Below are 115,343 nucleotides of genomic sequence, written 5' to 3'. Positions count from 1 at the left end.
GTGCGCGACCCACTGCATCGGTGCCCTGCAGCGACGGCGTGTCGAAGGTGAGGAAGGCGTTCCGCTCCTGGTAGTTGCGGCTCCCGGCACCGAGTTGGACGTCGATGTTCGCGCCGGAGAAGCCGCCGCGCACCACATCGTAGGTGGCTCCGGTCACGCGCGTATCCACCCGGGCGGCACGCGGCAGCGTGCCGCCCGCCAGTGCCATGCCGTTCAGCGTGGTCAGGTTCGACTCGGCACCCGAGCCAAGGATGGAAGGGCCGTTCACGCCCTGCGTGACGCCGGGCGCGTTGCCGGCGAGCGCCGCGAGGTTGCCGGCCAGCGAGGGCGGAACCTGGCCGTTGACGCCATCGCGCCACCGCTCCGACGCGCCCGGCTCAGGCTCGACAGGACCGACATCGATCGACGCGCGTTCCGGCAAGGCGGCTGTGACCTTGACCGCCGCGAGCGTCGAGACGTCGTGTGCGAGGACGAAGTCCGCGACGAGTTCGCGTTCGCTCCCCTGGCGCTGGACGCGCCGCCGCGCGCTCCTGAGCCCGACCGCATTCACGGCGACGAGGTAGTCCCCGGTGCCGTTCTCGAAGTCCACGCGGTAGCGGCCCGCGCTGTCGGTGGCGACCTGCCGGAAGGCGCGATCGGGTCCCCGGGTGACGAAGACGGCAGCGCCGATGACGACGCGTGCGGAATCGTCCGTCACGCGGCCACGGATGATGTCGGTGCCGGACTGCGCGCCGAGCAGCGCGGCACTGGTGGACAGCAGCACGGCGAGACGGCGGACGATCGACGGCAGCATGGCTCCGAGGGCACGCGTTGGAAGGGACGACGTTCGGCCATCAGACGCGGGCCGGCACCGAAGGGTTGGCGCGGGTCGGCGCGGGTCGGCGCCGCGGACGCACCTTCACTACTGACTTATCCGTAGTTTGGCGCCCAACGCCCCTCTTGTCAACTGGTTTTCCAGTAGCGCGCGCCATCGGCCTCGTGGAACGCACCTCGCGCCCAGGCCCGCACGCAGACGCGCCGGACGGGCCGTCAGGCCGTCCGGCGCGCGAACCCCGGCACCGCGATCCGCGTCAGCGTGCGGGGGTCAGCACGATCTTCCGGTACTCCACCGCCGTGTGGTCGCCCTGCAGGTAGATCGGGCCCGGCTCGCCCTCGTTGCTGTCCAGCGCACCGCCGGTGATCCCGGGGATGTTCTGCATCGAGATCACGGTCTTGCCGTTGAGCACCACCGTGATGCGGCGGCCCACGAGCGTCACGTCATACGTCTGCCACTGGTCGGCCGGCAACGCGGCGTTCTCGTTCGGCACCAGGAAGCCATACACACCGCCGGTGTGCGTGCTCAGCGGCTCCATGCCATGGCTGTCCTCCACCTGCAGCTCGTGGCGGCCACGCAGGTAGATGCCGCTGTTGCCGTTCTTCGGCACCTTGAACTCCACATGGAGCTTGAAGTCGGTGAAGGTGCGCTCGGAGATGAGGTTCGCGCCGTTGCGGGCGTTGGTGAGGATGCCGTTGACGACGCTCCAGGCGCTGTTGGCACCGCTCGCCTTCCAGCCGGTGAGGTCGCGGCCGTTGAACAGGTTGACCGGCGCGCCCCAGCGCACCGGCCCGCTGCGCTCGAGCGTCGGGGCGCGCACACCGGTGAAGCTCGCCGACGACCCGTTCGGCTCGGTGATGGTGCCGCTCAGCTTCGTCCCGTCATAGGTGCCCTCGACGACCATGTCGCCCGCGCCCTGCTCCCACTGCGGCGGGATGGCGAAGCGGAAGCGGTTGCCCGTGTACTCCACCTTCGACACCGGCCGTGCACTGCCACCCGTGGAGACGAAGTACCCCACCAGCGACCGGTTGCCGGAGAGCTTGACCTCGAGCCAGGACGGTGCGGTGCGGTTCTCGCCGCGCGTGAGCGTGAGGTCCCAGCGCCCGATCATCTCCTCGCCCGGAATCGGCATGGCGGCAGTGGCGGTGAGGTGCTCGCCGGAAGCGACGGCGGGGGTGGCAAGCGAGAGCGCCAGTCCGAGGGCGGCAATACGTCGCATGGGTGGGGTACCGGGGGGAGCGTCGGGGAGCGGTCGGCGCCGCGGGGGGCGCTGGATTTCGTGTATTCTATCGGCGGTGAACACCAATGGCGCAATACGATCGTGGTACTGCGGAAAACGACGATACGATCAGCGCACTTGCGCGGCGGACGCAGCCACGCCGGGTCCATCCGGCACCGTGCGGGAACGCCCGCACGAGGCCCCCTCACCGCAGCCCGTCCCCCTCGAGCGCCGCCTCCAGAGCGGCCACCGCCGCCGGCGCATCGCCCCGTTCCCGCAGCAGCGCCAGCGTCGCACGCGACAGCACCTCGTACACGGCATCCTGCGGCGGCACCCCGTGCAGCGCCGTCGTGTGGGCCCGCACCGTCGCCACGTCGCCGCGCGCGATGGGACCGGTCAGCGCGTCCAGCGCCCGCGGCGCCGCGGCGAGGTTCTCCACGCTCGCCGCCATCAGCGCCCGCACCGCGCGGTGTGCCGCCGCCTGGTCCACACCGATCCGGGCCAGCACCCCCTCGGCCAGCGCCGCCAGCGTCACGGGAAAGTTGCTCGCGATGACAGCCGCCGCATGGTAGGCCGCGCGTTCGCCACGCGGGATCAGGATCGTCGTCGCGCCCAGCCGCACCGCCAGAAGGCCGGCCACCTCCAGCGCCCGCGCGTCACCCTCCACGCCGATCACCGATCCCTGCAACCGGAACGACGCCAGCGCCGGATCGAGCAGCGGCAGCAGCGGATGAAACGTCCCGCAGTGCATGCCGGCGCCCGCCAGCCGCTCGCGCGCCGGCGGCTCGGCGCTCCCGCTCACCTGCAGCACGACGGTGCCCGGCGGAACCGCATCGCCGATCCGCAACCCATCCAGCGCGCCGTCGAGCTGCCCGTCCCGCACCGCCACCAGGATCACCGGCGACGCGGCCAGCGCCTCGGCCCGTGACATGAACACCGGCGGACCATGCTGTTCCACGATGCCCACGCGATCCAGCAGCGTATGCGGCACGCCGGCGGCGCGGAATGCGGCGGCCAGTGCTCGCCCCGCCCGTCCCGCCCCGAGCAGCACCACCGGCTCCAGCGAACCGGTCGTCGCGGTCACGAGCGACCGCCCGCCTTGCTCGGGTGCTCCGCGCTCGCGCGCACCAGCAGCGCATCGCGGCCGGGCGCATCCCGCAGCAGCGTCAGCGCGCGCTGCATCACCGGGTCGTCGGCGGTGCGGCGCGAGAACTCCGCATCACGCCCGAACACGTAGCGCGTGACCTCGTAGCCGATCAGCCGGTCAACCACCGCCGCGTTCTCCTCGAACGCCGAGTCGGCCACCACGGCGCCGCGCGCCCGCACACCAGCCAGCAGCTCCGCGCGCATCGCCGGCGTCACCGCGAACGTCGTGCTGCTCAGCGCTCCGCTCGACTTGAGGCTGAGGGCCAGCGCGGTGAGCGCGTCACGGAAGGTCGGCACGGCGCGGCCGAGCACCGACTGCAGGATCGCGCCCTGCTCGATCGCCGCGCTGTCGCGCGCCAGGACATCGGGGGTGATGCCACCGCCGCCATACACGATGCGCCCCTTGTCGGTGCGGAACGCCTTCCGCTTCGCGACCATCGAGTCCACCTCGCTCGTGAGCGAGTCGGGCGCGGCGGCGGCCCGGCGCGGCGCAACCGGCTCCATCGTCGCATGGCGGATCGAGATGCTCCGACCCACCGGCGTGAACCAGAGCGAGGTGGTGAGCTTGAGCGCCCCCGTCGGGCCGGCCTCGAACACGCTCTGCGCACTGCCCTTGCCGTAGGTGGTGCTCCCGACGACGACGGCGCGGTCATGGTCCTGCAGCGCACCGGCGACGATCTCCGCCGCGCTCGCACTGCCGCGGTCCACCAGCACCACGATCGGCAGCGACGGCCACTTCTGCGGGAGCTTGTCGGTGAAGGTCTGGTTCGACTCGGGTGTGCGCCCGCGAAGCGTGACGATCTCCTGCCCCGGGTCGAGGAAGAGGTCACTCACCGCCGCGCCCTGCTGCACCAGCCCGCCCGGGTTGCCGCGCAGGTCCAGCACCAGCGACGCCATGCCCAGCGCCAGCAGCGAGTCCACGCCGGCCGCCACCTCCTCGGCCGTCGAATCACTGAAGACACTGACATCCAGATATCCGACCCGCGACGGCAGCATCGCGATGCGCTGCACCGCACTGACGCGGATCACCTGCCGCGTGAGCGTGAAGGTGAGGCGTCCGTCGACGCCGAGCCGCTCGACGGTGAGCACCACCCGCGAGCCGGCGGCACCGCGCAGCTTGAGCAGCGCCTCCTCCGACGTCAGCCCCTTGGTGTCCATCGCGTCGATCCGCACCACGCGGTCACCCGTCATCAGGCCCGCCGCCTCCGACGGTGAGCCGGGCAGCGGCGCGATCACGGTGATCCAGCCGTCACGCACGTCCACGCGCAGGCCGAGGCCGGCGTACTGCCCGGTGGTCTGCTCGCGGAACCGGCTGAGGCGATCGGCCACGAGGAACACCGAGTGCGGATCGTGCAGCTCGTCGACCATGCCCAGCGTCGCCATGTGCCAGAGCGAATCGGGAGGCAGCGAATCCACGAACCGGTTCTGCACCGCGTCCAGCACCTGCGAGAAGAGCCGGCGCCCGTCCACGACGGTGGGCTCGTCGGTGCGCAGGCTGCGGCCCATCAGCCAGCCCCCGGTGCCGAGGGCCACACCAAGGACGGTGGCGACAGTGAGGCTGCGGCGCAGGTTCATGCCGTATGGACCGCGTGCGGGCTGCAGTGTTCCACGATGATCTCCATCAGCCGCGCCGTCACGGCGTCCACCGCACCGTCGGCGGGGACGGCGACGATCGGGCCACATTCGGGATGCTGCGCCTGCCAGGCCGGTGTCGCCGCCGCCGTGTAGGCCGCTGCCACGCGCCCGTCGAACGCCGCGCCGTAGCGCTCGAGGCGATCGGCCGATCCGCGCAACGCGCGCCGCGCCCGCGCCGCCTCCGGCGACAGGGCGAGCAGCAGCGTGAGGTCGGGCACGAGCCCGCCGGTGGCGAGGGTGTTGGCGGCGCGCACGAGGGCGTCGTCCAGTCCGTGCCCCGCGATCTGGTACGCGTACGTGGAGACGAAGAAACGATCGGCCACCACCCAGCGGCCGGCCGCCAGCGCCGGCCGCACCGTCTCGGCGACCACCTGCGCGCGGGCCGCGAGGAAGAGCATCACCTCGGTGGCGGGGCTGATGGCCGAGTCGGGGTGCAGCAGCAGCTGGCGTACCTGCACGCCGACCTGCGTCTGGCCCGGCTCGCGGATGGTGACCACGGTGCGCCCCGCCGCGCGCAATGCGTCGGCCAGGAGCGGCAGCTGCGTCGTCTTGCCGACGCCGTCGCCGCCCTCCAGCACGATCAGCCGTCCGCGCACGGCAGGATCAGGCATCACCGCCAGGATCCGCTGGTCACGACAGCGTGATGATCTTGCTCACCGCACCCGTGCGGATCCCCTCGGAGATCCACTCGTTCACGCGCATCATCAGCTTGTCGAAGTTCGTCTGGGCCACGATCGCGCGCTGGTAGACCTCCTTCGTCTCGAGGCCGCGCAGCAGCGTGTCCAGCTCCTCCTCCATCTCGGCGGGGGGATTCTCCTCGCGCTCGATGAACTGCTGCGCCTCGCCGCGCAGCTCGGAGAGGCGGCGGAGCACCGCCGTCGCCTCGCTGTCGCCGGTGAGGGCGTCGTTGGCGCGCTTGAGCGCCTGATACTCCGCCGACTGGCCGATCTGCCGGCCCAGGTCCTTGGCCTTTTCCTCGAGCATGTCCTGTCCACTGCAGGGGGATGCGCAGGCCCGGACGGCCCGCGGTCCTGCGGAAGTTACTCCGATCCGGTGCCGGTGGCGCGGGTCGACGCGTGGTCCGACCCGGCCGGCGCGCCATGGGTTGCCGCGCTGCGGCGGGCCACCACGAACCGGTCGCGGCCGAACGCATCGGGGACCACCCGGGCCCCCTCCCAGTCGGGCGGGGCCAGACAGCCGAGCGCCTCGCCCGGCCGGCGGGCGTCGACCTCCAGGAGCAATGCGCCACCGGGGACGAGGCGCGCCGACGCCTGGGCGACCAGCGCGCGGATCACCGCCATGCCGTCGTCGCCGCCGAAGAGGGCCAGCGCGGGCTCATGGTCGCGCACGGAGGCCGGCAGCGCGTCACGCTCATGGAGCGCGATGTACGGTGGGTTCGACACGATCACGTCCACCATCGTGTCGCCGAGGGGCTCCAGCAGGTTGCCGGCCAGGAACTGCGTCCGCGCGTACTGCCGGCGCAGCAGGGCACGGGCGTTCATCTCGGCCACGTCGATCGCACCGGGGGAGAGGTCGGTGCCGATGACGCGCGCCGCCTGGCTCTCCTGCGCGAGCGCGAGGGCGATGGCGCCGGAACCCGTGCCGACATCCACCACCGTGCTGCCCGCCGCGATCAGCGGCAGCGCGAGCGTCACCAGCTCCTCGGTCTCCGGCCGCGGGATCAGCACGCGCTCGTCCACGTGCAGGAACAGGTGCCGGAAGGCCGCGCGTGAAGTGGCGTAGGCGAGTGGCGCACCCGCGAGGCGGCGCACGACGGCATCGCTGGAGGCGTCGATGAGCAGGTCGATCGTCTCGTCGCCGGCGTGCGTGGTGGTCCACGAGCGGGGGGCGTCGTGCAGTGCCGCGAGCAGTTCGCGGGCCTCGCCGAGCGGGTCGTCGAAGACACCGGCGAGGCGCGCGGCGATCTGGTCGCGCAGCTCGGCCACGGTGCGCGGCCGCCCGCCGTCAGCCACCCAGCCGCTCCTTCACTTCCGCTTCCTGCAGCGCCTCGATGAACGGCTGGATGTTGCCGTCCATCACGGCCTGCACGCCGTGCATGGTGAAGCCGATGCGGTGGTCGGTGATGCGGTCCTGCGGGTAGTTGTAGGTGCGGATCTTGGCCGAGCGGTCGCCGGTGCCGACCTGCGAGCTGCGCATCTTCGAGCGCTCGGCCTCGAGGGCGGCGAGGCGTGCGTCGAGCAGGCGTGAGCGGAGCACCTGCATCGCCTTGATCTTGTTCTGGAGCTGCGACTTCTGGTCCTGCTGGCTGACGACGATGCCGCTCGGGATGTGGGTGATGCGCACGGCCGAGTCGGTGGTGTTGACGCTCTGGCCACCGGGGCCTGAGGAGCGGAAGACGTCGATGCGGAGGTCCTTGTCCTCGATCGTGACGTCGACCTCCTCGGCTTCCGGCAGCACGGCGACGGTGGCGGCGGAAGTGTGGATGCGCCCCTGGGTCTCGGTGGCGGGCACGCGCTGCACGCGATGCACCCCCGATTCCCAGCGCATGGTGCCGAAGGCGCCGCTGCCGTCGATGCGGGCGATCACTTCCTTGATGCCACCGAGGGTGCCGTCGGACATGGACATGACCTCGATGCGCCAGCCCTGTCGCTGGAAGAAGCGCTCGTACATGCGCCAGAGGTCGGCGGCGAAGAGGGCGGCCTCGTCGCCGCCGGTGCCGGCGCGGATCTCGATGATGGCGGGGCGATCGTCGAGCGGGTCGCGGGGGATGAGGAGCGGGTGGAGCGCGGTGTCGAGCGCCGCGAGTCGCGCCTCGAGCGCGGCGACCTCGACCGCGGCTTCGGCGGCGAACTCCGGGTCGTCACCGGCGGCCATCTCGCGGGCGTCGGCCAGTTCCTGCTCGAGCTGGCGGATGTCGGCGGCGTGGCGCACGATCTCCTGCAGCCGCTGGTGCTCCTTGCCGAGGCTGGCGAGGAGACGGGGGTCGCGGACGGTGCGCGGGTCGAGCAGTTCCTGTTCCACGACAGCGGCGCGGGCGATGGCGTCGTCGAGGCGATCGCGGAGGCTCATCGGGGCCGGGCCGGCCGCACTGGCGATTGCATAAGTCCAAGGAAACAAACAGCTTGGGCCGCTGAACTCAAGCGCGGAACCGGTGTATATTGCAGTGTCGGGTGATGTCCGTCGTCACGGTCGCGGTCTGATCGCGGCGGGTCTGATCCGGCAGCCTGCACTGGGTACATCATGGCAGGCCATCCTCTTTCAGGAGTCGTACATGCGTGTCCCACTGGCTCGTCGCACATGGTCGTCCATCGGGGCGGCCGTCCTGCTCGGGCTGGCTTTCGTGGCGCAGCCTGCGGTGGCTCGTGCGCAGGCCACGCCGCCGCTCAAGATCAGCGTCTCGATCCAGCGGCAGGCGACAGGCCCGATCATCACGATCACGGGCTCGAACTTCACGCCGAACGGTGCGGTGCGGCTGACGGGTTCCCCGCCGCCGAACACCAGCCAGGCGATTGCGTTCGGCCCGATCAAGGCCGATGCGAGCGGGGCGTTCAGCGTGCGCAAGGAGATGACGTGCACGTCGCAGGCGCAGGACGACGGGTTCCTGGAGGTGACGTTCACGGCGACGGACGAGACCAGCGCGCGCCGGAGCACGGCGCGGGAGAATGCGACGCCGTGGATCTGCCGGTAAGGCGGCCGTAGCCGGAGCCGTATGACGTGGAGCGCCCCCCGACCGTGAGACCTGGTCGGGGGGCGCTCTGTCGTCGTGGCGGTGTCGCGTGCGGGATCAGCGTGGTGTGCGGCGGCGGCGTGTGGCGAGCGTGGCGAGGACCAGGAGGCCGGTGCCGAGGAGGGTGCTGGTGGCGGGTTCGGGGACGATGGAGGGGTCGGAGGCTGCGGGGGCGAAGTCGGCGCGGAAGATCGCATCGAGTGTGACCGGTGCGGTCCAGGTTGCGTCCAGGAGCGCCGCGAGATCTCCCGTGACAGGGGACGAAATGACCAGGCTTCCGCCTGCATTCACGTTGCGATCGACGTACCGGAGTTGCCCGAGCGCCGCCGGGGCTGCGCGGCGACGGTCGTTCACGGGGACGACGTTCAAGGGGACGGAGATCTTGAACGCGACCGGGTTCAAGGGGACGGAGATCTTGCGTTCAAGGGGACGGAGATCTTGAACGCGACCGGGTTCAAGGGGACGGAGATCTTGCGTTCAAGGGGACGGAGATCTTGAACCGCGCTCCACCTAACGTTGCAAGTATTCGATGTCGCACGCGTCGCTTTCGCTGGACACGCGCGCGGGTCGCGCGACAGACTCGAGACGTCATCACGCGCCATCGCCCAATCCGGCCGCATCGTTCACGTCCTCGCAGGATCCCGACATGGCACGCTGGCCGCGGCTGATCGCCCCCGGACTTCCCATCCACATCACACAGCGCGGTCACAACCAGGATCGCACGTTCCTCGACGAGCTGGACTTCGCGTGCTATCGCGAATGCCTGCTCGAGTCCAGCAGGCGCTACGCGTGCGCGATCCACGCATACGCGCTGATGTCGAACCACGTCCACATGCTCGTGACTCCGCGCGGAGTCGGAAGCGCGGCCAATCTCATGCGCAGTATCGGCAGTCGGTATGTCCGCTATTGGAACAAGCGGCATCGCCGCACTGGAACCCTATGGGAGGGGCGTTTCAGGTCCGCGCTCGTGGGTGACGACCAATACCTGCTCCGTTGCTGCCGGTACATCGACATGAATCCAGTGAAGGCGGGGATCGTGCACCATCCTGCCGAGTACGAGTGGTCGAGTTACCGCGCGCTGGCGCTGGGCGACAGGGATGAGCTCGTGTCGCCGCACCCGACGTACACGGCCCTCGACACGATCACGGAGGCGCGACGGGCATCGTACGCCGCGTACTGTGCGGAGCAACTCGATGAAGCGCGCGTGCTCGAGATCCGGCGAGCCACTCGTGGTGGGACGGCGCTCGGCAACAGTGCACGGCTCGACGATCTCGAACGTCACCTGAACCGCCCGGTACGTCGGCTTGCGCATGGTGGGGATCGTCGGCACCACCAGTCGTCCTGGATCGCGGTAACGGGCCTCGCACAGCTTCGGTGCCACTAGTGGCGTGTCGTGCCACAGACGGTCCGGTCAAGATCTCCGTCCCCTTGAACCGACGTCGCGTTCAAGATCTCCGTCCCCTTGAACTCGAGATCCGCGTCCCCTTGAACCGACCTCGCGTTCAAGATCTCCGTCCCCTTGAACTCGAGATCCCCGTCCCCTTGAACTCCGTCGCGTTCAAGATCCCCGTCCCCTTGAACTCAAGATCCCCGACCCCTTGAAGCAGGCCCCGCGAAACACCCCGATCCACCACAACGCCCCCGGCCAGGTCTCCCCGGCCGGGGGCGTCACACCAGCACGAACAGCCCTGCGCGACTCAGGCCGCCATGGCGCGCCGACGACGTGACACGATCCCGCCCAACGCCAGCAGCCCGGCACCCAGCAGCGCGGTCGTCGCCGGCTCCGGCACCGTGCTCATGCCGCCGGCGATCGAAATACCGTCGATGCCCATGTACGACTTGGCACCATCCCCGAGCTGGAACGCGATCGTGTGCGTCGCCGACGTGGCGAGGAAGCTCAGGGTCTGCAGCGTCCAGCCCGGCGCGAGGGGCAGGTCCGCGCCCGAATCCATCGCCACGCCGTCGATCAGCATCTCGAAGAAGTTCGTGGCCACGTAGCCGAAGTCGGCGGCACCGAAGTTCGACGCGTAGAAGTTCACGGTGTACGTCTGCCCGACCGTGAAGCCCGACACCGACTGCGAGAACCGCTCGACGAAACCGGTGGCCCCTTCGCCACCCACGCCGACCCAGGTGCCGCCGTCCGGGCTGGGGCTCGGCGCGGCGCCGAAGCCCAGCGCGCCCGGCACACCGACGTTGTTGTTCTCGTCCATGGTGTCAGGCGAGCCAGCCTCGAGCGTCCACCCGGTCGGGACGCCGCCATTGTTGATCGGGCCCGTGAGCGAGCCGTTCGTGAACGCCTGACCGCTGAGCGGTGCGGCAACTGCAAGCAACCCGATCAGGGCCGCAAATCGGCTGGAACGCATTGGAACTCCTGTACGAATGAGACTGCGTGGCGCGGTGCGCAGTCCCTGACCCATCAGGTTGTGTGCCAGCCGCTCCAGTCCCGTTTGGTGCGGAAACCACTGCGCATCGGAGCAAAATCCGGACGAACCTTCCGCTTTCGGCGTTTTCCGCTGTGGACACGAATCAACACCACCGGGCGCGGACGCAACGACCAACCACGGGCCGCGCCGCCCACATTGGCGGAAACTCACAAACGAAGCCGAGGTTGTTTTATGCAGCGCGGGCCGCACGAACACGTCACAGCAGGCTCGTGCGCATGTGTGATCGCACGTGCGATGGCACACGTGCGATGGCACACGTGCGTGCTCACCCGCCCTCGGCACCGCGGCGCCGCACCTCGACCGTGGGGCGACGCAGCAACGCCACCAGCTCGTCGATCGCGACCGGCTTCGTGAAGTGCGCATCGAAGCCGGCACGCTCGGCGCGCGCGCGATCGGCGGCGGACCCCCAGCCCGTGAGTGCCACCAGCACGAGCGCGTCGCTCCCGGGAAGCGACCGCAGCACCTGGCAGAGTTCGTACCCGTTCATGCCCGGCAGCCCGTTGTCGAGCAGCGCGACGTCCGGCGCATGCCGCGTCACGGCGGCGATCGCCTCGGTGGCGTCGTACGCCACCTCGACGTCCATCCCGGAGAGGCGGAGCAGCGTCGCCAGCGAGTCGCAGCCGTCGCGATTGTCGTCCACCACCAGCACCCGCCGGTGCACCGCACCGTCATAGCCGTCACCCTGCACCGAAGGCGCCGGTGACGCGGGCTCGTCGGCCATCACCGGCAGCCGGACGGTGAACTCGGTGCCCTGCCCGGGGCCGTCGCTGTGCACCGTGATCTCGCCGCCGTGGAGCGTCACCAGCGCCTTCGCCAGCGAGAGCCCGATGCCGAGCCCGCCCTGCGACCGCTCCAACGCCGACTCGACCTGCCCGAACATCTCGAACACCCGGGGCAGGTCCGACACCGCGATGCCGATGCCGGTGTCGCGCACGCGCAGGAACAGGTCGCCGCCCGCCACCGCCGCGGTGACGGTGATACGCCCACCGGGCTCGGTGTACTTCGCCGCGTTCGTGAGCAGGTTGCCGAACACCTGCGCCAGCCGCATCGCGTCCGCATCGACGAACACCGGCGCCTCGCCGAGGCGGATCTCGAGCCGGTGCTGCGCGGCATCGAGCAGCGGGCGCGCCGTCTCGATGGCCTGGTGCAGCACCGCCGACAGCGCCACCCGCCCGCGCCGCAGGTCGAGCTTCCCGCTCGAGATGCGCGAGGCGTCGAGCAGGTCGTCGAGCAGCCGCGACATGTGCCCGACCTGCCGGTCGATAACCTCCGTGCACCACACCATCTGTGGATCGTCATATCCCTTGAGGCGCTGCACCGCGACCGCGTTCCGGATCGGCGCGAGCGGGTTCCGCAGCTCGTGGGCAAGGGTCGCGATGAAGTGGTCCTTGCGGGTGTGCGCCTCCCGCAGCGCGCGCTCCACCTGGCGCGGCCGCGTGATGTCCTCGAAGACGGTGTACACCTCGTACGGCGTGTCCTCGCCGGGCCGGATCAGCGGCACGGCGTCGACCCGCAGCCAGCGGTACTCGTTCCGCTCCCAGTTGAAGACACCCATCACCACGCCGCGTACGGGCTGGCCGGTGCGCTGCGCCACCGCCGACGGGTGCTCCACACCCGGGAACAGCGTGCCATCCTCACGGATGGTGTTGCGCTCCTCCTGCACGGGGTGGCTGCCAAGGAACTCCGCCCGCGGCCGGCCCAGGATGCGCTCGGCCGCCGGGTTGAGCGCGATGATGCTGCCGTCCGCGGCATGGTGCATCACCCCCTGGAGCATCGTCTCCGCCAGCAGCCGGTAGCGCGCCTCGCTGGCACGCATCTCGTCCGCCGTCAGGGTGTCGGCGGCAACGGCCGTCCCGATGCTCGCGGCACCGGTGCGATCGCGATTCATGCTTCCCCCGGGATTGGGTCCAGCCGCACCGCGCCGGCGATCGCGCTCACGGGTCGCGCGGAACCACCACCGCGGACCGCCGCCGGTGACGATCCGCCGCATGCGCCACCGCCGCATGCCCGGGCAGCAGCAGCGCCGCCAGTTCCAGCGCACTCCCCCCGTGCCCGAGCAGCACCGCGCCGGCGGTCCCCACCACGGCAATCACGAGCAGCCACCGCAGCGCGCTGCGCACCGCCGTCGACACGCCGCCGCGCAGCGCCATCACCGCCGCAACCGTGCCCAGCAGCCACGCCGGACTCACGAGGGCCACGCTGGGATTGTTCGCCATGAATACGTGACGCGTGGCGAACCACGCAAGCAGCAGCACGGTCCCGATCACGGCACAGGCGACACCCCAGCCAGCCATCGCGAGCGCCGCACCCACGCGACCGAGCATCGTCAGGCCGAGCAGCACGAGCCCCAGCACCACGCCGACGAACGCAGCCAGCCCCAGCTTCGGGGACACCGTGCGCGGCTCGGGCTCGCGCGCGGCACGGAAGAGGGTGTCGATCGGTCCCGCCAGCGGGCGTGCCGGCAGCCCATCCGCCGCCGGCAGCTCGATGCGGCTCACCGACTCCGACAGCGACTGCGGCAGGAACGCCTCCTCCCAGCCGTTCAGCGGCGCATCCGCATCCACGCCGAGCACGAGCTGGCTGCCGAAGTAGAGCGGAGCGCTGTAGGCGAGCTCACGCCGCGTGTGCCAGCGGTAGCTCCCCTGGCCCGGCTGCGCCGTCATGGCCGCGCGCAGCACGCCCCCGGTCACGGCATCCAGCGCATCGCGCACGCGCGTGCTGCAGTTGTCCCGGTAGTAGTCGTACCGGTACCACTTGTTCGCCTCCGTCGCATTGTCGGCGAGCATGGCCACCAGGCGCGCCTTCTGCGCCGGCGTGAGCGCCAGCTCCTGCACCACCATCGTGCGGTTGAGCGCCTGGTACTGCGCGTTCGACTGCTCCAGCGTCATCGGCGCCATCCAGTACTTCGTGTCGCCGGTGAGGAAGCGACCGATGAAGTTCGGCTGCTGGAAGTCGAACATCCCCCAGTTGTAGACCAGGGGCTGGCCGGCCGCATCATCCCAGACGATGAGCGCGTTGTGCCCGAACTTCTCGAAAACCTCGGTGCCCTGCCCGATCGTCAGCAGCAGCACCGGCTTCGTGTTCCAGTCGATGGGGCGCTGCCCGGCCACCGCCGGCGCGAGCGCGGCAAGGACAGCCAGGCCCGCCATGCCCTGCCGCATGGTGCGCCGCACCGCGCGCATCACAGCCGGACTTCCTTCCCCTCTTCCGCACTCCGGTAGATCGCCTCGACCAGTCGCTGCACGACGACCTGGTCCACCGGCGGCTCGTATGCCACGTCGCCGTGCAGCACTGCGGCGAAGTGCGCGAGCTCGGCGCGATAGCTCTGGATGAAGGCACTGTCGCGCTGCGCGGCGCCGGTAGGCGACACATCCACCGCGCGGCCATTCAGCTCCTTCACCACGCGCAACGGGGCGAGCCGGGCGGTGCCCTTGCTCGCCAGCACCTCGAACCACCAGCGATCCTCCTCGCCGACGTAGCCCCACGCGGTGTCGATCGCGACGCTGAGCCCCGAGGCGTACTGCACGTGCACGTACATCGCATCCTCCACCGCACGCAGGCCGCTCCCGCGCTCCATGCTGGCGGTCACGCGCACCGGCTCGGGGAAGTCGGCCAGCCAGCACGCGAGGTCGAGGAGCGGCACGCCCTGGTCGAGGAAGATGCCACCGCCCGCCTCGGCACGGCGCGAGCGCCAGCCGGCGTCGCCACGACGCGTCTTGTATGCACCGGCGCGGATGCCGATCAGCCGCCCGAGTTCGCCGCCGTGGATGAAGCTCTCGAGGTTCTGCACCTCGGTGCGGAAGCGGTGGTTGTGCCCCACCACCACCTTCATCTCGTACTTCTCCGCCGCCGTCAGGATGCGCTCGACGCCCTTCGTCGTGAGCGCGAGCGGACGCTCGCAGAGCACGTGCCGCTTCGCCTTCAGGGCGCTGAGCACGTGGGGCTCGTGGAGGTGGTTCGGGGTCGAGATGAGCACCGCATCGAGCTCCTCGAACTCGAGCAGCTCCTCGATGTCGGTGAAGGTGTCCGGGATGCTGAAGCGGTCCGCGAGGGCGCGCACCTTGGCGCTGTCGTTGTCGCAGAGCGCCGCCAACTGCACACCGCGCATCTTCGAGAGCACGGGCAGGTGGGCAAGCTGGGCAATGGCACCCGCGCCAATGACACCGATTCGGAGGGCTGGCTTGGAGGACATTCCTGAAATGTAGGCGGGTTCGACACCGCACCGGTGGTCGGCGCGGTGCCGCGCGCGGCCTAGAGCAGTGGGGCGAGCCGCGTGCCCGGGTAATATGCCGCGAGGATCGCCCGGGCGTCCTGCCCCGCCCGCGACCGCCCGATGGCCCCCCACTGGGACATGCCCACGCCATGGCCGTTGCCGACGCCGCGCAGCACCACCTGCGGGCCGGCCTGCTCGATCGAGAAGTTGGTGCTGGGCAGGATGGCCCCCCCGCTGCGGAGGACGAACCGGATGTCGTTGCCGTGGAGCACGGCCCGGCCCGCCGCCGTCTCGATGACAAGCTCGGTCACGCGACCGGAGGGACCGCGTGCGGTCACGCGCACCGCATGCACCATCCCCCCACCCGACACGCCGGCCGACCGTCCGTGCCGGGCCAGCAACTCGGAAATGTCGTCGAGCGAGAAGCGGCGCTCCCATTCCCGGCCGCCCCCGACGTCGCAGAAGCAGCCGCCGCCCGGCACACGGTCATCCACCGGCCGCAGGTACGGTGTGCCGCTCCGCTGCTTCCAGAACACCTCCTCCGCCGCCGCCGTGATCGGCCCGCCCTGCGAATGGTACGGCGCCGAGATCACCTGGTCGGACCAGGTCAGCACCAGGCCGCGGGTCGCTCGCACGGCCTCGTCGGTCTCGGGCTTCTCGGCCGACAGGCCACCATACACCTGATCCGAGACCGTGGCCGTCACGTCGTACAGGGCACGCCGCTCGGCCATCCGCGCCGCGGCGTACGAGCGGGCCGCCACCGCCTGCGCCTGCAGCGCGGCACGGTCACGCGGGTCGCGTGACCCGAGTTCGCCCGGCAGCACGCCGCGCAGGTACTCCTCGAGGTCCACCCGGTTGACCACCGCGACACCGCCACCGTCCGGCACGAAGTCGATGGTGCCCCGGTAGCGCCGGCCGTTCCAGACCGCGGTGCCCAGGATCCCGCCGGCGGGCGCCGCGGTCGTCCGGCCGAGCAGGACGCGGATCGTCAGTCGACCATCCTGCCGCGCCGCCGCCGCAGCCGGCAGCGTGTGGACAGCACGGTCGGTGTGCGGGGGCAGGGCCGTGCCGGTGCAGAGCGCCACGCCGAGCAGGGCGCGGCGCGACAGGGCGTGGCGGGGGAAGGGCTTACGTGCGTGCGACGGTGATGGCATCGGCAAGTCGTTCGAGCGTGTCGGCGACGACGTCGTCACCGTGGGCCGCGCTCATGAATGCCGCCTCGAAGGCCGACGGTGCGAGGTACACACCGCGCTCCCGGGCAGCATGGAAGAACCGGTTGAACAGGGCCACGTCCGACTGACGGGCCTCGGCAAACGTCGTGACCGGCCCGGGGTGGAAGAAGAAGCCCCACATCGAGCCGGCGGATGACGCCGTGAAAGGGACGCCTGCGCGGGCCATGATGTCACGCATCCCCTGCACCAGCGCCGAGGTCCGGCGCTCGATGATGCGGTGGAGGTCGGGGGTCAGGGCGGTGAGGGTGGCGAGGCCTCCGGCCATGGCCAGCGGGTTGCCGCTCAGGGTGCCGGCCTGGTACACCGACCCGCTCGGCGCCACCTGCTGCATCAGCTCCCGCCGTCCGCCGTAGGCCGCCACCGGCAACCCGCCGCCGATGACCTTCCCGAAGGCCGTCATGTCCGGGGTGACACCGAAGCGCTCCACCGCCCCGCCCCACGCGATGCGGAAGCCGGTCATCACCTCGTCGAACACCAGCAGCGCCCCCGTCTCGTCAGCGATCTGCCGCAGGCCCGCGATGAACCCCGGCACCGGCTCGATGAAGCCGGCGTTGCCGATGATCGGTTCGAGGAAGATCGCAGCCAGCGGCACCTGGGTCGCGATGGCGCGCACGGCGTCCAGGTCGTTGAACGGCGCCGTGTACGTCATCGCCGCCAGCGCCGCCGGCACGCCCGGCGAGTTCGGCAGGCCGAGCGTCGCGACACCGGAGCCGGCCTTCACGAGGAAGGAGTCGGCGTGGCCGTGATAACATCCCTCGAACTTGAGGATCGCATCGCGTCCCGTCGCCGCGCGCGCCACACGCGCGATGCTCATCGCCGCCTCGGTGCCGCTGCTGGTGAAGCGCAGCATCTCGATGTGCGGCATGCGCTGCACGATCAGCTCCGCGAGCTGCACCTCGAGGCCGGTCGGGATGCCGAAGCTCGTGCCCCGCCGCATCACGTCGTCCAGCGCGTCGAGCACCACCGGCGCGGCATGCCCCAGCACCAGCGGGCCCCAGCTCAGCACGTAGTCGATGTAGCGATTGCCGTCGGCATCCCAGATGTACGGCCCCTCGCCGCGCTGCACCACGAACGGCTCGCCACCCACGCCGCCGAACGCACGCACCGGCGAGTTCACGCCACCGGGGAAGAGTTCACGCGCACGCGCCATGATGGCATGCGACTGCGCCGACACGAAGTCCGTCATCGTCCGAAGCTCCCGATCGTGGATGTGCCCATCAACGGCAACGTGCGCGATGCGGCAGCGGCGATGACCTTCGCCGGCGGCAGCAGCACGAGGCCCGTGGGTGATGCAATGAAGTCGAAGTCGTCCACCACCTCACCGATCTCCGCCTCGACCAGCGACCCGGCGGGGGCATCGGTGTACACGTAGGTCACGCCATCGATGTCGTCGGCCTGCCACGGCGCACGCGCGACGGCCGGCTGATCGTCCGTGCCGGCGCGGTCGACCAGCAGGTGCACCGTGCGCCCGACGTGCCGCTCGTAGCGCTCGGCCGTGATCCCGCCCTGCAGCCGCTGCAACGCGTCGATCCGCTCGTACTTCACCTCGTCGGGCACGTCGTCGGGCAGCAGCGCGGCGGCGGTGCCCTCCTGCGCACTGTACGTGAACGCCCCCACGCGATCGAACTGCATCTCGGCCAGGAAGTCGAGCAGGATCTCGAAGTCCTCGTCGGTCTCACCGGGAAAGCCGACGATGCAGGTGGTGCGGATCGTCAGGTCCGGCACGGCATCGCGGAACCGCGCCACCTTCTCGGCCACGACCGTGCGACGCTCGGGGCGACGCATGCGGGTCAGCACCGCATCGCTGCCATGCTGCACCGGCATGTCGAGGTATGGCAGGATGCGCGGGTTGTTCGCGACGACATCGAGCAGGCGCGGGGTGATGCCGGCGTTGTAGAGGTAGAGGTTCCGGAACCAGGGGATCTCCGTCTCGCGCAGCAGCGCCTCGAGCAGCTCGGGGAGCGCGGTGCCATCGCGCCGGTCGCGTCCGTAGTGCGCAAGGTCCTGGGCGACGAGGTTCACCTCGCGCGCGCCCTGCAGCTCGAGCAGCTGTGCCTCGCGCACCACATCCTCCAGCGCGAAGCTGCGATGCCTGCCGCGCATGAGCGGAATCGCACAGAATGCGCAGCCGTGATCGCACCCCTCACTGACTTTCAGGTAGCGCACGTGTGGTGCGTCGCCGGCGAAGACGCGCTCCCCGGGATGGGGCATCGGCGCGGCATCGACCAGCCCGCGCTGCTGCAGCTCGGGGATCAGCCGGTCGACGTCGGTGGTGCCCAGGAAGAGGTCCACCTCGGGGATGGCCTCGGCGAGCTCATCCTTGTGGCGCTGGACCATGCACCCGAGGGCGACCACGGCCTGACAGGCGCCCTCGACCTTGTACCGACCGGCGTCGATGATGGCGTCGATCGACTCCTTCTTCGCGGCGTCGATGAAACCGCAGGTGTTGACGACGATGACCTCCGCGAGGGCGAGATCATCCGTGTGCTCACCTCCGTAGGCAGCGAGCTGAGCCAGGTAGCGCTCGGTGTCCACGGTGTTCTTGTCACAGCCGAGCGTGATGAAGCCGATTTTCATGGGGTGAACTTACCGGCGCCGGGGTTGGCCGGAAGCGAACGGGCGTCAGAACGATGCGAGCCGCAGGCATATATTCACGTGCCACCGGCAACAAACTCCCGCTCTCGCGCGCATGAGCCAGCTTGGCCTCGAACAGAAGATTGCCGCCATCCGCCGCTTCACCCGGTTCTTCGGGCAGCGCCTGAGCGCGCTGGAAGCGGGCCCGGCCGGCAGCAGCTACTCCGCCACCGAGATTCGGGTGCTGACGGAGCTTGCCGCGAGTGAGGCGCGGACGGTGACGGCGCTCAGTCGCGGCCTTGGCCTGGATGCGGGCTACCTGAGCCGGGTGATCCGCCGGCTGGAGCAGACGGGGATCGTCGCAAAGTCCGCCGACGCCAGTGACAGCCGCCAGCAGCCCCTGTCGCTGACCGAGGCGGGCCGTGCCGAGGTCCGGACGATCGAGGCCATCACCACGGCGCGGTACGCGGCGCTCGTGCGGACGCTGCCCACGCACATCCATGCGCCGCTGCTCGATGCCATGGAGCGCATCGAAGGGGCGTTCGGCACCGACGTGCCGGCGCGTGATCCCGCGCCCTGGCTGTTGCGCCCGCACCGCCCGGGCGACATCGCGTACGTGACGCAGCGCACGATCGCGTCCGTCATGGAGGAGTTCGAGTTCAACGCGGCCTATGAGATCGCGCGGCTGGAGAAGTCGGCCGCGTTCCTGTCGCAGTTCGACGCGGAGCGTGACTGCGCCTGGGTGGCGGAGCGCGACGGGGTGGTGGTAGGCTGGGTGCTGGTGGAGCGGGCGGATGCGAAGGTGGCGCGGCTGTCGCTGCTGCACGTGGAGAGCCAGGCGCGTGGCATCGGCATCGGGCGGCGGCTGATCGCTGAGGCGATCCAGTTCGCGACGCGGGCGGGGTATGCGACGCTGCGGGTGGAGCTCTTCGACCCGATGAAGACGGCGCGGCTGCTGGTGCACGGGGCCGGCTTCAACCACACGGGGGAGTCGCCGCACGTGGGGTACGGACGGGCGATGCACCGGCAGGAGTGGGAGCTGCGGCTGAGGGTGTTGTCGCTGGGGTGACAACCGCGTGCCCACGTGGCAACATGGAACGCGAAACGAAGTGGGATTCCTCACGGGAGGCAGTGATGTCAACAGGCATCCTGGCACGCCTGGCAGCCCTGCTGCTGAGCTGGGCTCCCCTGCTGTCCGCGCAGACGGCGGCCATCGCCGGTCGCGTGCACGTCATCGGCGACACCGCAGCGTGGCTGGCCGACGTCGAGATCACGCTCGAGCCGGGCGGGCACGCCACGCGCAGTGATTCGAGCGGTGGATTTCGCCTGAGCGGCCTGGCCGCCGGTGAACACGTGCTCCGGCTGCGGCGCCTTGGCGTGGAACCGGCAATGCAGCGCGTCATGCTCGCCGCTGGCCAGTCGCTGCAGCTCACGGTTGCGCTGCAGCCCACCGCGGAACGGATGGCGACGATCACCGTCAGCGGGCAGCAGGTCACCTATCCCGCACGCTTCGCTGATCCATACAAGCGACTGGCGCGCGGCACCGGGCGGTACTTCACGCGGGAGCGCATCGACAGCCTCGGCGTCCTGCAGGTGCTCGACGTCCTCGCGCTGGTCCCCGGTGCACGCGTCACGGATCGTGGCGTGGAGTTCGCGCGCTGTCGTGAGCTCTCCAACGACCAGAAGGTACAGGTCTGGGTCGACGGCAATCGCTGGACGAAGTACAACTTCACACGCACCGGCGACGGGTCCGACGAGAGCCAGAACCCGACCAGTTCGCGTCACCATGCCGTGGAGGGCGGCAACGGGAACAACATCGATGCGGCGACGGTGCTGAAGGACATCACCGTGGCCAGCATCCAGTTGATGGAGGTGTACGTCGGTCCGTCGAAGATTCCGGGGGAGTACCTGGATGATGCGTGCGCGGTGATCCTGATCTGGACGAAGTAGGCGCCTGACGGTCGCCGACCGGGGTTCGAGCGGACGGGGACCCGGAACGCCGCCCGTCCCCCCCCCGACACCGCTCAGTACCGCCAGCTCAGCGTGTCCACATCCGCCGGATGATGCTTCCGGATCTGCGACATGATCCGAGGGATGAACATCTGGTGATACCGCAGCCGCGACTCGGCATTCGGCCGCGTGGGATCGCCGTTCCAGCAATGCTCGGCGCGGTCGCCGTATGCGAACTCCACCTCGGCCAGCGGGTTCTGCAGCGCCGCGAAGTCGCGCTGCGCGAGGTAGACGGCGTTCTGCAGGTAGTAGTTGTCCATGTCGCCGACGTAGATGTGCAGCTTTCCACGCAACACCGGGCCGAGCGTGTTCCAGTCACGCTTCACGATGTGCGTGAGGTCGAAGTGCTCGCGCCAGTAGTCGGCCACGCTGCGGTCGATGCGGCCGGTCTGGCGGTCCCAGATGGGCTTCGGGTAGCCGTCGGCGCCGAGCGGGGAGAAGGTGGCCTGCCAGATGTCCCACTGGCCGCCGGAGCGTCCCTTACTGGCCACCGCCATCTCGTGCTGCGCGATCTCCTGCAGGGTGGCGGTCGGACGGCCGAGGTAGTCCTGCTGGCCGCTGCGCGCCGTGCGCTTCCAGCGGCTGTCGAGCATGTACGCGTTGGTGTCGGCGTAGAGGTTGACGACGGTGTAGGCTCGGAAGTCGATCGGGTCGGGACAGGCCGCCCACGCGCCATTGAACTCGGTCGGATAGAACACCTGCGACGCCATCGCCTCCCAGCCCCCGGTGCTGCCGCCGTACGTGAAGCGCGCGTAGCCCTGGCCGATGCCGCGGTACTTCCGCTCGATGAATGGGATGAGTTCGCGCACGATCGCATCACCGTACGGCCCCTGTGCGGCGCTGTTCACGGCGTAGCTGTCGTCGTAGTACGGCGTGGGATGCTGGATCTCGATCATGAGGACGCGCGGGAATCCCGGCGCGGTCCAGTCCTTGTAGAACTGGTGTGCGAGCTGCTGCTGGATGCGGTTGTAGCCGGTGAGCCGGAAGCGATCGCTGTAGTCGGGCTTCAGCGTCGTGTCCGGTGGCTCGGGGCGGAAGCCGCCCAGGTCGGCCGGGAAATGGCCGTGGTACACCACCAGCGGATAGCGCGCCTCGGGATGCGTGTCGAATCCCTCGGGCAGCAGCACATGCGCGCCGATGTAGACATCGGTGCCCCAGAACTTCGACAGCAGCTCACTGCGGATGCGCTCGTGGCGCACGTACTTCGTGTCCTTCGGCGGCGTGATCTCGGGGATCACCTGGTCGAGCGTGAGTGGCACGACGCTGCGGCCATTCCATGTCACCCAGCGTGGTGTGCTGTAGCGGTTGCCGGGCTTGGTGTTCCACTGCTGCCCTTCACCGCGATCCGGCGGCAGCGACACGACATGCCCGTCGGCGCGGCGATAGGTCTGGTACACGTTGAACACCGCCTGCACCCAGTAGCGACCCGGCGGCACGGCGCGCAGCGACGGCAGCGGGTAGCCGTTCGCGCGGACGTCGATGGTGCGCGCGGAACCGCGTGCCCAGCCGGTCACGTCGCTGCCGAAGAGCAGCTGGGTCCGCGGGCCGTCGCTGATCTGGAAGCGCGGCTCGGCGGTGGAGTCGGTGCTGATCATCAGCAGCAGCCGGCCATCCATGGGCGTTGCCGCACCGCTGGCGAGGGTCACGCGGACCTGTGCGGTCAGCGGCGACAGCGCCAGCGCGCTGATGGCGAACGAACGGGCGAGCAGCAGGCGGATCGGCAACATGGGCATCACGGATGCGGGGCGGCGAACGGCTCTCGTGACAAGAGTACGTCCGGCGCACGGCAGCGCGAGGGTCGGTGGCGGGAGGGTCGGTGGCGGGAGGTGGCCGTCGCCGCAGCGACACTCCCACCGAGTGCCCCGCGTCAGAAGGTCAGCCGCACCGCCAGTCCGGAACCGCTCACCCCCGCCACCGGCAGGATCGGCGCAATCGAGGCACCCACCGGCGCCCGTCGTGCGGCGTCCCGCTGCGCCGTGCGATACGCGCTGTGTCGCAGCAGGCCGCGGGTGGAGAAGTATGCGCTCATCCCCGCCGCCAGCAGCGACGCCGTCACCGCCGGTCGCGGCGCCGCGCGATCGAAGGCGCCAGCGACCACCAGGCCGAGGCTGGCCGCGCTCACCCCGAACCCGGCGATGTTGCTCAGGCCGCGGTGCCCATCGGCGTTGCCGCGCGTGGACCAGAGCGACGTGGCGATGCTGCCACCGATCGCCGCGGCTGAACCGATCACGTACGCTGAGCCACGATCGTTCTGGATGGCCGGCCCGACATCCGGCGTCGGCCCCATGTACGGCACCTGGATGCGCGCGGCCTCGGCCAGCGTCAGGCCGTTGTCCGACAACCAGTGCACGAACGCCGTGTCACCCGCGAGCTGCGGCACCCACACGTTGTTGTCCGCCGCGGCCACGCGATCGACGATGTCACGGCGCCCGGTGGAGGCGAGCAGGTGCGCGACGGCGCAGAGGACGCCGGTCTTCCGGTCGATGAAGTACGGCGTCGGCCGATCCGGGAAGTCGTAGTTGTGCGGGAAGGCACCGGCATCGCGATACGCGCGCAGGGTACCGAGCAGCCGGTCGCGACTGGCCCGCTGCGCCGGCGAGCGTGCCGAGAGGTCGTGCGACGGCAGCTCGGTGAGCACACTGTCGAAGTGGGCGCGGATCCGCTGCACCTCGACGGCGCGAGCGTCCGGGGCCGGCGCATCCGGCGGCGACAGCGGGCCGGCAGCGCCGTCCAGGAGCAATGCCCCGACGAGTGCGAGGATCGGCGAGAAGCTGACGAACGGACTCGACATGAGTGCCCCGGGTGTGCGAGGTGGCGGCGGACTGGTACGAGGTGACGGAGCGCCTACCACGCGTCCCGTGGCTCGGTCACAGCGGCCCTTCCGGATCCCCGTCCCCTTGAACTCCCTCGCGTTCAAGATCCCCGTCCCCTTGAACGGGGCGGCGCCTACCCCACCGGCAGCGCCAGCACATCCCACGCGTGCAGCTGCTCCAGCGTGGCGTTGCCACCGCACAGGATGGTGCCCACGCGCTCCCCATAGGTGCCGTGCGGCGCCGACACGAGCACGGCGACGCCCACCGCGCCCGCCGGCTCGACGACCAGGCCCAGGTGGGACAGCAACCCACGCATCGCTGCCGTGATGGCCCCCTCCTCCACCGCCACCAGGTCGTCGAACAGGCCGCGCAGGTCGTCCACGGCCTCCTCCACCGGCACCCGCACCGCGATGCCGTCCGCGATGGTCTGCACCGGCACGGTGTGGTCCACCTGGATGCCCGTCAGCGCCCGCAGCATGCTTGGCGCACCCGCCGCCACCACGCCCACGATGCGGGTGGCGGGCGACACATGCTTCATCCACGTCGCCACGCCGGCCAGCAGCGCGCCGTTGCCGAGCGGCACCAGCAGCGTGTCGAGCGTGGTGGCGTTCGCGATCTCGACACCGATGCTGCCCGCCCCCTCGGTGATCGCGAGCGCCTTGCCATCCTCCACGAACTCGATGCCGTGCTCGCGCGCGTAGTCGCGCGCGGCGTCCTTGGCGGCATCGAAGTCGGCGCCGCGCTGAATGACGTTCGCGCCCAGCGCGCGCATCCGCGCGACCTTCAGCGGGCTGGCGTGCACCGACGCGAACATGGTGCAGTGGGCACCCGCCTCGCGTGCGGCATACGCCAGGGCCTGGCCGAAGTTGCCGGCCGACGCGGCGCACACCGCATCCGTGGAGTGGCGCTGCCGCATGAACCAGTCGCCGCCGCGTCCCTTGAACGACCGCAGCGGTCCGAGCGTCTCGACCTTCGCCATCACCCGCGCGCCGAGCCAGGCATCGACATCGTCGTGCCGCACCAGCGGCGTGTGGGTGAAGACGGGACTGATCCCAGCGGCCGCACGGGCGATGCCCTCCGGCGTGAGCCGGCGTGCCTCGACGAGGCTCACCGGAAGTTGCCGAACTGCAGCTCGACCCCGAAGTCCTCCTTGCGCAGCAGGGCGATGGCCTCCTGCAGGTCGTCCCGCGAGGGCGACGTCACGCGCACCTGGTCCCCCTGGATCGCGGCCTGCACCTTCTTGAGCTTCGCGGCCTTGATCGCGGCGGCGACCTTCTTCGCGGTGTCGCCGTCGAGGTTCATCTTCAGGTTGATGGTGCGCATCAGCGTGTCGCCGCCCATCGGCTTGACGTCGCCGACGTCGAGGTTCTTCACCGGCACGCCGCGCTTGATGAGCTTCGCCTGCAGCACATCGAACATCGACTCCATGTGCATGTCGCTGTTGCTCTTGAGCTCGATCTTCGACTCGGCGCGGCTGAACTCGATCTCGGCCATCACGCCCTTGAAGTCGTAGCGCTGTCCCACCTCCTTCTTCGCCTGGTTGACGGCGTTGTCGACCTCCTGCAGGTCGACGCTGGTGGTGACGTCGAATGAATTGGTTTCGGCCATGTGGGTGCCCATCCGGGGTCGTGGTGTGACGGTGCCCCCGCCGTGCGGGGCAGGACACAAAGATACGGAAATCGCAGCGTGTACGCGGCGGCGCGTCCGCAGTAGACTACCGGCTCCGGCCCGTCGCCGTACCCACCTGCCACTCCACCGCACCGATGGCCGAGTCACCGCTGGCCGAGTCACCGCTGGCCGCACCACCGACACCCGGGAAGCTCGTGCTGGTGGGGATGGGCCTGATCGGCGCCTCCATCGCGCTCGCCGCACGTGCGAGCGGCGCGGCGCACACGATCGTCGCGCTCGACAGCTCGGACGCGGTGATGGCGCGCGTCAGGGCGCTGGACCTGGCCGACGTGGCCGACGGCGACATCGCCGCGGCCCTGCACCGCGCGGACCTGGTCATCCTCTGCGTGCCCGTGGGCGCCAGCGGTGCCGCCGCGGCGGCGATCGCCCCATACCTCGAGGCCGGCACGGTCGTGTCGGACACCGGGTCGGTGAAGTCGTCGGTGGTGGCGCAGGTGACGCCGCACCTGCCCCCGGGTGTGGCCTTCGTCCCGGCCCACCCGATCGCCGGCACCGAGTTCTCCGGGCCCGACGCCGGCCTGGCCACCCTGTTCCGGAACCGCTGGTGCATCCTCACGCCCGCTGACGGCGCGGAGGAGGGTGCGGTGGCACTGGTCGCCGGGTTCTGGCACCGACTCGGCGCGCGCGTCGCGACCATGGCACCGGAGCATCACGACCGCGTGCTGGCCCTCACCAGCCACCTGCCGCACATGATCGCCTACAACATCGTGGGCACCGCCGACGACTTCGGCGACGAGACGCGTTCCGAGGTGATCAAGTTCTCGGCCTCGGGGTTCCGCGACTTCACGCGCATCGCGTCGTCGGACCCGGTGATGTGGCGGGACATCTTCCTGCACAACCGGGACGCCGTGCTGGAGATGCTCGAGCGCTTCACCAGCGACCTCGACGCGCTGCAGGGGATGATCCGGACCGGCGACGGCGACGGCCTGTTCGCCTTCTTCAGCCGCACGCGCGCCATCCGTCGGTCGATCGTCGAGCAGGGGCAGGACACCTCGGCCGCCGACTTCGGGCGGCAGGGGCCGGCCGGCGGCTGAGCCGCCCTCCGCGCACCGCGGCCTGCGGCGCCGCGCGCGTCACGACACGTAGAAGCTCTCGAGTGCGCGGGCGTTGCTCACGTGGCGCAGCCGGCTGAGCGCCTTCTCCTTGATCTGGCGCACCCGCTCCCGGGTGATGCCGAGCTTGAGCCCGATCTCCTCGAGTGTGAGCGGCTCGGCTTCGTCGAGGCCGAAGTACATGCGGAGGATGCGCGCCTCACGTTCCTTGAGGCGGCCGAGCGAGGCGACCACGGTCTCCAGCATCGCCTTCTCGTGCATCTCCTCCTCGGGGGACAGGTGCTCCGTGTCGGCGAGGTAGTCGCTGAGGCGGTTGTCCTCGCCGGGGGTGACGGGCGAGTCGAGGGAGATGTGGCCCTGCGCGATGCCCATCGTGAGCGACACCTCGTCGAGCGGCAGCGACATGTCCTTCGCGATCTCGTCGTGCGTGGCCTCGCGACCCAGCTCCTGGACCATGGCGCTGGCCCGCTTGCCGATGCGGTGCAGCGCGCCGGCGCGGTTCAGCGGCACGCGCACGATCCGGCTCTGCTCGGCCAGCGCCTGCAGGATGGCCTGCCGGATCCACCAGACGGCGTAGGAGATGAACTTGATCTCCTTGGTCTCGTCGAACTTCTGCGCGGCGCGGATCAGGCCGAGGTTGCCCTCGTTGATCAGGTCGGAGAGCGAGACGCCCTGGTTCTGGTACTTCTTGGCAACCGACACCACGAAGCGCAGGTTCGAGCGCACGAGGGTGTCGAGCGCCTCGCGGTCGCCGGTGCGGATGGCGCGCGCCAGTTCCGCCTCCCGCTCGCGGGTGATGAGCGGGTAGCGACTGATGTCCTTGAGGTACTGGTCCAGCGAGCCTTCGTCGGAGGCGAGCTTGGTACGGCGGGACACCGGCATGTGACACAACTCCTTGGCACGACGAGGATGGCACGGCGCGCGGAGGGGAGGGAGTCCGCGAGACCGTGTGTCGTTCACTGCGTCAGGCGTGCGGCCTGACGATCACCGCACGAGTTCCCCGATGCGGTGCCACCGGACGCGCGAGAGCCACGAGCCGTGTGCGACGGAATCAGGGACGATGCTGTAGTACACGAGCAGGGGCTGGCCGAGCAGCAGCGAATCGGAGACGAAGCCCCAGTAGCGGCTGTCGGAGGAATTGTCGCGGTTGTCGCCGAGCATGAAGTAGTTGTGCTGCGGCACGACGAGCGGGCCCCAGGTGTTGCGCGTGGGGTGGGCGCCGGGCGAGGCGTGGGCCGCCGGCAGCAGGGCGCGGCGCAGCCAGTCGAACTCGACCGCCATCGGGTCGGCCACGCCCGGGATCCGGCGCGTGAACTGTTCGCGCTGCGCGACGCCGTTGACCAGCAGCCGCCCGTGGCGCATGGCGATCGTGTCGCCAGGCAGGCCGACGAGGCGCTTGACGAAGGCCTTCGAGTGATCGAGCGGCCACTTGAACACGATCAGCTCCCCGCGCTGCGGCACCCGCACCGGCGGGAGCCGGGTGGCGGCGAACGGCACCTCGGCGCCGTAGGCGAGCTTGTTCACGAAGAGGATGTCACCGACCAGCAGCGTCCCTTCCATGCTGCTCGACGGGATGCGGAAGATGTCGATGAGGAAGGTGCGGACGATCAGGATGAGCAGGACCGTCACGCTGAAGGACTTCGCCCACTCCCACGCCCAGGCAAGCCCGCGCCGGTTCACGCGGCGCAGGGCGTCGCGACGCTCCGCCTCGGAGATCGCGCGCGGTGGTGCCTGACTTGGCGTGTTCAGGTCCATGACGGCTTGCGGGACGGGGGTCCGGCGGATGGTGACTCGGAGCCGGCGGCGCATGTGCCATGCGTCTGCGTCCGACTTCCAGCGAAAAAAGCAACCCTGCTCCGCGACAGGCCGCAAGTCAGGCGCCGGGCGCGCACCGGTCCGGGGATCGCTCCAGCATACGACCGGCCCCCGGACCGGCACACACCCGAGTATCGCAGGGCAGCGCGAAATCCTGCACCGCCCTGCGCACGCGGGTCAGTAGTTGTCGATCTGCGCGCGCTGCAGGCGCCCGGAGTAGTCCACATACCCGACCTTCGTCTCGGAGTAGAAGTCGTACACTTCCCACCCCCCTTCCCGGTGCCCGTTCCCGGTCTGCTTCACCCCGCCGAACGGCATGTGCGCCTCGGCGCCGATGGTGGGGGCGTTGACGTAGGTGATGCCGTTGTCCAACTCGTTCAGGGCGCGGAAGGCCAGGGTCACGTTCGACGTGTAAAGTGACGACGACAGCCCGTACTTCACCCCGTTGTTGACGCGGAAGGCCTCGTCGGCGTCATCGACGCGGATGACGCTCAGGACCGGCCCGAAGATCTCCTCCTGCTCGAGCCGGTCGCCCTGCTTCACGCCGGCGAAGATCGTGGGCTCGAAGAAGAACCCGTTGTCCAGCGCCCCGCCGGTGGCGGCCCGGCCTCCCGTGACGAGGGTGTTCCCCGCGGCCTTCCCGATCTCGACATAGCGCTCGACCTTGGCGCGGGAATCGGCGTGAATGAGCGGCCCCACGTCGGTGCCGGCCTTGCGGCCGTCGCCCAGGCGCAGCTTCGAGGCCGCCGCGGCGAGGCGGTCGAGGAAGGCGTCGTGAATCCCGGATTGCAGGATCAGGCGTGAGGTGGCCGTGCAGCGCTGCCCGGTGGTCCCGAACGCACCCCAGAGCACCCCCTCGAGGGCCAGGTCGAGGTTGGCGTCGTCGAGGACGATCTGGGCGTTCTTGCCGCCCATCTCCAGCGAGAGGCGCTTGTGCATCCGGCCACAGGTCTCGCCCACGAGGGACCCCGTCTCGGTGGAGCCCGTGAATGAGATGACCGGCACGTCCGGATGCGAGACGAGGGCGGAGCCGACCTCCTCGCCGAGGCCGTGGACGAGCTGCACCGCCTCCGGGTGAACACCGGCCTCGAGCAGGATCTCCACCAGCACCGCGACGGTGTGCGGCACGTCCTCGGCCGGCTTGAAGATCACCGAGTTGCCGCAGAGCAGCGCCGGGAAGCTCTTCCAGGTGGGGATCGCCAGCGGGAAGTTGAACGGGGTGACGAGGCCGCAGACGCCGATCGGGCGGCGGAAGCTCATGGCCCACTTGTTGGCCAGCTCGCTCGGCACCGTGTGGCCGAAGAGCTGCCGCCCCATGGTGCCGGCGTAATAGGCCGTGTCGATGCCCTCCTGCACATCGCCGCGGGTCTCGGCCAGCGGCTTGCCCATCTCGCGGGTCATCAGGTCGGCCAGCTCTTCCTTGCGGGCGGTGAGCAGGTCTCCCACGCGGCGCAGGACGTCACCCCGGGCGGGTGCCGGCACCAGCTTCCAGGCGGCGAAGCCCTTCACGGCGCTGGCGACAGCCCGGTCGATGTCCGCCGGCGCGGATCGCGGGAAACGGCCGATGAGGTCAGTCGTGTCGGCGGGATTGCGGTTCTCGAACCAGGCGCCGGTGGACGGCGCGACCCACTGGCCGGCGATGTAATTCTGGAAATCGGTCATGGAGGCACTGGGATGGAAGGTCCCGGGCCGGGCAGTCGTCGCCGGCACGGCAGGCTCAAAGATAGCCGAACACCCATCGCCACCCGTCGCCCCTCAGCCCACCGCCCACCGCCCCCCGCCCCAGCGCCCCGCGCCCCGCGCCCCGGTCCGGCGACTGCCGGTTCCGGGCGATGCGCCGGCGCCGCTCAGCCGACGGCCCGGAGGAGCGGCGCCGTGAGCCACCGGAGTTGCACCCGCTGCGACCCGTGCGCGTCGAAGTTCCCCGGTGCCAGCCACTGCTCGAACGCGGCGCGCACCGCCGGCCACTCGTCGTCGGTGATCGAGAACCAGGCCGTGTCGCGACTGCGGCCCTTGTAGACGATCGCCTTGCGGAAGACCCCCTCGAACGAGAACCCGAGCCGCTGCGCGGCGGCGCGCGACGGCGCGTTGAGCGCGTCGCACTTCCACTCGTAGCGCCGGTAGCCCAGCTCGAAGACGTGGCGCATCATGAGGTACATCGCCTCGGTGGCGATCGGGGTGCGCTGCAGCGCCGGCGAGAAGTTGATGTGGCCCACCTCGATGCAGCCGTGGGCCGGTGTGATCCGCAGGTAGCTCGCAACACCGACCGCCGCGCCGCTGGCGCGGTCGATGATGGCGTGGCAGAGCGGGTCGAGCCCGAGGAGGTTGTCGGCGAGGTACGCCGCGTACGCCTCGCGCGAGGCCGGGGGCTCGGCGAACAGGTACGTCCAGGCACTGCCGTCGCCGCGGGCGTTGGCCTCGTACAGCGCATCGCAGTGCGCCTCGATGTCGAGCGGCTCGAGGTCGCATCGCGTGCCGCGGATGGGGGTGCGCTCCGGCGCGGGCGGCGGCGCCCAGTTCAGGACGGCATCACCGATGGCCTGGCCGTACCGGTTCACGCGTGCCATCAGGTGGCGGCCATGCCGGCGCGCACCAGGCCGTAGCGCTCGATCTTCTTGTACAGGTTGGAGCGCGGCATGTCGAGGGCGCGGGCCGTCTCACTCACATTCCAGTCGTGCTCACGGAGCTTCACGCGCAGGAACGCCTCCTCGGCGGCCAGCTTGAAGTCCTCGAAGCTCTTGCACTGCATGAGCGCCCCGAGGCCGGCGGTGTCGGCGCTGGGGCGGCCGACGAGGCGGTGCACGTCGGCCACGGTGATGCCGTCGCCGCCGGCGAGGATCAGCAGCCGCTCGACCGTGTTGCGCAGCTCGCGGACGTTGCCGCTCCAGTCGAGTTCCGTGAGCGCGGCAATGGCCTCGGGGGCGAAGCGCCGTGGGGCGATGCCGTCGCGCTGCGCCATCTGCTGCACGAAGAACGCGATCAGCAGCGGGATGTCCTCGCGCCGCTCGCGCAGGGCCGGCACGCTGATGGGCACGACGTTCAGCCGGTAGAACAGGTCCTCGCGGAACCGGCCCTCGGCGATCTCGTGCTCGAGTTCCTTGTTGGTGGCGGCGAGCACGCGGACGTCGACCTGGACCGGCTTGGAGCCGCCGATGCGGGTGACGACGCCGTCCTGCAGCACGCGGAGCACCTTGGCCTGCGCGGCGAGCGACATGTCGCCGATCTCGTCGAGGAACAACGTGCCGCCGTCGGCCTGCTCGAACTTGCCGGGGCGGTCGGCGATGGCGCCGGTGAACGAGCCCCGCATGTGTCCGAAGAGCTCACTCTCGATGAGTTCCCCGGGAATGGCCGCGCAGTTGACCTCGACGAACGGCTTCTTCGCACGGGCCGAGCCGCGGTGCACGGCGCGGGCGACGAGTTCCTTGCCGGTGCCGTTCTCGCCCGTGATGAGCACGCGTGCCGGGGTGGCGGCGACCTTGTCCACCCGCTCGAGCAGTGCGGTGATGGCGTGGCTCTGCCCCACGATCTCGCGGCGCGCATCGAGCTGCTCGAGGAGGGTGGCGTTCTCCTCGACGAGGTCGAGGTGGCGAAGCGCGTTGCGCAGCAGCACGAGGATCCGATCGGTGTCGAGCGGCTTCTCCATCACGTCGTAGGCGCCGGCCTGCGTGGCCTCGACCGCCGTGGCGAGCGTGGCATGGCCGCTGATCATGACGACGAGGGCACGCGAGTCCCGGGCCCGGAGTGCACGCAGGACGTCGAGGCCGTCCATGCCGGCCATCTTCACGTCGCTGAAGACGAGGTGCGGCCGGAAGCGGTCGTACTCGGTCAGGCCATCGGCGCCGTTGCTGACGGTGCGCACCTCGTAGCCCTCGTACTCGAGGAGCTGGCCGAGGGCGGAGCGGATGGGGGCTTCATCATCGATGACGAGAATGCGACGGTTCACGGTGTGGCGCGGTAGATCGTGATGCGCCCCTGGGCGACGCGGATGTCACCCACGCCGGCGGGCAGCCGGATGGCCATGGCGGCGGGATCGATGCCGGGGGCCGGGGGGCGGCGGTTCAGCGAGGAGACGAGCTTCGGCACGACGGGCGCCGGGATCGGGAAGTCGCCGATCTTCACGCGCGTGAGCCTGAACTGCGCTACCCCGGGGGTGCCACCGGGTTCGAGTGATCCGCCGAGGGTGAGCCGTTCGCGATCACCGACCATCGAGGCGAGCGGACCGAGGACGGCGCGGCCGCCGAGGTCGCCCAGCCGGACGGTGGCGCGGATCTGGAATTCACTGCCGACGGCGCGGACCTGCACGCTGTCGGCGCTGGCGGGGAGCTGTGCGCCAAGCGAGTCCAGGACGGCGGCGGCGAAGTCGGCGGCCGTCATGCTGACGTAGGCGGGGCCGTTCTTCCGGGCGATGCGATCGAGCGCGCGTCGCCCCTTGTCGGCATCGACGAAGGAGAGAGCCTTCCAGCCGGTGTCGGCGGGTGCGCCGCTGGAGTCTGCGGCGGTGCCCGGCGCGCGCCCCCCGTCACCCAAGGCCTGCCGGACCCGCGGCAGCCACAGGTCGCGGGTGGCGAACGCCGCGACCGCGACGACCGCGAGGATCACGAGGCTGATGAAGCGACGCAGGCAGCCAAACACGTCAGACGGCTCCGGGAACGGGGATGCGGGATGCATGCGGTGACCTGGCCGGGCCACCGGGACGGCGAAACGTAAGGCGCGGTGGTGATGGCAGGCAGCGGGGTGGCTCACGGGCCACCACCGCCCTGGTCTCAGCGCGGGCGGTTGGCGTCCCGTTCGAGTGCGGCGTCGATGCCGTCGAGGAGTTCGCGCGTGACGAACGGCTTCTGCACGAAGACGGGGCGCGTGTCACCCGAGGCCGGTGCGGCGAGCGACTGTGCGGAGTAGCCGCTGGCGAGGACGATCGGCACCGTGTTGCCGCGCCGGCGGAGTTCGGCGACGACCTCGGTGCCGCTCATGCGCGGCATGGTCACGTCGAGCACGATGGCGGTGATGACGGCCTGGTGTTCCTCGAACAGCCGCAGCGCCTCGGCGCCATCGGCCGCCTCGATGACCCGGTAGCCGCTGCGCACGAGCATGCGCCGCGCGACTTCGCGCACGGTGTCCTCGTCGTCGACGACGAGGATGGTGCCGGTGCGCGCAATGCCGATGACGGAGCGCGGGGTGCGGCTGGACGGGATCTGTTTGTCGACGGTCGGGAAGAGCACGCGGAAGACGGTGCCGTCGCCGGGGGTGCTGTGCACGTGGACGGCCCCGCGATGGCCGCGCACGATGCCGAGGGTGGCCGCGAGGCCGAGCCCGCGCCCGGTGAACTTCGTGGTGTAGAACGGCTCGAAGATGCGCGGCAGGGTGTCGGCATCCATGCCGACGCCGGTGTCGGCCACCTCGACGAACACGAACGCGCCGGGTTCGACGCCGTCGGCCGCGAGGCAGGCAGCGAGGTACGCCGCATCGGCGTGCATCATGCCGGTGCGGAGCACGATGCCGCCGTTCTGGTCCTGGAGCGCGTCGGAGGCGTTGGTGAGCAGGTTCATGATGACCTGGCGCACCTGGGTGTTGTCGGCGTCGATCAGGGGCAGGTCGTCGGCGAGCCCGAGGGAGAGGGTGGCGCGCTTGGAGATGGCGGACTGCAGGAGCGTGGACATCTCGCGCACGGCCTTCGAGAGATCGAGCGGCTGCACGTTGAAGCGCCCCTTCCCGGCGTAGGCCAGCAGCTGCATGGTGAGCTCGGCGGCGCGCCGCGCGGCCGTCTCGATGTCGGTCAGCAGCTCTTCGGTGGCGGTGCCGGGTTCGAGGTCCTCGCGGGCGAGGCTGGCGTTGCCGAGGATGCCGACGAGCAGGTTGTTGAAGTCGTGGGCGATGCCGCCGGCGAGGACGCCCAGGCTCTCGAGCTTCTGGGCGTGCTGCATCTGCGTCTCGAGCCGGCGGCGGTCCTCGGCGGCCGCCTTGGCGGCGGAGATGTCCTCGACGGTGCCGACGAAGCCGGTGACGTTGTTGCCGTCCTTGTGTGCCGCGGTGCGTTCGCAGACCCAGCGGGTGGAGCCGTCGGGGCGGACGACGCGGTACTCGATGCTCAGTTCCCCGCCCTCGCGCACGGCGCGTTGCCAGGCCTGGGCGACGCGTTGCCGGTCGTCGGGATGGGCGGCATCGAGGAAGCCGCGTCCGAGCAGCGAGTCGGCGGGGGCCCCCCAGAGGTCGTGCATGCGCGGGGTGGCGAACGTGCAGTTCCCGTCGGCATCGGTGAGGAAGATGCCGAGCGGCGACGCCATGGTGAGCGTGCGGAAGCGGTCCTCGCTGGTGCGGAGGGCGAGTTCGGCCTGCTTGCGGAGGGCGATGTCGGTGTGGGTGCCGACCATGCGCACGGGGCGGTCGTGCTGGTCGCGCTCGACGACGGTGCCGCGGGTGAGCACCCAGCGCCACTGGTTGTCGACGGTGCGCAGGCGCACCTCGAGGGCGTAGGTGTCGGTGCGGCCGTCGAAGTGGTCCTTGAGCGCCTGCTCGCAGCGCGGCAGGTCCTGCGGGTGGAGCAGGTCGAGGAAGGTGTCGATGTGTGGCGGCAGTGCGTGCTCGGGAAAGCCGAGCATCGCGTACCAGCGCGGGGCGTAGTAGCAGTAGCCGGTGGGGACGTGCCAGTCCCAGAGGCCATCCCACACGGCGTTCATCGCGAGGCGCAGCCGCTCCTCGCGCGCGCGCAGGGCCACCTCCTGTCCCTTCTGCGACGTGACGTCGCGTTCCACGGCCACCCACTGCAGGTAGTTCCCCACGGGGGACTGCACGGGAATGACGTCGATGTCGAGCCAGAGGGGCTCACCCTGCCGCGTGTAGTGCAGGAGCTCCTCGCGGATGCGCGTGCGATCGCGGACGGCGTCATCGATGCGGGCGGAGGCCTCGCGATCGGAGTCGGGGCCGCGGAGCATGGAGGGTGCGCGCCCGAGGACTTCGTCGCGCGAGTACCCGGTGACGCGCTCGAAGGACTGGTTGACGTACACGATGCGCGCGGAGGCGGCGTCGTGTGCAGAGCCGGTGGTGATGAGCACGAGGTCGTTCACGTGTTCCAGCGCGCGCTCGAGCAGTGCGGCATCGAGGGCGTCGCCACGCTGCGGCCGTGCGCGGTCGGGCCACGGGCGGATGCGCAGCAGCAGTCCCGGCACGGGCGGTTCGACGCTGGTGTCGAGGACGACGGGCGCGAGCGAGAGGTGCACGACGAACTTGCCGCGCGACCGGTGCGCCACGGTGGCGGGGCCGTGCCAGGCGGCGCCGTCGAGGAACCCGGGGGGTCGCGTGACGCCGACGTCGGCCGGCGCGGGATCCAGGAGCTCGACGAGCGACATGCCGAGCGCGTCGCCCTCCTGCCAGCCGAGGAGCGCCGTGGCGGCCGCGCTCCAGATGGCGATCTCGCCGTCGAGCGCGGTGACGATGACGGCGTCACCGAGCGACTCGAGTGTGCCGACGAGGGCGCGAAGGGTGGCACCGACGGCCGGCGGCGTTGCGTCGTCCGGGTTGCTGCTGCCGCGGTCCCTGCCCTCCGGGGCGCGCGTCGGCGGCGCCGAGCCGATCGGCGCGGCGTGCGTGTGTCGCGGTGGGGAGGTGCGGGAGTTCGGCATGCGGGATCGTGCGCTCCGGAGGGATCGCGCTTCGGCGACCCTGAGGTCGACTGACGGGCACGCTCTCCAAGGTAATTCTGGACAGCACGGTCCGTGCCTCCCCTCGCCGATCATGCGATTGCTCTAATCCCGGAACTGGCCTGGGTGCCCGGTCCGGTGCGTCGGTAGCGGAGGGCTTCGGCGACGGCGCCGGTGGTGACGGGCGCGGCGCCGGCGAGGTCGGCGATCGTCCGTGCCACCCGGAGGGTCCGGTGCCAGGCGCGGGCGGAGAGGCCGAGTCGGTCGCTGGCGTCGCGGAGGAGTGCGAGGGCGTCCGGGTCGAAGAGTCCCGTGGTGGTCAGGCGGCGCGGGGCGATGGTCGCGTTCAGCGCCTGTCCGCGGTCGAGCTGGCGGGCGCGCGCCGCGATGACCGTTTCGCGGAGCATGTCCGACTCCGGCGGGCGCAGGGTGGTGTCGAGTTCCGCGAGCGGGACGGTGCCGACGGGGACGTGGAGGTCGATGCGGTCGGCGAGCGGGCCGGAAACGCGTCGGCGGTAGCGGGCGAGGGCGCGCTCGTCGCACTGGCAGGCGATGGTGGCGTGACCGGCGAAGCCGCACGGGCATGGGTTCATGGCCACGACGAGCAGGATGTCCGACGGGAAGCACACGCTGCCGTTGACGCGAGCGATGGTGACGCGCCGGTCTTCCAGAGGTTGGCGGAGCGCCTCGAGCGCGGCGGGTTGGAGCTCGGGCAATTCGTCCAGGAAGAGCACACCGCCATGCGCGAGGCTCACCTCGCCGGGGCGCGGGCCGCTGCCACCGCCGATGAGGCCTGCGGTGCTGACGGTGTGATGCGGTGCGCGAAACGGGGCGAGGCGACCGTGGAGCTGCGCCGCGCTGAGCGTGCCGGCGACGGAATGCACCGCGACGACGTCGAGGAGCTGGCTGTCGGTGAGCGGCGGCATGATCCCCGGCAGTCGTCGCGCGAGCATCGTCTTGCCGGTGCCTGGCGGTCCGGTCATCGCGACGTTGTGGCCCCCGGCGGCGGCGATGAGCAGCGCGCGCTTGGCGGTGGGCTGGCCCACGACGTCGGCGAAGTCGGGGATGTCGGTGTCGAGTCGCGTCGTGACCGGCGGCACGCCGGCCGGCGGGAGGGGCCCACGGGCGAGCGCGGCGACGAGTTCCTTCAGCGAGCTGGCGGTGGCGAGTGGCACGCCGGGGACGAGGGCGGCCTCGGTGACGTTGGCGGGTGGCAGGAGGAGGGTGGCTCTGCCCCGTTCGGCGGCGAGCATGCGGGCCACCGAGAGCGAGCCGCGGACGGCGCGGAGCGAGCCGTCGAGTCCGAGTTCACCGATGGCGACGAGGTTGTCGAGGGCTGTGGCGCGCAGTTGTCCGGTCGCCACCAGGAAGCCGAGTGCGATCGGCAGGTCGTAGGCGTTGCCGATCTTGCGGATGTCGGCGGGCGCGAGGGCGGCGAGGACGCGGAGCGAGGGGATGCGGAAGCCACATTCCCGGAGTGCGGCGACGACGCGTTCCTTGGATTCCTTGACGACGCTGTCGGCGAGGCCGACGATCGTCCAGAGCGGGAGGCCCTGGGAGACGTTGACCTCGACGGTGACGCTGGTGGCGTCGATGCCGAGTACGGCGGCGGAGCGGAGTGAGGCGAGCATGGGGGCACGGTGCCGGGTCGCTTGGCGCTGCGCGAGCCGGAATCGTGCGGGCGTGACCGGATCAGTGCGCGGGCGGCCGGTCGCGGACAGGCGGCTGTGTCACGGCGCGCAGGGGAAGCCGACGAGGGCGTCGGGCCCCGAGCCGGTGGCGTACACCAGTGCGCCGGGCGCGAACGTCTCGACCCAGGTGGCGGTGGCGGGGGGCTCGACGGGTGCGCCGGTCGTGGCATCGACGATCTGGCCGGCCGTCTCGGTGCCGGTGCGGGTGTCGGTGTGGATGAAGCGCCCGCCCGTCCGCAGCAGCACCATGCCGGCGTCGCCGCACGGCCGCACCGACACGGCATCCAGCCCAACGGCGGGGCGCAACACCTGCCGCACCACCCGGCCGGTCGTCGCTTGGCGGATCGTCTCGCGCGAGTAGCCGCCGGACATGGACGTCATGTAGCGGAAGACGAGGTGCACGAGCGGATCGGCACCGCCGGTCAGCAGCACCACCGGCTGCTCCATCAGGACGCCGTTGCTCACGCTGAGGCGGACGGCGCTCCAGAGGATCGCACCCGTCGCACCATCGAGCGCGGTGGTGCCGGTGAACGTCGTGACGACCACGACTCGGCCCGCCGAATCCACCGCGACGGCGGGTTGCATCGCGAAGGTCGGGAACCCGCCGGCCGTCGGGTCGACGAACGCCGTCGATTGCACCACGCCGGCGTCGCTCACGCGCACCAGTTCGTAGCGGCCGCCCACCACGCCGCCGGACAGCCGGATGAAGTGGAACGCGGTGCCACCGTGGCCGGCGTAGTGAAGGCAGCGGGCCGACTCGATCAGGCCGCAGTCACCGAAGGGCACGCGCACTTTCCAGAGCAGGCTGCCGGTGTGCGCGTTGCGGGCGACCACCGTGTCGCTGCCGGTGCGACCGATGACCGTGGTGCCGACCGCACCGATCGTCCCGACGTAGCCGGATGCCGGCACGGGTGCCGTGTAGCGTGTGGCGCCCGTGAGGGCATCGACGATCACTTCCTGGCGCGCGTCGAACGCGCCCAGCGCGAACTGGAAGACGCCTGCAGCACCGGCGAACGATCCAGGCGAGACGTCCGTGCGGGTCCAGAGCACCGTCCCGGTGCGCGGGTCGATGGCGCTCACGGCGTTCGTGCCAGTGGTGAGGAACGCGCTGGTGGAGCGGATCGCTATCCGGTCGAGCGTGTACGGGAAGGTCACGCTGCTGCGCGCCCACGCGCGCACCGTGATGGTGTCGCGCGCCGGCGGTGGCGGTCGGACGAGTGCCGTGGAGTCGCCGGTCCGCGGCGCCGTGCCGCCCTCGCTGCCGCACGCCGTGAGCGTCACGGCAACCGCCGTCAGCACGACCCGCACGACGCCGGACTTCCCCACCATGCAGACGCTCCGGCACGGTGCCCCCCGGTGCACCGACGTTCGCAGCGACGCGGAGTTAGGCACTTTCCGTGAAGATCACGCCGCCACGGCGATCCGCAAGGTCGGGCGCACTCAGGCCTTGTTCAGGAGGTTGAAGCGGTCGGTGAGCCCGTACTCCTTGTCGTAGATCGTCAGCACCTCGAAGAACCAGGTGATGGCGAGCGGGCCGAGAAGCACGCCGATCAGGCCGACGTACTCGATGCCCGCGAAGGCACCCAGCAGCGTGGTGAGCGGATGCAGGTTGCCCACGCGCTTCGCCACCAGGGGGCGCATGAGGTTGTCGATGTTGGACACGACCACGCCGCAGAACACAGAGAGCCCGATGGCCTGGCCCACGTTGCCGAGGGCGAAGAGGGCGATGGCGGCCGGCACCCAGACCAGCGCGGAACCGACCAGCGGCAGCACCGACGCGATCGCCGTCACGGTGCCCCAGACGATGGGATTGGGGAGGCCGAACACCGCGAACGCACCGCCCACCAGCACGCCCTGGACCACCGCCACGACCACCACGCCGAGCACGGTGGCGAGGGTGACCTCGTAGAACTTGCCGCGCAGGTCCTCGCTGTCGGCATCGTTGAAGGGCATGAACCGCTTCACCTTCGGCCAGACATCGTCGGCGGCGAGCAGCAGGTAGTACAGGCCGAGCAGCGCGATGACGAGGTTGAGCGTGCCACGCGCCGCGCCGCCAAGCGCACCGAGGATCTGCCGCGAGATCCACGAGCCGATGGTGCCGCTCGCCTTCGCGAGCTGCTCGCCGAGGTTGACCGGGCCGATGCGGATGCCCTGCACCTTCGCGACCAGCGGGCCGGTGTCCAGGCTGCCCAGCGCCTTCGGGATCTCGTCGATCAGCACCGTGACCAGCGCGCCGCCCGGGATCAGGATGATCAGGAGGATCACGATCAGCATCAGGGTCGCGGCCAGCGAGCGCGGCACGCGGCGCGCCACCAGCCAGCGGAAGCTGTGCACCGTGACGACATAGAAGACGGCGGCGCCGAGGATGCCCGGAGCGAACGGGACCAGCGCCCAGATGATGCCGAAGCCGAGGACGAGGAGGAGGCCGGCGGCACGGAACTTCCCCGTCGGGCGCGCCGGGATGAGGTCCGCACCGTCTGCCGAGAGGATCGTGGCGGGGACCACCGCCTGCGTGTCTGGAATGATCATGCAGAAGAAGTACTGCATCGCCCACGTCCGACAAGCGGCAGGCACGACATGCGCAGGCCCACCGGCTATCCTCCCGCAGCCTGGCGCAACGTCCCCTGCCCTCGAACATCAGCCCTGGTCGCACCCATCGGATGAGCCTGCACAGCGTGAACCCGCACGGCGGCGAGCTGGTCGCCACCTACGACGCACACGACACGACGGCCATCGGCCGCCGCCTCGATGCTGCCGTCGCCGCGCAGCGGGACTGGCGCCGGCGACCACTGGATGCGCGCGCCGCGGCGCTGCGTGGCATCGCCGCCGCGATCCGTCGCCACGCCGGCACCCTCGCCACGACCGCGACGCTCGAGATGGGCAAGCCGATCACGCAGGCGCGCGCCGAGGTGGAGAAGTGCGCGACCTGCTGCGAGTGGTACGCCACGCACATCGCGCTCCTCGCGGCGCAACCCGGCGCGACCCCGGGGGACGAGATCCGGCTGGAACCGCTCGGCGTCCTGTTCGCGATCATGCCGTGGAACTTTCCGTACTGGCAGGTGGTGCGTGTGCTCGCCCCGGCGCTGCTCCTGGGTAACACGGTGGTGCTGAAGCATGCGGAGAACGTGTCAGGGTGTGCACTGGCGCTGGCGGCAGCGGTGCACGACGCCGGCGTGCCGGACGGGCTGTTCACGGTGCTCCTCGTGACGCGCGACGCCGTCCCCGCGATCATCGCGGACGCACGCATCGCCGCCGTCACGCTGACCGGCAGTGAGCGCGCGGGCGCCTCCGTGGCCCGTGCCGCCGGTGAGGCGCTGAAGCCGGTGGTGCTGGAACTGGGCGGCAGCGATCCGTTCATCGTGTGGCACGACGTGGACATCACCGCCGTGGCGCAGGCCGCCGCGCAGGCCCGTTGCGTGAACGGGGGCCAGTCGTGCATCGCGGCCAAGCGCTTCCTCGTGCACGATCGCATCCATGACGGCTTCCTGCGCGAGTTCACGGCGGCGATGCAGCGGGTGAAGGTGAGCGACCCACGCGCCTTCGACACCGACGTGGGCCCGCTGGTGTCGGTGGCCGCCCGTGACGCGCTGCACGCGCAAGTGCGCGCGACCATTCACGCAGGGGCCACCGTGCACCTGGGCTGCACCAATCCCGGCAGCCCGACGGCGTGGTATCCGCCGTCGATCGTGACCGGCATCCCCGATGGCACGCCGATGGCGATCGATGAGCTCTTCGGTCCGGTCGCGGGGGTCTGGCGCGTGCACGACGTCGACGACGCCGTGACGCGGGCCAACGGCACCCGCTACGGCCTCGGCGCGAGTGTGTGGACCGGCGACGCGACGATCGCGGCGGAACTCGCACAGCGGCTCGACACGGGCAGCGTGATGATCAACCAGCCGGTCGTGTCGGACCCGGCGCTGCCTTTCGGCGGCGTGAAGGCCAGCGGTCACGGACGTGAACTGGGGCTGGCCGGCCTCACGGCATTCGCGAACGTGAAGACCATCCGCGGACTGCCGCCGCGCTGAGCCCGGCCTGCGTCAGCTGCCGCCGAGCCACCGCCACCACCACTGGCCACGCTCGGTGTCGTCCTGCAGTTCATCCAGCGCGGCGTGCCACGCCCGCCGCATCTCGGCCGCGTCAGCGAAGCGTGTCTCGGCCAGCGGCGCGAGGGCGCGCTCGAGGAACGGCACCAGCGGCGACGGCACGCCCACGAGGTCGGGCGAGCCGTTGAGCTGGCGGGCCACGATCACGCGGGCATCGCCACTGCCGAACGGCGTGCGCCCCGTGAGGGTGTACGCCACGATCGCGCCGAGCGCGAAGAGGTCCACGCTCGCACCCTGTGGCTCGCCCATGATCTGTTCCGGGGCCGCGAACTCCGGCGTCCCCGTGCCCTCGTGCTTCTCGGTGATGCCGGGGCCGTGCGCGATGCCGAAGTCGGTGAGGCGCCACCGCTCGTTCCGGTCGATCAGCACGTTCTCCGGCTTCAGGTCGCGGTGCACGATGCCCACCCCGTGTGCCGCCTCGAGGGCATCGAGGATGCCGTCCACCTGCGTGGCGATGTCCACCGCCGGCTGTGCCCCGCCGCGGCCGACGAGGCTCGCCACCGAGCCCCCCTCCGCGAGTTCCATCGTGTACCACGAGATCCCGTCGCGCGATTCCCAGTCGTAGATGGGCACGATGGCCGGATGTGCGAGCTGCGCGGCGAGCTTCGCCTCGCGCCGGAAGCGCGCCACCGCCGCATCGTCGTCGGCGACGTTGGGATGCAGCACCTTCATCGCGACCTCGCGCTCCAGCGACAGGTCACGCACGCGCCACACGCTGCCGAAGGTGCCGGCGCCGAGGCGCGCGAGCACCTCGTAGTCGTCTCCGGTGGCCCAGCGCAGGCGCACCTCCTCCTGGTCGGCCGCGCGACGCGCGGTCGGCGCGACCCGCTCGATGCCGATCACACTCGTGCGCACGCTGGCCACGCGCTCCATCGCGCGCAGCATGGTCGCCACCGTGGTGTGGCGCTCCGCCGGATCGAGCGACAGCGCCCTGTCGATGATCGTGGCCACCTTCGCGGGGCAGTCCGGGCGCACCAGCGCGAGCGGCGGCGGTGTCTCGTCGCGCGGCGGCCGCTCGCCGGTCATGACCGCGAAGGCGAGGGCGGCCAGCTGCCACTGGTCGCTGAGCATGGTGGGAGCCCAGCCCGAGGCCCACTCGGGCGCGTACGGCACGAACGACTCCGGCGGCGCGACGGCCACCGGTCGCACCGACTCCGGCAGTGCCCACTCCCAGCCCAGCTGCCAGAGGCGGCCGGTGGGCGTCAGCCAGCAACTGCCGGTGCCGATGGCCCCATGCGGCAGGTTCTGGTCGTGCAGGTACACCAGCAGCGTGCCCACGGTGCGCAGCAGGTTCAGCATGCCCGGCGCGTCGTCGGGCCCGATGCGCCGCGTGCGCGCCTCGATGCTCTCGCCGGCGATCCAGCGCCGGAGGTACCCCGGACCACGGGCCACCTCCGGCGAATCGGTCCAGTAGTGGTACGTGGTGGGGATCGCCGGATGGCTCTGGTGCGCCAGCTGGCGCGCCTCGGCCGCCAGCCACGGGCGATGCGCCTTGTCGGGGACGGTGACCAGCGAGAGGGAGCGCCCCAGCGCGTCGATCACTTCCTGGTAGTGCCGGACTGCACTCCGCACGCTCCCGCGCCCCCAGCGCCAGCCGGGCGGCAGCACCCAGGGCTGCAGGTGCGGCGGCAGCGTCGGCAGCACCACCCGGGGCACGCCCCCGGCCGGCGTCAGCATCGTGGGGCGATCAGGAGCAGTCATGCCATCAATTTAATGGTGCCGGGGCGCGACCGTCGGTCGCCCGCAGGACCATGGCCACGACCGTGCCCGACGGCCCGCTGCGTTCGATGGCGAGAGAGCCGCCCCACCCATCCACCAGGCGCCGGCTGATCGCCAGTCCGAGCCCGCTGCCGCTGGTGCGGGTGGAGAAGTGCGGCTCGAACACCTTGAAGAGCGCATCGGGGGCGATACCCGCGCCATCGTCGCGCACCTCGAGGCGCACCGTGGTCAGGTCGGGCACCACGTGCACGCTCACCGTGGACGCCCCCGCCTGCCGCGCGTTCTCCAGCAGGTTGAGCAGCACGTCGCGCAGCTCCGGACCGCGGGCCATCGCGAGCACCGCGCCGCTCGCCGGCGCCACCAGGTCCCAGCGCACCGCGCCCTCGGCCATCCGCTCGAGGGCCAGCACCTCCTGCACCACGGCCACCACGTCGGTCGCCTCCGCCATCGGCGCCGACTCGGGCGAGGTGCCGTAGCGGCTGAACGAGCGGGCGATTTCGTCGAGCCGGTCGATCTGCGTGAGGATCGTGCCGACGTTGCGATCGAGGATCGCATCGAAATCCGCGCGACCGTCGTCACGGGCGCGCCGCAGGTGCTGCACGCCAAGCCGGATCGGGGTCAGCGGGTTCTTGATCTCGTGCGCCACCTGCCGCGCCATCTCACCCCAGGCCAGCACGCGCTGTGCGTGCGCGAGTTGCGTCACGTCGTCCAGCGTCACCACCACGCCACCCAGGTCGAGTCGCGTGAAGCGTCCCTGCACCGTCGCCTCCCCCCACGCCTCCTCGAACGCGTCGTCGCGCTTGGCGCTGGCAGCGAACGCAGCGGCGCGCTGCGCCAGCGATGGGGCGACGGCGGCAAGTGACGTGCCCGGCGCGACACTGCCGCCAAGCAACGCCTCGGCGCGCGGATTCGCCAGCACCACGCGCGTCTCACCGTCCACCGCGATCACGCCGGACGCCACCGTGCGCAGCACCGCGTCGGTGCGGCGACGCGCGGCGTCGAGTGCGCGCTCGCTGGCCCGCAGGTCGTCGGCCATCGTGCGGAACGCATCGAACACCGGCACGAACTCCACCGGCGGTGCGGCGTCGAGGTGCGGCGCGCGTTCACCGGCGGCCACCGCCACCGCCGCATCGCGCAGCGCGCCGATCGGTCGCGCGAACTGCCGCGCGGCCAGCCCGGAGAGCCAGAGTGCGGCCAGCACGCCGCTCAACGCGCCGAAGAGCAGCAGCATCACCAGGTCCTCGCGCCGCTGATCGAAGGTCTCCTCCTCCAGCACCGCCGGCGCCGCCACCACAATGCGCTCACCGCGCGACCCGCGTGTGCTCAGGTAACTGAGGAGCACGTTCGTCCCCGCCACCGGCACCGTGCTGGTGGCCGTGAGGGAGCCGCCGGGGGCCAGCGCGAGCGCCACGTCGGGTGGGAGGAAGAGCCCCACCGGCGCCAGCGCGCCGAACAGCTCATCACTCACGTCCACCAGGCGGCCGACGCTGTAGCCGAGCAGCGGCACGCCGATGCGGCGGCTCGCCTGTTCCAGCTCGGGGCGCTCGCCGGACCGGTCCACGGCACGCAGGAACTCGCGCACCAGCAGTTCGCGCTTCTCCGCGTCGTCGATGCGCAGGCGCTGGAAGCTCCAGACGGTGAGCACACTGAGTGGCACGACGAAGAAGAGCAGCAGTACGACGGTCAGGCGGAGCCGGTAGCTGCCGCGGATCGAGCGGCGGCGCTGGCGCCACCAGCGCCAGGCGCCCGCACGCGTGAGGCCGGCGGCGGCAGCGAGGGCGAAGAGCAGCGCCAGGTCGGCCGCCACCAGCAGCGAGCCGCGCTGGATCAGCGACCAGCCACCAGGGATCGCAATCCGCGCATGCGCCTGCAGCGGGCCGAGCACCGTCGGCACGATCCGCGAGCCGTCGAAGACGCGCCGCTCGCGCGCCCAGCGCATGCCGTCGTCCACCTTGCGGCCCGACTGCACCTCACCGAGCTCGAAGCGGTACGGCGGCGCGCCGGAGGTGGGCGACGAGTAGCCGAGCAGCGCGGCCACCGCCGGCATGGCCGACGCGCGCGCACGGGGCTCGACGATGACCGTCGTCACCGTGCTGTCGGCGAACGGCACGGCGAGCACCTGATACACCCCGGGGTAGCCGGTGACGTCGCTGCTGACCGGCTGACCCGAGCGCACGGCGTCCACGACCACCTCGCGGACGTCGAGTTGCTCCGTCTGCCCGAACACGTCGAGCGAGGCGAGGAGCGTGCCGTCCAGCTTCCAGGTGGCGGCGGTGAGCGGATAGCGCGCCACGAGATCGCTGGCGGAGACGCGGTCGAGCAGGTCGGCGCGCGAATGCGGCGACGGCTGCTCGGCGAGCTGCGTCGCGAACCGGCTGAGGAGCTGCGTTGCCTCGGGGTCCGTCGAGGTGAGCCGCGCCGTCTCGAAGGTGGCCAGTTCGACGGTGCGCCGCATCACCCCGCCCCAGGTGAGCAGTGTCGCGCCCAGCGCGGCGACGGTGCCCACCTGCAGCAGGACAGCCCGCGTGGGTCGGGACAGTGCGGTGCACGCGATGACCGCGATCCAGAGCAGCGCGTAGGCGTTGTTCCACGCCCCGTCCGGCATCCAGAGTCGCGGACCGAGTGACGCGGCGACGACCGCCAGCGCAGGCCCGACGATGGGATCCACGCCGCGGCCATCGCGCAGCAATGCGCGGCCCGCGGCGGCGCCGGCAAGGAGCACCACCACGGCGAACAGGAAGATGCCCAGCTGCCAGGCCAGCCAGAGGGCGGTGGGTGTGCCCGTCGCCGGAATCGCGATGCCTCCGCCCAGGAGGCGAAGCAGGAACGGGCCAAGGCCGACGAGCACCAGCAGCACCACGCCGGGGACCAGGCGGGACCGGTAGACGTTGCGCGCGCGGCGGAGCGCGAGGCCGGCGAGCGTGAGCAACGCGCCGGAGAGGATCAGCGCCGCCAGTCCCGCGATCGACACGTTCCCGAACCGCACGAAGTACAGCGCCGGGTCGAACACCCACGACACGTTGCTCAGCGCGCCAAGCGGCACGAGGCCGACGACGATCGCACCGGCCGCCAGCGCACCGAGCTGCTCGGCGAGTGACGGCCGGCGACGCCACGCCACCAGGATGAGGGCCAGTGCCCACGTGGCCAGCACGGCGCCGCCCAGCCCGCGCGCCGTCTCGAGCTGCCGCGTGACGGCATTGCCGCGCGTGGGTGCCGTGGCGCGGTACCGGAGCAACGGTTCGCCATCCACCAGCCACGGGCGGAATCCCGTCTCGTCCGCAGGGCCCGGCGGGGCGAACTCGATCGCGCCAACCGAGGCCCGCTGCGCCAGGTCGGCCCCCAGCCCGTTCACCAGGTGGCGCGCCGGCGGATCGGCGTCGAGCACCATCGTCGACACCGCCACGGCGTCACCCTGCCGCTCGGCCGCATACAGCACGAGGTAGAACCGCAGCCGCTCGACGCCGATGTCGCCTCGCAGCACCTCGGGCACCGCGCGCGGCTCACCGCCCCACGCCACCGGGAGCCCGTTGCGGTAGAGCACCACGCTGGTGCGCGCGTCGATGCCATCGAGGCTGCCGAGAAACCGGAATCCCGCCGCTGTCGCGACCGGTGCCGCCAGCGCCTTGCGTGCGAGCTGCCGCACGCGCTCGGCGGCGATCGGCAGCGCGCGCGCCGCACTCGCGTCGCCACGGCGGATCGCGGCGGCGGCCCACGCATCGAATCGCGTCTCGATCCGGCTCAGCTCGAACTGCTGCCAGGCCGCCGTGCCGAGGAAGAGCAGGCCGAGCGAGACCACCATGCGCGGCGAGCGGCGGCGCTGCGCGAGGCGTCCAAGTGCGGCGGTGAAGAGCACCGCACCGGCCACGGCACCCAGCCAGGCCACCGACGGGGAGCGCAGCCAGAAGGCGGCGCACACCACCCCCGCTGCGGCCGGAAACAGCCACCGTCGGCGCGGCGTGAGCAGGGGTTCCGGCGTCGGGGTCGGGGTCAGGAGCGTGGGAGCATGAGCGTGATCTGCGGTCGTCCGGTCGCGCGCGGCAGGCGGAACAGGTCAGTTTACAGTGTGACGCGTTTCATCCATACACCTCGCTGGTCCTCCCGGGCACGTCGTCGTTCGGTCCTGGCCATCTGCCTCGGCACGCTCGGCCCGCTCGCCGCCACACCGGCGGGCGCTCAGGCCCCCGCCTCCCCACTGCTGGACGCCCTCTCCATCTCGGTGCAGTTCGATTCCGTGACCGTGGCACGCGGCACGATGCGCTTCCGGCAGGTCCGGTCCGGCACCGATCTCGCCCTCGTGACCACCGGCATCGTGGTGCGCCGCGGGCTGCGGGTGACGGCGGAGCTGCTCACCGACTCGACGCTCGGCCTGCGGCGGTACGTCGCCGAATCCCGCGACAGCGCCGGCCGGCTCATCGATCGCATCCAGGTGACGAGCGCCGGGGGACGTGTGACGCTGGAGCGGGTGACGCCCACGCGACGGAGCGTCCGGGAGTATGCGGCACAGCGGGACCTGGTGCTGCTGGACACCGCAGCCATGGTGCCGTTCGTCACCCTGGCCAGCCACGCCGCCCGGAGCACCCCGCTGTTCTTCCTGGACGTGCGGCGCGGAACGCTCTCGAGTGGAACGCTGGACTACGCGCCGACGGCCGAGATCTCAATGGCCGAGGTCGCTGTGACCGGCGTACCCGTGACTGTGACCGGCCTCTCGACACCGCTGCGCTGGTGGCGGGACGCACGGGGCCGCCTCCTCCGGGTGGCCTGGGGCGGGCGCAGCCGGCTGCTGCGGGACGATCCCCCCACCTGACGGTACAACTCACACGGGGTCAACGACATGCCCCGTGAAACTGTATTGCGACCGGGCCCGTACGTTGGCTCAGTCTGATCCCAAAATCCCTGATCACGCCGATGACTGTCCCTACCCGCAGCCTCGCCCTTGCCTTGCTCCTTCCCCTCGCCGCCGGCGCGCAACAGGCGCCGGTGGTGCCGGCGGCCCTGACGGTCGAACAGGCGGTGGACCTGGCGCTCGCGAACAACCCGCAGCTCCGGCAGTCGGCCAACGCCCGGCGCACGGCCTCAGCCGCCACCCGCAGCGCCTATGGCCAGTTGCTGCCCAATCTCGCCTCGTCGGCCGGGCTGTCGTGGCGTGAGGGTCGGCAGCAGGTGTTCAACGGCATCGGCTTCGGTGCCAACGCAAACACGATGGGGTCCAGCGCCAGCCTGAACGCCTCGGTCTCGTACGGCCTCGACGCGCTGCTGCAGCCGCGGGCGGCCAGGCTCAACGAGGCGGCGACCGAGTCCGAGGTGGATGCCGCAGGACAGCAGCTCCGCACGACGGTCACCACGCAGTACCTGATCGCGCTGCAGGCGCAGGCGCGCGCGGTGCTGCAGGACACGCTGCTGGAGAGTGCCCGGCTCTCGGTGGAACTGGCCAAGGCGCGCGCCGCGGCCGGCAGCGCGACGGTCCTCGACGTGCAACGCGCCGAGGTGGCGCTCGGACAGCAGCGCGTGCAGGTGGTGCAGGCCCGGAACGCGGTGGCGATCGAGAAGCTGCGGCTCTTCGAGAACCTCGGGGTGGCGGCACCGGCGCAGGACGTGGCACTCACCACCGGCTACGCCGTCACGCCCGTCACGACCAGCGTGACGGAGCTGGTCGACCTCGCGCGGCGTGCCAACCCGAACGTCCTCGCGCGCCGGCAGCGCGAGGACGTCGCGGCGGTGAACCAGCGGATTGCGCGGGCCGCGTACTTCCCCAGCTTCTCGCTCTCGACCGGCTATGGCGGGTTCACGAACTCGTACACCAACGACAACTTCCCCGTCACGCAGGCGCTCTCCAGCAAGCAGAGCAGCTGCTACCAGCGCGGCTCGGTGCTGACGATCGTCGGGCAGGCCTTTGACCCCGCCACCTGCGCCGGCATCACGCTCACGCCGGCCGAGATCGCGGCGGCGAAGTCCACCAACAGCGCCTTCCCGTTCACGCTCACGCGCAACCCGTACAGCGTGAATGCGCAGGTGTCGCTGCCGCTGTTCAACGGCTGGCAGCGCGAGCAGCGGGTGGCGGAAGCCGCCGTGGCCCGCGACAACGCGCGCCAGGCGGTGCGCCAGCAGGAGCTGGCCGCCCAGCAGGCGGTGCGCACGGCGTACCTGAACCTCGATGCCTCGCAGCAGACCGTGACGATCCAGGAGGAGAACGGGCGGCTCGCCCGGCAGGCGCTGCTGCTCGCCGAGACGCGCTACCGCGTCGGGCAGGCCACCTTCCTCGATGTCGCCGATGCGCGCGCGGTGTTCGCGCGGGCCGAGAATGACCGCATCACCGCCGTGTACGACTTTCACCGGGCGTTTGCCGCGCTCGAGCAAGCTGTCGGCCGCCGCCTGCGCTGACCCACCCACGAGAATCACATGACCAAAGGCTTGAAGATCGGGATCGCCGTTGCTGTTGTCGCAGGACTGGGCGCGCTGGGCTACGTCGCCTCGCAGAAGAACAAGAACAAGGCCGCCACGGTGAAGATCGAGGCGGTGGAGGCCCGTGACCTGGTGGCGAGCGTCACCGCCAGCGGGCAGGTGCGCCCGCGCGTGAAGGTGGACGTCTCCGCCGACATCACCGGCCGCATCATCCGCCTCGCCGTCAAGGAAGGTGACCAGGTGACGAAGGGCCAGTTCCTGCTGCAGATCGACCCGCAGCAGTACGAGGCCGCCCTGCAGCGCTCCCTCGCCGCGCTGGCGTCGGCGAAGGCGCAGTTCGCACAGGCCCGCGCCAACTTCCTGCAGGCCAAGCGCAACTTCGACCGGTCGAGCGAGATCAAGCAGGCCACGCCGACGCTGATCAGCGACGAGCAGCTGGAGACGCTGCGCACCGCGGTCGAGGTCAACACCGCGCTCTCCGATGCCGCGAAGTTCAGCGTCGAGCAGTCCGAAGCCGCCGTGCGTGACGCGCGCTTCGCCCTCAGCCGCACCACGATCCAGGCCCCGATGTCGGGGCGCATCACCCGGCTCAACGTCGAGAACGGCGAGACCGCCATCCAGGGCACGCTCAACAAGGACGCCGCCACCCTGCTGACGATCTCCGACCTCTCGATCCTCGAGACCAAGATCAAGGTCGACGAGACCGACGTCTCGCGGATCAAGCTCGGCGACTCGGCCGTCGTGCAGATCGACGCCTTCCCCGACACCACCTTCATCGGCCGCGTGGTGCGCATCGCGAACAGCTCGGTGAAGGCGACCACCGCCGCCACCACCACCGACCAGGCCGTGGACTACGAGGTGGTCGTGCAGCTCGTGAACGCGCCGAGCGAGACGCGCCCCGACTTCTCGGCCACGGCCAAGGTCATCACCGACGTGCGCCAGCGCGTGCTGTCGATCCCGATCATCGCGCTCACCGTGCGCGAGGACTCGGCGATCGCGAGCGGCGACACGGCACAGGCGCCGGGCGGCAAGAAGCCGGCGAAGCAGATCGGCAAGCGCGACGTGGAGGGCGTCTTCATCCTCAACGCCGGCAACACCGTGAGCTTCCGGCCGGTCAAGGTCGGCATCGCCGGCGACCGCTACTTCGAGGTGCTCGGCGGGCTGAAGGCCGGCGACCGCATCGTCTCCGGCACCTACCAGGCCATCCGCGAGCTGCGCGACGGGGCCACCGTGAAGGAGGAAGTGGCCGCCGACTCGGCCAAGGCACCGGGGAAGAAGGCATGAGCGGGCCCCTCGCGCCGGAGTCTCTGACGGTCACCGCCGAGCGCCGCGCCGTCTCGGCGGCGCAGGGCGCGGCGCCGGACAAGGACTGGGTCATCGTCACGCGCGGCATCACCCGCCAGTACGAGATGGGGGGCGAGATCGTGCGCGCCCTCCGCGGCGTGGACCTCGCCGTGCGGCGCAACGAGTACGTGGCCATCATGGGCCCGTCCGGCTCCGGCAAGTCGACGCTGATGAACCTCATCGGCTGCCTCGACACGCCCAGCAGCGGCGAGTACTGGCTCAACGGGCAGCAGGTCTCCAAGATGTCGGACGATGCGCTGGCCCACGTGCGCAACAAGGAGATCGGGTTCGTGTTCCAGACGTTCAACCTCCTGCCCCGCGCCAGTGCGCTGCAGAACGTCGAACTCCCGCTCGTCTACGCCGGCGTCTCGAGCAGCGAGCGGAAGAAGCGCGCGGCGCACGCACTCGCGCGCGTGCAGCTCGCCGAGCGCATGTCCCACAAGCCGAACGAGCTCTCCGGCGGCCAGCGCCAGCGCGTCGCGATCGCGCGCGCCCTCGTGAACGAGCCCTCGATCCTCCTCGCCGACGAGCCCACCGGCAACCTCGACTCGCAGACCTCCGAGGAGATCATGCGCGTGTTCGAGAGCCTCGCCGCGCAGGGCCAGACCGTGATCATGGTGACCCACGAGCCGGACATCGCCGCTCACGCCCGGCGCGTGGTGGTGCTGCGTGACGGCATCATCGCCAGCGACGACAGCGGCGACGTGTTCCGCAGCCGCCTGCACACCGGCGCGGGGCACTGAGATGCCGCTCTTCGAGGCCGTCCTCCTCGCCCTGCAGACCATCCGCACGCAGAAGCTGAAGAGCTTCTTCACCATGCTCGGCGTCTGCATCGGCGTCACCTTCCTCATCGCCGTCGTCAGCATCGTCGAGGGGATGAGCCGCTACATGCAGGACGACCTCGTTGGCAAGCTGCTGGCGGTGAACACGTTCGAGGTGCGCAGCCGGCCGAACGTGAACCTCGGCAACGTGACGGAGGAGGAGTGGCTGGAGTGGCAGCGCCGGCCACGGCTGATGGAGGCCGACGTACCGGCGATCACCGAGGGACTGCCGGACGGCATCGTCTGGGCCCCGATGAGCTCCGACGGTGGCGTCACGGCCACCACCCTCACCGGGCGGCCGAAGGGCGTGAACGCCGTCAACACCACGCGCAACTACTTCGAGATCAAGAAGATGGGCGTGACCAGCGGCCGCGTCTTCTCCCCGCAGGAAGATGCGATGGGGTCGCTGGTGGTGGTCATCGGCAAGGACGTGAAGGACCACTTCTTCCCGAACGTGGACCCGGTCGGCAAGGAGCTGCGCCTCGGCAACCTGCCGTACACCGTCATCGGCGTGGCCGAGTCGCAGGGCAGCGCCCTCGGCATCTCCTTCGACAAGTTCGTGGTCGCCCCGTACAACTCCCCGCTCCGCCGGCTCACCAACCGGCAGAAGGGCGTGATCGACGCGGTGATGATCAAGAGCCCGTCGGAAGCCGTGATGAACAGCACCATGGAGGACGTGCGCGAGGTCATGCGGTCGGTGCGGAAGCTGCGGCCGGGCCAGAAGGACAACTTCGTGCTCGAGACCTCCAGCTCCGCGCTGACCTTCTTCGCCAAGATCAAGCAGTACCTCGTGCTGGCCGGCGTCGTGCTGCCGGCGATCGGCCTGATCGTGGGCGCGATCGTGATCATGAACATCATGCTGGTGGCGGTGGCCGAGCGCACCCGCGAGATCGGCGTGCGCAAGTCGCTGGGGGCTCGGCGGCGTGACATCATGGCCCAGTTCCTGGTGGAATCCACCACCCTCTCGATCCTCGGCGCCGCCATCGGTGTGGGGCTGGGCGCCGTGCTCGCGAAGGTGATCTCGTCCGTCACGCCGCTGCCGGCCGCGATCGCGCTCTGGTCGGTGATCCTGGCCGTCGTCGTCGGCGCCGGGGTCGGCATCATGGCGGGCGTATACCCCGCCTCACGCGCCAGCCGGCTGGATCCGGTCGTCGCCCTTCGCTCGGAGTGACCGCATGTCGATGAAGACCACCATCAGCGGCACGATCGAGGGCGTGGGCATCGCCCTCGAGTCGATCCGGGCGAACAAGGTGCGCGCCGGCCTCACCATTCTCGGGGTGTCGGTGGGGGTGTTCGTGGTGGTCGCGATCGGCGCGATGATCACGGGCATCAACAGCGCCGTCACCCGCGACATCGCGGCCGCCGGCCCGAACACGTTCTACGTCACGCGCAACCCGATCAGCTTCGAGGCCTGCGACGGCAGCGAGGACACCTGCAAGTGGCGCCGCAACCCGCGGCTGACCGTGGCCGAGGCGGAGTCGTTCCGGGGCCTGCCGTCGATCCGCACCGTCATCACGCAGATCAACACCAGCGCCGCCGCCCGCTACCGCGCGCAGTTCCTCTCGTCGGTGCAGGTGCAGGCGTTCAGCACCGACTGGCTGATGGTCGACGGCGGCAACATCGTGGCCGGCCGCTCCTGGACCGACGCCGAGAACAGTGCCGGCGCCCGCGTGGCCGTGATCAACCGGACCATGCGCGAGAAGCTGTTCGGCGACAGCGACCCGATCGGCAAGCAAGTCACCATCGGCAACGTGCCGTTCGAGGTCATCGGCCTCTACGACAAGCCGCTCAACCCGCTCGGCAATGACAACGACGCGGTGGTCAGCATGCCGATGCAGGCGGCCATCACCGCGCTGAACGCCCAGCCCCGCTGGGTGAACATCGCCGTGCGGCCCCGCGACGGCGTGAGCCGCGACCAGGCCATCGACGAGGTCACCTCCTCGCTGCGCGCCCGCCGCCGGCTGCGCCCCGCGACCGAGAACAACTTCAACATCATCACGCAGGACAAGATCCTCGAGACCTACAACAAGATCGTCGGCACCTTCTTCATCGTGATGCTCTCGCTCTCCGCGGTGGGCCTGCTCGTGGGCGGCGTCGGCGTGGTGGCGATCATGATGATCAGCGTCACCGAGCGCACCCGCGAGATCGGGGTGCGAAAGGCCCTCGGTGCGACCGCCGGCATCATCCTGTGGCAGTTCCTGGTGGAGGCCGCCACGCTCACCGGCATCGGTGGTGCCATCGGCCTCGCCCTCGGCGCCCTGGTGGCGTTCGGCGTGCGGAGCGCCTTCCCGATCCCCGCCGAGATCCCGCTGCTGTCCGTGGTCGCGGCGATCGGGGGCAGCATCCTCACCGGCGTGCTCTTCGGCATCATCCCCGCCTTCCGCGCCGCGCGGCTGGACCCGGTGGTGGCGTTGCGGTACGAGTAGCGGCCGGCTCCCGGGGGACTGCCCCCGCTTCCAGCCGCGCGCGCCGGGTGGCGCACCCACCGGAGCGGTCGGGCGACGATAGCTTTCCCGGGTGCGCCTGAACGACGTCTTCCTCATTGCCTTCACGCAGCTGCGCGCGAACCGGTTCCGCGCGTTCTTCACGCTGCTCGGCATCATGGTGTCCGTGGCATTCCTCGTCGCGGTGATCGCGATCATCAACGGGATGAACGCGTATGTCAGCGAGCAGGTCGCCGGCTCCATGATCGGCAAGGACGTCTTCCAGGTCCGTCGCGGCCCGATCTCGCTGGGGCTCATCGACGACGAGATGCTGCTCCGCATCCGCAAGCGGCCCCGGATCACGCTCCGCGACGCCGCCGTGATCCGGGAGGCCCTGCCGGACGCCGCCGCCATCAGCCTGCAGTCGGGCTGGCCAACCCCGCTGGCCGACATCGAGTGGCGCGACCGGCTGGTGGGCAGCGCCACCATCTTCGGCGTGACCGCGGACTTCCAGCGCGTGCAGGACTACACCTTCGAGTCCGGCCAGCCGCTCACCGACCTCGACGTCCGCGAGCGCCGGCGGGTGGTCGTGATCGGGAACGACATCGCGACGCACCTCTTCGACGGGGTGGATCCCATCGGCCAGTCGGTGCGCATCAAGGGGCAGCTCTTCACCGTCTCGGGCGTGGTGGCGCCCAAGGGGCGCGTGCTCGGCCAGAGCTTCGACGGCTTCGTGCTGATCCCGATCCCGGCGTTCGAGGCGCTCTACGGCCGGCGGCTCACCACCACCATCAGCGTGAAGGTCACCGACCCCGCCACCATGCCGGCCGCGATGAACCGCGCGCAGGAGGCGATGCGCCTGGCCCACCGGCTCCGCCCGGGTGAGGCCGACGACTTCACGATCGAGACCGCCGATGCGCTGGTGGCGTTCTGGCGGAAGCTCACGAAGACACTGTTCTCGATCATCCCCGCGGTGGTGGCCATCGGGATCGTCGTCGGCGGGGTGGTGATCATGAACATCATGCTGATGTCGGTCACCGAGCGCACGCGCGAGATCGGGATCCGGATGGCCGTGGGCGCGACCCGCGCCGACATCCGCCGGCAGTTCCTCGCCGAGTCGGTGTTCGTCTCGGTGCTGGGCGGCGTGCTCGGGCTGTCGCTGGGCGCCGTGCTGGCGTGGCTGGTGTCGTCGCTGTCGCCGCTGCCGGCCCGCGTGACGCCGTGGTCGGTGGGCGCCGCGCTGGCGCTTGGCGCGGGCGTGGGGGTGCTGTTCGGGGTCTATCCGGCGGCGCGGGCCGCGCGGCTCGACCCCATCGATGCGCTGCGCGCCGAGTAGGGAGGCCGGCCGATGAGTGCGACGCGCGTGATCACGCAGCTCGGGCAGAACATCGCCGTCGCCGTGGCGGCGATCCGCGCCAGCAAGCTCCGGTCGGCGCTCACGATCCTCGGCGTGGTGATCGGCGTCTCCACGGTGATGACCATGGCGAGCCTCGTGCAGGGCATCCGGGACCAGATCGTGCACTCGATCGAGGTGGCCGGCCCGACGACCTTCTACGTGCTGAAGGTGTTCTCGCAGACGCCGGTCGACCCGAACCGGCTGCCGAAGCACATCCGCATCCGGCCCGACCTGGTCGAGGAGGAGGCGGCCCGGATCCGTGCGCTGCCGGAGATCCAGTATGCGTCACTCTGGGGCCAGACGCTGGTCCGGGTGGAGTACGAGGGGACGCGCACCCAGAGCGTGTCCGTGTTCGGCGCCGACGAGGGCTTCACGGCCATCCAGGGCGGCGAGCTCGCGTCCGGGCGCTGGTTCACGCGCGCCGAGGTGGCGAGTGGCGACGCGGTGGTGGTGCTGCGCGATGCGATCGCCGACAAGGTCTTCGGCCGCATCGACCCGCTGGGCAAGACGGTGCGTGTGGGTGGGCGGCCGGCGCGCGTGATCGGCGTCTACATCCAGCCCGCCAACATCTTCTCGCCCCCCGGCTCCGAGATCGGCGCGATCGTGCCGTTCCGCATGCTCGACACGCAGTTCCAGCTGGACAAGACGAATGGGCTCTGGATCCCCGTGAAGCCGCGCGCCGGCGTGACCGTCGCGGATGCGCAGGCGAGCGTGACGGTCGCGCTGCGCAGCGGGCGCAAGCTGCGGCCGCGCGACCTCAACACCTTCGACCTCGTCACGCAGGACCAGGTGCTGGACACCTTCAACAGCCTGACCAGCGTGTTCTTCCTGGTGCTGATCGTGCTCTCGAGCGTGGCACTGATGGTGGGCGGCATCGGCGTGATGGCGATCATGATGGTGTCGGTCACCGACCGCACGAAGGAGATCGGCTTGCGGAAGGCGCTGGGGGCGACGACCGGCGACATCCGGACGCAATTCCTCGTTGAGGCCGCGACGCTGACCGGCATCGGCGGCGTGATCGGCGTGCTCACCGGTGCCGCGCTGGGCTGGCTGGTGACGATGCTGCTCGACATCTCGACCGGCTTCCCGGTGACGCTGACGCTGGTGGCCGTGGTGTCGTCGATCGTGGTCGGGATGTTGTTCGGGCTGATCCCGGCGAATCGCGCCGCGCGGCGGGATCCGGTGGAGGCGCTGCGGTACGAGTGACGCCTTCCGTCGCTTTCATGGAAGACCTTCAACAAGGTTCACGATCTTCCACGACCTCCGGAGACCGTCGCGACTAGTGGCGTGTAATCGAAGTTCGGATAGCACAAAGCCGGATGCGGCGCCTGGCTGGCCAGCCGAAAACCGCAGCAATACCGGCGGTATTGCGAGGATCTTCAATGCCGCCAGCCGGGATGCCCCGACCGGCGACTGCGTCCGGAACTTCGATTACACGCCACTAGAACCCGCGTGCCTTCAGGAACACCTCCCACAGCGGCGCATCGCTGTGCACCCCCAGCAGCGCATACTCCACTGCGGCCAGCGCCACCAGCATCGCCAGCAGCGCCCGCCCCTGCCGCAGGAACGCATCCTGCGCCTGCCAGCCGCGCCACCAGAAGATCAGCGCGATCCCCATCGCCGTGAAGAACGACACCGGCAGCCAGCCGGTGTTCTCCGGCGGGCCATAGTAGGACAGCAGGAACTGCAGGTGCGGCGGCAGGAACCGCGCCCCGGGATTCGCCACCCCGAGGAAGATGTTCAGCTTCGCCACCTGGAGCACCGCCCAGTACGTGAGCAGCGCCTGGAAAGACAGCCGGTTCGGCGACGTGCGCACGTGCAGCCAGCTCACGAACAGGATCAGCACGCAGAGCAGCTCGTGCCACAGCAGCGACACCACCGCCTCCGCCGCGCGCAGCACCGTCGGCTCCCCCGCCGCGCTCGCCGCCTGCGACGGCCCGACGATCCAGCCGCCGTACAACCCGACATTGATCCACATCCAGATCGCGGTGCTGGCGAGGAACGTCCGCCGCGCCGCACTCGGCGTCCGGCGCTCCCGCTCCGCGTGGACCACGTACGTCGCCCAGATCGCCACCCCGGTCGAGATCACCCACGCCGCCAGCTTCGTCCACTCGTTCCGCTGCAGCGCGACGATCACCCCCGTCACCAGCCACCAGAAGCCGACCACCGCCAGCGTCCCCTTCCCCACCGCGCTCCAGTGTTCCCGCGCCCGCGCGATCCAGCCGCGGCGCCCCGTCGTCTCCGGCGCCCGATCCGCCGCGTGTGGTGCCACCGGCACGTCCCGCGGCGGCGTCACCCGACCTCCTTCGCCAGTTGCACGGCACCCGCGATCGCGCGCGCATCCACCACCGGCAGCGGCACGTACCGAGCCCCCATCGCCTCCGCCACCTTCCGCGCCATCGGCTCCGGGCGTGGCGACGTGTCGATCACCACGCAGGCCAGGTTGCTGGCACGGAACGTCGCCGCCGCGTCCAGCGCATCACGCATCGACTCGGTGCGCCCACCCTTCCCGTCGCGCGCCACGTTCGCGCGCCCGTCGGTGAGGAACACCACCACCGGCAGCGTGCCGGATCGGCGCGCCGCCACGCCCGCCGTCACCGCCATGTCGATCGCCGTCGCCAGCGGCGTGCCACCACCCCCCGGCAGCGAGGCCAGCAGCTTCCGCGCCCGCGCCAGCGCCCGCGTGGGCGGCAGCAGCATCTCGGCGGTGGTGCCCCGGAATGCGATCAACGACACCCGGTCGCGCCGCGCATAGCTCTCGGCCAGCAGCGCCTCCACCGCCCCCTTCGCCTCGCCCAGCCGCTGCGCGGCGGCGCTCCCCGACGCATCGACCACGAAGATCACTGCCGTGCCGGCGCGCTCCACGTAGCGACGGATCCGGAAGTCGTCGCGCTCCACGATCAGCGACCGCACCGGCAGCTCCCGCGTGGCCGCCGCCCGCGCACGCGCACGCTGCCATGGCGCCGCCGCACGCAGCGTCTCGAGCACGTGCAGCCGGCGCACACCATCCGGCTTGCCGCGCCGCGCCGCCACCTGCCGGCCACGGATCCAGCTCTCCTTCTCCGCCCCCGCACGCCCCAGCTCCTGGCTCGGCCGGTTCGCCCGTGCCAGCAACTCGGCCAGCAGTTCCGGGGGAATCGCGGCCGTCACGGCGTCCACCAGGCGGTCCTCCATCGGCCGGTCATCGGGACTGTCCGGCGGCGTGTCGGACGATGTCGGCTCCGGCGGCGACGGCTCGGGCGGTTGCTCCTGTTCCGGCTCGTCCTCATCCGGCGGCGGCGCGGGCATGCGCGTCGCGCGGGGCGCCAGCACGAGCTGCGCCGCCAGCGCCACGTCCGCCTCCTCCACGTCGCGGCGCGAATCGAGCGCGGCCAGCGCACGCGCGGTCCACAGCGCCTGCCGCGGCGCACGATCCGAGGCGATGCCGAACGCCACGCACATCGTCCCGATGCCGACCATCACGTCGTCCGACGCAAACACGTGCGACAGCATGGCACGCGCCGCCGCCACCGTCGCCGCCGGCGGCAGCATCGCCTCGTCCACGCGCACGTCGCCGTCCAGCACCAGGGCCAGCCGGTCACGCAACGGCGCCGCCACGCCCCACACCTCCTCCTCGCTCTCGTCGATGGCGATGAGCGTGAACTCCGCCGGGAACGACGCGCGCACGCCATCCCGCAGCACGGTGGCCACGCCGGTGTCGAGCACCGCGCCGAGGCGCGCCTGCGTCGCCACCGGCATGCGCTCGATGAGGGGAATCACCACCACACCCCCGTGCGCCTCCGCCACCACGCCACGTTCCGCCACCGGGCTGCCCGTGGCGATGGTCGCGGCCAGGTCCAGCCCGCCGAAGATGCGATCGTCGGTGGCGGAGGCGGGCAGGCGCAGCACGCGCACCGAGGCAGGAAGCACGCTGCGCAGGGCGGCGATCCACTGCTGTGCTCCCGCCGACGAATCCCGCAGCACGATCCCGCCGATCTCGCGACCGGCGACGGCCACCACACACAGCGCCGCGGCAGCGCGCGCGCGTGCCGCAGCCACGGCACCGTCCTGCGCACCCGCCACCGGCACCGCCGCCGTCATCACGCCGCGCCGTAGATCGCCGTGATCGCCCGCGCCACGCGCGTGCCGCTGCCGCCCTCGTCGAGCACGTTGCGGCGCAGGCGATGGCGCAGCGCCATCGGTGCCACCGCCTTGATGTGGGCGTCGGTCACGACCTTGTGCCCGTCGAGCGCTGCCGCCGCACGCGCCGCACGCAGCAGCGTGAGTTCGCCGCGCACACCATCGGTGCCCAGCTCCACACAGAGTTGCACCGCCTTGTGCAGCACCGCATCCGGCACCTGCACCGCCGGCAGGCGCTTGCGCGCCGCGAGGATGCGCGTGCGCACCGCCCCGTCCGCGGCCTCCCAGTGCGCGAGGAAGGCACTCGTGTCGCGCTCGTACGCATCACGGCGGCGGATCACCTCCACCCGCTGCCCCACGTCGTCACTGGTGCGCACTTCCACGCTCAGGCCGATCCGGTCGAGCAGCTGCGGCCGGAGGTCGCCCTCCTCTGGGTTGCCGCTGCCGACGAGCACGAAGCGGGCGGGATGCCGCACGCTCACGCCGTCGCGCTCCACCACGTTCTCGCCCGTCTGTGCCACGTCGAGCAGCAGGTCCACGAGGTGATCCTCGAGCAGGTTCACCTCGTCCACGTAGAGGAACCCGCGATGCGCGCGCGCCAGGAGGCCGGGCTCGAACGCCTTCTCGCCGTTGCGCAGCGCCTTCTCGATGTCGAGTGCGCCGACCACCCTGTCCTCGGTGGCACCGAGGGGGAGGTCGATGACGGGGACGCGCTTCTCCGTGACGGGCAGCTTGCCACGCGCCACGTGCAGGGCACGCTCCCGGCACTCGTCACAGCGCGCACCGTTGGCGGCGGGATCGCAGCCGTAGCGGCACCCCTCCACCGCCTTCATGCCGGGCAGCAGCGCCGGCAGCGCACGCACCACCGTCGACTTGCCCGTGCCACGGTCGCCCAGCACCAGGACGCCCCCCACCGACGGGTCGACGGTCGCGATGAGGAGTGCCAGCTTCATCTGTTCCTGCCCTACGATCGCACTGAACGGAAAGGCAACGCGCACACGGTCCCCGGAAACGGTGAATCAGCCCTGTCTGTTCAGAAGGTGCCCCCTCCCCCACCGTCCAGCAAGCTTGACAGAGTGCGTGTTGCGCCTGCATCACAGAGCAGCAGCGCGGCAGGCAAAAGTCCGTTCGGCCGCGTGGCGCCCCCCTTGCTGACAGGACCACCGCATTTTCATGTCTGACCGCCCCAAGCCCGCCGCCGGCGCGGCCGCCGCCGCTGTCTCGTCCGGGGTCACCGGCGTCCGCCCACGCACCGAATCGGCCGGGGCCCCGCTCTCGATCAAGGACCGGATCGCCGACTGGCGGAACCGGATGGCGGCCTCACCGGGCTTCCAGCGCTGGGCGGGCTCGTTCTTCCTCACCCGCTTCATCGCCCGCCGTCACGCCCGCGAGCTGTTCGACCTCTGCAGCGGCTTCGTCTATTCGCAGGTCCTCTACGCCGGCATCCAGCTCAACCTGTTCGGGAAGCTTCGGAACGGCCCGCTCACCATGGTCGAGATCGCCACGGCCGTCGGGCTCCCGATCGAGGGGACGGAACGCCTGGTGCATGCGTGCAAGGCACTGGACCTGCTCGAGGCCACCGAGGACGGCCGCTGGCGCCTGACGGTCAACGGTGCCTCGATCGCCCCGAACACGGGGCTCGAGAAGCTGATCGAGCACAACCAGCTCCTCTACCGTGACCTGCTGGACCCGGTGGCCATGCTGCGCGACCCCCGGCGCAGCCAGACGGCCATCGCCGCCTACTTCCCGTACGGCGAGGCGGGCCGCCCCGAGGACGTGGACCCGGCCGCCGCCGCCCGATACAGCGACCTCATGGCGGCGACGGTGCCGCCGCTGGCCGAGGAGGTCATGGATGCCTATCCCGTGGCGTCGCACCGTCGGCTGCTGGACGTAGGTGGCGGGATCGGGGCGTTCCTCAGCCTGATGGGCGAGAAGGCCCCGAATCTCGAGCTGATGCTGTTCGACCTGCCCGCCGTGGCGGTCCACGCCCGCGCTGCGCTCGCCAGCACCGGACTCGACAGCAGGGCCACGGTCCACGCCGGCAACTTCCAGACGGATCCGCTGCCGGCCGGCGCCGACCTGGTGACACTCGTGCGCGTGCTGCTGGATCATGGCGACGAGGTGGCACTCACGATCCTCCGTCGGGCCCGCGAGGCGCTGGAGCCGGGCGGCACCCTGCTGGTGGTGGAACCGTTCTCCGGCGTCCGGGGCGCGGAGCGGGTGGGCGACGCGTACTTCGGCCTCTACCTCTTCGCCATGGGGCGCGGCCGGGCGCGGACGGTGGCCCAGCACCAGGCGCTGCTGCGGGCCGCTGGCTTCTCACGGACCCGCGTGGTCGCGACCCGCTATCCGGTTCAGTCCGGTATCCTCGCGGCCCAGGCCTGACCGGTTACCCACGAAGACTGGAACGGGGCGTGCCGCCCCCTTCATCCCCCTCGGCGACGCCCCTGCGCGGGCACGTGATCCGAGGCGAGAACCCGGCCCGAAAAAGCGTCAACCTTTATTGACGCCTCCTGTTGTACGGGTAGGTTGACAGAATACCCCGTTCGGGATCCCACCCGCTGGATGGAGCCGTCTCGTTTGAACTCTCTCGCTGTCGTGTTCGACGAACCGAGAACGCTCGCCCTGCGCGCGTTGCCGCTCGATGAACCCGGCGATGCCGACGTCATGATCGCCGTGCACCACACCGGCATCAGCACCGGCACCGAGCGACTGCTGTACACCGGAACGATGCCGCCCTTCCCCGGGCTCGGGTATCCACTCGTCCCGGGTTACGAGAGTGTCGGCACCATCACACACGCCGGCCCGCGGTCGGGTCGCGAGGCCGGCGACGAGGTGTTCGTGGCCGGCGCCCGCTGCTTCGGCGAGACCCGCGGACTCTTCGGCGGCGCCGCGGAGACCCTGGTGGTCGCGGGTGACCGGACGCACCGCATCCCGCGCGGTCTTGGCGAGCGCGGCGTGCTGCTGTCGCTGGCCGCCACGGCGCTGCACGCGCTGCGCACGCACCGCGAGGGCACCCTCCCCTCGCTCATCACCGGCCATGGCTCCCTCGGCCGGCTGGCCGCGCGGCTGGTGCTCGCACTCGGCGGGCCGGCACCCACCGTCCACGAGATCGAGCCCGCGCGCGTGAGCGGCGCGACGGGCTACCAGGTCGTGCACCCGGATCACGATCCGCGGCGCGACCACGCCGCCATCCTGGAGCTCAGCGGCGCCACCGGCATCCTCGACGCGCTCGTGCCGCGCCTGGCGCGCCATGGCGAGATCGTGCTCGGCGGGTTCTACCACGAGCCCGTGTCGTTTGCGTTCCCCCTCGCGTTCATGCGCGCCTTGTCGCTGCGGATCGCGGCTGAATTCACGCCCGCCGACCTGGCCGATGTCACGGCCATGGTGACCGACGGGCACCTGTCGCTGGACGGGATCATCACGCACCGCGCCCCCGCTGCCGATGCAGCCCAGGCGTACGCTACTGCGTTCGGTGACCCCGATTGTGTCAAGATGATCCTCAACTGGAGCTCGCCCGCATGACCACACAACAGGCCACCGCGAAGGATGACGTGCTCGCGACCATGCACCAGGCGCTTCGTGACGAAGCCGCCGGTCCGGACGCGGCACAGGTTGAGGAACGTCCGGTCACGAAGGAGACGCAGATCATCGCGATCTACGGCAAGGGCGGCATCGGCAAGAGCTTCACGCTGGCGAACCTGTCGTACATGATGGCACAGCAGGGCCGCAAGACGCTGCTGATCGGCTGCGACCCCAAGAGCGACACCACCTCGCTGCTCTTCGGCGGCAAGGCCTGCCCCACGATCATCGAGACGAGCTCGAAGAAGAAGCTGGCGGGTGAGCAGGTGGCCATCGGCGACGTCTGCTTCAAGCGCGACGGCGTCTTCGCCATGGAGCTCGGCGGACCGGAAGTCGGCCGCGGCTGCGGCGGGCGCGGCATCATCCATGGCTTCGAGACCCTCGAGAAGCTCGGCTTCCACGAGTGGGGCTTCGACTTCGTCCTCCTGGACTTCCTCGGCGACGTGGTCTGCGGCGGCTTCGGCCTGCCGATCGCGCGCGACATGTGCCAGAAGGTGATCGTCGTCGCCTCCAACGACTTGCAGTCACTCTACGTGGCCAACAACGTCTGCTCGGCGGTGGAGTATTTCCGCAAGCTGGGCGGCAACGTGGGCGTGGCCGGCGTGGTGATCAACAAGGATGACGGCACCGGCGAGGCCGAGGCCTTCGCGAACAAGGTCGGCATCCCGATCCTCGCCAAGATCCCGGCCAACGACGACATCCGGAAGAAGAGCGCCAACTACGAGATCATCGGCATTCCCGGCGGCGACTGGGGCGAGCTGTTCGCCGGCCTCGCACAGGCAGTGGCCGACGCGCCGCCGGTGCGCCCGCACCCGCTCACGCAGGACGAGCTGCTGAACCGGTTCTCCGCCGACACCGTCGGCCGCAACGTGGTGCTCGAGCCGGCGTCGTTCCTCGACATGTGCGGACGCGAGGAGTCGAACAAGGCCTCGCTCGAAGTCGTCTACGACACCGTCTGAGCCGCACGATGCCTGACGAGATGATCACGACGCCGAACCGCGAGGTCTCGTACGATGCCGCGGGCGCGTCACCGATGACGAACGACGCGCAGCTGGCGGCCGGCCTGGACCTCGGCGCCGGCTCGACGCGCTCCGCGCTGCCGGTGCTCACCGCCCCGCCGACCGACGGGGTGGGCTGCCACTCCGGCGCCGAGCAGATGAAGGCCGCCGCCATGGCGAGCGGCAAGGGCGGCATCCTCGACCAGTATGCCGCCGACTACCCGAAGGGGCCGCACGACCAGCCGCAGTCGATGTGCCCGGCATTCGGCTCACTGCGCGTTGGCCTGCGCATGCGCCGCACCGCCACGATCCTCAGCGGGTCGGCCTGCTGCGTCTACGGCCTGACGTTCACGAGCCACTTCTACGGGGCGCGGCGCACGGTCGGGTACGTGCCGTTCAACTCCGAGACGCTGGTGACCGGCCAGCTCTTCGAGGACATCCGCGACGCGGTGTTCAAGCTCGCCGATCCGGCGCTGTACGACGCGGTGGTGATCACGAACCTCTGCGTGCCGACGGCGTCGGGCGTGCCGCTGCAGCTCCTGCCGAAGGAGATCAACGGCGTGCGCATCATCGGCATCGACGTGCCGGGCTTCGGCGTGCCAACGCATGCCGAGGCGAAGGACGTGCTGAGCGGTGCGATGCTGCGGTATGCGCGCACCGAGGCCGAGCAGGGGCCGGTGGCCGCGCCACGCGGCGGGCGTAGTGAGAAGCCGACGGTGACGCTGGTGGGCGAGATGTTCCCCGCCGACCCGGTCGGCATCGGGATGATGCTCGCGCCGCTGGGCCTGGCCGCCGGACCGGTGGTGCCGACCCGCGAGTGGCGCGAGCTGTACGCGGCGCTCGATTGTGCCGTGGTGGCGGCCATCCACCCGTTCTATACGGCCTCGTTCCGCGAGTTCGAGTACGCCGGCCGCCCGATCGTGGGCTCGGCACCGGTGGGCCATGACGGCACCGCCGACTGGCTGCGGCACATCGGCGAGGCGGCGGGCGTCAGCGCGGACGTGATCGGCGCGGCACAGAACGCCGTGCTGCCGGCGATCAAGGGTGCGCTGGCCGCGAGGCCCATCACGGGCCGGATCACGATGAGCGGCTACGAGGGAAGCGAACTGCTGGTGGCGCGGCTGCTGGTGGAGAGCGGCGCCGACCTGCGCTACGTGGGCACCGCCTGCCCGCGCACACCGTACAGCGAGGCCGATCGCGACTGGCTGCAGGCGCGCGGGGTGCACGTGCAGTACCGCGCGTCGCTGGAGCAGGACCTGGCCGCGATGCGCGAATTCCAGCCCGACCTCGCCATCGGCACCACGCCGGTCGTGCAGGCGGCCAAGGAACTCGGCATCCCGTCGCTGTACTTCACGAACCTGATCTCGGCGCGCCCGCTGATGGGGCCGGCCGGTGCCGGCTCGCTGGCCACGGTGATCAATGCGGCGCTCGGCAACCGCGCGCGCTTCGACGAGATGAAGGCGTTCTTCGAGGGCGTGGGCGAGGGGCACACCGCCGGCGTGTGGGAGGAGGTGCCGGTGGACCGGCCCGAGTTCCGCGAGCACTACCGTCGCCACCTCGCCAAGCTGGCGAAGCAGCGCAAGGCGGAGGAGATGGTCTGATGCTGGTCCTCGACCATGATCGCGCCGGCGGCTACTGGGGGGCCGTGTACGCCTTCACCGCCATCAAGGGGCTGCAGGTCGTCATCGACGGTCCGGTGGGCTGCGAGAACCTGCCGGTCACGTCGGTGCTGCACTACACCGACGCGCTTCCGCCGCACGAGCTGCCGGTGGTCGTCACCGGCCTGTCGGAAGAGGAGCTCGGACAGCACGGCACCGAGGGCGCGATGCGTCGCGCGCACACCACGCTCGATCCGGAACTGCCGGCCGTGGTCGTGACGGGCAGCATCGCGGAGATGATCGGCGGCGGCGTGACACCCGAGGGCACGAACATCGTGCGCTTCCTGCCGCGCACCATCGACGAGGACCAGTGGCAGGCCGCCGACCGCGCGTTGTACTGGCTCTGGACCGAGTACGGGCTGAAGAAGGGCGTGATGCCGAAGCGCACCGAGCGCGCCGAGGGGGCGAAGCCGCGCGTGAACCTGATCGGCCCGATGTACGGTTACTTCAACACCTGGAGCGACCTCGCCGAGATCCGCCGCCTGGTGGAGGGGATCGGGGCCGAGATCAACATGGTGTTCCCGCTCGGCAGCCACCTGGCCGACGTGCCGCGGCTGGTGGACGGTGACGTGAACATCTGCATGTACCGCGAGTTCGGGCGCATGCTGTGCGAGTCACTGGATCGCCCGTACCTGCAGGCGCCGATCGGGCTGCACTCCACCACCAAGTTCCTCCGCACGCTGGGCGAGCTGCTGGGCCTCGATCCCGAGCCGTTCATCACGAAGGAGAAGCACACCACGATCAAGCCGCTGTGGGACCTGTGGCGGAGCGTGACGCAGGACTTCTTCGGCACGGCCAGCTTCGCGATCGTGGCGAACGAGACGTACTCGCGTGGCGTGCGGCACTTCCTCGAGACCGAGATGGGGCTGCCCTGCACCTTCGCGTTCGCGCGGCGGGCGGGCGTGAAGCCTGACAACGCCGCGGTGCGCGAGGCGATCCGCACCACGCCGCCGCTGATCATGTTCGGCAGCTACAACGAGCGGATGTACATGGCCGAGGCGGGGACGCGGGCGATGTACATCCCCGCGTCGTTCCCCGGGGCGATCATCCGCCGGCACACCGGCACGCCGTTCATGGGCTACTCGGGTGCCACGTACCTGATCCAGGAAGTCTGCAACGCGCTGTTCGACGCGCTGTTCAACATCATCCCGCTGTCCACCGACATGGACAAGGTGGAGGCGACGCCGTCGCGGCTGCACCAGGAGCTGCCGTGGACCGACGAGGCGAAGGCGGCGCTGGACGAGCTGCTCGAGGAGCAGCCGGTGCTGATCCGGATCTCGGCGGCGAAGCGGATCCGCGACCTGGCCGAGCGGGACGCGCGCGAGCTGAAGGACAGCACGGTCACGCGCGACCATGTGCTGGCATCGCGTCGCGCGATGCGTGGCGGGGCGTATGCCTGAGCGTCATCCCGGTCGGGCAGCGAGGGCGTCGAGCGCGGCCGTGATGACGGCGGCGACGCGTGCCGGCTGCTCGTCGGGGATGAGGTGTCCGGCCGGGGTGACGTCGACCACGGTGCGGTCCGGGAGCGTGCGGGTGGACGCCATGAGGTCGTCCCACGGCACCCAGGGTTCGTTGCGCGAGTGGATGAGCGTGACGGGCTGGACTATTGAGGGGAATGTGGCGACCAGGGCGGGCAGGTCCCAGCGCGCCATCATGCGGAGCGCGGCAGTGACACGCTCGCCGCTGGTGAGCAGTGCGACGTACCGCGCCTCCTGCGCCGGGTCGAGCGTCGAGCCGGTGGAGCGCAGCAGGGCGCGGGCGATGGTGCCGGACTCCATGACCGCCCCGACGACGCTGCGGAGCGGCGCCAGGTCGGCGAGCGCGCGGGAGAACGGCAGGAAGAGCTGCCCTAGTGGGTTGAGTGAAACGAGTGCACTGTTGACACCAATGATCGAACGTGGTGCCACCTCGCGGGACGACGCAAGCTGCAGCAGCACTGCCGCGCCTGCGGAGTGTCCGGCAGCGATGACCGGCGCGACCCCCAGGGTGCGCAGCAGGTCAGCGAGGGCGGCTGTCATGCCGTGGAGCGAGAGCTGGTCCGGGGTCGCGCCGGTGGTGAAGCCGTGGCCCGGGAGGTCGACGGCGAGCACGTCGGCCCGTGGCGTGAGCCGCGGGAGGACGTCGCGCCAGGTGTGTGAGGCGCCGGCGGTGCCGTGCACGAGCAGCGCGACCGGCCCGCGGCCGGCCCGCTGCACATGCCAGCGCAGGCCGGCGGCGTGGATGAACATCGAGCAGTCTGCATTCGGCCAGTCCGCCGGGATGACCGGCCGCTGGTCTTCGGTATCAGGCACGCATGCCCTCCAGGTGTGTCTGGTCAACACGAACGATTCGGGTCTGGGCCGGCGCACGCCGGCGGATCGTTCGTCCCTGCGCGACGGGATTCAATGTCGCGCCCTGCGCTGCGCCAGGAGCGTGCAGCAAGCCATTTCCCGAGGTTGGAATGGATAAGCCCCCGATGACAGATGAAGAAGCACGTGGAGTTCACTCGTTGGCGATGCTGACGTTTGTGGGCTTCTTCTTCTTCGCTGCGATTTTCCACTACCTGTGCTGGCAGTGGCGTCCGTGGTTCGGCAAGCCGCTCGGTTATGCGTCGGCGCAGCTGATCGACGTCGCGCATTCCGCCACTCGCTTCCTGAGCTGAGGAGAAACCCATGCTTTACAAAATGTGGCAGGGCTTCGATCCCCGGCGCCTGATGGTCGGCATCTTCGCGTTCATGTTCGCGCTGGCGCTGGTCATTCACTTCATTCTGCTCAGCACCACGCGGTACAACTGGCTCGATCCTGATGGGAACGCAGCCAAGGTGTCCACGGCAGACGCGCTCACCCCGATGCCGGCAAGTCGGTAACGACGGCGCGCGGGCTGCGGCCCGGATGGCTTCATGTGCCCAGACCACGTGAGCCATCCGGCGCCCTAGCCCTCCACGCCGGCGTCACGACCTTGCCTGCAAGGAGCGACAACCGATGGCGATGATGTCCTTCGAGTACAAGTACCGCGTGCGAGGCGGCACCCTCCTCGGCGGTGACTTGTTCGATTTCTGGATCGGGCCGTTCTACGTCGGGTTCTTCGGCGTGATCTCGGCCTTTGCAGCAGTGCTCGGGACCGCCCTCTGCGTCTATGGCGCGGCGATCGGCCCCACCTGGAACCTCTGGCAGATCAACATCGCGCCGCCCGACCTGAGTTACGGGCTGCGCCTCGCTCCCCTGCGCGACGGGGGACTCTGGCAGATCATCACGATGTGCGCCACCGTCTCGTTCGTGGCCTGGGTGCTGCGACAGGCGGAGATCAGCCGCAAGCTGGGCATGGGCTACCATGTCCCCGTGGCGTACTCCGTCGCGGTGTTCGCGTACATCACGCTCGTCATCATCCGCCCGGTCTTGCTGGGTGCATGGGGCCATGGCTTCCCGTACGGCATCCTCAGTCACCTCGACTGGGTGTCGAACGTCGGGTACCAGTTCCAGCACTTCCATTACAACCCGGCGCACATGATCGCGATCACGTTCTTCTTCACCAACAACCTCGCCCTCGCGATGCACGGCTCGCTGATCCTGTCAGTGACCAGCCCGCCGAAGGGGGAGTCGGTGAAGACGAGCGAGCACGAGAACTCGTTCTTCCGCGACGCCGTGGGCTACTCCATCGGCGCCATCGGCATCCACCGGCTCGGCCTCTTCCTGGCGCTCAGCGCCGCGTTCTGGAGCGCCGTCTGCATCGTCATCAGCGGCCCGTTCTGGACCCGGGGCTGGCAGGACTGGTGGAACTGGTGGCTGTACCTGCCCATCTGGGCCCCGAGGTGATGCACCATGATTGAATACCAGAACCTCTGGACCCGCGTGCAGGTGCACGCCCCCGTCGATCCCGGTGTCCCGCTTCGTGGCGGCACCTGGGGCCGCGACGGCAAGCCGATCCTCAGCTACTGGGCCGGCAAGTTCGGCGATGCGCAGATCGGGCCGATCTACCTCGGCACCCTCGGCGTCTTCTCGCTGATCTTCGGCTTCATCGCCATCGAGATCATCGGCCTCAACATGATGGCCTCCGTCAACTGGAGCGTCATCCAGTTCATCCGCCAGCTCCCGTGGCTCTCCCTCGAGCCGCCGGCGCCGAAGTACGGCCTGCACATCCCGCCCCTCGCCGAAGGCGGCTGGTGGCTGATGGCCGGCTTCTTCCTCACCCTGGCCATCCTCTGCTGGTGGGTGCGCATCTACCAGCGCACGCGGGCCCTCGGCATGGGGTCGCACATCGTCTGGTCGTTCGCCTCGGCGATCTTCTTGTACCTCGTGCTCGGCTTCATCCGGCCCCTGATGGTCGGCAGCTGGTCCGAGGCGGTCCCCTTCGGGATCTTCCCGCACCTGGACTGGACGGCCGCCTTCTCCATCCGCTACGGCAACCTGTTCTACAACCCGTTCCACATGCTGTCGATCGCCTTCCTCTACGGGTCGGCGGTGCTCTTCGCCATGCATGCGGCCACGGTGCTCGCCTGCAGCCGGTACGGGGCGGAACGCGAGATCGAGCAGGTCACCGACCGCGGCACGGCCGGTGAGCGCATGGGCCTGTTCTGGCGCTGGACGATGGGCTTCAACGCCACCACGGAGTCCATCCACCGCTGGGCCTACTGGTTCGCCACCCTCACCACCCTCACCGGTGGCCTCGGCATCCTCCTCACGGGGACCGCGGTCGACAACTGGTTCCTCTGGGCACAGAAGCATGGCGTCGCCCCGAGCTACCCGGTGCAGTACGCGGTGAAGGCGGAACAGGCGCCGTACCTGCGCGGCCAGTACATGGGCGTCGCACCGGACACCTTCCCGGGCATGATGCGGGATGCGACCGGACGCCTGGTGCCGCAGAAGCTGCCCGTCCCGCAGGGGGCACAGCTCACCGGCGCGGTCGATGTCGAGGCGTACAACAAGCCGGTGCTCTCCACGGCCGACATGCGTGACTCGCTCAACCTGGATGGCCTGTTCATCATGAGCGCAGTGTACTTCGACACCGGCAAGGATGGCCTGCGCGGGGAGTCGGACGCCGAGCTCGCCAACCTCGCCGCGCTGCTCACGCAGCACCCGACGCTGAAGGTCGAGGTGCAGGGCCACACCGACAACGTCGGTGACCCGACCGCCAACCTGACGCTGTCCCAGGGTCGCGCCGAGCGCGTGCGCGACATGCTCACCACCAAGTACGCGATCGCCGCCGACCGCATCAAGGCGCGCGGATTCGGGCAGACCCGTCCCACGGCAACGAACGCCACGCCGGAAGGACGCCGCCTGAACCGCCGTGTCGAGATCTCGTCGGAGGGCAAGGTCGTGCTGCCAGCGGGGACCACGCCATGATCACTCGTCACTCCGTGCGTCTTGGCGCCCTGCTGTCGGTCGTGCTGCTGGGCGGGTGCAAGGGCTATCCCGACATGTGGAAGCCCGGGCCGAAGAAGATCGCGCAGCATGGCTTCCGCGGCGTCGCGATGGAGACGAACTACGACCCGAACGACATCGCGAAGACGGCCGCGTACAACCAGGCCCCGAAGCCGCTCCCGCCGGCACCACCGGGCGGGGCGTCCGGCCAGTACAAGAACGTGCAGGTGCTCACCGATGTCGGCGCCGCGGAGTTCGGGCGCACGATGACGGCGATGAGCCAGTGGGTGGCCGGCAACGCAGGCAACTGCGCCTACTGCCACAACACGGCGAACTTCGCGGCCGACTCCAACAAGGGGCAGCCGATCTACGCGAAGCTGGTCGCCCGCATGATGCTCCGCATGACGCGCCGCATCAACAGCGACTACACCCAGCACGTCGCCGGCACCGGCGTCACCTGCTACACCTGCCACCGCGGCCAGCCCATCCCGAACGGGCTCTGGTTCTACAGCAACGAGAACCAGATCCTCCGGCACTACCTGGATCGCGATGACATCCGCGTGCAGAGCCACATGATCGAGCCGAGCAACGGCAACCGGACCGCCATCCGCCAGACGTACAACACGTACGCCCTGATGGTCGGCCAGTCGAACGCACTCGGCGTCAACTGCACGTACTGCCACAACTCGCGGGCCTGGACGTCCTGGGAGGAGTCCACGCCGAAGCGCGTGGTCGCCTACTACGGAGCCGCCATGCTCCGCGACATGAACATGAACTACCTGAACCCGCTGCAGCCGGTGTACCCGCGCAGTCGCCTGGGCGAGCATGGTGATGCGCCCAAGGCCCAGTGCATCACGTGCCACAACGGCATCTACAAGCCGCTGTACGGCGCGAAGATGGTCAAGGACTACCCTGCCCTCTGGGGTGCCCCTGGCTGGGACAACACACTCGGCCCGCTCGATGCGAACGGGAAGGCGCTCTACGACGGCGCACCGCTCACGACGCCCGTGCCGACCCCGGTCGGTGCCAAGCTCGCGACGGCTGCGCCGACGATGGCGACTCCGGCAGCCGTTCCGGTCGGGATGGGAACCACACCCGCCGCTGCGATGCCCGCTGCGGCCCCGGTGCCCACCGCGACACCGAACAAGTAGCACGCTCCTGTAGACATCGCCCTCGTCACGCGCCCGGGTCGGTTCGCCGATCCGGGCGCGTGGCGCGTTCGGGCACGTCGGTGTCCGGGTCGCCCAGGTGGAGACCGCGTCTCCCGCGCACTCGCGCCGGGATCCCACGGAAGTCCGGGACGAATTCCCGCATCGCAACCCTCCCGTTCGGGTACAGATATTCGTGCACTGTCACCGAATATCGTCCGTGCACTGTCACCGAATTTCGTCCAGATATTCGTGCACTGTCACCGAATTTCGTCCGGAGACAGATATTCGTGCACTGTCACCGAAATTCGTCCGTGCACTGTCACCGAAATCCGTCAGATATTCGTGCACTGTCACCGGAATTCGCTATTCGTGCACTGTCACTGAATTTCGTCCAGATATTCGTGCACTGTCACCGGAATTCGCCGGTCACCGAATCCGTCGTCAGGCCCGCGTCACCGCCGGCTGACGACGAGCCGGATCGTATCGGGACGCAGCAGCGCCGCCTGTGGAATGATGCACTGCCCCTGCAGGCACTCGAGGGATCCGGTCCCGTCGTAGTTCCGGCGCGGGATGACGGACCCGTCCTGCTGCACCTGTGTCACGGTCACCGAGGAATCCGGGATCACCCGGACACCCACGAGGATGTGGCGAATGTCGTTGGTCAGGTCCCAGGAACAGGGCTCGACGGTGCGGCCGGCGCGGACGCGGCATCGCGGCAGGTCCGCGCCGGCGCACGGGAGCGGCAGGCGATGCCGGTCCGTGCCGAGGCAGGTGGACTGCCAGGCGAGATCCGCGTCGCCGTCACCCGTCGCGATGACGGTCACCCGCCGTGGCGGGATGATGACCAGGAACTCCTCGCGTGTGCGCACGAGCGTGTCCACCATGACCCCGATCTCCACCGCGCCGAGCGCGCGCGCCGCGACGAGCCCGTCGCCGGACACGGTGGCACGGGTGCTGTCGCTGGTGACGAATCGCACCCTGCCCCGCAGCTCGGCGAGCGGAATCTCCCGCAACGCACTGTCCTGGATCTCGAGCGTGACGCGTTGCGTGTCGCCGAGCACCAGGCTCCTGCCGGTCACGCGCAGGGAGACCTGGTACACGTTCCTGGCGCCGTCGACGCCGGTGTTGTCGCGGCACCCCGCCGTCGCGAGCAGCGCCACGAGGACCGCTGCCAGGCGGCAGCGCAGCGGCGCGACGGCCGTGCGCGGCCGGCACACGGGTGACACTCCGGTGTTTCTCACTCGCACGCGGCCGGCTACGCCACCGCAGGCCGGGTCGTCGTCGTCGCGCCGGCCACCAGGGCCACCGGGTCGTGCCGGTAGAGTGACAGCATCAGCCGCGTCTTGCGGCGGAAGCCGATGTGCGCGCGCATCGACACCGAGTCGTACTCCGCCTCCTCGATCGCCTCGAGGATCGCCGCATACCCCACCGCGCACGCCTGCGCGCAGCGCTGCGAGTCCGGGGCCAGCATCGCGATGCCGGGCAGCGCCTCGCGGTACAGCGCGCGTGCGCTGAACACGAAGTGCTTCATCATCTCGCGCCAGGCGCGGGAGCGCACGTCCACGTCGCGCGCGATCACCTGGTCGCGCGTGAGCCCGACACTCAGCAGCGCGTCGTCCGGGAGGTAGCACCGCCCGTTGCCGGCATCCTCGCCGATGTCGCGCAGGATGTTGGTGAGCTGCATCGCCACGCCGAGCGTGCGCGCGAACCCGATCGCGCGCTCGCGGTTCGCCTCGCCGCCGATCACGCCGAAGACGTGGGTGCAGAGCTCACCCACGCTGCTCGCGACGCCCTCGCAATAGGCCTGCAGCGACGGCCAGTCGCGGTAGTCGGTGGGGTCCAGGTCACGCGCCACGCCGTTCACCAGCTCATCCACCGGGGCCATCGGGATGCCGAAGCGGCGGATGGCCCATGCCGTCTCGTGCATGACGGGGCCGGCGAAGCCGCCCGCGATTGCGTCGTCGAGCTGGCTGCGCAGGGCGGCAAGGTTCCGCCGCACCGCCTCGCGATCGCCCGGACCGGCGCGGTCCACGGCATCGTCCGCCAGCCGGCAGAAGGCGTAGAGCGCGTAGGTCCCGCGCCGCTTCGTCAGCGGCAGGAAGGCGCTCGCGAGCGCGAACGTGCGCGCATGGCGCCGCACGATGTTGCCGCACACCAGACTCTCGAACGTCACCATGCGCTGGTGCCTCGGGCCCGCGACGACGTCACGCGGGGGACGGGGTGGCTGCCGTGAGGTGGGTCCGCGCAGCGACCGGTGCGGCATTCGCCGTGGCTCCGGTCGCGCCGGCATCCGCGCCGCCGGCGGTGCAGGCGCGCAGCGCACCCACGACCGCAGTGGCGGCGGCATCGGCGTCGCGCAGGCCGCGGAAGGTCGGGCGTCCCCGCTTCGCGCCCCGCCACGACATGTGCGGGAACAGCAACAACCAGGGGATCTCCTGCGACTCGCCGAGCGTCACCATCAGGTCCGCCGAGCCGTCCTTGTGGCGCAGCAGGTCCACCCCCTCGATGCTGGTGTACGGCACGTTCGCGTCCGCGCGCAGCACGATCCCGATGTTGAAGTACAGCCGGCGGTCGGTGATCACGTACTTCGACGTGCGCTGCAACAGCCACGCGAAGATGCGCACCGCGACGATGGCAATCGCGGCCATGACGGCGCTGAGCGTCGCCACGCCCACCAGCCGCGCCCCCGCCCCCTCGGCATGCTGCAGCGCCTCGGCCGCCCCGAGGGCGAACGAGAACGCGACGAAGGCCAGCAGCCACCGCTCGCGCAGGAGGAAGCGGGCCAGCGAGCGCCGGTCCGGCGCCCCCTGCCAGAGGACACGTTCACCGGCGGGGAGGCGTCGCACCTCCCCGTCCGGCCCGACATGCTCGACGCTCTCCGCCATCACACCAGCGGCCCGAAGCGCACATCGGAGTTCCACAGCGACCCGGCACCGAAGTACGCGGAGATCTTGTCCTCTTCCAGCAGCGTGACGAGGTCCGGGTGCTTCGTCACCGGGATGCCGGCGAAGTCCGCCCCCTTCAGCACGTTGATCTGCACGTGCGTCGCCGACGGCTCCTTGGTCATGAGCGGCAGCCACGTGTCCGGCCGCGGCACGCGCAGGAACGGCACCGGCAGCAGGCGACGGCCGCCACCGCTGAGCTCCATCTCGATGTAGCGCAGGCACGGCTCGCTGCGGTCGACCCAGAGGTCCACCACGGTGCCGGCGGCGACGCCATCCATCCCGCGCACCTCGAGGCCGCGCGGATCAGGATCCTCGTGCGCCACGTAGAAGTCGGTGGCCACGCGCATCGGCACGATGCGCGGCGCCCCCTTGAGGGTCAGGTCGGGGCGGTCGGCGCGCTCGGCCCACGCACCGGGACCGATGCCGGCCGAGAGCGGGTTGCCGATCGGCTCCAGCGGGGCGCCGAAGCTCGAATCCACCGGCCGCGCGTTCTTCGGGACAATGAGTTCTGACATGGCTTAGTGCTCCGGGTGGGTGGGGATGAACTCCTTCGGGCCCGGATAGGGCGGATATCCCTGGTGCAGGCGGTCCGGCTGGTCGGAGACGAGGGGATAGCCCTCGCGCTTGTCTTCGCGGCGGAGGTACAGGATGAGCCCGAAGAAGGCGAACCAGAAGGCATACAGCACCCACTGCGTGACATCCATGTACGGCGTGAAGTTCCTGAACATGCCTGCTCCTTCGAGGTGAGGGACACCAGCAACTGCAGAGAGTGGAGAACCGGAATCAGGGTCAGGCCGGGAATTCCGCGATGCCGAACGGCATCTCACGGACATCCGCGCGGCGCTTTGCGGCCAGGGGACCAAGGACGACCAGCAACACGAACAGCCCGACGACGGCGAGGGCGTACGTCGCGACGTAGCCCGGTCCCGGCATCGGTTCGACCATCGGCAGCCGCGGGGCGACATGGCCGGCACTCACCCAGTCGCGGATGAACCCGGCCACCGCCATCGCCACTCCGGCACAGGTGGCCTGCACCGCACCCCAGGCCCCCAGCGCCAGCCCATGCTCGCCGTGGTGGGGCAGCGCCATCACGCGCAGCAGCGTGCCGACGCTGAACAACCCGTTCCCGAAGCCGATGCAGAGCGCCCCGGCCATCAGCAGCGGTGGCGAGAGCATCGGTGCCGAGAGGATCACCAGTGCGAACCCCACCACACCCACCACCGCGCCGAGGGCACAGAGGCGGATGGGGTCTGCGCCCTGCGAGGCGCGCTTCTGCGCCAGGGCGAAGCTGACGATCGCGCCGAACGCCATGATCCCCGTGAGTGAGGTGGTGGCGGCCACGCCGAGCCGCAGCACCTGTCCGCCGAACGGCTCGAGCAGCACGTCCTGCAGCGTGAACGCGAAGGTGCCCACGCCCACCGCCAGCAGCAGGCGGATCAGCTGCGGGTTCTCGGCCACGAAGGCGCGCCACGCCACCAGGAACGGCGGCCGCGCCACCTCCGGTGCCTTCGTCGGGGCCGAGCCACGGACCTCCTGCTTCCAGACGGCGAAGATGTTCAGGAACATGGTGAGTTCCGCCGCGCCCTGGATCACCTGGATCAGCACGACCTTGTTGAAGTTCCGCAGCGCCGCGCCGTAGGCCAGGCTCGAGAGCACCATGCCGACCAGCAGCATGACGTAGAGCAGCGCCACCACGCGCGGCTGGTCCTTCTCCGGCGTGATGTCGGTGGCGAGGGCGAGGCCGGCGGTCTGCACCATGTGCGAGCCGAGCCCCGTGCAGAGGAACGACAGGAAGCTCGCGACGACGCCCACCCGCGGGTCGCCGTGCGTGTCGCCGGCCAGGATGTAGAGCGCCACCGGCATGATGGCCAGTCCGCCGAACTGCAGGATCGTGCCGAGCCAGATGTACGGCACGCGCCGCCACCCCAGCACCGACACGTGGATGTCGGAGCGGTAGCCGATGAGCGCGCGGAGCGGGGCCGTCAGCAGCGGGATGGCGAGCATCAGGCCGACCACCAGCGCCGGCATCTTGAGCTCCACGATCATCACCCGGTTGAGCGTGCCGGCCAGCAGCGTGGTCGCCATCGCCACCGTCACCTGGAGCAGGCCCAGGCGGAGCAGGCGCGGCAACGGCAGCTCCGTCGTCGCCACGTCGGCGAACGGCAGGATGCTCGGCCCGAAGCGCGTCACCAGGCGCGCCACGAGCGGTGACTTCCGCGGGGTCGCGGCCGTGCTCATGGCCTCACCAGACCGGTTCCATGCGCACGTCGGCCGGCAGCTCGTTCGACTCCACCGGCAGGAAGTAGAGCTGCACGAAGGTCGTCACCACGCCCACCTTCATCATCGCGCGCCGCAGCGCCGAGCCGATGCCGGGCACCTTCTTCGTGGCCTCGATCGCGAGGGTGAGCTGGTACATCTTCTCGAACAGCTCCCAGATCCGCGGGCTCTCGAGGTCCAGGCTCACCGGGAACACCTGCTTGCTGATCAGGCTCGTGAGCTTGATCACCTTGCGGTCGTAGTCGTCCACCGACATGCCCATCGCGCCGAAGAACGAGGCGCGCAGGTGGTCGCGCACGTACATCGTGCAGAACACCGCCAGCAGGAAGAAGCGGATCCAGTACTTGTTGATCCCCTGCAGCGTCTCCGGGTTGGCGCGCATCAGCACCGCGAACGCCTCGCCGTGCCGGAACTCGTCGTGGCACCAGTTGTCGAACCACTTGAAGATCGGGTGCCAGCGCTTGTCGGGCTGCTGCTCGAAGTTGCGGAAGATCGTGATGTAGCGCGCGTAGCCGATCTTCTCCGACAGGTACGTCGCGTAGTAGATGAACTTGGGCTTGAAGAACGTGTACTTCTTGGCCCGCGTCAGGAAGCTCAGGTCCACCCGCACGTTGAAGTCGTTGAGCGTGTGGTTGATGAACCCCGCGTGGCGGCCCTCGTCGCGGCTCATGTACCCGAACAGCTCGCGCACGTCCGGGTTGGTGCACCGCTTCTTGATCTCGGCGTAGAGGATGCACCCCGAGAACTCCGCCGTGACGGAGCTGATCAGGAAGTCCACGAACTCCTGGCGGAGCTTCGGCGGCAGCGTGGAGAAATCGGCCTCGAACTCGGCCGTGCGCTTGAAGTGGTTCTTGTTCGGGTCCGAGCGGAACTCCTCCACCATCGCATCCCACTGCTCGCGCATCCGCGAGAAGTCGAGCTTGTTCAGCTCGTCGAAGTCGGTGGTGTAGAACCGCGGGTTGAGGGCCGCATCCTGGGCGGCGATGGCGGTGCTCTCGGCCGTCGACTTCACGTCCGGGGTGAGCTCCGCGCGATCGTCTGCAACGTTGTACATGTGTGTCAGCCCTCGAATCCGACTTCGTAGAGTTCCGTGATGCGGGTGCGTCCCATGACGCGTTCCCACATCCGGCGCGGCAGGCTCGCCTTCGACACCGTCGCGCTGGCCGTCATCGTGCGCTTCTCGTTGAGCGGGATGTACGACGGGGCGCCGTGCACCAGCACCTCGTCCCCCTCGTTCACCTCCACCCCCTCCAGCACCACGTGCGCGTGCAGCTCCCGGTCGGTCGCCTCGAGGTCGATCACCGCCGGCACGTCGATCCGCCGCCGGAAGAGGAACCAGGCCGTGAGCAGGGCCACCGACACCCAGAAGATCGTCACTGCGGTCATGCCTGCCCCTGTGCATTGCGGCGCCGGAGCTCCAGCGCCTGGGACTTGTAGAATCCACTCTCGATGCGCTGCGTGCGCCCCGGCGCCCAGTCCGCCAGGCACGCGTCGGCGGCGACGCCGGCGAGCAGGGCGGCCATCGCGACCGGCTCGATCTGCGGCGCCCGGTCGCGGCGCGGAAACGCCTTGCCCACCGCGTGCAGCGTGGCCAGCAGCGGCGTCCGCGGTGCGAACGTCACCGCCATCCCGATGCGCGTGCGGGCCGCCAGCGCGGCGTAGGCATCCAGCATGTCGGACAGGGTGTAGTGGATCAGGGAGTCCATGGCGACGACATAGTCGAACGAGCCGAGCTGCGGGTCGAGCATGTCGCCCGACCGCCACTCGATCGTTCCTCCCTCGAATTTCCCCGCAGACCGCGTCTCGGCTAGCCCCACGAGGGTCGGCGAGAGATCGATCGCGACCACCGAGGCCCCCCGGCTGGCGAGCTCGACCGCCTGGACCCCCGTCCCGCACCCCGCGTCCAGCACCCGCACCCCCCGCAGGTCGGCCGGCAGGTACCCGGACAGGGTGTGCCGCATCCGCTCCCGCCCCTCGCGCACCGTGCGCCGGACCCAGCTCACCTGCGAGTCCGAGGTCAGCGTGGCCCAGGCCGCCGCCGCGGTCCGGTCGAAGTACTCGTGCAGCCAGGCACGCCGCTCCGTGTAGCTGCGGCTGCCCGGCGGGCCTGCATCCGTCGTCGGCAGGGCCATGGCTCAGTCGTACCCGAGCAGGTCGAAGATCTCGCGGTCCTTCAGCGGCTGCACCAGCAGCGGCGGCACCCCGTCCAGCAGCCGCTGGGCACACGACAGGTACTCGTCCTGCACCGCCTTCACCTCGGGATCGGTGCTGTCCATCTCGAACATCGTGCACTTCTTCAGGCGGCTGCGGCGGATCGCATCCAGGTCCGGGAACTTCGCCGTCGTCGTCAGCCCCACCGCCGAGTTGTAGCGGTCGATCTGGTCGGTGTCCTTGCTGCGGTTGGCGATCACGCCGCCCACGCGCACCTGGTAGTTCTTCGACTTCGCCAGCACCGCCGCGATGATGCGGTTCATCGCGAAGATCGAGTCGAAGTCGTTCGCCGTCACGATCATCGCGCGGTGCGCGTGCTGCAGCGGGGCCGCGAAGCCGCCGCACACCACGTCGCCCAGCACGTCGAAGATCACCACGTCGGTGTCCTCCAGCAGGTGGTGCTCCTTGAGCAGCTTCACCGTCTGGCCGACCACGTAGCCGCCGCACCCCGTGCCCGCCGGCGGCCCGCCCGCCTCCACGCACATCACGCCGTTGTATCCGGTGAACACGAAGTCCTCCGTCCGCAGCTCCTCGCTGTGGAAGTCCACCGACTCGAGCGTGTCGATCACCGTCGGCACCATCGATTTCGTCAGCGTGAACGTCGAGTCGTGCTTCGGATCGCAGCCGATCTGCAGCACCCGCTTGCCCAGGTGCGAGAACGCCGCCGACAGGTTCGACGACGTGGTGCTCTTGCCGATGCCCCCCTTCCCGTAGACCGCGATGCAGAGCGCACCGGTGATCTTGTCCTCGGGATTGAGGTGCACCTGCACGCTGCCATCGCCGTCCTCCCGTCCAAGGACGGGGAGTCGCGTTGAGACTGCCACTTTACTGCTCCTGACCCAGGGAATTGATCGCGGCACGCGCCACCACGCGCGCCGGTCCCGCCACTGTCACGCACCGTCCCGCCCTCACCGGGCCACCACCCCTTCCAGCCGGTCCTCGAGTTCCGCCGCCGCATCACGCAACGCGTCCAGCGTCGCCGCATCGGGGGACCAGTACCCGCGGTCGTTCGCCTCCAGCAGCTTCGTCGCCATCCCGGCGGCGGCCGACGGGTTCAGGCTCGCCAGCCGGTCGCGCATCTCGGCGTCCAGCACGAAGGTCTGCGCCATGTCGCCGTACACCCAGCCCGGCACGCTGCCGGTCGTGCTGCTCCAGCCGACCGTCGTCGCGATGTGGCCGGCGATGTTGCGCACCCCCTCGTAGCCATGCACCAGCTGCCCCTCGTACCACTTGGGGTTGAGCGCACGGGTGCGCGACTCGAGCACCACCTGCTCCTCCAGCGTCCGGATCTTCCCGTCCTTGCCGGTGTGGTCGCCCATGTAGCAGGCCACCTTCCGCTGCTGCTGCTGCTCGATCACGCGGTTCACCCCGCCCAGCGCCTCGACGTACTGGTCGATGTCGGTCGCCCCGAGCTCCGCCGAGTCCACGTTCTGGAAGCTCAGCGACGCCGTGCCGAGCGCACGCTTCATCATCTGCTGCCCCTGGCGGCACTTCCCGTCGGCGCCATACGCGAAGCCCTTCCGCTGCACGAACAGGTCGGCGAGCTGGTTCTCGTCCTCCCACCGCCCGGTCTCGAGCAGCAGGTTCACGTTCGAGCCGTACGAGCCCTCCGAGTTCCCGAACACGCGCAGCGACGCGGTCTCCAGGTCCACACCGTCCTCGCGCATCGCGGCCAGCGCATGTTTGCGGATGAAGTTCTGCGCCTCCGGCTCCTCGGCGGCCGCGCAGAGCAGCGCCGCCTCGGCCAGCAGCTTCACCTGCAGCGGCAGCAGGTCACGGAAGATGCCGGAGAGCGACGCGACCACGTCCACCCGCGGCCGGCCCAGTTGTGCGAGCGGCAGCAGCCGCGCGCCACACAGGCGGCCCACGCCATCGAAGCGCGGCACCACGCCCATCAGCGCCAGCACCTGCGCCAGCTGCGTCCCTTCCGACTTCATGTTGTCGGTGCCCCAGAGCACGAACGCCACCGTCTCCGGGAACGCGTTGCCGTCGGCCACATGCCGCGCGATCAGTTGCTCCGCCCGCGCCGCCCCCTCCTTCAGCGCATACGGGCTCGGCACCTTGTACGGGTCGAAGCCGTACAGGTTGCGCCCCGTGGGCAGCACCGCCGCGTTGCGCACCAGGTCGGCCGCCGGCGCCGCCGCGACGAACCGGCCGTCGAGGGCGCGCAGCATCCCGGGAATCTCCGCATCCACGGCCAGCAGCGCGTCGAGCGCCATCAATCCCTGCAGGGTGGGCTCGAGGCCGATCGGCGACACGCCCAGCCGCTCCGCCGCGCGCAACCCCGCCGCGACCTCGCCGGCCCCGATGGCCGCCGTCACGATCTCGCGGGCCACCGCATCCAGCGCCTCGGGATCCAGCGCACGACGCGCCGCTGCACGCACCGTCTCGGCAAAGGCGGCGATGTTCGCCTCAGGGCGACCCACGCTGGCGATCGCAGCCAGCATGTCTGCGCGTTCCTCCACCGTCGGTGTGCGCCCCACCACATGCAATCCCACCGGGATCAGCGCCTGCTCCACCTCGATCAGCTTCTGCCGCACCGACTCGATCAGGGCGCGATCCGCCGGTGTCCACGCCGGCGTGGCCGGCGTCAGCTCCATCGCGCAGGCCTGCTCCTGCAGCAACGCGACCAGCGACAGCAGCTCGGCCTCGCTCGTGCGGTCGTCGGTGTTGCGCCACCGCTCGTAGGTGGCCTTCAGGTCGACGAGCCCCTTGTACAGCCCCGCGGATGACAATGAGGGCGTGAGGTAGCTGATCAGCGTCGTCGCCCCGCCCCGCCGCTTGGCGAGCGTGCCCTCCGACGAGTTGTTGGAGGCATACAGGTACACGTTCGGCAGGTCGCCGATGAGCCGGTCGGGCCAGCACTGGTCGGTGAGGCCGGCCTGCTTGCCGGGCATGAACTCCAGCGCGCCGTGGGTGCCGAAGTGCAGCGCCACGTGGGCCCCCCAGTCCTCGCGCAGCCAGCGATAGAACGCGCTGAAGGCGTGTGTGGGCGCGAAGTTGCCCTCGAAGAGCAGGCGCATCGGGTCCCCTTCCCACCCGAACGACGGCTGCACCCCCACGAAGACGTTCCCGAACTCCGCCCCGAGGATCTGGATCCCGTGGCCGTCGGCGAACTGCCTGCCGGGCGCCGGCCCCCACGCGCCCTCGATCTGCGGCAGGTACCGCTCGCGGCGCACGTGATCGTCGGTGGGCACCCGCGCGAACACCGAGGCGACCGAGCCGTACTGCTCGCGATTCCCCTGCGTCACGGCGTCGCGCAGCGCATCCACCGACGCCGGCACCGTCACCGTGTAGCCCGCATCGCGCATCGCGAGCATCGTGTTGTACAGCGAGTGAAAGCAGTCCAGGTAGGCGGCGCTGCCGGTGTTGCCGGCGTTCGGCGGGAAGTTGAACAGCACCACCGCCACCTTCCGGTCGGCGCGCGCGGTGCGGCGCATGCGCACCATCCGCGCCACCCGGTCCGCCATCGTCCCGACGCGCTCGGTGATGGGCCGCGACTCGGCGTTCTCCACCCCCTTCGCCGCACCGACCTTGCCGGCGAAGACCGTCGGCCCGATGGCGCCGTCGAGTTCCGGGATCGCCACCTGCAACGTGGCCTGGAGCGGGTTCAGCCCGCGCGGGTCGTCCCGCCACTCCGGCGTGGACTGGAACTCCAGCGTCTGGAGGCAGAAGTACGGCACGTCGAGAGCCCCGAGCGTGGCCTGCGCCGCCTCGGCATCGTTGTACGCCGGCCCGCCGACGAGGGAGAATCCGGTCAGCGAGACCACGGCATCCACCGTCGCGCGGCCGGCACCATCCACGAAGTAGCGCTCGATCGCCGGCCGCGCATCGAGTGCACTGGCGAACGCCGGGATGGTGCGCAGGCCGCGCTGCTCGAAGGCGCGCACCACCGCCGCGTAGTGCGCGACGTTGTCGGCCAGCAGGTAGCTCCGGCCCAGCAGCACGCCGACGGTGCCCGCCGGCCCCTGCTTCGGCAGTGCGGACAGCGCCTCGGTGATGCCGTGTTCACCGCGCACGTCCGGATGCCAGAGCCCGACCTCCGGATAGACCTTCGGCGCCTGCGTCCTGACGCGAGCCCGGAGCACCTTCCGCGGCCCGTCGGCGTACTTCTCGACGTGGAGGAGGATCAGGTTGGCGATGTTCTCCGACGTCCCGGCCAGCCAGTACTGGATGCTGAGCAGGTAGACGCGCACGTCCTGCGCGGGCCCCGGGATGAACTTGAGCAGCGCCGGCATGGCCTTGAGCGCCGTCATCTGCCGCTCGCCGCTCGACTTGCCGTCGCTGCGGCTGCCGCGGAGCCGCTTCAGGATGCCCAGCGGCGACCACGGCTTCGGCTTCTTCTCCTCGGCCCCGCCAAGGTCGAAGCGCCCCATCCGCGTGCAGCGCACCAGTTCCGGCGCCGAGACGGCCACCAGCATCGCATCGCAGTGCTCGCGGCGCGCCAGCAGTGCATCGCGGATCGCCGTGACCTGCTCATCCTGGAAGCACTGCGTGACGGCGATGATGTCGCCGGTGGCGATGTCCGAGCGGCAGCGTTCGAGCGCGGCCGGATCCCCGGGCCAGTCGGCCGCCACGTGCACGCGCAGGTCGATCGAGGGCACCTGTCGCAGCACGATCGCCGACGCCTCGGCGACCGCACCGGCGAGGTGCGAGTCCAGGGTGATGATGACGAACCGCAGCGGCGGCATCACCTCACCGGCCATAGTGCGCCTTCGCTTCGTACAGCGTCTCGACGGTGATGAGCCCGATGCCCTGCGCGGCCGCGTACTTCTCGGTGTTGCGCCGGGCCTTGCCGCGCACGAAGAACGGGATCTTGCCCAGCTCCTTCTCGCCGTCGGGGGACCAGACCGGCGTCACGACCTCGGTGGCGGCGGGCGCACCCGACGCCCCGGACGCAGTGGTGGCTGCGGACGTGTGCACCGGCGCGGGCGCCGGTTCCGGGACGACGGGCGTGGAGGCGGTGTCCTGCGGAACCCGCGCCAGCGCACTGGCAGGCGCGTCGGGTTTCGACGGCGCGACGCTGTGCAGGTGCGACGGCGCGGCGCCGTCACCGAACTCGAAGTCCTCGCGGAACATCTGCAGCAGGTGCTCCTCGAGGCCCATCATCAGCGGATGCACCCAGGCGTCGAAGATCACGTTCGCGCCCTCGAAACCCATCTGCGGCGAGTACCGCGCCGGCACGTCCTGCACGTGGATCGGCGTCGAGATCACCGAGCAGGGCACGCCCAGGCGCTTCGCGATGTGCCGCTCCATCTGCGTGCCGAGCACCAGCTCCACCTGCAGCTCGGCGACGGTGCGCTCCACGTCGAGGTAGTCGTCGGTGATGAGCGCGGTCACGCCGTACTTCTCGGCGCAGGCCTTCACCTCGCGCGCCATCTCGCGGCTGTAGGTGCCCAGCCCCACGACCTTGAAGCCCAGCTCCTCGCTGGCGATGCGCGCCGCGGCCACCACGTGCGTGCCGTCCCCGAAGATGAACACCCGCTTGCCGGTGAGGTACGTGGCGTCCACCGAGCGCGAGTACCACGGCATGCGCGAGTGGCTGCTGCCGAGTGACGCCGCGCCGGGCAGCTCGCCGCCGAGCACCGCACTCACGTCGAGGCCCAGCACGCGTCCCACTTCCGCGATGAAGTCGCGTGTCGCGCCGACGCCGATCGGCACGGTCGTGATCACCGGCATCTGGAACGTGCGCGTGAGCCAGCTGCAGGTGGAGAGCGCGATCTCCGGATACAGGCAGACATTCGCGTCCGCATCCGGAATTCGTCGCAGGTCGTCAGGATCCGCACCCAGCGGGGCGGAAACGTTCACGTCCACGCCGATACTGGCCAGCAGCTTGGTCACCTCCGCGATGTCGTCGCGGCAGCGGAAGCCGAGGATCGTGCCGCCCAGCAGGTTCACGCGCGGGCGGCGGCCCTCGCGACCCGGGCGCGGCTCGCGCGTCTTCGAGCGCTCGAGCAGCAGCGTGCGCACGAGCTGGTAGAACGTCTCGGCGGCGCCCCAGTTCTCCTTCTTGGAGTAGGACGGCAGCTCGAGCGGCACGATCGGGATGCCGAGGTTCATGCCCATCGCGAGGCTGCCCGGGTTGTCCTGGATCAGTTCCGCGGTGCAGCTCTCGCCCACCAGCAGTGTCTTCGGCCGGAAACGGTCGACGGCATCCTGCACGGCGCGCGTCACGATGTTCGCGGTGTCGCCACCCAGGTCACGGGCCTGGAAGGTGGTGTAGGTCACCGGCGGGCGCTTGTCCTGCCGCTCGATCATGGTGAACAGCAGGTCGGCGTAGGTGTCGCCCTGCGGTGCGTGGAGCACGTAGTGCACGTCGCGCATGCTGGTCGCGATGCGCATGGCGCCGACGTGCGGCGGGCCTTCGTAGGTCCAGAGGGTCAGTTGCATGCGTCAGACCGTCAGGCGGGCGCTGCGATCCAGCGGGCGCACGAACAGCTCGGCGAGGTCGCCGGCCTGGTCATAGCCCTGGATCGGGGAGAAGACGAGTTCAATGGACCACTTGGTCCGGAGGCCACGGGCCTCGAGCGGGTTGGCGAGGCCGAGGCCGCAGACCGTCAGGTCGGGCTGCTCGCGTTCGCAGCGGTCGAGCTGCTTCTCCACGTCCTGCCCCTCGCTCAGCACCGTGCCGGCCGGCAGCATCGCCAGCTCCACTTCCGTGAGCATGCGATCGAGATACGGCGTGCCCACGTCCACCAGTGCCATGCCGCACTCGCGCGACAGGAATCGCGCCAGCGGCAGCTCGAGCTGCGAATCGGGGAAGAAGAAGATCCGCTTCCCCTCCAGCGTGCCGCGATAGCGCTGCAGCGCCGTCGTCGCGCGCAGGCGGGCGGGCTCGGTGACCTTGCGGAAGTGTTCCGCCGGGATGTCCCACGCGGCGGCGGCGGCGGCCAGCCAGCGTGTCGTGCCCTCGGCGCCGAGCGGGTACGGCGCCGGCAGGAGCGTCGCGCCACGCGCCTGCAGCGCACGCACCGTCTCGCCGACGAACGGCTGCGCGAGCAGGAGCTGCGTGCCCGGCCCCACCGGCGGCAGGTCGGTGGCGCGGCGCGCCGGGAAGAACGACACCGGACCGATGCCCAGCTGCGCGAAGAGGCGCGAGAACTGGTCCTCCACCACATCCGCCAGCGTGCCGACGACGAGCAGGCGCCGGGCACCGTCGGCAGCGGCCGGCAGGTGCGGCGCCATCGCCTTCAGGCACTGGTCCTCACCCTGCGTGAACGTCGTCTCGATGCCGCTGCCGCTGTAGCTCAGGATGCGCACCCGCGGAAAGTGCTCGCGGTTCAGGCGCTGCGAGGCGGTGAGCAGGTCCAGCTTGATCACCTCGCTCGGGCACGAGCCCACGAGGAAGAGCGTCGTGATCTCCGGGCGTCGCGCAAGGAGCTCGGCCACAACGCGGTCCAGCTCCGCGTTGCAATCGGCCATGCCGGCCAGGTCGCGGTCCTGCAGGATGGCGGTGGCGAAGCGCGGCTCGGCGAAGATCATCACGCCGGCGGCCGACTGCAGCAGGTGCGCGCAGGTGCGCGACCCCACCACGAGGAAGAAGGCGTCCTGCATCTTGCGGTGCAGCCAGACGATGCCGGTGAGGCCGCAGAACACCTCACGCTGGCCGCGCTCGCGCAGCACCGGGGCGTCGGTGCACCCGCCGCCGGCGAGCACCTCGGGCAGCATCGGGAGCGGGGTGCTCATGCGGCCGCCGCCGCGCGCAGCTGCGCCTCGCGCGCCTCCTGGAGTCGGGCCGCACGGAGCTTGAGCAGGAACTGGACGGCGTTCACGACATAGACCGAGTACGCCGCCAGCGCGACGAGGAAGAGGGTGCGCGTGGACAGCCGCCCGGTCAGGAGCCCGCCGAGATAGATCGTGTGGAGCGCGATGACCACGAAGCTCACCGCGTCCTCCCAGAAGAAGGCGGGCGCGAAGAGATACTGGCCGAAGACCACCTTCTCCCAGATCGCGCCGGTGACCATGATCGTGTACAGCAGGATGGTCTTGACGATGATGGAGACATGGGCCGCGAGCTCGCCGGTGCCGGTGGCGAGGGAGCGGAGGACCAGCACGGCGCTGACGGCGAAGACCAGGAACTGGATCGGCGCGAGGATTCCCTGCACCAGCGTCCAGCGCGTGGCGTCGCGGCGGGCGCGCTGGGCGGGGGTGTAGAGCGCCCGCACCGTCCCCCCGGAGGCGGATCCGGTCGCGGCCGTCCCACCCCGTTCCGGGGCCATTCTCACTCCGGCATCCGCCACGTCAGTCCGCTCCATGTAACCGTTCCTCCGACGCTACACCCGGATGGGAAAGTGTCAAGGAAACCTGACACCACAGCGTAACAGCGGTCGCGGCTTCCCGAAATTTGACAATGCGCGGCAGCGGGCTTTCTTCACCAGACCGGCATTCCTGACTTGGGGCAATGCAGCCTCGGTGCGGCTCCCGGGCCGCCGGTGCGTCCGCGCCCGAACTCCCCGTCCGGAGGGGTCGTTGTCCAGTCCGCTTCAGTCGAACTTCAGTGCCGGCGGTCACGGCGACTGCGATCCTCCGCGTGTACGCGGGGGCGCGGTCGGCCGTTCGATGGAACTGGAGCTGATTCCGCGGTTGCTCAACCACGCCCGGGCCCACGGCACCCCCGACTGGCCGGTGCGGAAGGCGGTGCCGATCGGCCCGGACGACGTCACGGCCTTCGTGCAGGCGTCGCTGTCCCATGACGAGGAGGCCTGTCCGGCCATCGTCTCGGCGCTGATCGACACCGGGGCCTCCCTCGAGCGCATCTGCCTCGACCTCCTCGCGCCGGCCGCCCGCATCCTCGGCGTGCGCTGGGAAGAGGATGAGGCGGACTTCCTCGAGGTCACCCTGGGCCTCGGCCGCATGCAGCGGGTGGTTCGTGACCTGGGCCGGCGTGTCGCAGCCGAGACGCCGATGTCCGCCGACGCCGGCCAGGCGCTGCTCTGCGGCATGCCCGACGAGCAGCACTCGCTTGGCCTGGCCATGGTGGCGGAGTTCTTCGTGGCCGACGGGTGGGGCGTGACCGTCGGCCCGCCGCTGGGTGCCGAGGACATCCTGCATGAGCTCGGTGCGCATTGGTATGACGTGCTCGGGCTGTCGGTGGGCGTCAACGAGCGCGTCCCGCGGGTGGCGGAGCTCATCCGCACCGTCCGGGCGACCTCGCTCAACGCGGACCTTGCGATCATGGTCGGTGGTAGAGCGTTCGTGGACAATCCAGCGCTCGTGACCCAGGTCGGCGCCGACGCCTCGGCGGCCGACGCCGCGCAGGGCCCGCTCGTGGCCCGGACGCTCGTCCAGTCGCGGCGCGCATCGGCGGCGCTCGACACGGCGTCGCCCCCCTTGTCCGACGCGGCCCAGTGACAACCTCCCGCGCCGTCGACGGTGGCCTCGCGGATCTCGATCCCCAACTCGCGGCGGACCTCGTCGCGAACACCGGTGATCTCGCCGTCGTCGTGGATCGGACGGGCGTCGTGCGCGCGGTCGTGGCGACCGATACCGAGCTGCGGGACGCCGGCATCGCGCAGTGGGTGGGCCAGCACTGGGCGCAGACCGTCACGCTCGAGACGCGTGGCAAGGTCGAGGCGCTGCTGCGCGATGCCGGCAGCAAGTCGTCGGGCCGCCGGCGGCAGGTGAACCACATCCTGCCGGGCGGGAACGACATGCCGGTGTCGTACACCGTGATGCGCGTGGGCCGCGACGGGGCATTCGTCGCCGCCGGCCGCGACATGCGCACCGTCTCGGCGCTCCAGCAGCGGCTCGTCGAGGCGCAGCAGGCCATGGAGCGGGACTACTGGCGCCTGCGCCACGTGGAGACGCGGTATCGCCTGCTCTTCCAGCTCGCGGCCGAGACCATCCTCGTGGTCGACAGCGCGTCGATGAAGGTGATGGACGCCAACTCCGCCGCCGGCAAGCTGTTCGGCGAGGCGCCGGAGAAGCTCACCGGGCGCAACTTCCCGTTCGGCATCTCGCCGGAGGACCTGCGCGCGGTGGGCGATGCGCTCGCGAATGCCCGGGCGGTCGGCAAGAGCGGCGACGTCCGAGTGCACCTCGCCCGGACCGGTGAGCAGTTCATCCTCAGCGCCTCGACGTTCCGGCAGGACAGCAGCACGCTGCTGCTCATCCGGTTCTCGCCGGCCGACGGCATCGTCACCGGCGGCGAGGGGGGCGAGCGCTCCCGGATCGCCGCCCTGCTCGAGCAGTCGCCCGACTCGTTCGTGATCACCGACATCGGCGGCACGGTCACCTATGCCAACCGGGCCTTCCTCGACCTGGTCCAGCTCGCCTCAGACGAGCAGGTCCGCGGCGAGGAGTTCGGGGCGTGGATCGGGCGCCCCGGCGCCGACTTCGACGTCTTCCTGACGATGCTCAAGCGCAACGGCGCAGTCCGCCTCGCGTTGACATCGGCCCGCGGCGTGCATGGGCTCGCCACGGAGGTCGAGGTCTCGGCCGCCTGGCTCCCCGATTCGGAGCACCCCTCCATCGGGTTCATGCTCCGCGACGTGGGACGCCGCCTGGCGGTGGGCCCGCAGGGCGCCAGGGACCTGACCCGCGCCGTGGAACAGCTGACCTCGCTGGTTGGCCGCGTCTCGCTCCGTGAGCTCGTCCGGGACACCACCGATCTGGTGGAGCGCCATTTCATCGAGGCCGCCCTCGAGCTGACCGACGACAACCGGACCTCCGCAGCCGAGGTCCTGGGGGTGAGCCGCCAGAGCCTGTACGTCAAGCTCCGCCGCCACCGCCTGCTGGACAGCCCCGACAACGCCCTGGCCAACCCCGAGTAACCGCCGTAGGGCAGGTACGACCTTGCGGCCGGCGGATTTTGGCAGCTCTGTCAGGAAATGTTGACACTCGACTCCGTCAGCCCCCGTTTACACACGACTCAGCGACGTCTGCCGAGTGCGGGTGCTGTCCTCGAGTTGCTCAAGCCGGTCACCTGGTTCCCGCCGATGTGGGCGTTCTCCTGCGGCGTCGTGAGTGCCGGTGTGCCGATGCAGGGTCGCTGGTGGTTGTTCGCACTCGGCATCGCACTCACCGGTCCTCTGTCATGCGCCGGCAGCCAGGCCGTGAACGACTGGTTCGACCGTCACGTCGATGCGATCAACGAGCCACAGCGACCGATTCCATCCGGACGCATTCCCGGCGTGTGGGGACTCATCATCGCGATCACCTGGAGTGCTGCGACGATCGCCGTCGGCGCGGCATTCGGTGCCGCCGGACTCGTGGCCACGGTGATCGCCGTCGCGCTCTCGTGGGCGTACAGTGCACCGCCGCTGCGCCTGAAGGCCGATGGCTGGTTCGGCAATGCCGCCGTCGGCCTCACGTACGAAGGCCTGGCGTGGATCACCGGCGCGGTCGTGATGCTCGGCACCTGGCCAAACCGGCGCGTGATGCTGCTCGCGGTGCTGTACAGCATCGGCGCGCACGGCATCATGACTCTCAACGACTTCAAGGCGATCGAGGGTGACCGCGCGCTCGGCGTCCTGTCGCTGCCCGTGCAGCTTGGCCCCGCACGTGCCGCACGCCTCGCCTGCATCGTGATCATGCTGCCGCAGGTGATCGCGGCGGCGCTGCTGCTCTTCGCGTGGAACCGGCCCATGCACGCTGCCGTGCTGCTCACGCTGATGGGCATCCAGCAGGCGATGATGCCGGTGTTCCTGCGCGATCCCGTGCGCAAGGCGCTCTGGTACAGCGGGTTCGGCGTGCCGTTCTCGGTGCTCGGCATGATGGTGTGTGCACACGCCATCCGCACGCTGGGGGGTGCGGCATGAGCGCGACGGCCGTGCTGCCGGCGCAGCCACCGTTCGGCTTCACCTCCGTGCTGCGCCTCGGCGTGGTGCAGGCGTGCCTCGGTGCGCTGATCGTGCTGATCACGGCCACCATGAACCGCGTGATGGTGGTGGAACTCGGCCTGCCGGCGATGGTGCCCGGCGCGCTGGTGGCGCTGCACTACGCGGTGCAGCTCTGGCTGCGCCCGCGCATGGGGCACTTCGCCGACCAGCATGGCCGGCTCACCCGCTGGATCGTGCTCGGCATGGTGATGCTCGCCGCCGGCGTGCTGGCCATCGCCGCACTGCTGCCCGTGCTGCGCTCGGCACCGGCGCTCGGCTTCCCGCTGATCATCGTTGCGTTCACGCTCGTCGGCCTTGGCGTCAGCACCGCCGGCACCCTGCTCCTCACGCTCCTCTCGCTGCGCGTGCCCGCCGAGCGCCATGCGCGCGCGGCGGCCACCGTGTGGCTCTGCATGATCGCCGGCTTCATCGTCTGCACGGTGGTGGCCAGCAAGCTCCTGAAGCCGTTCTCGTACGAGGCGCTGGTGCGCTGCACGGCGATCATCGGCGCAACGGCGATCCTCGCCACCACGCTGGCGCTGCTCGGGCTGGACGCGGTGCGGCCGGCGACGGTGCAGGCGCGGGCGGCGGCGATGCCGTTCACCGCGGCGTTGCGGGTGGTGTGGGCGGACCCCATCGCGCGGCGCTTCTCGTTCTTCGTCGCGCTGTCGATGCTGGCCTACAGCACGCAGGACCTGATCCTCGAGCCGTTCGCCGGCGCCGTCTTCGGTCTCACGCCGGGCGAGAGCACGGCCATCAGCGGCGTGCACCAGGCCGGGTCGCTGGTGGGGATGCTGCTCACGGCGATCCTCTCCACGCGGATCGGCACGCTCGCGAGCTGGGCGCGGGGCGGCTGCGTCGCCTCGGCGCTCGCGCTGCTGGCCATCGCCTTGTCGCCGGTCTCGGCGAGCCTGCCGATGCTGAAGGCCGCGCTGGCGGCGCTGGGCGTGGGGAACGGCGTGTTCGCGATCGGCGCGATCGGCTCGATGATGTCGCTGTCCACCGCGGGCGAGCAGGCGCAGACGGGAGTGCGCATGGGCGTCTTCGGTGCGGCGCAGGCGGTGGCGATGGCGGCGGGCGGGATGCTCGGCGCCGGTGCCAGTGACGTGATGCGCGCCGTGCTGGGCTCGGACCGGCTGGGCTACGGCAGCGTGTTCGCGATGGAGGCGGCGCTCTTCGTCGGCGCCGCCGTGCTGGCCTCTGCCGCCCGCCAGGCGGGCCGCGCGCAGTCCAGTGAGTCCCTCCTGGCCGCGGCGGGCTGACCGATGGCCATCATCATGTTCCCGTCCCTGTCCTGTTCCTTCCTGCGTGCGCCGGCGCTGCGCCGCAGGGACCTCCCGCGAGGAGACGCGTGATGCCGAAGATGTACGATGTCGTGGTGGTCGGTGGGGGGCCCTCGGGGGCGACGGCGGCGAACGACCTGGCGCTGCAGGGTTTCGCCGTGGCCCTGCTCGACAAGGCGGGGCGCGTGAAGCCCTGCGGCGGGGCGGTGCCACCGCAGGCCATGGTGGACTTCAACCTGCCGGACGAGCTGCTGGTGGCGCGCGTGAGCACCGCCCGCATGGTGTCGCCGCACCGCCAGAAGGTGGACATCCCGGTCGGCAAGGGCTACGTGGGCATGGTCGATCGCGGCACCTTCGACGAGTGGCTCCGCGAGCGCGCCCGCGACCATGGTGCCGAGCGCATCACCGGGCTGTTCGACCACTTCACACACGACACCGATGGCCGCCTGCTGGTGCACTACGCCGCGGGTGGCTCGCGTTCCGGCGCGCTGGAGACGATCAAGGCGCGGATGCTGATCGGCGCCGACGGTGCGCTGTCCTCCGTTGCCCGACAGGCGATCCCGATCTCGTACGCCGGAGGCAACCGCGTCACGGCCTACCACGAGATCGTGAAGTCGCCGCGCGTGGAGACCGACGACTTCAAGGCCGCCCGCGCGGACATCTACTACGACGGCAAGTACTCCCCCGACTTCTACGCCTGGGTCTTTCCCCATGGCGACGTGACCAGCATCGGGACCGGGACCTTCCAGCAGGGCTTCGACATGCGGGCGGCGGTGGCGCAGCTCCGGGCCGAGACCGGGCTGGCCGGGTGCGAGACCATCCGGCGTGAGGGCGCGCCGATTCCGCTCCGCCCGCTGCGCTGGTGGGAGAACGGGAAGGACGTCGCCGTCTGCGGCGATGCGGCGGGAGTGGTGGCGCCTGCGTCCGGCGAGGGCATCTTCTACGCCATGACCTGTGGCCGCTTCACCGCCGATGCCGTCTCCGACGCGATCCGCAACAACGATCCGCGGCGGCTGCAGGCGGCCCGCAAGCGCTTCCTGTGGGAGCACGGGCAGGTGTTCAAGGTGCTCGACGTGATGCAGAACTTCTGGTACACCACCGACAACCGGCGTGAACGGTTCGTGTCGATGTGCCGGGACGAGGACATCCAGCGGCTGACGTTCGATGCCTACATGCGGAAAAAGCTCGTTCGTGGAAAGCCGCTGGCGCACGCGCGGATCTTCTTCAAGAACATTGGACATCTGACAGGCCTGGCGCCGGTTGCTTAATGCTCGGGTATTCGGTCACGGCGATTGCGCTCGCCGCGGGGGGTCTGGTGGTGACCGCCGCGGGGGGAGCCCTCGTGACGCAGCTCGGCCCGTGGTACTACGGGCTGCGGAAGCCATCATGGCAGCCGCCGGACTGGCTCTTCGGCCCGGCGTGGACGACGATCTTCCTGCTGATGGCGTTCGCGTTCGTGGTGTCGTGGGAACAACTCCCGTCGAGTGGTGCGAAGGCCCGGCTGTTCGGGGTGTTCGCACTCAACGGCGGGCTGAACACGCTGTGGAGCTTCCTGTTCTTCGGCCGACGCCGGCCGGATCTGGCCCTGATCGAGGTCTTCCCGTTCTTCGGCAGCATCGTGCTGATGGCGTGGACGGTCGCCCCGCTCGACCGGCGGGCGGCCTGGGCCCTCGTGCCGTACCTGTGCTGGGTGCTGTTCGCCACCGTGCTGAACTTCGCGATCGTACGACGCAACGCTCCCTTCGGAAATCGGTGAACGCATGCTGATCTGCCTGGCGGTCGATTATCGCACCGCAGATGTCGCGACCCGTGAGCGCTTCCATGTCGCCGAGCAGCGGCTCGGCGAGATGTACGGCGCACTCCTTGGCGGCGGGGTGAGCGAGCTGGCGCTCGTCTCGACCTGCAACCGGACCGAGTTGTACGTCTGGACCGAGAGCAGCGGCCAGATGGCCCTCGAGACAGCGGTGGAGCACCTGACCGCCGTCTGGATGCCGGACCTCGAGGAGCGACACGCGCTGCTCAAGTCCCTGAACATCCGCATCGGCGACGAGGTGGGTCGCCACCTGCTGCGACTGGCCGCCGGCCTCGAGAGCCAGATTCTCGGCGACGGACAGATCCTCGGCCAGGTGCGCTCGAGTTACCGCACCGCCTGCGAGATGAACACGGTCGGGCCGATGCTGCACCGCCTGTTCGAGATCGCACTGCGCACGGGGCGCCGCGTGCAGTCGGACACCGACCTCTCCACCGGCCGCAACTCCATCGGCGCCGAGGCGGCCTCGGTGGCGCTGCAGCGCTTCGGCTCCCTGCAGCATGCGCGCTGCCTGGTGATCGGCTGCGGCAAGACCGGCACCCGCGCCGCCCGCCAGCTCGCCAAGCTGGGGGCGGTGGACATCGTGCTGATGAACCGCACCATCGAGCGCGCACAGGAGCTGGCCGAGAGCCTGCGCGGCCGCGTGGCGCCGATCGAGACGCTGCACCTCGAGGCCGCCTTCGCCGACGTGGTGATCGTGGCCACCGGGGCCGCCACGCACACGCTGGTGGCCGAGCAGCTCGAGGTGGCACGCCGCACCGTGGGCTACGACCACGCACCGGTGCTGCTGCTGGACCTCGCGATGCCGCGCAACGTGGACCCGCGCGCCGGCGACATCCCGGGCGTGACGCTGGTGGACCTGGACTCGCTGCACCGCCCGATCGTGGCCGCGGAAGCCGCCCGCGTCTCGGCCATGCCGGACGCCGAGCGCATCGTCGATCACGAGATGCGCTGGCTGCGGCACTGGCTGGCCACCGGCGCGGCCCGCCTCGCGATCCGCTCGCTGCACGATGCCCTCGTGGACCTCTGCCGCCGCGAAGTGGCCTTCGTGGCCGGCGACAACGTGGCCGAGCGCACCGCCGAGCGCATCGTCGCGAAGCTGCTCGCACGCCCGATGAACGTCTTCAGCGACGCCATCGCCCGCGGCGAGAACGTCGACGACCTGGCCGTGCACCTGGACCAGCTCTTCGCCAACAGCCCGCGGCGCGGCATGCCCACCGACCTCTCCTCCATGCCGATGGCGCACGACGGCGCCTCGGCGCTCGTTCCACCGAATTCCTGACCAGGCCGATGCCGACCAAAGCGACCCCCGCCACCACGCCCGAGGCACCCGCCGCCGGCGTCACCCCGCGCCGCAGCGACCTGTTCCTCCGCGCCTGCCGCCGCGAGATCGTCGAGCGGCCGCCGGTGTGGATGATGCGCCAGGCCGGACGCTACCTCCCCGAGTACCGCGCCGTGCGCGCCAAGTCGGGAGGCTTCCTCGAGATGTGCCGCACGCCGGAGCTGGCCACCGAGGTCACGCTGCAGCCGGTGGACATCATGGGCGTGGATGCCGCGATCATCTTCAGCGACATCCTCGTGGTGCCGCAGGCGATGGGCATGGACCTCACGGTGGACGAGGGCGTGGGGCCGGTGTTCTCCTCGCCGCTGCGCAATGGTGACGCCATCGCGCGCCTGAAGCCGGTGATGCCGGAGGAAGGCCTGGGGTACATGCTCGACGCGGTGCGGATGACGCGGCGTGAGCTGGACGGACGCGTGCCGCTGATCGGCTTTGCCGGCGGGCCGTGGACGCTGGCCGCCTACATGGTCGAGGGCAAGGGCACCAAGCAGTTCGCCGTCGCCAAGCGGATGTTGTACGAGGCACCGCAGGACGCCCATGCGCTGCTCAACAAGCTGGCGACCGCGGTCGGCAACTTCCTCGTGGCGCAGGCGGCTGCGGGGGCGCAGGCGCTGCAGATCTTCGAGAGCTGGGCCGGTGCCCTGGCCCCGCACGAGTTCCGGCAGTTCGCCCTGCCCTACCTCGCACGCGTCGCCTCGATCGCCCGCACCGCCGGTGTGCCGCTGATCGTGTTCGCGCCCGGCGCCGGCTGGGCCATGGAGGAGCTGGCGCAGGCCACGATGGCGGACGTGATCGGGGTGGACTGGCAGGTGGGTGCCGCCGAGGCGCGCAAGCGCATGGAGCATCTCCCGGTGGCGCTGCAGGGCAACCTGGATCCCTGCCTGCTGTACGCACCGCCGAGCACCATCCGCGCCCGCACGCTGCGCATGCTGGAGGAGTTCGGGGGCCGCGGCCACATCGCGAACCTCGGCCACGGCATCCTGCCCGACATCCCGGTGGCCCACGCCAAGGCGTTCATCGACACGGTGCGCGAGTGGCGCGCCCCGCAGGCCTCGGTGCCGCACCTCCGCCCGAAGGAGCGCCTCGCGTCATGAGCACGTCGGCGTCCCCGTCCCCCGTCTCGACACACGACACGGGACCAGGCGACGCGCGGCGTGCCCGCGCCATCGCCTGGATCGCGGAGGTGCACGACGAGATCACGGCGATGTTCACGCGGCTGGATCGGGGCGTGGCGTTCCGCGAGGACACCTGGGAGCGCGCCGAGGGTGGAGGCGGCCATTCGCGCGTGCTGATCGACGGCAACACGTTCGAGAAGGGCGGCGTGAACCGCAGCGTGGTGTATGGCCGCCTGCCGGCCGCCGCCGCGGCGAAGCTCGGGGGGCGCGGCGTGTCGGATGGCGAGTCGCAGTTCTTCGCGACCGGCGTGAGCCTGGTGTTCCACCCGCGCAGCCCGATGATCCCCACGGTGCACCTCAACGTGCGCTACTTCGAGCTGAGCGACGACGAGGGCAACCTCCGCGACGCCTGGTACGGTGGCGGCACGGACATCACGCCGATGTATCCGTGCGCCGAGGACGTGCGGCACTTCCATCGTGCGCTGGCCGACATCTGCGGGACCTTCCACCCGTCGCTGTACGCGCGCTTCAAGCCCTGGTGCGACGAGTACTTCCGCAACACGCACCGCGAGAACGAGGCGCGCGGGTGCGGCGGCGTGTTCTTCGATCACATCCGTCCCGGCGAGGACGAGAGCGGGATGGATGCCGGGACGACGATGGCGTTCGTGGATGCCATCGGGCGCAGCCTCGAGGAGGCGTATGCGCCGATCGTGGAGCGGCGCCGCGACCTGCCGTACGGGGAGCGTGAGCGTGCGTTCCAGCTCGTGCGCCGCGGGCGGTACGTGGAGTTCAACCTCGTGCACGACCGCGGCACGCACTTCGGGCTGCACACCGCCGCGCGAATCGAGAGCGTGCTCATGAGCATGCCCCCGCTGGCGGCATGGCCCTACGCCCCCACCTGGCCGGACGGCAGCTTCGAGGCGGAGCTGGTGGCGATGCTGGCCCCGCGGGACTGGCTGGCGGACTGACGCCGGCCGACTGACGCAGGACGCCTGACGGCCGGCGCCGGTGGCGCGCGTTAGGTTTGCGCCATGACGGCACCACCCATGACGGACCCGCTGGACGTCCTCGCCATCATGGCGCACCCGGACGACGTCGAACTGACCTGCGGCGGCACCCTGCTGGCCGCCGCCGCCCACGGCCGTCGCACGGGCGTCGTGGACCTCACCGCCGGCGAGACCGGCAGCCGCGGCACGGTCGGGATCCGGGCCGCCGAGGCGCAGCGGGCGGCGGCGATCCTCGGCGTGACGGTGCGCGAGAACCTGTACCTCCCCGATGCGCACCTCGTCAACAGCATCGAGGCGCGTGAGGTCGTGATCCGCGCCATCCGCCGGCTGCGGCCCACGATCGTGATCACCCATGCGCGGCAGGGTCGGCACCCCGATCACATCGCGGCCGCGCAGCTGGTGCGTGACGCCTGCTTCCTGGCCGGCCTGAAGAACCTGGTGCAGGAGCTGCCGCCGTTCCGGCCGCGGAAGGTCGTGCATGCGATGTCGTTCCGCGAGGATGCCATCGCACCGAGCTTCGTGGTGGACATCTCGGAAGTCTTCGAGAAGAAGCTCGAGGCCATTGCGTGCTACGCGTCGCAGTTCGACGGGCTGACGCAGGCGGGTGAGGTGTATCCCAATGGCGAGCCCCTGCCCGACATCATCCGCCACCAGGCGGCGCACTACGGCACGCTGATCCGCGCGCGCTACGGCGAGCCGTTCCACACCACCGAGACACTCCGCGTCAGCGACATCGCGTCGCTGGACGTCTCCACCTTCTGAGGATCGACCCGTGGACTACGGCACCTACCTTGCCCTGCCCGAGCTGCTGAAGCTGCAGACGATCCAGTCCAAGCCCGAGCACCCCGACGAGCTGCTGTTCATCATCGTGCACCAGGCCAGTGAGCTCTGGTTCAAGGTGCTGCTGCACGAGATGGACACGCTGTCGGAGGCGATGGATGCGAACGACGCGCCGCGCGCGGTGTCGAGCATCACCCGCATCAACGTGCTGGTGACCATCGTCAGCCAGCAGCTGGCCGCCCTCGACACGCTCCCGCCGCAGCGCTTCGCGCAGTTCCGTGGGTACCTCGGCCAGTCCAGCGGCTCTCAGAGTGACCAGTTCCGCGCCATCGAGGCCCGCAGCGGGCTGCGCGACGAGCACTTCCTGCAGGTGATCCGCGAGCATGGCGAACCGCCGGCGCTGGTGCAGAAGGCACTGGATGCGCCGCTGATGCAGGACCAGTTCCTGGCGCTGGTGGCCCGGGCCGACCTGACGCTGGAGCAGGTCTACACCGAGCACGAACACGGCGCCCTCGCCCAGCTGGCCGAGGGGCTGCTGGCGTACGAGCAGCAATTCGCGCAGTGGCGGTTCCTGCACGTGCAGCTGGTGGAGCGGATCATCGGCCCGCAGACGGGCGGCACCGGCGGCACCCTCGGCGCCAAGTACCTGAACCGCACGCTGTCGAACCGCTTCTTCCCCGCCCTCTGGGCCGTGCGGGCGAAGTTCTACGGCGCCCAGCGGTGACTCGGCGCGACATCAGCATCCCCATGGGCGCAGCCACCCCGGAGTGGCCGGGCGACACGCCGTTCTCGTGTGGCTGGTCGTGGGAGATGGCGACGGGGGCGAGCGTGAACGTGGGGGTGGTGACCACCAGCCTGCACGTCGGCACGCACGCCGATGCGCCGCTGCACGTGCTGCAGGGTGCGCCGGCCAGCGAGAGCCTGCCGCTGGAGGCCTTCAGCGGCCCCGCCATCGTGCTGGACGCCCAGGACGCAGGTGAGGGGCCCACCCTGACCGTGGCGTGGCTGGAGGCCGCGCTGGAGGGGCTGCCGATGCCCGTGCGGCTGCTGCTCCGCACCGGACGCACGGTGGCCGGCGGCACCTTCCCGGCCGACTGGCCCGTGCTGACGCCGGAGGCCACCGGCTGGCTGCTGCACGGCGGGCTGAAGCTGCTGGGCGTGGACGCGCCGAGCGTGGACAGCCGGGAGGCGAAGGAGCTCGTGACCCATGTCAGGCTCTTCACCAGCGGGGCGTACCTGCTGGAGAACCTGCACCTGGATGGGGTGGAGACCGGGCTGTACCACCTGACGGCGTATCCCGTGCTCGTGGCCGGTGCGGATGCGGCGCCGGTCAGGGCCGTGCTGGAAGCAGCACGGTAGGACAACCGGGCCCGGCACCCGTATCTTCTCAGCCATGGCCCCGCACATCTACCTCGACCACGCCGCCACCACTCCCGTCCGCGCGGAGGTGCTGGAGGCGATGACGCCGTTCTTCGGCGCCCGCTTCGGCAACCCGTCGAGTGTGCACCGCTGGGGGCGTGATGCGCGCACGGCGCTGGACGAGGCGCGGTCGCGGGTCGCCGCGTGCCTCAGGGCGCAGCCGGACGAGATCGTCTTCACCAGCGGCGGCACCGAGGGCGACAACCTCGCGATCCTCGGTCCGTGGCACATGCGGCGCGCACAGGGGCGGAACGCGGTGGTCACCACGCCCACCGAGCACAAGGCGGTGCTGGAGGTGGTGCACCAGGTGGCGCGCGAGGGGGGCGAGGAGCGCATCCTGCCGGTGAACGCGCAGGGCGAGATTCCGCAGGCGTCGCTGGATGCGATGCTGGACGATGCGGTGGCGGTGTGCAGCGTGATGTGGATCAACAACGAAACCGGCGTGGTGCAGGACGTGCCGGCGATCGGTGCGCGGGCGCGGGCCGTTGGTGCGTTGATGCACACCGATGCGGTGCAGGCGTTCGGGAAGCTGCCGATCGACGTGACTTCCCTGCCGGTGGATCTGCTGTCGTTGAGCGGGCACAAGATCGGGGCGCCCAAGGGCATCGGGGCGATCTACATCCGTCGGGGGACGCCGTTTGCGCCGTTGTTCCATGGTGGCTCGCAGGATCGCGGGCGTCGGCCTGGGACGGAGAACGTGGCGTTCGCTGTTGCCCTCGCCGTCGCTGCCGAGATGCAGCTGGCGGAGCGTGAGGCGGAGTGTGCGCGGCTGGGGGCGATGCGTGATGCGCTGCAGGGGGCGATCCTGGCGCGGGTGCCGGATGCGGTCGTGCATGGTGTGAACGCCACGCAGCGTGCGCCGCACATTCTCAGCATCAGTGTGCCTGGGACGGACAGTGAGAGCCTGCTGATGGCGCTGGACCTGGCGGGCATTGCGGCAAGCGGTGGGTCGGCGTGCCAGAGCGGGAGTGTGTCGCCGAGTCATGTGCTGAGCGCGATGGGTGTGTCGCGCAGCCTGGCCGGGGCGGCAGTGCGTTTGAGCGTGGGCATGCTCACCACGGACGCTGACATTGCGCGGGTGAGCGAGGTGTTCCCGGCGATGGTCGAGAAGGCGCGTCGCCTGGCTGGCGCGGCGTAAGCCCATGGCAGGCAAGCGGGTGCTGGTGGCGATGAGCGGGGGCGTGGACAGCTCTGTGGCCGCGGCACTGCTGCATAGCCAAGGGTACGAGGTCATTGGCGCGACCATGAAGCTGTTCTGTCATGGTGAAGACTTGCCGGACCGGCCCTGTTGTTCTTTGGATAGCGTGAATGATGCGCGGCGGGTGTGTCAGCAGCTGGGGGTTCCGCACTACGTGCTGAATCTCGAGTCGGCGTTTTCGCGCGATGTCGTTACGGATTTCGTGAATGAGTATGCGCAGGGGCGGACGCCGATTCCGTGTGTGCGGTGCAACACGTTCACGAAGTTCCGGGATCTGGTGCGGAAGGCTGACGCTCTCGAATGCGACTGGATCGCTACTGGGCACTATGCGCGCGTGATTGATGGCGAGCTGTGTCGGGGGCTGGATCCGGCCAAGGATCAGACGTACTTCCTGTGGGGGATCGCCCGGTCCGTCGTGCAGCGGCTGTTACTGCCAGTCGGGCATCAGACGAAGGCGGAGACGCGGGCGGTCGCGCATCGGCTGGGGCTCGAGGTGATCGCGGAGAAGGTGGAGAGTCAGGATATCTGCTTCGTGCCGGATGGGGATCATGTGAAGATCATCCGGCGGGAGTTGGGCTCTGAGACGCCGTCCCTCCAGGCGGGGCCGTTCGTGCTGGAGGACGGCACCGTGGTGGGTGAGCATCAGGGGTTCGCGCGGTATACGATCGGGCAGCGGCGCGGTGTACCTGGGGGGTTTGGGGAGGCGATGTTCGTGGTGGCGATCCGGCCGCAGTCCCGTGAGGTGGTGGTGGGGCCGCGGGAATCCCTGCTGGGCCGTGGGCTCGTGGCGCGCGGTGTCTCCTGGATGTGCGCTGCCCCGCTCGTGGTTGGTGATCGGGTGCAGGTGCAGCATCGGCATCGGGCGGTGCCGGTGGGGGCCGAGATCATCCGGGTTGAAGGGGATGAGATCGAGCTGGCGCTGGAGTCGCCGTTGAGTGCGATCACGCCGGGGCAGTCGGTGGTGCTCTACGAGGGGGAGCGGGTGCTGGGGGGTGGGTTCATTGAGGTGGGGCGGCGGGTGTTGGCCGTGATGGGCGCCTAGAGCCTGGGCGCGAAGCGAGAGTCGCTAGCTGTAGATGACGGAGACGTTGTTCACAGTCGCGCCGCCAGTCGTTCTGCCGGGGTGCACATGGCGATGCCGCTGTGGCGGCGTCGCGTGTTGTAGTAGGTGAGATAGCGGGTGAGGGCGGCGGTGCGCCAGCGGGAGGCGCAGTACGCCTGGGCATAGGCCCATTCGTGGAGCCGCGTGCGGATGAAGCGTTCGGCTTTGCCGTTCGTCTGCGGGCGGTAGGGTCGGGTGAAGCGGTGCGTGAGGCGGTGGTGCGCGACGACGACGGCGTGGGCGTCGCTGCGGTAGCACCCCCCGTTGTCGGTCAGCAGCCCCGTGATGCGGATGCCGTGGGCGGCGTACCACGCGATGGCGCGGGCGAGGAAGCCGGCCGCGGTCCGTCCAGTCTCATTGTCGAGCACTTCGCTGTAGCCCAGGCGGGTGCAATCGTCGATGGCGACGTGGACGTACTCCCAGCCGATGCCGCGCGCGGTCCGCCGCCGATCCCCATGAATGCGGTGGCCGATCCCCTGAATGCGCCCCAGTTTCTTGATGTCCAGGTGAAGGAGTGCGCCGGGCCGGGCGTGCTCATACCGCACCACGGGTTGTGGCGGCGCGAGCGACGGCAGGCGATCGAGTTGGAGGCGCCGCAGCATCGTCACGACGGTCGAGACGGGCAGCGCATAGTGCGAGGCGATGCGCAGCGACGACCAGCGTTTCCGTCGCGCCTTCTCGACTTGCCGGTGCTGATAGCGCGGCAGGCGGCGCGCCAACCGCTGTGGCCGTGACGAGCGATCCTGCAGCCCCGCCACGCCCTCCAACTTGAAGCGCTGCAACCACTTCCAGATCGTGCGCGCGGAGACACAGGCGCCCCGCGCGACCTCCGCGACCGGCACGCCGGCCTGCACGCGCTGGAGCACGGCGAGTCGCCCCGCCGGGGTCAATCGTGCATTCTTGTGGGAGTTCACAGGGCCCCTGGCTGGTTGCCGGTTGAGTGTCCAGACAACCCCAGCTTTCAACCGCTACGCCCTGTGAACAACCTCTCCGTCAACTACAGCTAGCACTGCGCAATGCGGCGAAAGTGCGCCTGACGCAGACCGTAACGCGTAACACAGCGTCTTAGCAGGCGCAGGTCCGAATGATGCATCCAAGCTGGCTTACGCAATTGCTGAGCGATGCAGCATGTTACTATATAGGGAGCCCAACGTGCACGCGCCGGGCTGCGCATCTCCAGCCAGAACCCGATGGGCACAACACGATTTCGCTGAAGACGCCGGAAGATGCCGGTCCACCCAACGGTCCTACCCACTCCGGTCTGCCATCCATTGCCCAGCTCCCGCGGTGGGGGTGGGGCATTTGAGACGATCTCTGGGTGGGGAATGTGTGACGATCTCTGACAGAGCTTGGTGTTCTCCTGCGCAGTTACCGGAACTAGCTGTCGTTACCGGGGACGTTGTTCACGGTTGGTGAGGGTGTTCACGGGGTCGTAACGGTGCGAAGCTGGGGTTCTCTAGGCCACCAGCAGCGGATCGTCAGAGGACCACGTGAACAGTCACAAGAATGCCCGGTTGGGCTTCGCGGGGCGAGTCTGCCTCGTGGAGCGACATGTCCGGGATGGGTGGACGGCCCCCGTGATCGCGGCGGCGTTCGGGGTCAGTGTGCGGACCGTCTGGAAGTGGGTCGCGCGGTATCAGGCGGAGGGCGTGGCGGGGCTGCGCGACCGGTCCTCGCGGCCCCAGCACTCGCCGCAGCAAGTCAGTCCACGCCTCGAACGGCGCATCACCCGATTGCGCGCGCAGCGCCGCAGTGGGCCGCAGATCGCCGACGCCCTAGGGCTGCCGCTGTCGACGGTGGGCGACGTGTTGCGGCGGCTCGGCCTCGGTCGGCTGCCGTCGCTGACGCCCCGCCCGCCCATCGTGCGCTACGAACGCGAGACGCCCGGCGAGCTGCTGCACATTGACGCGAAGAAGCTGGGGAAAATCGCCGTCGGCATCATCGGCCATCGCATCACGGGCGACCGGGCGCGCCGTGGTCCGCGGCAAGCGACCGGCTGGGAATGTTTGCACGTCGCGGTCGACGATGCCTCCCGCGTCGCCTATGCCGAGCTGCTGCCCGACGAAACCGCGGCGAGTGCCGTCACCTTCCTCGATCACGCCGTCGCCTGGTTGGCCACGCTCGGCGTCCCGGTCGTCGCCGTGATGACCGACAACGCCTTTTGCTACACGCAACGGACCCACGCCGCCGCCCTCGCGCGGCATGGGCTCCGGCATCTCCGGACGCGGCCCTACACGCCACGCACCAACGGCAAAGCGGAACGCTTCATCCAGACCGCGCTCCGCGAATGGGCCTACGCCAAACCCTACCGCTCCTCCCGACGGCGCGCTGGCGCGCTCGCCGCCTTCCTCACATCCTACAACACCACCCGGCCCCACACTGCGCACGGTCGACTGCCCCCGATGAGCCGTCTACAACCGTGAACAACCTGTCCGGTAACGACACCTAGCGCAGCTCGCCCATGTCGAGGCCCGCGTACTGCTTCCGCCAGCGGTAAAACGTGGACTACCTGACGCCCAGCTTCCGACAGGTCTCGCCAACGACCGTGCCGCATTCGGCCTGGCGCAACGTCTGCTAAATCCGAGCGGGGGGTGAATCGAATATTCTTCATCGGACCTCCTGCCCGGCATGCCGGATTGTGATCACGATGCGCTCTGCCGTAAACGAGAGTCTAGTTGTACCAACTTACGAGGAATAGCGCCAGAGGCGCCTTAAACTGCATCGGTCCTCCGCGTCGACGTCAGCGACGCAGCGCCTCTTCTCCGAGAAACACTCTTTCCGGAACCGGTTTCGCTATCTTCCCCTGCTGAACGAGATCCAAGCTGTTCTGGGCCCAAATCGGTCTCCAAAAATAGGGACTTCCTGGAGTCAGAAAGGCCCTCACGGCTTCGTCCCGTGACTTCGGAAAGTACTGAAACGTCCACGCGACAGCATACTCTTCCGGGCTGTAGTCAACGCTGGCCTTCCCTAAGAGGTAGTTGAGGACAGGCCTGCCTCTTTCAGCTGGGTTTGCCGACACATATTCTACTGTGCGAAACCACGTCTCGACGAGTCGCGCCATCTCGTCGGGGTGCAATTCTACAAAATCGCGACGTGCCACTAGCCCATCAACAACAGGCAGGCTCACATCCGGACCTTCGACTAGCGGAACAGCGCCAGACCGCTGAGCTTGAACGCGCTCAGTAAGGCCGGCAGAAAATGCGTCGAGACCGCCGGAAAGAAAAGCCGCAAGGTTATCTGCGGCCTTCGCATGCACCAGAACTACATCGGTCCTTGTCATTCCAGCAACACGCAGCGCGTCGAGAACCGTCTGCTCGAATGTTGTGCCTTCCGATATGCCGATGCGCTTACCTCGAAGCTGGCCGACGGCTGAGCGAACCCTCTCAGACCTCTGAGCAGGAGATAGAACTGATAAGTCACCTGCCGGCGACATGGCACCACCTCTGACCATGATGGCCGCACCGTTCCAAAGGTACAACGGCGCGTAAAACACGACATCCTTTCCTCCACTAGCCAAACTCGGCCACGACGACATGAATGAGTCAAAGTTGTACAGTGCGACGTCGATCGATCCGCTCGCCAGTGCCAACGGCACGTCTTCCCACCCAAGATCCACCAACCGCACGTTCAAGCCGCTTTCCTTGTACCATCCCAGCGCTGCGGGAACTACAGGAAGTGCCGAGTCCTGAAACGGAGTGATTCCGTACCGAATTTCTACGGGGGAAGAACTCCGTCGCATGACTAACCAGAGCCCCGTACCGATTCCCAATGCGATGAAAGCGATTGCAAGAGTGAGACGACGACGGGACATGCTAGGCCTCCAGTTGTTCAGTGCCTCTGTACCACCCTGTCGAGCGACCGTAGAATCTCGTCACGAGAAGGTCAATAGCTTGGCTCACAAGGCCGAGAAGAATTACAGCCAGCCAGATCGTCGGCATCGCCAAGTTCACTCTCGCCGTGTTGATCAAGTAGCCCAATCCAGACTGAGCCCCCATGAACTCCGACGCGATTGCTAGCGTGAAGGCGAGTGCAACAGCGAGCCGAGTCGGTCCCACCAGAAGTGGCACGACGCCTTGAGCAAGCACGTCCCTGAACACGCGCCGACGATCAAGACCGGAAACACGGGCAAATCGCGTCCACTGCTCCGGGACCTTGGCAACTGCCTCGACGGTTGAGGTCGCCATGAATACGGCTGTGCCACTTGCGATCAGGCAGACTCGCCCAAGCTCAGAGAAGCCGAACAGCAGAATGAACAGCGGAAGCGTGGCGAGCGCAGGCACAGGTCGCATTGCGTCGATCATTGGTCCGAATACTCGCTGGACTCTCAGGCTGTACTGAATCGCGAAGCCAATCGCAACGCCTGCAGCGAAGCCAACCACGAAGCCCACACTAGCTCGCACGGTAGTAGCAACAATGTGCAGAACCAGCTTCCAACCGATATTCCCGACTGCCCTGAGCACGTCCAGTGGATGCGGCAGAAGAAGTGACGACACGAAACCTGTTTCGGCCAGCCCAAACCATATCGCTGAAAACGCCACAAACCAATAGAGGCGTGCCATCGCGGAGACAGGGCGGCTACTTGTTACGAACGCTGGGTCCAACGAGCGGGATGCAGTCATACTGCGCGCTGCCCGAGGATCAACGCAAGTACCTTCTCGCGGAACTCGCCTGGGAATCGTCCGTTCTCGCGTGCCACGGAGAGTTGAATCCGAGTCGGTGCGTCCGGCGATAGCAGCAAAATTCTGTCGGCAACAGTCAACGCCTCGTCCAAGTCGTGGCTTACGAGCAATGCCACTCGACCGGTTTCCTCGATCTCCTTCCGCCAGAAAGACCAAAGGCGATGTCGCTGGTGGACATCTAAGGCTGAGAACGGCTCGTCACCTACAAGGTACCGATCGTCAGCGCACAACGCGCGAACCAGCTCGACTCGCTTCCGCATTCCCATCGAGAGTTCATGAGGCAACAGTGCTTCGGCACCCGAGAGGCCGAACTCGTCGAAGAGCACTCTCAACTTTTCAGGCCTCTGCAGGCCATCATATCGCCTAGGAAACCACGCATTCTTCGATGCGCCGAGCCATGGCAGGAGCGTGTCCTCCTGAAAGAGGACTCCCTTGACGTCTCCAAGTTTGACGTTGCGTTCACCTGCAAGAACGGTCCCCGCTTGCGGTGCCAGAAGTCCGCATGCGAGCCGGACGAGAGTGCTTTTCCCGCAGCCCGAGGGTCCTAGCAGTGCAGTAGTCGTGCCCGGATGGCATTCGAGGCTGAACGCCGACAGCACGGGCCGCCTCCCGAACGCGAAGTCGACGCTCCGGAACGAGATCATTGCGGCGCTGCCCCGGCTTCGACGAAGGTGTCGATCTCGTGAACTAACGTCGCAGGATCCTTGATACTAGTCACGAAAGCGTAGCGTCCAAAATTGAAGTCACGGTTTGGAGCCAGCAATTGACGAGCGGCGTAGCATGATTCGGACAATCCGTTCAGCCGCGATTGGCCACGGACAGCCTTTGCCCATTTCGAAAGACAGCGCCCCAGATCTCGGAACAGGGTCGTCAAGTGACGCTGCGCAGCTGAGGCTCGCCTACTAGCCTCGAATCCACCAAAGTCCAAGTAGTTCTCAATATGTGCGCGGGAGCCGCCGTCTTGGCGCCGCCCTGATATCAACCCGCCGCTAATCTCGTCATGGCCCAACAGTTTCAAGAAGTTGAGCGGCTCAGCAGCTTGCCACCATGTGCGGACAAGCAGAGCATTTATTGCGCCGCCGCAGTAGACGCCGACGTCACCCCTGATGAACCCGACAAAACTCTCATCGTCACTCTCGGATACTCGCTCCCGCCGTTGTGGCGCCTCTGCGATCCTTGACAAAGCGGGCCTGATCTCCTCGAACACCGATCCCTTTGAACCGAATCTTCCGAGCCTCAGTGCCAGCTGAGCACGCGCCTTGACACCGATCTGTAAGCACCGTCGTTCGACCTCTGCGCCGGTTTCTCGTGATATCATGCTCGGCGCGAAGGAATCGACGATTTCCAGGATCGCCTGCGATGCCTCCGTCGGCTCGTCACGATGAAGTTCGCGGATCTTGTCAACACGCACAAAAGCGTTCATGCCATTGAATCGGTAAATACCGAAACGCGTTGGTTTTGAGGTCACGTGCGCGCGCATCATGACGTGACCGTCGATGTTGCTGCCTATTCTGAATGAGGTAGCATCCCAACGTCTCAGCATAAGACTAGCACCCAGCAGTCCATGGCGGCGGAGTGCTTCCACCGCGAGCGACATCAATAGGCGGTCTTGGTGGTACTCGCTGCTTAGGAACACAAACGGCCGGTCCGTGAACCCACACGCCTTCAGAGCCTTAGCTGCGTCTCGAGCGGCATCGTCAAACTTGCCAAAGTGCCTCAGCTTTTCGAGAAGCACACCCTCCGAACATGCTGTCGAAGAAGGGGGAGAATCGTCGATATCTTGTCGGACTGTCTCTCGGACGAAGTCTAGTTGGCCCATTCGAACGTCTGCTTCCGTCGCCCCCTCTCCGAACACACCCGCTTCTCCAAGTCGATTGAACCAACGGAAAGCGCCCGATCTCTCGATTGAGTCGGAGAACGGTCGTGGATATCCAGTCGCGCTGTCATTTACGCGCGCCAACGAACTAACCATTGACAGCATTGCATGACGGGTGTTTCTGCTCGCCGCGCTTGAATTGAGTCGATCCACTGGTATCGATAGATCAATGGTATCGCCGGGCGCGACTACCGGTAACGCCGCGATGGTCAGTCCAACTCCTGGGTTCCATCCAGCCCCTCGTCCGATTAACTCGAAGGCATCGCGGAGTTGTGGAGACATCATTGCATATCGGCTCCGTTCGACCTCTCTATAGACGCCCTGAGAGATGCGATCACCAATTCGCCGGCCAAAGAATCGAACGAAGCTTAGGATCTCCTGCGCCGCCTCGCCTCCGGCCGAAACAGCGGACTCTACCAAAAACCTGAATGAGTCGTCTGGCCACTGCTTCAGGAGCGCGAGCGCAACTGTCGGCACGAACTTCCAAGCGTTTTCACCGCCGGATGCCGGCAAGGAACGCCAGAAGTTTATGTCGTTCCCAACCGCGTCCACATCGACCAAGAACTGCGCTGCGGAAACGCGAATGTCCCATCGATGATGCGAAGCAACAAGCACCTGATTCGCGGCCCGCACTCCGAGCGCGCACGCTCGGGGTTGCATCGCCACCACCGTGCCAAGACGGAAGAGAATCTGGATCCGATTCGACTCGGCTTCAGCACCCGACAAAATGCGGGAGAACTCTACCACTGCCTGATCGAACAACAGTTCGAGCAGAGCGGCTCTCGATCGATACTCCACCTGCAGGACGAGCCGATCAAACACGGCGTCAGCTCGAACCCGCCCGTCCTTCTGATCGAAGACAGCAATACGATCGCCTAGTAGACCATCGACCAGTGTGCCGAGTTCGTCGAGTTGGCCATCAAGCGTATTCACAAGCTCGACAAGTTGAGCCCAATCTAGTGTTCTCTTTTCCACTTCGTTACCCAGGGAAGCTGTGAAGAGGTATTCTCCAGACGATCGTCTTCGTTCGCAACTGCGGCTGGGATTTCCAGATACAGAAGAGTTGCGGCCGCCTCGCGCGGTGCTGATCTGCCGAGCGCCGCCGGGCGGCGTTTCGCCTCCAGATGATGCCTACGGCGACGATGCTTTCCCTCAGAACTGGGTCTGCATCGCTCAGGATAGGTCCGTGAGCCCCACCGTACGTAGTACTTGTCGAGTCCGCGAAAGCACGTTGTCCATAAGCCCTACAACCGTTCTGCCAACCGGAAGAACCGCTCTGAGCGCGAGCGGACACCGCATCGCGCGCGATTGACCTGATCCCAGTTGGCCGTGCGTGGCCATCGGCGGTCATCATCGCCCGATTCACACCGCTGCCGAAAGGCCTCCTGCCACTAAGTTGTGTCGCCGTGGAGCCTTTGTCGTGGTCGTGCGACAACTCGCTGAGTTGCGTGTTGCCCGTCGTCGGCGCCGAGTGAGCTAGCCCGCGCCTGTCATGAAGGAAAGGAGTCATTGCCCCGAAGTAGCACTTGTCACCTTTCCGCCGCGGCTTCATGTACGGAGCATGTGTCAGCGCAACTCCTTCAGTCGAACTCTGAAAGTTGACGATCAGCGCACTGACAACCGTGCCGGCCTTGAGCAAGAGCGATTGATTGTCGAGCGACGCGCGGATGGTGTTGAAGACCTGCGACGCCAACTGGTGCCGCGTCAGCAGTAGGAGCATCCGCATGATCTTCGATCCATCGGGCGCCGCGTGATCGCCGAGCGCCACCTGCGCAAGGCGTCTCATGGACTCGGTGTAGTTCAGAATGATCTCTCCGTCGGGCGCTGCCAAAGGATGTAGATCTGCTTCATATTCTCGAGCAGCAACGGGCAACGACCGCGTCCCGCTGGCTGAAAGTTCGGGGCAATCCGAGCGAACTGCGACGCTGAGGGTATGGCCCGATCCATTTCGGTCAGAACATACTCAGGAATCGTCGCCTCCATTTCCGCTTTGAACACTTCATTCGCCAAACCCTCTGATTCGCTCATATCTCGCTCCGAGAACAGGAAGTCAGATCTTTCGAGCTTCGCAATGCGCCGTCAGACTCCGGGAATTGTACAGAACTTCCGTTGCGGAGGAGCCCGCGGCACGCTACCCCATGCGTCCGGAGCGAGCAGAAGCGGCGGCACGTGATGGAAGGCAACGAAGCACGCCTTGCGCTCAGACTACACCGACCGTAGCGACTCCGACGCTGTTCGTGATCTGGTCACCGGCAATCGGCGCGTGCACTCGCTCCGGTCGTCCAGTCAGGACGTCCACGTAGCGAATCGGAAAAGTTCGGCCACCTGGCTTAAACGGAAAGAAGAACCCACCGCCATACGCGTCTGCAATCGTGGGGATATGCACAGATAGCGAGGGTGGAATCGAGTACCAGAACAGATAGAAGACGTCTCTACTCACGAACCTTAGGCCCAAGTCGTCGATTAGCTGCTCCGGCGGATTCCGTGGTTCGAACGGATCGCCATCCGGGTCTCGCTCGGAGTATGTGCTCCACATCACGAAGCGACCCAAAGGTTGGCTGGCCAAGGTCGCTTTGGCTTCCGAAGGGCTTCGGTATGGAAGGCTCTTGACAACAAGCTCAACTTCAGACTTCGGCCACGTAGATGACCACATTTCGACGAGGGTCGAATGAAGGATCGCCCGTCCGTACGCGGTTCGGATCGTACCGTCGATGGCGCCGCTGAACTGATGCCGACGGAAAACCGATGTGAGTGTCTTCTCCAGATCTGTCAGGCCCTGCGCCAGATACGTGTCTGCAATCTCCTGCCAGCATCGAGCGCTTAAGTCAGACTCCTCGGCTAGGCAGGTGCCGGCGATGTAATGATGTGCCGGAACGCCGGCTCCACGCGTGGTGAGACATTGGACCAATTCTGAGAGCGCAGCCAAGCGCCTCGAATCATACCGTAGGGCTTCAGAGAATGTCGGCATCGGCGAAGCCGCGCGCATCAAGCTGCGCGCACTACTCCTAGATCAATGTTTCATTGGGTCCGTCGCGTACCCATTGAATATACGTTGAGATCGTCAGTCAAGCGAGGGCCAACGCCTTTGCGCCCCCTGTCCGATCGCCCATCAGCGGCGCCGCTTGCGCCGGCTGAGATCGAGGATCCCAGGCTGGCGTCCGGTGCCCGCGGAGTGTGCAACCCACCCAAGTTCCCAAGGTGAGATCGTGGGTATACCCCAGCATGGTTTTCGCTGAGTTGTTGCGGGAGTCGCCCGCCCCTGAACGCTCCCGAGCCGGTAGGAACAGCGCAGAACGGGCGCGGACTCCCAGGGACTCCCCGAATTTCACCGACTCGCGCGTTGGTACCCATCGCGCCTCGGGTCGATGCCTATAGCGAATGGTGACAGTGCACACTCGCGCCGTCCCATCTGATGACACGGCCAGAAATCCGCAATCGGTAGGACCATCGCCGCCGCCGTTCGGTGCACTATGTACGGTCACCATTCAGCCGTGCACTATGCACTGTCACCATTCAGCCTGGGGTGGCAGCCTTCAAGGCGGCGCTGGGCGCGGATCGTGCCCTTGCTCGCGCCGCCCGCCGGACGCATCCTCCGGAAGGGCGTTGCCGCTGAATGCAGCGCAAGCCAGTTCGCAACACCAGGACGCGGCACTCAATCCGGAAGCACATCAGCAGAGGCAATCCCGTGACGTCATACAGCCGCGCGTCCGTTGCGAAGTACTTCGATGATTTCGGCGGCCGCGAGTGGACGCGACTCGAGGAGAGCCCTGCAGCGGAGGTCAAGCTCCAGGTCCATTCGCACTACCTGCGGCAGTACATCGCGGCGGGCGCACGCGTGCTCGACATCGGTGCGGGTGCCGGGCGCTTCACCCGAAGTCTGGCCTCGCTCGGCGCGTCGATCGCTGTCGCCGATGTGTCGCCGGTACAACTCGCGCTCAACAGGAAGTATGCCACCGACTACGAGTTCGCGAACGCCGTCACCGAATGGACCGAGGCGGATGTGTGCGATCTCTCTCGCTACGATGACTAGAGCTTCGATGCCGGCGTCTGTTACGGTGGCCCGCTCAGCTACGTGTTCGAGCGTCGCCGCGAAGCGCTGGGCGAATTGTGCCGCGTGACCAGGCCCGGCGGACATGTGCTCCTGAGCGTCATGTGCCTCTGGGGCTCGATTCACGAGAAGCTGCCGGGCGTCTTCGCGACGGACGCCGCCGAGAATGCGCGGATCGTGGCAACGGGGGAACTGCGCCTTGGGACCGCAGATGGCTCGCGGCACCAATGTCACCTGTTCAGGTCCGACGAACTGCGTGAGCTCCTGGGTGCCACCGGGTGGGACCTGCTGGCGCTGTCCGCCTCGAACTGCCTATCGCCGGTGTGGGGCTCGCTGTTCGACGAGATTCATGCGGATTCGACCAAGTGGGCGGCACTGCTCGATATGGAAGTCGAGGCGACGGCAGCGACAGGGGCTCTCGATGCGGGGACGCATCTCATCGCGCTCATTCGAAGACCGTTGCGGACAAACGGTGACAGCGCACTCATTGCAGCCGAATGACTATTTCGGCGACAGTCGCCGCTCCGTCTGACTCCGGTTACCAATGCCGTCACCGTACCGACGACGAAGCGTCCACGCCGGGATGTCAGGTAGGTCTACATCCGCACAGGCTGTCACGGGTCGAATCAAATCAGTACAATGAGTGCATTGTCACCGAAACCGAACGCCGCGCGCAGGCTCGCTCGCTGACGCCTCGACACCGCAGCGCGCTCCAACCATGCGCTGCTGCTGTCGGGCCCTTTATGACGCCCGACCTTGCTCGCTGCACGCACCGGCCACATCCTTTGCAACCACCCCTTCGCAAGACCCTGCAAGTGGAGTGATCGATGACTGGCTCCGTACGCCCCCTGCTCATCATCCCTGCCCTGCTGGCAGCCGTCGGAGTGAGCGCACAGGAGCAATCACGACCGTCGCCCGGCACCGACACCCTCCTCGCCGGCTTCCGCACGCCCCCCCCAACCGCCCGCCCCCGCGTCTGGTGGCACTGGCTCTCCGGCAACGTCTCCCGCACCGGCATCACCAAAGACCTTGAGTGGATGCAGCGCATCGGCATCGCCGGCGCGATGATGTTCGACGGCGACATGGGCGCACCACAGATCGTCCCGCAACGGGTGACTGTCCTCAGCAAGGAATGGCAGCAGAACCTCCGATTCGCCGCCCAGGAAGCCGATCGACTCGGCCTCGAATTCTCCATGGCCGCCGCCCCCGGCTGGAGCGAAACCGGGGGCCCATGGGTCACCCCCGAGATGGGCATGAAGAAGTTCGTCTGGTCGGAACTGCGCGCACGCGGCGGACGCCCGGTCGGCAAGCTCCCTCCCCTGCCCGAGATGCCCGGGCCGTTCCAGGGAATCCCGCGCTACGACTGGGGCGGCAATCGCGAGCCCGACGGCGTCCACCTCTCGCGCGACGTGGCGGTGCTCGCGTTCCCTGCCTCTCACGGCGACGTGCCGCTGGCATCCCTCGCGCCGCGCGTGCAGGTGAATGGAAGCGCCGCAAACACCGCGCAGCTCGTCGATGGCGACGTGCTCGAGTACCTCGCGCTCCCCGTCCCGACGCCCGCCGCGCCGACGATCGTCACTTACGACTTCGCGTCCCCCCGCACGATGCGTGCGCTGACCTACATCGGCCCACTCGGCGGACGATTCTCCACCGGCCCTCAGGGTCGCATCGAGGCGAGCGACGACGGCACGCACTGGCGCACGCTGCGCCGCATCG

98 protein-coding genes (2 of these 98 running past the window's edge) are annotated in these 115,343 nt (G+C 69.4%); 42 read left to right on the top strand and 56 right to left on the bottom strand.

Annotated features, from left to right (window positions below; translation table 11 throughout):
- The 8 genes from IT355_18115 to prfA form a co-directional block, all read right to left on the bottom strand.
- On the bottom strand, positions 1–793 hold the start of the coding sequence (locus tag IT355_18115; protein ID MCC7055195.1) for a carboxypeptidase regulatory-like domain-containing protein. It extends 2,936 nt beyond the left edge of the window; 793 of the gene's 3,729 nt are visible here — the first part of the coding sequence; its start codon is at positions 791–793; its stop codon lies beyond the left edge, outside the window.
- Positions 794–1,070: 277 nt separating this feature from the next.
- Complete coding sequence (locus tag IT355_18110) at positions 1,071–2,033, bottom strand: DUF1080 domain-containing protein (protein MCC7055194.1); 963 nt, start codon at positions 2,031–2,033, stop codon at positions 1,071–1,073.
- A gap of 205 nt (positions 2,034–2,238) precedes the next feature.
- Positions 2,239–3,117 carry a DUF2520 domain-containing protein gene (locus IT355_18105; GenBank protein ID MCC7055193.1) on the bottom strand — a complete coding sequence of 293 codons (879 nt, stop codon included), beginning with the start codon at positions 3,115–3,117 and terminating at the stop codon, positions 2,239–2,241.
- Complete coding sequence (locus tag IT355_18100; protein ID MCC7055192.1) at positions 3,114–4,754, bottom strand: S41 family peptidase; 1,641 nt, start codon at positions 4,752–4,754, stop codon at positions 3,114–3,116. Before IT355_18100 ends, IT355_18105 begins: the two co-directional genes overlap by 4 nt.
- On the bottom strand, positions 4,751–5,425 hold the full coding sequence (gene tmk, locus IT355_18095; protein ID MCC7055191.1) for a dTMP kinase: 675 nt from the start codon (positions 5,423–5,425) through the stop codon (positions 4,751–4,753). Before tmk ends, IT355_18100 begins: the two co-directional genes overlap by 4 nt.
- 19 nt (positions 5,426–5,444) lie before the next feature.
- On the bottom strand, positions 5,445–5,798 hold the full coding sequence (locus IT355_18090; protein ID MCC7055190.1) for a YlbF family regulator: 354 nt from the start codon (positions 5,796–5,798) through the stop codon (positions 5,445–5,447).
- 56 nt (positions 5,799–5,854) lie between these two features.
- The gene (gene prmC, locus IT355_18085; protein MCC7055189.1) at positions 5,855–6,787 is read right to left on the bottom strand and encodes a peptide chain release factor N(5)-glutamine methyltransferase; all 933 of its coding nucleotides are present in this window, start codon (positions 6,785–6,787) and stop codon (positions 5,855–5,857) included.
- A complete protein-coding gene (gene prfA, locus IT355_18080) occupies positions 6,780–7,844 on the bottom strand; it encodes a peptide chain release factor 1 (GenBank protein MCC7055188.1) in 1,065 nt (354 codons plus the stop codon). The genes prmC and prfA overlap by 8 nt, the downstream gene beginning before the upstream one ends.
- A 202-nt stretch (positions 7,845–8,046) precedes the next feature.
- Between prfA and IT355_18075 the strand changes: the two genes are divergently transcribed.
- On the top strand, positions 8,047–8,463 hold the full coding sequence (locus tag IT355_18075; GenBank protein ID MCC7055187.1) for an IPT/TIG domain-containing protein: 417 nt from the start codon (positions 8,047–8,049) through the stop codon (positions 8,461–8,463).
- Between the two features lie 96 nt (positions 8,464–8,559).
- Here the strand turns inward: IT355_18075 and IT355_18070 are convergent, their stop codons facing one another.
- On the bottom strand, positions 8,560–8,871 hold the full coding sequence (locus tag IT355_18070) for a PEP-CTERM sorting domain-containing protein (GenBank protein ID MCC7055186.1): 312 nt from the start codon (positions 8,869–8,871) through the stop codon (positions 8,560–8,562).
- 277 nt (positions 8,872–9,148) lie between these two features.
- Here IT355_18070 and IT355_18065 point away from each other — a divergent pair, with 277 nt between their 5' ends.
- Positions 9,149–9,886: a transposase gene (locus IT355_18065; protein MCC7055185.1), complete on the top strand. Its 738-nt coding sequence runs from the start codon at positions 9,149–9,151 to the stop codon at positions 9,884–9,886.
- Between the two features lie 313 nt (positions 9,887–10,199).
- On the opposite strand, the gene IT355_18060 is transcribed toward IT355_18065, so the two are convergent.
- The 7 genes from IT355_18060 to rimO form a co-directional block, all read right to left on the bottom strand.
- Positions 10,200–10,865: a PEP-CTERM sorting domain-containing protein gene (locus tag IT355_18060; GenBank protein MCC7055184.1), complete on the bottom strand. Its 666-nt coding sequence runs from the start codon at positions 10,863–10,865 to the stop codon at positions 10,200–10,202.
- Positions 10,866–11,211: 346 nt separating this feature from the next.
- Positions 11,212–12,834, bottom strand: a complete 1,623-nt coding sequence (locus IT355_18055) for a response regulator (GenBank protein ID MCC7055183.1) — start codon at positions 12,832–12,834, stop codon at positions 11,212–11,214.
- Positions 12,835–12,880: 46 nt separating this feature from the next.
- Complete coding sequence (locus tag IT355_18050) at positions 12,881–14,128, bottom strand: DUF4105 domain-containing protein (protein ID MCC7055182.1); 1,248 nt, start codon at positions 14,126–14,128, stop codon at positions 12,881–12,883.
- Positions 14,128–15,138, bottom strand: a complete 1,011-nt coding sequence (locus IT355_18045; protein ID MCC7055181.1) for a Gfo/Idh/MocA family oxidoreductase — start codon at positions 15,136–15,138, stop codon at positions 14,128–14,130. Before IT355_18045 ends, IT355_18050 begins: the two co-directional genes overlap by 1 nt.
- A gap of 59 nt (positions 15,139–15,197) precedes the next feature.
- Positions 15,198–16,313, bottom strand: coding sequence for a SpoIID/LytB domain-containing protein (locus IT355_18040; protein ID MCC7055180.1), 1,116 nt, complete (start codon positions 16,311–16,313; stop codon positions 15,198–15,200).
- A complete protein-coding gene (gene hemL, locus IT355_18035) occupies positions 16,288–17,577 on the bottom strand; it encodes a glutamate-1-semialdehyde 2,1-aminomutase (protein MCC7055179.1) in 1,290 nt (429 codons plus the stop codon). The genes IT355_18040 and hemL overlap by 26 nt, the downstream gene beginning before the upstream one ends.
- Positions 17,574–18,968, bottom strand: coding sequence for a 30S ribosomal protein S12 methylthiotransferase RimO (gene rimO / locus IT355_18030; protein ID MCC7055178.1), 1,395 nt, complete (start codon positions 18,966–18,968; stop codon positions 17,574–17,576). Before rimO ends, hemL begins: the two co-directional genes overlap by 4 nt.
- Before the next feature lie 112 nt (positions 18,969–19,080).
- On the opposite strand from rimO, the gene IT355_18025 reads away from it, so the two are divergent.
- Both IT355_18025 and IT355_18020 read left to right on the top strand, forming a co-directional pair.
- Positions 19,081–20,034 carry a GNAT family N-acetyltransferase gene (locus tag IT355_18025; protein ID MCC7055177.1) on the top strand — a complete coding sequence of 318 codons (954 nt, stop codon included), beginning with the start codon at positions 19,081–19,083 and terminating at the stop codon, positions 20,032–20,034.
- A 65-nt stretch (positions 20,035–20,099) separates the two neighbouring features.
- Complete coding sequence (locus IT355_18020; GenBank protein MCC7055176.1) at positions 20,100–20,915, top strand: carboxypeptidase regulatory-like domain-containing protein; 816 nt, start codon at positions 20,100–20,102, stop codon at positions 20,913–20,915.
- A 74-nt stretch (positions 20,916–20,989) separates the two neighbouring features.
- Here IT355_18020 and IT355_18015 read toward each other — a convergent pair whose 3' ends face one another.
- From IT355_18015 to IT355_18000, 4 genes are all read right to left on the bottom strand, one after another.
- Complete coding sequence (locus tag IT355_18015; protein MCC7055175.1) at positions 20,990–22,708, bottom strand: hypothetical protein; 1,719 nt, start codon at positions 22,706–22,708, stop codon at positions 20,990–20,992.
- Between the two features lie 134 nt (positions 22,709–22,842).
- A complete protein-coding gene (locus tag IT355_18010) occupies positions 22,843–23,766 on the bottom strand; it encodes a hypothetical protein (protein MCC7055174.1) in 924 nt (307 codons plus the stop codon).
- Between the two features lie 155 nt (positions 23,767–23,921).
- On the bottom strand, positions 23,922–24,899 hold the full coding sequence (locus IT355_18005) for a pyridoxal-phosphate dependent enzyme (protein ID MCC7055173.1): 978 nt from the start codon (positions 24,897–24,899) through the stop codon (positions 23,922–23,924).
- Entirely contained in the window at positions 24,896–25,396 is a 501-nt protein-coding gene (locus IT355_18000; GenBank protein MCC7055172.1) for a YajQ family cyclic di-GMP-binding protein, read from the bottom strand. Before IT355_18000 ends, IT355_18005 begins: the two co-directional genes overlap by 4 nt.
- 155 nt (positions 25,397–25,551) lie before the next feature.
- Here IT355_18000 and IT355_17995 point away from each other — a divergent pair, with 155 nt between their 5' ends.
- Complete coding sequence (locus IT355_17995) at positions 25,552–26,511, top strand: prephenate/arogenate dehydrogenase family protein (GenBank protein MCC7055171.1); 960 nt, start codon at positions 25,552–25,554, stop codon at positions 26,509–26,511.
- A gap of 39 nt (positions 26,512–26,550) precedes the next feature.
- Here the strand turns inward: IT355_17995 and IT355_17990 are convergent, their stop codons facing one another.
- The 10 genes from IT355_17990 to IT355_17945 all read right to left on the bottom strand — a co-directional run bounded on the left by IT355_17990 (position 26,551) and on the right by IT355_17945 (position 40,198).
- On the bottom strand, positions 26,551–27,411 hold the full coding sequence (locus tag IT355_17990) for an RNA polymerase sigma factor RpoD/SigA (GenBank protein ID MCC7055170.1): 861 nt from the start codon (positions 27,409–27,411) through the stop codon (positions 26,551–26,553).
- Between the two features lie 102 nt (positions 27,412–27,513).
- A complete protein-coding gene (lepB, locus tag IT355_17985) occupies positions 27,514–28,284 on the bottom strand; it encodes a signal peptidase I (GenBank protein MCC7055169.1) in 771 nt (256 codons plus the stop codon).
- A gap of 237 nt (positions 28,285–28,521) precedes the next feature.
- Entirely contained in the window at positions 28,522–30,006 is a 1,485-nt protein-coding gene (locus IT355_17980; GenBank protein ID MCC7055168.1) for an aldehyde dehydrogenase family protein, read from the bottom strand.
- A gap of 185 nt (positions 30,007–30,191) precedes the next feature.
- Entirely contained in the window at positions 30,192–30,911 is a 720-nt protein-coding gene (locus IT355_17975) for a GNAT family N-acetyltransferase (protein MCC7055167.1), read from the bottom strand.
- Positions 30,911–32,287 (bottom strand): sigma-54-dependent Fis family transcriptional regulator, encoded by a 1,377-nt coding sequence (locus IT355_17970; protein ID MCC7055166.1) that lies wholly within the window; start codon positions 32,285–32,287, stop codon positions 30,911–30,913. Before IT355_17970 ends, IT355_17975 begins: the two co-directional genes overlap by 1 nt.
- A complete protein-coding gene (locus IT355_17965; GenBank protein ID MCC7055165.1) occupies positions 32,284–33,012 on the bottom strand; it encodes a hypothetical protein in 729 nt (242 codons plus the stop codon). Before IT355_17965 ends, IT355_17970 begins: the two co-directional genes overlap by 4 nt.
- A 95-nt stretch (positions 33,013–33,107) precedes the next feature.
- Positions 33,108–35,960 carry a PAS domain S-box protein gene (locus IT355_17960; GenBank protein MCC7055164.1) on the bottom strand — a complete coding sequence of 951 codons (2,853 nt, stop codon included), beginning with the start codon at positions 35,958–35,960 and terminating at the stop codon, positions 33,108–33,110.
- A 110-nt stretch (positions 35,961–36,070) separates the two neighbouring features.
- Positions 36,071–37,609, bottom strand: a complete 1,539-nt coding sequence (locus IT355_17955) for a YifB family Mg chelatase-like AAA ATPase (GenBank protein ID MCC7055163.1) — start codon at positions 37,607–37,609, stop codon at positions 36,071–36,073.
- A gap of 99 nt (positions 37,610–37,708) precedes the next feature.
- Positions 37,709–38,998 carry a PQQ-binding-like beta-propeller repeat protein gene (locus tag IT355_17950; protein MCC7055162.1) on the bottom strand — a complete coding sequence of 430 codons (1,290 nt, stop codon included), beginning with the start codon at positions 38,996–38,998 and terminating at the stop codon, positions 37,709–37,711.
- A 111-nt stretch (positions 38,999–39,109) separates the two neighbouring features.
- Positions 39,110–40,198, bottom strand: coding sequence for an AI-2E family transporter (locus IT355_17945; protein MCC7055161.1), 1,089 nt, complete (start codon positions 40,196–40,198; stop codon positions 39,110–39,112).
- A gap of 131 nt (positions 40,199–40,329) precedes the next feature.
- Here IT355_17945 and IT355_17940 point away from each other — a divergent pair, with 131 nt between their 5' ends.
- Positions 40,330–41,694, top strand: coding sequence for an aldehyde dehydrogenase family protein (locus IT355_17940; GenBank protein MCC7055160.1), 1,365 nt, complete (start codon positions 40,330–40,332; stop codon positions 41,692–41,694).
- 12 nt (positions 41,695–41,706) lie between these two features.
- Here the strand turns inward: IT355_17940 and IT355_17935 are convergent, their stop codons facing one another.
- The gene (locus IT355_17935; GenBank protein MCC7055159.1) at positions 41,707–43,473 is read right to left on the bottom strand and encodes a protein kinase; all 1,767 of its coding nucleotides are present in this window, start codon (positions 43,471–43,473) and stop codon (positions 41,707–41,709) included.
- A gap of 4 nt (positions 43,474–43,477) precedes the next feature.
- On the bottom strand, positions 43,478–47,407 hold the full coding sequence (locus IT355_17930) for an ATP-binding protein (GenBank protein ID MCC7055158.1): 3,930 nt from the start codon (positions 47,405–47,407) through the stop codon (positions 43,478–43,480).
- Positions 47,408–47,554: 147 nt separating this feature from the next.
- Between IT355_17930 and IT355_17925 the strand changes: the two genes are divergently transcribed.
- The 8 genes from IT355_17925 to IT355_17890 all read left to right on the top strand — a co-directional run bounded on the left by IT355_17925 (position 47,555) and on the right by IT355_17890 (position 57,080).
- The gene (locus tag IT355_17925) at positions 47,555–48,295 is read left to right on the top strand and encodes a hypothetical protein (protein MCC7055157.1); all 741 of its coding nucleotides are present in this window, start codon (positions 47,555–47,557) and stop codon (positions 48,293–48,295) included.
- Between the two features lie 101 nt (positions 48,296–48,396).
- Positions 48,397–49,869, top strand: a complete 1,473-nt coding sequence (locus tag IT355_17920) for a TolC family protein (protein ID MCC7055156.1) — start codon at positions 48,397–48,399, stop codon at positions 49,867–49,869.
- 18 nt (positions 49,870–49,887) lie between these two features.
- Positions 49,888–51,174, top strand: coding sequence for an efflux RND transporter periplasmic adaptor subunit (locus IT355_17915; GenBank protein MCC7055155.1), 1,287 nt, complete (start codon positions 49,888–49,890; stop codon positions 51,172–51,174).
- Between the two features lie 125 nt (positions 51,175–51,299).
- On the top strand, positions 51,300–51,977 hold the full coding sequence (locus IT355_17910) for an ABC transporter ATP-binding protein (protein ID MCC7055154.1): 678 nt from the start codon (positions 51,300–51,302) through the stop codon (positions 51,975–51,977).
- A gap of 1 nt (position 51,978) precedes the next feature.
- Positions 51,979–53,226, top strand: coding sequence for an ABC transporter permease (locus IT355_17905; GenBank protein ID MCC7055153.1), 1,248 nt, complete (start codon positions 51,979–51,981; stop codon positions 53,224–53,226).
- Positions 53,227–53,230: 4 nt separating this feature from the next.
- A complete protein-coding gene (locus IT355_17900; GenBank protein MCC7055152.1) occupies positions 53,231–54,481 on the top strand; it encodes an ABC transporter permease in 1,251 nt (416 codons plus the stop codon).
- 91 nt (positions 54,482–54,572) lie between these two features.
- Entirely contained in the window at positions 54,573–55,814 is a 1,242-nt protein-coding gene (locus IT355_17895) for an ABC transporter permease (protein ID MCC7055151.1), read from the top strand.
- Between the two features lie 12 nt (positions 55,815–55,826).
- Positions 55,827–57,080, top strand: a complete 1,254-nt coding sequence (locus IT355_17890) for an ABC transporter permease (protein ID MCC7055150.1) — start codon at positions 55,827–55,829, stop codon at positions 57,078–57,080.
- A gap of 235 nt (positions 57,081–57,315) precedes the next feature.
- Here the strand turns inward: IT355_17890 and IT355_17885 are convergent, their stop codons facing one another.
- From IT355_17885 to bchI, 3 genes are read right to left on the bottom strand one after another with little or no spacing between them, the layout of a single operon-like run.
- A complete protein-coding gene (locus IT355_17885) occupies positions 57,316–58,170 on the bottom strand; it encodes a DUF3623 family protein (protein ID MCC7055149.1) in 855 nt (284 codons plus the stop codon).
- Positions 58,167–59,954, bottom strand: a complete 1,788-nt coding sequence (locus tag IT355_17880; protein ID MCC7055148.1) for a magnesium chelatase subunit D — start codon at positions 59,952–59,954, stop codon at positions 58,167–58,169. Before IT355_17880 ends, IT355_17885 begins: the two co-directional genes overlap by 4 nt.
- On the bottom strand, positions 59,954–60,946 hold the full coding sequence (bchI, locus tag IT355_17875; protein ID MCC7055147.1) for a magnesium chelatase ATPase subunit I: 993 nt from the start codon (positions 60,944–60,946) through the stop codon (positions 59,954–59,956). The genes IT355_17880 and bchI overlap by 1 nt, the downstream gene beginning before the upstream one ends.
- Positions 60,947–61,166: 220 nt before the next feature.
- Here bchI and IT355_17870 point away from each other — a divergent pair, with 220 nt between their 5' ends.
- The 5 genes from IT355_17870 to bchZ all read left to right on the top strand — a co-directional run bounded on the left by IT355_17870 (position 61,167) and on the right by bchZ (position 67,631).
- On the top strand, positions 61,167–62,378 hold the full coding sequence (locus tag IT355_17870) for a methyltransferase (GenBank protein ID MCC7055146.1): 1,212 nt from the start codon (positions 61,167–61,169) through the stop codon (positions 62,376–62,378).
- 195 nt (positions 62,379–62,573) lie between these two features.
- Positions 62,574–63,518, top strand: coding sequence for a chlorophyll synthesis pathway protein BchC (bchC, locus tag IT355_17865; protein ID MCC7055145.1), 945 nt, complete (start codon positions 62,574–62,576; stop codon positions 63,516–63,518).
- Positions 63,515–64,534 (top strand): chlorophyllide a reductase iron protein subunit X, encoded by a 1,020-nt coding sequence (locus IT355_17860; protein MCC7055144.1) that lies wholly within the window; start codon positions 63,515–63,517, stop codon positions 64,532–64,534. Before bchC ends, IT355_17860 begins: the two co-directional genes overlap by 4 nt.
- Before the next feature lie 8 nt (positions 64,535–64,542).
- The gene (gene bchY / locus IT355_17855; protein ID MCC7055143.1) at positions 64,543–66,174 is read left to right on the top strand and encodes a chlorophyllide a reductase subunit Y; all 1,632 of its coding nucleotides are present in this window, start codon (positions 64,543–64,545) and stop codon (positions 66,172–66,174) included.
- Positions 66,174–67,631, top strand: a complete 1,458-nt coding sequence (gene bchZ / locus IT355_17850) for a chlorophyllide a reductase subunit Z (GenBank protein MCC7055142.1) — start codon at positions 66,174–66,176, stop codon at positions 67,629–67,631. Before bchY ends, bchZ begins: the two co-directional genes overlap by 1 nt.
- A gap of 3 nt (positions 67,632–67,634) precedes the next feature.
- On the opposite strand, the gene IT355_17845 is transcribed toward bchZ, so the two are convergent.
- Complete coding sequence (locus tag IT355_17845; GenBank protein ID MCC7055141.1) at positions 67,635–68,522, bottom strand: alpha/beta fold hydrolase; 888 nt, start codon at positions 68,520–68,522, stop codon at positions 67,635–67,637.
- A gap of 149 nt (positions 68,523–68,671) precedes the next feature.
- On the opposite strand from IT355_17845, the gene IT355_17840 reads away from it, so the two are divergent.
- The 5 genes from IT355_17840 to IT355_17820 all read left to right on the top strand — a co-directional run bounded on the left by IT355_17840 (position 68,672) and on the right by IT355_17820 (position 72,719).
- A complete protein-coding gene (locus tag IT355_17840; protein MCC7055140.1) occupies positions 68,672–68,872 on the top strand; it encodes a light-harvesting protein in 201 nt (66 codons plus the stop codon).
- A gap of 10 nt (positions 68,873–68,882) precedes the next feature.
- Entirely contained in the window at positions 68,883–69,077 is a 195-nt protein-coding gene (locus IT355_17835; protein ID MCC7055139.1) for a light-harvesting protein, read from the top strand.
- A gap of 115 nt (positions 69,078–69,192) precedes the next feature.
- Positions 69,193–70,023 (top strand): photosynthetic reaction center subunit L, encoded by an 831-nt coding sequence (locus IT355_17830; protein ID MCC7055138.1) that lies wholly within the window; start codon positions 69,193–69,195, stop codon positions 70,021–70,023.
- Positions 70,024–70,029: 6 nt separating this feature from the next.
- On the top strand, positions 70,030–71,550 hold the full coding sequence (locus IT355_17825) for a photosynthetic reaction center subunit M (protein ID MCC7055137.1): 1,521 nt from the start codon (positions 70,030–70,032) through the stop codon (positions 71,548–71,550).
- The gene (locus tag IT355_17820) at positions 71,547–72,719 is read left to right on the top strand and encodes a photosynthetic reaction center cytochrome c subunit (GenBank protein ID MCC7055136.1); all 1,173 of its coding nucleotides are present in this window, start codon (positions 71,547–71,549) and stop codon (positions 72,717–72,719) included. Before IT355_17825 ends, IT355_17820 begins: the two co-directional genes overlap by 4 nt.
- 452 nt (positions 72,720–73,171) lie before the next feature.
- Here IT355_17820 and IT355_17815 read toward each other — a convergent pair whose 3' ends face one another.
- From IT355_17815 to bchF, 14 genes are all read right to left on the bottom strand, one after another.
- Entirely contained in the window at positions 73,172–73,936 is a 765-nt protein-coding gene (locus IT355_17815) for an Ig-like domain-containing protein (protein ID MCC7055135.1), read from the bottom strand.
- Positions 73,937–73,974: 38 nt separating this feature from the next.
- Positions 73,975–74,895, bottom strand: a complete 921-nt coding sequence (locus IT355_17810; protein ID MCC7055134.1) for a phytoene/squalene synthase family protein — start codon at positions 74,893–74,895, stop codon at positions 73,975–73,977.
- A 28-nt stretch (positions 74,896–74,923) separates the two neighbouring features.
- Positions 74,924–75,604 carry a PH domain-containing protein gene (locus IT355_17805; GenBank protein MCC7055133.1) on the bottom strand — a complete coding sequence of 227 codons (681 nt, stop codon included), beginning with the start codon at positions 75,602–75,604 and terminating at the stop codon, positions 74,924–74,926.
- The gene (locus IT355_17800; protein MCC7055132.1) at positions 75,604–76,179 is read right to left on the bottom strand and encodes a PRC-barrel domain-containing protein; all 576 of its coding nucleotides are present in this window, start codon (positions 76,177–76,179) and stop codon (positions 75,604–75,606) included. The genes IT355_17805 and IT355_17800 overlap by 1 nt, the downstream gene beginning before the upstream one ends.
- Before the next feature lie 3 nt (positions 76,180–76,182).
- On the bottom strand, positions 76,183–76,392 hold the full coding sequence (locus IT355_17795; protein MCC7055131.1) for a hypothetical protein: 210 nt from the start codon (positions 76,390–76,392) through the stop codon (positions 76,183–76,185).
- Positions 76,393–76,453: 61 nt separating this feature from the next.
- Positions 76,454–77,902 (bottom strand): BCD family MFS transporter, encoded by a 1,449-nt coding sequence (locus IT355_17790; protein MCC7055130.1) that lies wholly within the window; start codon positions 77,900–77,902, stop codon positions 76,454–76,456.
- Positions 77,903–77,906: 4 nt separating this feature from the next.
- A complete protein-coding gene (gene acsF / locus IT355_17785) occupies positions 77,907–78,995 on the bottom strand; it encodes a magnesium-protoporphyrin IX monomethyl ester (oxidative) cyclase (GenBank protein MCC7055129.1) in 1,089 nt (362 codons plus the stop codon).
- 5 nt (positions 78,996–79,000) lie between these two features.
- Positions 79,001–79,327, bottom strand: coding sequence for a hypothetical protein (locus IT355_17780; GenBank protein ID MCC7055128.1), 327 nt, complete (start codon positions 79,325–79,327; stop codon positions 79,001–79,003).
- Positions 79,324–80,073 carry a magnesium protoporphyrin IX methyltransferase gene (locus IT355_17775; GenBank protein ID MCC7055127.1) on the bottom strand — a complete coding sequence of 250 codons (750 nt, stop codon included), beginning with the start codon at positions 80,071–80,073 and terminating at the stop codon, positions 79,324–79,326. Before IT355_17775 ends, IT355_17780 begins: the two co-directional genes overlap by 4 nt.
- Positions 80,074–80,076: 3 nt before the next feature.
- Positions 80,077–80,976, bottom strand: coding sequence for a ferredoxin:protochlorophyllide reductase (ATP-dependent) iron-sulfur ATP-binding protein (locus tag IT355_17770; GenBank protein MCC7055126.1), 900 nt, complete (start codon positions 80,974–80,976; stop codon positions 80,077–80,079).
- A gap of 84 nt (positions 80,977–81,060) precedes the next feature.
- Positions 81,061–84,843, bottom strand: coding sequence for a magnesium chelatase subunit H (locus IT355_17765; GenBank protein ID MCC7055125.1), 3,783 nt, complete (start codon positions 84,841–84,843; stop codon positions 81,061–81,063).
- 4 nt (positions 84,844–84,847) lie between these two features.
- A complete protein-coding gene (locus tag IT355_17760) occupies positions 84,848–86,542 on the bottom strand; it encodes a ferredoxin:protochlorophyllide reductase (ATP-dependent) subunit B (GenBank protein MCC7055124.1) in 1,695 nt (564 codons plus the stop codon).
- Positions 86,543–86,545: 3 nt separating this feature from the next.
- Positions 86,546–87,838, bottom strand: coding sequence for a ferredoxin:protochlorophyllide reductase (ATP-dependent) subunit N (locus IT355_17755; protein MCC7055123.1), 1,293 nt, complete (start codon positions 87,836–87,838; stop codon positions 86,546–86,548).
- Positions 87,835–88,371, bottom strand: coding sequence for a 2-vinyl bacteriochlorophyllide hydratase (gene bchF / locus IT355_17750; protein MCC7055122.1), 537 nt, complete (start codon positions 88,369–88,371; stop codon positions 87,835–87,837). Before bchF ends, IT355_17755 begins: the two co-directional genes overlap by 4 nt.
- A 340-nt stretch (positions 88,372–88,711) precedes the next feature.
- Between bchF and IT355_17745 the strand changes: the two genes are divergently transcribed.
- From IT355_17745 to mnmA, 14 genes are all read left to right on the top strand, one after another.
- Positions 88,712–89,503, top strand: coding sequence for a cobalamin B12-binding domain-containing protein (locus tag IT355_17745; GenBank protein MCC7055121.1), 792 nt, complete (start codon positions 88,712–88,714; stop codon positions 89,501–89,503).
- A complete protein-coding gene (gene ppsR / locus IT355_17740; GenBank protein MCC7055120.1) occupies positions 89,500–90,924 on the top strand; it encodes a transcriptional regulator PpsR in 1,425 nt (474 codons plus the stop codon). The genes IT355_17745 and ppsR overlap by 4 nt, the downstream gene beginning before the upstream one ends.
- Positions 90,925–91,059: 135 nt before the next feature.
- A complete protein-coding gene (chlG, locus tag IT355_17735; GenBank protein ID MCC7055119.1) occupies positions 91,060–91,911 on the top strand; it encodes a chlorophyll synthase ChlG in 852 nt (283 codons plus the stop codon).
- Positions 91,908–93,233, top strand: coding sequence for a BCD family MFS transporter (locus IT355_17730; GenBank protein MCC7055118.1), 1,326 nt, complete (start codon positions 91,908–91,910; stop codon positions 93,231–93,233). The genes chlG and IT355_17730 overlap by 4 nt, the downstream gene beginning before the upstream one ends.
- Before the next feature lie 92 nt (positions 93,234–93,325).
- On the top strand, positions 93,326–94,522 hold the full coding sequence (locus IT355_17725) for a geranylgeranyl diphosphate reductase (GenBank protein ID MCC7055117.1): 1,197 nt from the start codon (positions 93,326–93,328) through the stop codon (positions 94,520–94,522).
- Positions 94,522–95,010: a tryptophan-rich sensory protein gene (locus IT355_17720; GenBank protein MCC7055116.1), complete on the top strand. Its 489-nt coding sequence runs from the start codon at positions 94,522–94,524 to the stop codon at positions 95,008–95,010. The genes IT355_17725 and IT355_17720 overlap by 1 nt, the downstream gene beginning before the upstream one ends.
- A gap of 4 nt (positions 95,011–95,014) precedes the next feature.
- Positions 95,015–96,346: a glutamyl-tRNA reductase gene (gene hemA / locus IT355_17715; protein ID MCC7055115.1), complete on the top strand. Its 1,332-nt coding sequence runs from the start codon at positions 95,015–95,017 to the stop codon at positions 96,344–96,346.
- An 8-nt stretch (positions 96,347–96,354) separates the two neighbouring features.
- Positions 96,355–97,497, top strand: a complete 1,143-nt coding sequence (gene hemE / locus IT355_17710; GenBank protein ID MCC7055114.1) for a uroporphyrinogen decarboxylase — start codon at positions 96,355–96,357, stop codon at positions 97,495–97,497.
- A complete protein-coding gene (gene hemF, locus IT355_17705; GenBank protein MCC7055113.1) occupies positions 97,494–98,486 on the top strand; it encodes an oxygen-dependent coproporphyrinogen oxidase in 993 nt (330 codons plus the stop codon). Before hemE ends, hemF begins: the two co-directional genes overlap by 4 nt.
- 63 nt (positions 98,487–98,549) lie before the next feature.
- Positions 98,550–99,287, top strand: coding sequence for a bacillithiol biosynthesis deacetylase BshB1 (gene bshB1, locus IT355_17700; protein ID MCC7055112.1), 738 nt, complete (start codon positions 98,550–98,552; stop codon positions 99,285–99,287).
- Positions 99,288–99,297: 10 nt separating this feature from the next.
- Positions 99,298–100,029 (top strand): hypothetical protein, encoded by a 732-nt coding sequence (locus tag IT355_17695; GenBank protein MCC7055111.1) that lies wholly within the window; start codon positions 99,298–99,300, stop codon positions 100,027–100,029.
- Positions 100,030–100,052: 23 nt separating this feature from the next.
- Complete coding sequence (locus IT355_17690; protein MCC7055110.1) at positions 100,053–100,664, top strand: cyclase family protein; 612 nt, start codon at positions 100,053–100,055, stop codon at positions 100,662–100,664.
- A 34-nt stretch (positions 100,665–100,698) separates the two neighbouring features.
- Positions 100,699–101,862, top strand: coding sequence for a cysteine desulfurase (locus tag IT355_17685; GenBank protein ID MCC7055109.1), 1,164 nt, complete (start codon positions 100,699–100,701; stop codon positions 101,860–101,862).
- A 4-nt stretch (positions 101,863–101,866) separates the two neighbouring features.
- On the top strand, positions 101,867–102,964 hold the full coding sequence (gene mnmA, locus IT355_17680; protein ID MCC7055108.1) for a tRNA 2-thiouridine(34) synthase MnmA: 1,098 nt from the start codon (positions 101,867–101,869) through the stop codon (positions 102,962–102,964).
- Positions 102,965–103,014: 50 nt separating this feature from the next.
- Here the strand turns inward: mnmA and IT355_17675 are convergent, their stop codons facing one another.
- Positions 103,015–103,938, bottom strand: a complete 924-nt coding sequence (locus IT355_17675) for an IS481 family transposase (GenBank protein MCC7055107.1) — start codon at positions 103,936–103,938, stop codon at positions 103,015–103,017.
- A 576-nt stretch (positions 103,939–104,514) separates the two neighbouring features.
- Between IT355_17675 and IT355_17670 the strand changes: the two genes are divergently transcribed.
- Positions 104,515–105,447 carry an IS481 family transposase gene (locus tag IT355_17670; GenBank protein MCC7055106.1) on the top strand — a complete coding sequence of 311 codons (933 nt, stop codon included), beginning with the start codon at positions 104,515–104,517 and terminating at the stop codon, positions 105,445–105,447.
- Between the two features lie 317 nt (positions 105,448–105,764).
- On the opposite strand, the gene IT355_17665 is transcribed toward IT355_17670, so the two are convergent.
- The 5 genes from IT355_17665 to IT355_17645 all read right to left on the bottom strand — a co-directional run bounded on the left by IT355_17665 (position 105,765) and on the right by IT355_17645 (position 111,607).
- Entirely contained in the window at positions 105,765–106,835 is a 1,071-nt protein-coding gene (locus tag IT355_17665) for an ABC transporter substrate-binding protein (GenBank protein MCC7055105.1), read from the bottom strand.
- A gap of 1 nt (position 106,836) precedes the next feature.
- Positions 106,837–107,583: an ABC transporter permease subunit gene (locus tag IT355_17660; GenBank protein ID MCC7055104.1), complete on the bottom strand. Its 747-nt coding sequence runs from the start codon at positions 107,581–107,583 to the stop codon at positions 106,837–106,839.
- A 56-nt stretch (positions 107,584–107,639) separates the two neighbouring features.
- Positions 107,640–108,347, bottom strand: a complete 708-nt coding sequence (locus IT355_17655) for an ABC transporter ATP-binding protein (GenBank protein ID MCC7055103.1) — start codon at positions 108,345–108,347, stop codon at positions 107,640–107,642.
- The gene (locus IT355_17650; protein MCC7055102.1) at positions 108,344–110,512 is read right to left on the bottom strand and encodes a hypothetical protein; all 2,169 of its coding nucleotides are present in this window, start codon (positions 110,510–110,512) and stop codon (positions 108,344–108,346) included. The genes IT355_17655 and IT355_17650 overlap by 4 nt, the downstream gene beginning before the upstream one ends.
- An 867-nt stretch (positions 110,513–111,379) precedes the next feature.
- Entirely contained in the window at positions 111,380–111,607 is a 228-nt protein-coding gene (locus IT355_17645; GenBank protein MCC7055101.1) for a hypothetical protein, read from the bottom strand.
- A 1,657-nt stretch (positions 111,608–113,264) separates the two neighbouring features.
- On the opposite strand from IT355_17645, the gene IT355_17640 reads away from it, so the two are divergent.
- From IT355_17640 to IT355_17630, 3 genes are all read left to right on the top strand, one after another.
- On the top strand, positions 113,265–113,609 hold the full coding sequence (locus IT355_17640; protein MCC7055100.1) for a methyltransferase domain-containing protein: 345 nt from the start codon (positions 113,265–113,267) through the stop codon (positions 113,607–113,609).
- Positions 113,610–113,651: 42 nt separating this feature from the next.
- Positions 113,652–114,128, top strand: a complete 477-nt coding sequence (locus IT355_17635; protein ID MCC7055099.1) for a hypothetical protein — start codon at positions 113,652–113,654, stop codon at positions 114,126–114,128.
- A gap of 326 nt (positions 114,129–114,454) precedes the next feature.
- Positions 114,455–115,343: the 5' end (the start) of a hypothetical protein gene (locus IT355_17630; GenBank protein MCC7055098.1), read on the top strand. Its footprint extends 2,315 nt past the window's final position; only the first 889 of its 3,204 coding nucleotides appear in the window; its start codon is at positions 114,455–114,457; its stop codon lies beyond the right edge, outside the window.

The sequence above is a fragment of the Gemmatimonadaceae bacterium genome, assembly GCA_020851035.1.
In the GTDB taxonomy this organism is placed as follows: domain Bacteria; phylum Gemmatimonadota; class Gemmatimonadetes; order Gemmatimonadales; family Gemmatimonadaceae; genus JACMLX01.
The sequence above is the reverse complement of the archived record's forward strand: the minus strand, read 5'-3'. Positions and strand labels throughout refer to the sequence as shown.

Coding starts and splice junctions, on each gene's coding strand:
- IT355_17990 (MCC7055170.1), bottom strand. CDS start 27,411: ATGCCGGTGTCCCGCCGTACCAAGCTCGCCTCCGACGAAGGCTCGCTG.
- IT355_18110 (MCC7055194.1), bottom strand. CDS start 2,033: ATGCGACGTATTGCCGCCCTCGGACTGGCGCTCTCGCTTGCCACCCCC.
- IT355_17810 (MCC7055134.1), bottom strand. CDS start 74,895: ATGGTGACGTTCGAGAGTCTGGTGTGCGGCAACATCGTGCGGCGCCAT.
- hemL (MCC7055179.1), bottom strand. CDS start 17,577: ATGACGGACTTCGTGTCGGCGCAGTCGCATGCCATCATGGCGCGTGCG.
- IT355_17975 (MCC7055167.1), bottom strand. CDS start 30,911: ATGGCACGCGTGAACCGGTACGGCCAGGCCATCGGTGATGCCGTCCTG.
- IT355_17920 (MCC7055156.1), top strand. CDS start 48,397: ATGACTGTCCCTACCCGCAGCCTCGCCCTTGCCTTGCTCCTTCCCCTC.
- IT355_17790 (MCC7055130.1), bottom strand. CDS start 77,902: ATGAGCACGGCCGCGACCCCGCGGAAGTCACCGCTCGTGGCGCGCCTG.
- mnmA (MCC7055108.1), top strand. CDS start 101,867: ATGGCAGGCAAGCGGGTGCTGGTGGCGATGAGCGGGGGCGTGGACAGC.
- bchI (MCC7055147.1), bottom strand. CDS start 60,946: ATGAAGCTGGCACTCCTCATCGCGACCGTCGACCCGTCGGTGGGGGGC.
- IT355_17950 (MCC7055162.1), bottom strand. CDS start 38,998: ATGGTGGGGAAGTCCGGCGTCGTGCGGGTCGTGCTGACGGCGGTTGCC.
- IT355_17830 (MCC7055138.1), top strand. CDS start 69,193: ATGGCGATGATGTCCTTCGAGTACAAGTACCGCGTGCGAGGCGGCACC.
- IT355_17890 (MCC7055150.1), top strand. CDS start 55,827: ATGAGTGCGACGCGCGTGATCACGCAGCTCGGGCAGAACATCGCCGTC.
- IT355_17940 (MCC7055160.1), top strand. CDS start 40,330: ATGAGCCTGCACAGCGTGAACCCGCACGGCGGCGAGCTGGTCGCCACC.
- IT355_18100 (MCC7055192.1), bottom strand. CDS start 4,754: ATGAACCTGCGCCGCAGCCTCACTGTCGCCACCGTCCTTGGTGTGGCC.
- IT355_17645 (MCC7055101.1), bottom strand. CDS start 111,607: ATGAGCGAATCAGAGGGTTTGGCGAATGAAGTGTTCAAAGCGGAAATG.
- IT355_17910 (MCC7055154.1), top strand. CDS start 51,300: ATGGGGGGCGAGATCGTGCGCGCCCTCCGCGGCGTGGACCTCGCCGTG.
- IT355_18025 (MCC7055177.1), top strand. CDS start 19,081: ATGAGCCAGCTTGGCCTCGAACAGAAGATTGCCGCCATCCGCCGCTTC.
- IT355_17765 (MCC7055125.1), bottom strand. CDS start 84,843: ATGCCGCCGCTGCGGTTCGTCATCATCACCCTGGACTCGCACCTCGCC.
- IT355_18075 (MCC7055187.1), top strand. CDS start 8,047: ATGCGTGTCCCACTGGCTCGTCGCACATGGTCGTCCATCGGGGCGGCC.
- IT355_17980 (MCC7055168.1), bottom strand. CDS start 30,006: ATGACCGATTTCCAGAATTACATCGCCGGCCAGTGGGTCGCGCCGTCC.
- IT355_18015 (MCC7055175.1), bottom strand. CDS start 22,708: ATGCCCATGTTGCCGATCCGCCTGCTGCTCGCCCGTTCGTTCGCCATC.
- IT355_17840 (MCC7055140.1), top strand. CDS start 68,672: ATGGATAAGCCCCCGATGACAGATGAAGAAGCACGTGGAGTTCACTCG.
- IT355_17800 (MCC7055132.1), bottom strand. CDS start 76,179: ATGTCAGAACTCATTGTCCCGAAGAACGCGCGGCCGGTGGATTCGAGC.
- IT355_18050 (MCC7055182.1), bottom strand. CDS start 14,128: ATGCGCGCGGTGCGGCGCACCATGCGGCAGGGCATGGCGGGCCTGGCT.
- IT355_18055 (MCC7055183.1), bottom strand. CDS start 12,834: ATGAATCGCGATCGCACCGGTGCCGCGAGCATCGGGACGGCCGTTGCC.
- tmk (MCC7055191.1), bottom strand. CDS start 5,425: ATGCCTGATCCTGCCGTGCGCGGACGGCTGATCGTGCTGGAGGGCGGC.
- IT355_17835 (MCC7055139.1), top strand. CDS start 68,883: ATGCTTTACAAAATGTGGCAGGGCTTCGATCCCCGGCGCCTGATGGTC.
- hemF (MCC7055113.1), top strand. CDS start 97,494: ATGAGCACGTCGGCGTCCCCGTCCCCCGTCTCGACACACGACACGGGA.
- IT355_17935 (MCC7055159.1), bottom strand. CDS start 43,473: ATGACTGCTCCTGATCGCCCCACGATGCTGACGCCGGCCGGGGGCGTG.
- IT355_17965 (MCC7055165.1), bottom strand. CDS start 33,012: ATGCATCCCGCATCCCCGTTCCCGGAGCCGTCTGACGTGTTTGGCTGC.
- IT355_18090 (MCC7055190.1), bottom strand. CDS start 5,798: ATGCTCGAGGAAAAGGCCAAGGACCTGGGCCGGCAGATCGGCCAGTCG.
- bchY (MCC7055143.1), top strand. CDS start 64,543: ATGCCTGACGAGATGATCACGACGCCGAACCGCGAGGTCTCGTACGAT.
- IT355_17905 (MCC7055153.1), top strand. CDS start 51,979: ATGCCGCTCTTCGAGGCCGTCCTCCTCGCCCTGCAGACCATCCGCACG.
- IT355_17955 (MCC7055163.1), bottom strand. CDS start 37,609: ATGCTCGCCTCACTCCGCTCCGCCGCCGTACTCGGCATCGACGCCACC.
- IT355_17730 (MCC7055118.1), top strand. CDS start 91,908: ATGAGCGCGACGGCCGTGCTGCCGGCGCAGCCACCGTTCGGCTTCACC.
- IT355_17795 (MCC7055131.1), bottom strand. CDS start 76,392: ATGTTCAGGAACTTCACGCCGTACATGGATGTCACGCAGTGGGTGCTG.
- rimO (MCC7055178.1), bottom strand. CDS start 18,968: ATGAAAATCGGCTTCATCACGCTCGGCTGTGACAAGAACACCGTGGAC.
- IT355_17760 (MCC7055124.1), bottom strand. CDS start 86,542: ATGCAACTGACCCTCTGGACCTACGAAGGCCCGCCGCACGTCGGCGCC.
- lepB (MCC7055169.1), bottom strand. CDS start 28,284: ATGGACCTGAACACGCCAAGTCAGGCACCACCGCGCGCGATCTCCGAG.
- IT355_17820 (MCC7055136.1), top strand. CDS start 71,547: ATGATCACTCGTCACTCCGTGCGTCTTGGCGCCCTGCTGTCGGTCGTG.
- IT355_17960 (MCC7055164.1), bottom strand. CDS start 35,960: ATGCCGAACTCCCGCACCTCCCCACCGCGACACACGCACGCCGCGCCG.
- IT355_18060 (MCC7055184.1), bottom strand. CDS start 10,865: ATGCGTTCCAGCCGATTTGCGGCCCTGATCGGGTTGCTTGCAGTTGCC.
- IT355_17725 (MCC7055117.1), top strand. CDS start 93,326: ATGCCGAAGATGTACGATGTCGTGGTGGTCGGTGGGGGGCCCTCGGGG.
- IT355_17775 (MCC7055127.1), bottom strand. CDS start 80,073: ATGGCCCTGCCGACGACGGATGCAGGCCCGCCGGGCAGCCGCAGCTAC.
- IT355_17880 (MCC7055148.1), bottom strand. CDS start 59,954: ATGACGGCGGCGGTGCCGGTGGCGGGTGCGCAGGACGGTGCCGTGGCT.
- IT355_18045 (MCC7055181.1), bottom strand. CDS start 15,138: ATGTCCTCCAAGCCAGCCCTCCGAATCGGTGTCATTGGCGCGGGTGCC.
- IT355_17755 (MCC7055123.1), bottom strand. CDS start 87,838: ATGAGCACCCCGCTCCCGATGCTGCCCGAGGTGCTCGCCGGCGGCGGG.
- IT355_17745 (MCC7055121.1), top strand. CDS start 88,712: ATGGAACTGGAGCTGATTCCGCGGTTGCTCAACCACGCCCGGGCCCAC.
- IT355_17690 (MCC7055110.1), top strand. CDS start 100,053: ATGGGCGCAGCCACCCCGGAGTGGCCGGGCGACACGCCGTTCTCGTGT.
- IT355_18065 (MCC7055185.1), top strand. CDS start 9,149: ATGGCACGCTGGCCGCGGCTGATCGCCCCCGGACTTCCCATCCACATC.
- IT355_18020 (MCC7055176.1), top strand. CDS start 20,100: ATGTCAACAGGCATCCTGGCACGCCTGGCAGCCCTGCTGCTGAGCTGG.
- hemE (MCC7055114.1), top strand. CDS start 96,355: ATGCCGACCAAAGCGACCCCCGCCACCACGCCCGAGGCACCCGCCGCC.
- IT355_18010 (MCC7055174.1), bottom strand. CDS start 23,766: ATGTCGAGTCCGTTCGTCAGCTTCTCGCCGATCCTCGCACTCGTCGGG.
- bchF (MCC7055122.1), bottom strand. CDS start 88,371: ATGGCCCCGGAACGGGGTGGGACGGCCGCGACCGGATCCGCCTCCGGG.
- IT355_17665 (MCC7055105.1), bottom strand. CDS start 106,835: ATGTCCCGTCGTCGTCTCACTCTTGCAATCGCTTTCATCGCATTGGGA.
- IT355_17780 (MCC7055128.1), bottom strand. CDS start 79,327: ATGACCGCAGTGACGATCTTCTGGGTGTCGGTGGCCCTGCTCACGGCC.
- IT355_17825 (MCC7055137.1), top strand. CDS start 70,030: ATGATTGAATACCAGAACCTCTGGACCCGCGTGCAGGTGCACGCCCCC.
- IT355_17720 (MCC7055116.1), top strand. CDS start 94,522: ATGCTCGGGTATTCGGTCACGGCGATTGCGCTCGCCGCGGGGGGTCTG.
- acsF (MCC7055129.1), bottom strand. CDS start 78,995: ATGTACAACGTTGCAGACGATCGCGCGGAGCTCACCCCGGACGTGAAG.
- IT355_18040 (MCC7055180.1), bottom strand. CDS start 16,313: ATGCCATCACCGTCGCACGCACGTAAGCCCTTCCCCCGCCACGCCCTG.
- IT355_17655 (MCC7055103.1), bottom strand. CDS start 108,347: ATGATCTCGTTCCGGAGCGTCGACTTCGCGTTCGGGAGGCGGCCCGTG.
- IT355_17870 (MCC7055146.1), top strand. CDS start 61,167: ATGTCTGACCGCCCCAAGCCCGCCGCCGGCGCGGCCGCCGCCGCTGTC.
- bchZ (MCC7055142.1), top strand. CDS start 66,174: ATGCTGGTCCTCGACCATGATCGCGCCGGCGGCTACTGGGGGGCCGTG.
- IT355_18000 (MCC7055172.1), bottom strand. CDS start 25,396: ATGGCCGAAACCAATTCATTCGACGTCACCACCAGCGTCGACCTGCAG.
- IT355_17995 (MCC7055171.1), top strand. CDS start 25,552: ATGGCCGAGTCACCGCTGGCCGAGTCACCGCTGGCCGCACCACCGACA.
- IT355_17945 (MCC7055161.1), bottom strand. CDS start 40,198: ATGATCATTCCAGACACGCAGGCGGTGGTCCCCGCCACGATCCTCTCG.
- prfA (MCC7055188.1), bottom strand. CDS start 7,844: ATGAGCCTCCGCGATCGCCTCGACGACGCCATCGCCCGCGCCGCTGTC.
- bshB1 (MCC7055112.1), top strand. CDS start 98,550: ATGACGGCACCACCCATGACGGACCCGCTGGACGTCCTCGCCATCATG.
- IT355_17685 (MCC7055109.1), top strand. CDS start 100,699: ATGGCCCCGCACATCTACCTCGACCACGCCGCCACCACTCCCGTCCGC.
- IT355_17660 (MCC7055104.1), bottom strand. CDS start 107,583: ATGGCACGCCTCTATTGGTTTGTGGCGTTTTCAGCGATATGGTTTGGG.
- IT355_17915 (MCC7055155.1), top strand. CDS start 49,888: ATGACCAAAGGCTTGAAGATCGGGATCGCCGTTGCTGTTGTCGCAGGA.
- hemA (MCC7055115.1), top strand. CDS start 95,015: ATGCTGATCTGCCTGGCGGTCGATTATCGCACCGCAGATGTCGCGACC.
- IT355_17860 (MCC7055144.1), top strand. CDS start 63,515: ATGACCACACAACAGGCCACCGCGAAGGATGACGTGCTCGCGACCATG.
- IT355_17805 (MCC7055133.1), bottom strand. CDS start 75,604: ATGGCGGAGAGCGTCGAGCATGTCGGGCCGGACGGGGAGGTGCGACGC.
- IT355_17900 (MCC7055152.1), top strand. CDS start 53,231: ATGTCGATGAAGACCACCATCAGCGGCACGATCGAGGGCGTGGGCATC.